Here is an 84,325-nt window from a genome sequence, read left to right on the forward strand (position 1 = left end):
TTGTTGTGCGAGTTGCACAGGGGCATGACTGAGCTGGCTGTCGCCCTCCCGAAGGCAGGGCTCAGCTGTTGACGTCGTGACGGCCTCGGCAGCGGCCGCAGCGGGGTCAGTCCGTGACGGAGACGACCACCGAGTGCCAGCCCTGAGACCCCTCAGGGAACGGCGTCTCTCTTGCTTCCGGCTGCACCGCCCCGTCGGTGTCCGCCGCGCGCACCTCGAGCTTGTGGCTCCCGGGTGTGGTGGCCTCCCACTCCCAGACCCACTGCCGCCAGAGGTCGGTGCTCGCGGCGGTGGACAGCTGCGCCTGCTGCCACGGCCCGCCGTCCACCCGGACCTCGACCCTTGCGACTCCACGGTGCTGGGCCCACGCGACTCCCGCAACCGCAACGCGTCCCACCCGGTTGCGGGAGAAGGGCCGTGGGGTGTCGATGCGCGACGCCGTCTTGATCGGCGCCTGCGCTGCCCAGCCCCGCTTCACCCAGTAGGCGTCGTACGCCGCGAACGACGTGACCTCGAGCTCGGTCACCCACTTGGTCGCCGAGACGTAGCCGTAGAGGCCGGGGATCACCATCCGGCACGGGAACCCGTGCTTGGGCGTGAGCGGTCTGCCGTTCATGGCGACCGCCAGCATCGCGTCGCGGCCGTCCATGGCCACGGCCGTCGGGGTGCCGATGGTCATCCCGTCGACCGACCGGCTCACGATCTGGTCGGCGCCGGCCCGGGGCCCGGCCTCGGCGAGCAGCGGCCCGAGCGGGACGCCGAGCCAGCGCGCGGTCCCGACAAGGTCGCCTCCCACCTCGTTCGACACACAGGTCAGCGTGATGTCGCGCTCGATCATGGGCCGTGCGAGCAGCTGCTCCCAGTCGAGCGTGAGCTCCCGCTCGACGTCACCGAAGACCCGCAGGGACCAGTCCTCGGTGGCGACCTGAGGCACCGTGAGGGCGGTGTCGACCCGATAGAAGTCGCGCTCGGAGGTGAAGAAGGCCGACACCCCCGGCGTCTGCAGCACCGCACCGCGGGCGAGCGCCGGCGCAGGGCTCGCCGGCGCCGGGAGCCGCACCGCGGAACGGGACGCGGCGGCGCCCAGCCGGCGGACCGCTGCCCGGCCCACGACGTCGGACCCGAGAGCGGCCACGCCGACCCCCGCGGCCGTAGCCAGGAAGCGGCGCCGGTCGACACCCGAGCCACCGTCACCCGTGCCGTTGTCACCGGTGCCGGGGCCGAACGTGCCGACGTCGCTGGGGACATGCCCTGCGTCGGCCGCGGGCACGTCCCGCGCGGAAGGGGCCCGGACGGCGCGGAGCAGCAGCCCGAGGGCCACCACCCCGGCGACGCCTCCGCTCAAAGAGGGAAGCGCGTCTTGCCAATCCGCGTTCGGACGCGTGACCGCGGCCGCGGCGGCCACGACTCCCAGGGCGGCCACGCCGGCGTACCCGAGGAGCCTGTGCCGGACGGCCAGCACACCGACCGCCAACGCCAGGAGCAGCACTGTGGCGATCACACCGGCGAGCAGGACGTCCTTGTCGTTCTCGCCGAAGCTCCGGATGGCGAGCTCCTTGAGCCACCGCGGGGTCCGGTCGACGAACGCCCCGCCGACGGCGATGACCGGCGACGAGGCACGGCCGAGCAGTCCGGCCACGACCTCGGACACGCCGAGCGCGAGGAGGGCCGCGAGCAGGCCCGCGGCGGCGCCGGCGGTCCCCCGCCACCGCTCGCCGCTGCGCCTGCCCTTGCTGGTCACACCTGGTCTTCGGCTCTGCGCCGGGACCGGACTGCCGGGGTGCGTGCGAGCCAGGTCACTGTTTGAGCACGCACCGTCGGCACCTCCGTCAGCTCAGCGCCTGCTCCAGGTCGGCGACCAGGTCGTCTGCGCTCTCGATGCCCACCGACAACCGGACCAGGTCGGCGGGGACCTCCAGCGGGGAGCCCGCCGCGGACGCGTGGGTCATGCGCCCCGGGTGCTCGATGAGCGACTCCACGCCGCCGAGCGACTCCCCGAGCGTGAACACCTTCGCCCGCTCGCAGACGCGCAGCGCTGCGTCCTCGCCGCCCTTGAGCCGGAACGACACCATCCCACCGAAGGCACGCATCTGCTTGCGCGCGATCTCGTGGCCCAGGTGGCCGGGCAGCCCCGGGTAGAGAACCTCAGCAACTGCAGAAGAGCCGTTCAGGAACTCCACGACGCGCTCGGCATTTGCGCAGTGTCGGTCCATGCGGACGGCGAGGGTCTTGGCGCCGCGCAGCACGAGCCAGCTGTCCAAGGGGCCGGGCACGGCACCAGCGGCGTTCTGGGAGAACGCGAGGCGCTCACCCAGCTCCGCGTCGGCGACGACCAGGGCGCCCCCGACAACATCGGAGTGGCCGCCGAGGTACTTCGTGGTCGAGTGCACGACCACGTCCGCCCCGAGCGCGAGCGGCTGCTGCAGGTAGGGCGAGGCGAACGTGTTGTCGACGAGGACGAGGGCGTCGTTGTCGTGCGCGATCGCGGAGACGGCGGAGATGTCGGCGATCGACAGCAGCGGGTTCGAGGGCGTCTCGACCCAGACCAGCCTGGTGGAGCCGGGGCGCACGGCGGCGCGGACCGCGTCGAGGTCGCGCAGGTCGACGGGGTCGTACTCGATCCCCCACCGCGACCAGACTTTGGCGAACAGCCGGTAGGTGCCGCCGTAGGCGTCGTTGGGGACGATCACGTGGTCGCCGGGCGAGAGGACCGTGCGCAGCAGGGTGTCCTCGGCCGCGAGCCCGCTGGCGAACGCCAGGGCCCGCCGCCCGCCCTCGAGGGCCGCCAGGCACTCCTCGAGGGCGGTCCGGGTCGGGTTGCCCGAGCGCGAGTACTCGTAGCCGCCGCGGAGCCCGCCGACGCCGTCCTGCTTGTACGTCGACGCCTGCACGATCGGCGGCACCACGGCCCCGGTGAGCGGGTCGGGCTCCTGCCCGGCATGGATCGCAAGGGTCTCGAAGCCGTACGCGTCGGTCATGCGTCTCACGCTAGACCCGTCCGGCGCGGGCGGGCGCAGCGCGCCTCGCCGGCGGCCCGGGCCGGCGGGCCCGCCCCGCGGAATCCGCGCGGCCCACCGGGCGTTGCAGAGGCATGCTGTTCGGACGCATGAAGGCTTCCATGGTCCCCGCCGGGTCGGCCCTGCCCGGGCGCCCGGGGCGGCCGTACTCGCTCGCCGGCACGCACACCGTGCTCGGCACCCCGATCGAGGGCCCGTACCCCGAGGGCCTGGAGACCGCGTACTTCGCGATGGGCTGCTTCTGGGGCGCAGAGCGCGCGTTCTGGAAGGTGCCGGGCGTGTGGACCACCGCCGTCGGCTATCAGGGCGGGTTCACCCCGAACCCGACCTACGAGGAGACGTGCACCGGCATGACCGGGCACACCGAGGCCGTGAAGGTCGTCTTCGACCCGGCGAAGGTGACGTACGCCGAGCTGCTCGGGGTGTTCTGGGAGTCGCACGACCCGACCCAGGGCTACCGGCAGGGCAACGACGTCGGCACGCAGTACCGCTCGGCGGTCTACTGGACCTCCGAGGAGCAGCGGGCGGCCGTGGAGGCGTCGCGGGCGGCGTACCAGCAGGAGCTGACCCGCGCCGGCCACGGCGAGATCACCTCGGAGCTGGCCCCGGCCGGTGAGTTCTACTACGCCGAGGACTACCACCAGCAGTACCTCTCGGACGCCAAGGTGCCGTGGGGCTACTGCGGGCTCGGCGGCACCGGTGTCTCGTGCCCGGTGGGGCTGAACGTCCCCGCGCAGGCCGAGCAGACCGCTCCGAGCGCCGGCTAGGACGAGCGGCACGAGGCGACACGGGGCGACACGGGGCGACACGGGGCACAGCGCAGAGGGGCCGGCGACACACGTCGCCGGCCCTTCGTGCGCCTCGCCCCGCCCTTCCCGCCCGTGAAGGTCAGGGGGCGGCGAGATAGCCCAGCAGGTCCTGCCGGGTGATGACGCCGACCGGGTCGCCGTCCGCGATGACCACGGCGGCACCGGATTGCTCCAGTGCGGTGACCGCGGCGCTGACCGGCTCGCCGGCGCCGAGGATCGGCAGCGGGTCGCTCATGTGCTGGTCCAGCCGGTCCGCAAGGTGCGCCCGCCCGGCGAACAGGGCGTCGAGCAGCGCGGCCTCCGACACCGAGCCGACGATCTCGGCAGCCTTGACCGGCGGCTCGGCGCGCACGACCGGCATCTGCGACACGGCGTACTCGCGCAGGATGTCCACGGCCTCGCGCACCGTCTCGGTCGGGTGCACGTGGACGAACGCCGGGACGTCGGAGCCCGACTTCGCCCGGAGCACCTCGCCCACGGTCGCCTCCTTGGACGTCTCGAGGAAGCCGTAGGACGCCATCCAGTCGTCGTTGAAGATCTTGGACAGGTAGCCGCGGCCGCCGTCGGGCAGCAGCACGACCACCACGTCGTCGGGGCCGAGCCGCTCGGCGACGCGCAGCGCGGCGACGACCGCCATGCCGCACGAGCCGCCGACGAGCAGGCCCTCCTCGCGGGCGAGCCGGCGGGTCATGACGAACGAGTCACGGTCGGACACCGCGACGATCTCGTCCGCGATCTCCCGGTCGTACGCCTCGGGCCAGAAGTCCTCGCCCACGCCCTCGACGAGGTACGGGCGGCCCGTGCCGCCGCTGTAGACCGAGCCCTCCGGGTCCGCCCCGACGACACGAACTCGCCCTTGTGAAGCCTCCTTCAGGTAGCGCCCGGTGCCCGAGATCGTTCCCCCGGTGCCGACACCGGTCACGAAATGCGTGATCCTGCCTTCGGTCTGCTTCCAGATCTCCGGCCCGGTCGTCTCATAGTGCGACCGCGGGTTGTTCGGGTTCGCGTACTGGTTCGGCTTCCACGCGCCCTCGATCTCGCGGGCGAGCCGGTCGCTGACGCTGTAGTACGAGCGCGGGTCCTCGGGGTCGACGGCCGTCGGGCAGACGACCACCTCCGCGCCGTACGCCTGCAGCACGTTGCGCTTGTCGACCGCCACCTTGTCGGGCATCACCGTGACGACCCGGTAGCCGCGCTGCTGCGCCACGATCGCCAGCCCGACGCCGGTGTTGCCGGAGGTCGGCTCGACGATCGTGCCCCCCGGCTTGAGCTCTCCCGAGGCCTCGGCGGCCTCGATCATGCGGGTGGCGATGCGGTCCTTGACCGACCCGCCGGGGTTGAGCGACTCGACCTTGGCCAGCACGAGCGGCTGCACGTGCGAGGCGACGGAGCGCAGGCGGACCAGGGGGGTGTCGCCGATCAGGTCGACGACGGACTCGGCGTAATCCACGCGACGCAGCCTAGGGGCGCGCCCTTGGATACCGTGGCGACACCCCCGCGGCCCGAGGCGCACCGCACCCCCGACCGCGTACGCACCGAGGAGGTCGCCCCGTGCCCGCCCGCCGTCCCTGCACCCCTCCGGCAGCCCGCCCGTGAGCCGGGCTTCCGCGGCGCGCCGGATCGCGGTGGCAGCGGCGTACGGCGGGACCGGCGTCGGTGCCATGTCGGCCACGACGTACGCGCTGCTGCGGGCACAGGCCAAGCTGGCCCGGCGCCGGATCGGGCAGCCGGTCGACAACTCCCCCGACGCGGACGGGGTCTACGGCGGGCACTTCGCGGCCGCGCCGCTCTCCCTCGTGGTTCTCGGCGACTCGAGCGCCGCCGGCCTCGGCGTGCACCGGGCCGAGGAGACCCCGGGAGCCGTCATCGCCGCGGGCGTGGCAACGGTGGCCCGCCGCCCCGTGCGGCTCACCCGGGTCGCCAAGGTCGGCGCGCGCTCCGACGGGCTCGAGCGGCAGGTGACCGCCGCGTTGCAGGCGACGCCGCACGTCGCGGTGGTGATGATCGGCGGCAACGACGTCACGCACCGGGTACGCCCGTCGGCGTCGGTGCGCCACCTGGTCGAGGCGGTCGGCCGGCTGCGGCAGGCCGGCTGCGAGGTCGTCGTGGGCACCTGCCCGGACCTCGGCACCATCCAGCCCATCGCGCAGCCGCTTCGGCTGCTCGCCCGGCAGTGGTCCCGGCAGCTCGCGGCGGCGCAGACCATCGGAGTCGTCGAGGCCGGCGGGCGCACGGTGTCGCTCGGGGACCTGCTCGGCCCGGAGTTCGCCGCCCGCCCGCTGGAGATGTTCGGCCCGGACCGCTTCCACCCGTCGGCGGCCGGCTACCGCGCCGCCGCCGAGGCGCTGCTCCCCTCGGTGCTGGCGGCACTCGGGCTCGCGCCTGCCGGCGAGGACACGCCGGACGCCCGGCGCGGGGAGGGCGTCCGTACGGTCGCCGAGGCGGCGGTGGCGGCGGCGGACACCGCGGGCACCGAGGTCACCGGTGCGGCGGTGGCCGGGCGCGAGCGCGGGCCGCGCGGGCGCTGGGCGCTGCTGCTGCGCCGCAGGCCCGAGCCGGTGGACACCAGCGAGGCGACGGGCACGGACGACGGCGGCGGGATGCCGGGCGGCACGACCGGCGACGGCGAGCCGGCGGCCGCTCCGCCCGCCCTCCCCGGTCCGGCGGAGGCCGCCCCCGTGGCGGGCGTCGCGTCCCGGTCGGGGTCGGCCGACTAGAGCGCCCGCCGGGCCCGGCGCAGCGCGTCGAGCGCGACGAGGGCGTCGGCGGACCGTCCCGGCGCCGAGCCCAGGGCCGCCACGAGGTCCGCGCCGCAGACCGCGACGAGGTCGGCGGCCGCCGAGGGAGCCAGCTCGGGGACCGGCCGCAGCGGCTCCCCCTCGAGCCGTGCGGCGGCGTCGGCCAGCGCCTGGGCGGCGGCGTGGGCCGCGGCGGCGCGGCTCGGCCAGGGCGGGGCGGGCTCGGGCAGCCGCGCCAGGGCCAGGGCGCGCAGCCGCTCGGTGACCCGGCGTACCTCGCGATCGAGCTCGTCACGCACCGCTGCGTCCCCGTCGCCACCATCGGTGCGCGCGCTCCCTGTCACAGGGCCAAGTGTCCGCCGGGCGCGGCGCCACTTGCGGACACCCCCGGGAGAGGAGGATTCTCGGCAGGAGACGTTGCCGACCCCTGGAGGCACTGCCGATGTCCCTTCGCCCGTCCGAGGAGACCCACACCCAGCTCGTCGCGCGGATACCGCAGGCCACGGGCCGCGACATGGCCCAGTGGTTCCAGGCCCTGGAGGACGGCCCCAGCCTGCTCCGCCAGGAGGAGCGGGTCGACTGGCTGCGGACGGAGCACGACCTGTCGCACGCGTACGCCCAGGCGATCGTGCACGAGCACGTGAAGCAGCGGGCCTCCCGCAGCTTCGACTGAGCCGGGCCGATTGGACGCCGAGCGCGCCCGGGAGTTCGTGCGGGCGAACTCCCGGGCGGTGCTCACCACGTTCCGCGCGGACGGGCGGCCGCAGCTGTCGCCGGTGACCGTTGGCGTCGATGCCGAAGGCCGGGTCATCGTCAGCTCCCGCGAGACCGCGGTGAAGGTCCGCAACCTCCGCCGGGACCCGCGGGTCGCCGCCTGCGTCTTCACCGAGGGCTTCTTCGGCGACTGGGTCCAGGTCGAGGGAGCCGCGGAGGTCGTGCCGCTGCCGGAAGCCATGGAGCTGCTGGTCGACTACTACCGACGGCTCGCGGGCGAGCACCCCGACTGGGACGACTACCGCTCGGCGATGGAGCGCGAGCGACGGGTCCTCGTGCGGTTCGCGATCGAGCGCGCCGGGCCCGACGTCTCGGGCTGACCCGCCGCGGTTATCACCGGCCCAGCCGGGCAAGCGGCGTCGTGTGACTCGAATCGGATACACGATCATGGGCGAGCAGGCGGGCCCGCGCCAGCTCGTCCGGGACGCCGTGCGGGCCGAGCAGGTCGGCTACGACTTCCTCGTCAGCAGCGACCACTACAACCCCTGGCTGAGCACCCAGGGCCACTCCCCCTACGCGTGGACCGTGCTGGGCGCCGTGGCGCAGGCGACCGAGCGCATCCCGTTCATGACGTACGTGACCTGCCCGCTGTTCCGCTACCACCCCGTCGTGGTGGCGCAGAAGGCCGCGACGCTCGCCGTACTGAGCGAGGGGCGCTTCACCCTCGGGCTCGGTGCCGGGGAGAACCTCAACGAGCACGTCGTGGGGGGCGGCTGGCCCCCGGTCGACACGCGCCACGAGATGTTCGAGGAGGCGCTGGAGATCATCCGCGAGCTCTTCGACGGCGGCTACGTGACGTTCCACGGCGAGCACTACGACGTCGAGTCGGCCAAGCTCTGGGACCTGCCCGACGAGCCGGTCAAGATCGGGGTGGCGGTCTCCGGCGAGCAGTCCTGCACCCTGGCGGGGGCGTACGCGGACCTGATGATCGCGACCGAGCCGAAGCCGGAGCTGGGCGAGTACTTCGACGCCGCGGGCGGCCAGGGCAAGCCCCGCGTCGGCCAGCTGCCCGTGAGCTTCGACCGGGACAAGGACGCGGCCGTCACCCGGGCCCATGACCAGTTCCGCTGGTTCGGGCTGACCTGGAAGGTCAACGCCGAGCTGCCGGGCCCGTCGGCCTTCAAGGCGGCCACGCAGTTCGTCAAGCCCGCGGACGTCGCCGAGTCCATCCCCTGCGGCGACGACGTGTCCGCCGTCGTCGAGGCGCTCAAGCCGTTCGTCGACGCGGGCTTCACCGATGTCGCGCTCGTCCAGATCGGCGGGGACGCCCAGGCGGAGTTCCTCGACTGGAGCGAGTCCGAGCTGCTGCCGGCCGTCCGGGAGGCCTACGGCTCCTGACCCCCCCGGACGCCGAAGGGCCGGCCCCCGCGGGGGGCCGGCCCTTCGTGCGGTGCGGGGGTCGAGCGTCAGTCGTTGCCGCGCAGGATGGCGAGCAGGCGGAGCAGCTCGATGTAGAGCCACACGACCGTCGCCATCAGGCCGAACGCCGCGAGCCAGGAGTAGCGCTCGGGCAGGCCGTTCTTGACACCCTGCTCGACGAAGTCGAAGTCGAGCACGAGGAAGAACGCGGCGAGGGCGACGCCGGCGACGCAGAGCAGCAGGCCGAGCCCGCCGATGCCGTAGAAGCCCCAGCCGTCACCCGCGCCGAACAGCGCGCCGACGAAGGACGCGAGCGCCACGCCCATGTAGGCGAGAGCGGCGATCGAGATGACCTTGACGAACTTCGGGGTCGCACGCAGCACGCCGGTCCGGTAGAGGACCAGCATGGCGGCGAAGCCGGCCAGCGTGCCGATGACGGCCTGGCTGACGATGCCGGGCCAGCGGTCCTCGAAGAGCGAGCTGATGCCACCGACGAAGAGGCCCTCGGCAGCGGCGTAGCTGAGGATGAGCGCCGGGTTGGTCGACTGCTTGAACGAGATGACGAGCCCGAGCACCAGGCCGACGATCATGCCGACGAACGCGAGCCCCGGAGCGACGAACCACGCCACCGCCGCGCCCACGAGCAGCACGCCGAAGCAGGCGAGCGTCTTCATGACCGCGTCGTCCACGGTCATGCGCCCGGTCTGGACCGGGCCCGCCGCCGGACGGCGGTACATCTCCTCCAGCGACCCCGGGGTCGGGGTGGGGACGTCGCGGAACGTCGCGCCGCCGCGCGAGAAGCCCTCGCTCCGGCTGAACACGGGGTTCCTGCTTTCCACTGTGACACCTCCGGTGGGCGCCCGCACCGTGCGGGGCCTCGTAGAGATGAACGTCGCGCCGAGCCCGCGTAGTTCCGCGTGGGCGGCCGATCTGGGGGCGACGTGCCGCGGGTGCCCCCGGTGGGGCTCGAACCCACACTGCGCGCTTTTTAAGAGCGCTGCCTCTGCCGATTGGGCTACGGGGGCCGAGCGCACAGGCTACGGGCGGGCGCCCCGCCGCGGGGGCGGATCGCGGCGCCCCGTGGGCCTACAGGTAGGTCTTGCGCTGGTGGATCGCGTGAGCCCCGGCGACGCGGTCGAGGAAGAGCAGGCCGGCGCAGTGGTCGATCTCGTGCTGGTACGCCCGGGCCTCGAACGCGTCGGTGCGCACCTCCAGCCGCTCCCCCGTGCCGGGCACGACGCCGGCGACCAGCACCCGCCCGGCCCGGCGCACGTCCCCGGTGAGGTCGGGCACGGACATGCAGCCCTCGCGCCCCTTCTCCCAGCGGGACGCCTCGACGACCTCGGCGTTGGCCAGCACGACGGCGCCGTGGACTGTCCGTGCCTTCGGGTGCCCGGTGACGTCGAGGGAGAACAGCCTCCAGCCCACCCCGACCTGCGGGGCGGCGAGCCCGACGCAGCCGGGCGACACCCGCTGGGTGGCGAGCAGGTCCGCCGCGAGCTGGACCACGGCCGGGTCCAGCGGGTCCACGTCGGCGCCGGCGCCGGACAGCACGTGCGCTGGGGCGCGCACGACCGGCAGGACGTTGCCCGGGGGAAGCTCCGGGAGCAGCGAGCCCACGGCGTCAGAGCAGGTCGGCGTCGACCGCACGCAGCGACACGTCGACGTCGAGCTCGTCCGCGGCGGCCCGCAGCGCACTGGCGAGCGCGTCGGTGTCGGTGCCCGCGGGCAGGTCGACCTCGGCCACGACGACGTAGAGGTCGCCGGAGAGCCGGGTCGTCAGGTCGGTCACGTTGCCGCCCACGCGGGCGACGACGCCGAGCATCGAGGAGACGATGCCGGGCCGGTCCCCGCCGTGAACGGAGAGGAGGTGGGGCGCCCCGGGTGCCCCCGTGGCCGTGCTCTCCGGAACCGGGCGCACCGCGACGTCCAGCGTGCCGTCCGCGGCGACCGGCGCCAGGGCCTGCTCGACCTCGCCGATCGGCCGGTCGGTGGCCACGACGAGCAGCATGGCGAAGTGCCCGCGCAGCAGCGTCATCGTCGAGTCCTCGAGGTTGCCCCCGAGGCGCGACAGGTGACCGGTGACCTCGGCGACGATGCCGGGGCGGTCGGCCCCCAGCACGGTCACGGCGAGCAGCGGCATCTCGCGGCCTCCGGTCGGTCGGCTACTGGCCCTGGCCGCGGCCGGGACCGGAGATCGCCACCTCGGGCTGCTCCTGAACCTTGGGCAGCGGCGCGAACTCCTGGAACTCGTGGCGCGGGCGCTGCAGCGACCCGAGCGACACGACCTCGCGGCGGAAGAACAGCGCCGAGGCCCAGTCGGCCTGGACCTCGATCTTGCGGCGGAACGTGGGCACGCGGCTCATGTGGTAGATGCGGTGCATCATCCACGCCGGCCAGCCCTTGAGCTTCACGCCGTAGACGTTGGCCACGCCCCTGCGCAGGCCGAGGCCCGCGACCGAGCCGGCGTACTTGTGCTTGTAGTCCTTGGGCCCGAAGCCGCGGATCGCCGCCACGACGTTGTCGGCGAGGACGGGTGCCTGGCGCACCGCGTGCTGGGCGCTCGGGCTGCAGAAGCCACCGGGGCCGGTGCCGGTCAGGTCCGGGACGCCTGCGCAGTCACCCGCGCCCCAGGCGGCCTCGACGCCCTCGACCTGCAGCTTCGTCGTGCACTTGAGCCGGCCGCGCTCGTCGAGCGGCAGGTCGCTGGAGCCGAGGACCGGGTTGGCCTTGACGCCCGCCGTCCAGACGACGGTGTTGGTGTCGAACTCGGTGCCGTCGCTGAGCACGACGTGGCCGTCGACGCAGGAGTTGAGGAACGTCTTGAGCTTCATCTCCATGCCGCGCTTGCGCAGCGACTCCAGCGTCCAGACGCCCATCTCGGGCCCGACCTCGGGAAGGATCCGGTCGGCGGCCTCGACGAGGACCCAGCGCAGGTCCTCGGGCTTGATCGTCTCGTAGTAGCGCGTCGCGAACTTCGCCATGTCCTGCAGCTCGGCGAAGGCCTCGATGCCGGCGTAGCCGCCGCCGACGAAGCAGAAGGTCAGCGCTCGCCGGCGCAGCTCGGGGTCACTGCTCGACTCGGCGAGGTCCAGCTGGTCGATGATGTGGTTGCGGAGGTAGATCGCCTCCTCGACCCGCTTGAACCCGATGCCGCGCTCGGCGAGGCCGGGGATCGGCAGGATGCGCGGGACCGAGCCCAGCGCCACGATGACGTGGTCGTACGCCACCTCGTACGGCTCGCCGTCCTGCGGGTTGACGTGCACCACCTTGCGGGCGTGCTCGATACCGGTGACCTCGCCGGTGACGACCTTGCAGCTGTCCAGCACGCGTCGCAACGGGACCACGATGTGGCGCGGCTCGATGTTGCCGGCCGCCGCCTCGGGGAGGAACGGCTGGTAGGTCATGTAGGACCGCGAGTCGATGACGATGACCTCGGCCTCGTCACGGCGCAGCTTCTTCTGCAGGCGAAGGGCGGTGTACATCCCGACGTAGCCGCCACCGACGATGACGATACGAGGGCGCGCGGCGGACGACTGAGCCATGCAAACAAAGCTACCCGAGGAAAACTCAACGTCCGAACCGGCCTGCGAGTGCCACCCCGTGATGAATCTGTTATAGGGGGCTGCCCAAGCCGGACAATGACCGCGCGCGCCGCAGCACGTCGTCGGCCATCCGGGGGGTGAGCCGGCCGGTGAAGGTGTTCTGCTGGCTCGGGTGGTAGCAGCCCAGCACGGACAGCCCGCCCAGCTGCACCTGCGCACCGTGCCCGAACGCGGGCCGCGGCATGGGCACCTGGATGCCTGGCCGGCGGCCGAGGGCGGTGAGGAGCGCCTGCCAGGCGAAGCCGCCGAGCGCGAGCGCGACCCGGGCGTGCGGCAGCAGCAGCTCGAGCTCGCGGTCGAGCCACGGGGCGCAGGTGTCACGCTCGCCCGGGGTCGGCTTGTTCGCCGGCGGCGCACAGCGCACCGCCGCGAGCATCCGCGCGTCCAGCAGCCGCTGCCCGTCGTACGCGCTCGTGCTGGTGGGCCGCGCGGCGAACCCCGCGCGGTGCAGGGCGGCGAAGAGGAAGTCCCCGCTCGCGTCGCCGGTGAAGATCCGGCCGGTCCGGTTGCCCCCGTGCGCGGCCGGGGCGAGCCCCACGATGAGCAGCCGGGGAGCGGGGTCGCCCCAGCCCGCGATCGGCCGGCCCCAGTAGGCCTCCTCGCGGAACGCGCGCCGTTTCGTCCGGGCGACGTCCTCGCGCCACTCGACGAGCCGTGGGCAGGCCCGGCAGACCGAGACGCGGGCGTCCAGCTCGGCCAGCCCGGCCGCGGAGTCTGCGAGCGCGCGTACGCCGGCCGGCCCTTCGGCGACCGGGGTTGCGGGGTCGGCGAGGTCGCCCGGCCAGCCGCTGCCCGGCGGGACGGGCGACGGCAGCGCGGGCGGCGCCGTCGTGGGCGGTCGGGTCAGGACGGCTCCTCAGGAGGCGGGGGCGGAGAACCCGCCCTCGGGCCCGTCGGCGCCGCCCGGCTCGCTCTCCCCCGACCGGCGCGCCTGCTCCTCCGGGCTCTGCGCGAGCTCGTCACCCTCCTCGGACGCCGCGGCCGCGGGAGTGACGACCGCACCGGCGGTGAGGGTCGGCGCCGGAAGGACCGGCGCAGCGGCGTCGCCGTCCCTGCGGGGCTCGTCCTGCTCGACGTTCGGCACGGTCACGGGAGCGCTCCTTCCCGCGTCGCGGGGCCCGCGACGCGGTCTGCTCCTGCCCGAAGGACGGCCGGCTCACCCGTGACGAGGAGCCGCGCTAGACGATGCCGGCCTCGCGGAGGAACTCCCCGGCGACGTCCTCGGCCTGCTCGCCCTCGACGTCGACCTTGGCGTTGAGCTCGGTGAGCTGCTCACCGGTGAGCTTCTCCGAGATCGCGCCGAACAGCTGCTCGTAGGCCTCCGCGTGCGCCGAGTAGGCCTCCTCGCGCATCGTCATGGCGACGTTGTACGGGGGGAAGAAGGCCTTGTCGTCCTCCAGCACGGTCAGGCCCTGGCCCGCCACCTGCCCGTCGGTCGCGAACACGACCGCGAAGTCGCACTGGTCTCCCTGCCCGACCTGCTGGTAGACCAGCGCGGGCTCGAGCTGGATGACCCGGTCGTTCGGCAGGTCGAACCCGTAGGTCTTCTCGACGCCGGGCAGGCCGTCGTCACGGGTGATGAACTCCGGGCTCGAGCACAGGGCTGCCGCCTCGGGGTCCTGCGCCGCGAGCCTGCCGTAGTCGCTCAGCGAGGCGACCCCGAACTCGGCCACCGCCTGCTCGTTCGCCGCGATGGCGAAGGTGTTGTTGGCGGGGGCCTGGGCGAACCACGTGATCTTGTTGGTCGCGTCCGCCTTCTTCACCGCGTCGAACTGCTCCTGCGCGCCGGCCACGGGAGCCGCGTTGCCGAGGATCGTGATCCACCCGGTGCCGGTGTACTCGTAGTAGGCGTCGATGTCGCCGCCCTCCAGGGCCGAGCGCACTGTCGAGGTTCCGGTGATGTTCGTCCTGTCCTCCACGTCGGCTCCTGCCGCGCGCAGGGCCTGCACGGCGATCTGCCCGAGCACGAGCTGCTCGGTGAACTCCTTGGAGCCCACTGCGATCTTCACCCCGTCGAGGTCGACGCCGGCCGCGACGGAGCCCTCCGTGCCGGCAGTCGCGCCGGTGTCGTCGTTCCCGCCTCCGCAGCCGGTCAACGCGAGCGCTGTCGCGCCGAGCGTGGCCAGGAGGAAGCGGCGGTTGAGGTGCGATGCGGACATGAGCTGCCTTTCGGGTAGCGAGGCCGAGGTCTGCGAGCGGGCACGAACTACTGGCCGCGAGGCCGCAGCAGGTCTTCGGCGACGTGGAGCAGATGGTCGATGAGCAGGGCGAGGACGCCGGCGAGCACGGCGCCGACCACCTGCGCGGAGGTGCGGCCGAGCGTGAGCCCCTGGTAGATCGTCTGGCCCAGCCCACCGGCGTTCACCAGCGCGGCGATGGTCGCCGTGCCGACGTTGATCACGGCAGCGGTGCGTACGCCCGCCACGATCACCGGCGTCGCCAGGGGCAGCTCGATGCGGCGCAGGACGGTCAGCCTCGACATGCCCATCCCTCGGGCCGACTCGATGACGGAGTCGTCGACCTGAGCGAGGCCCACGACGGTGTTGCGGAGCACCGGGAGGAACGCGTACAGCACGAGGGCGACGATCGAGGGCCAGAACCCGATCTCGTTGAAGGCCACGGCGATGAGCACGAGCACGCCGAAGGACGGGACGGTCTGTGCGACGTTCGCCAGCCCGACGATGAACGGTGAGAGCCGCCGCGCCGCGGGGCGGGTGGCGAGGACGCCCAGTGGCAGTGCCAGGGCGATGACGACGGCGGTCGACACCGCGACCAGCTCGAGGTGGCGCACGAGCTGCGCCCGGAGGACGGCCGGGTCGAGCAACCGTTCCTCGATCGAGTCGAGCTCGGCGGTGGAGACCCACGCCCAGACCGCGACCAGGACGAGCACGAGCACCACCGGCAGCCCGGCGAGCCGGAGCAGGGCGCGGGCCGGGCCCTTGCCTCCGGAGGAGTGACGGCCCCCCGGCGGCCCGTCCTCCGCGCGCGGGGCCAGCCCGGCGCCGAGGGGCTCGGTGGCCTGCGCGGTCACCGCGGGGCCTCCGCCGCGTCGGCCCGGCCGGCCGACCGCATCGTCTCGGCCGCGGCCATGATCACCCGCATGTCCACGGTGCCGAGGTACGCCCCCCGCCCGTCGACCACGACGACCCCACCGACCCGGCTGCTGACCATCGCGTCCAGGGCGCCCGCCAGCGTCGCCTCCGGCTCGACGAGGGCGGTGACCTCCATGCCCGTGCGCTCGAGGTCGAGGCCCTCGCGCTGCAGGTCCTTCTCGGCGGCCCAGCGCCGGGGCCGCCGCTCGTCGTCGAGAAGCAGCACGTAGTCCTGGCCGGACCCGCGCAGCGCGCGCAGGGCCGCCTCCCGCCCCTGCCCCACCAGGGCGACGGGCCCGTCGGCGAGGGCGAAGTCACGCACCCTCGCCAGGTTCAGCCGCTTGAGCGAGGCCCCGGCGCCGATGAACTCGGAGACGAAGTCGTCGGCGGGGGCGGACAGCACGTTCTCCGGGGTGTCGTACTGGGCGACGACCGACCGCTCACGCAGGATCGCGATCCGGTCGCCCATCTTGATCGCCTCGTCGATGTCGTGAGTGACGAAGACGATCGTCTTGCGGATCTCCTCCTGCAGCCGGAGGAACTCGTTCTGCAGGCGCTCCCGGCTGATCGGGTCGAGGGCGCCGAAGGGCTCGTCCATGAGCATCACCGGTGGGTCGGCCGCCAGCGCGCGTGCCACGCCCACCCGCTGGCGCTGGCCACCCGACAGCGCCTTGGGGTAGCGCGCGCGGTAGGCCGACGGGTCCAGCCCCACGAGGTCGAGCAGCTCGTCCACCCGGTCGGCGATGCGCCGGCGCGGCCACCGCAGCAGCCGCGGCACGGTCGCGATGTTCTCCGCGATCGTCATGTGCGGGAAGAGCCCGACCTGCTGGATGACGTAGCCGATGCGGCGGCGCAGCTGGTCGGGATCGGCACGGGTGACGTCCTCGCCCTCGAGCAGGATCGACCCCGAGGTGGGCTCGATGATCCTGTTGATCATCTTCATCGTCGTCGTCTTGCCACATCCCGACGGGCCGACGAGGATCACGATCTCGCCGGCGGGGATGTCGAGGTCGAGCGAGTCCACCGCGGGAGCGCTCTGCCCCGCGTACGTCTTGGTCAGCCGTTGCAGGCGGATCATGGCCTCACTCATCGGAGCCCCTTCGAGGTGGTGAGCCGCGTGAGCGCGAGGAACGCCACGTCGAGCAGCAGCCCGACCGCGACGGTGCCGAGAGTCCCCGCGAGCACGAGGTCGAGGGCATTGGGCCCGGTGATCACGCGGAGCGCAGCGAAGATCAGCTCGCCATAGCCGCCCCCGCCGACGATGCTCGCCAGCGCCGCGATGCTCACCAGCAGGATCGCCGACACGCGGACGCCGGCGGCGATCACCGGCCACGCCAGGGGGAGCTCGATCCGCACGAGCGCACGCCAGCGCCCCATGCCCGTCCCGCGCGCGCTCTCCACGATCGCGGGGTCGACGGCGTTGAGGCCCACCACCGTGTTCCGGGTGATGGCGAGCAGCGAGTAGAGCGTCAGCGCGACGATCACGGGCTCCTGGCCGATGCCGAACACCGGAACGAGGAGCGCGTACATCGCCAGCGACGGGATCACCAGGAGCAGCCCTTCGAGCCGCACCACGGAAGCGCTCACGGCCGGGTGGCGGTAGGTCAGGAGCCCCGTGCCGATCCCGATGGCCGTGCCGAGAGCAAGCGCGACGAGCACGAGGAGGAGGTGCTCCTGGCCGAGCTCGAGCATGCGGTCACGGTTGTCGGCGAGGTAGTCGAGGAAATCCAACTCACGCGGTCCTGAATTCGCTCATGCTCGTGAGCCTTTCACACCGCCACCCGCTGCTAACAGCACCGCAACACCGCCGTCGAGGGCCGGACGTCCCTCGGGAGGTCCCGCGCCGGCCGGCGACCGCCGCCGCTCGGCTCGACCCGAGCCTGCTGGCCCGCCTAGCCGGGCAGCCGGGCCTCCACCAGGCTCCAGGCGATCCCGTCGAGGATGTCGTGCTCGCTGACGACCAGGTCGGGCAGGCCGAGCCGGTCCACGACCGCCTCCAGCACGAGCGCGCCCGCGCCGATCACGTCGACCCGACCGGGGTGCATGAAGGGCAGCGCAGCACGCTCGGCGTGCGAAGCCGCGAGGAGCTTGGCCGACACGTCACGCACGTCGTCGGAGGGGATGCGCGAGCGGTGGATGACCGAGGAGTCGTACGCCTCGAGGTCCAGCGCCATGGCCGCGACGGTCGTCACCGAGCCGGCGACGCCGACGAGCGTGTGGGCCTCGTGCAGCGGGACGGTCTGCGCGGCCAGCGCGATCGCGGCCTCGACGTCGGCCCGGGCGGCGGCCACCTGCTCGGCGGTGGGCGGGTCCTCGTGCAGGTGGCGCTCGGTCATGCGCACGCAGCCGATGTCCACCGACCTAGCCGCCCGCACGCCGCTCGCGTCGCCCAGCACGAACTCGGTGGAGCCGCCGCCGATGTCGACGACGAGGTACGGCCCGGCGACCCCGTCCCCGGCCAGTTCGCGGGTCGCCCCGGCGAAGCTGAGCGCGGCCTCATCGGCCCCGGTCACCACCTCCGGCTCGACGCCGAGGATGTCGCGCACGCCGGCGGCGAACTCGTCCCGGTTCTCGGCGTCACGGGTGGCGGAGGTGGCCACGAAGCGCACCCGCTCCGCGCCGAAGGCGCGGACCGCCTCCGCGTAGCGGCGGGTGGCCTCGAAGGTGCGCTCCAACGCCTCGGGGGCGAGCCGCCCGGTGCGGTCGACGCCTTGGCCGAGGCGTACGACCTCCATCCGGCGGTCCAGGTCCAGCAACGTGCCCGCCACGGGGTCGACGTCGGCCACGAGCAGGCGGATCGAGTTGGTGCCGCAGTCGAAGGCTGCGACGCGCTGGGAGGTCATGGGCCGTCCTGCTCCGGGGCGGTGGGGGCGGGTGTCTCGGGAGGTGGCGCGTCGGCGGCGGAGAGGGCGCATGGGCCGCCCGTCCACCAGTCGGGCAGCGCGGCGAGCGCCTCGTCGCCGAGCGGGTTGGCCCCCGGGCCGGCGGCCAGCGAGTGCGCCACGAGCACGTGCAGGCACTTCACGCGCGACGGCATGCCGCCGGCCGTGACGTCGGCGATCTCCGGGACCTGCTCGACGGCGTCGCGCCTGCGCAGGTAGTCCTCGTGCGCCGCGCGGTAGGCCGCGGCCAGCCCCTCGTCGGACTGCAGGCGCTCGGTCATCTCGCGCATGAGCCCCTCGGACTCCAGGGTGCTGACCGCACCCGTGGCCCGCGGGCAGGTGAGGTAGTAGAAGGTCGGGAACGGCGTGCCGTCCGGCAGCCGCGGAGCCGTCTCGACGACGTCGGGCTGGCCGCACGGGCAGCGGTGCGCGACCGCGCGCAGCCCGCGGGGCGGGCGCCCGAGCTGGCGGGCGATGGCGTCCCGGTCGGAGGCGGCGATGTCCTCAGCAGGTGGGGTGGCCGCGGGTGCGGTGGCCGCGGCCGTCTCGCCGAGGTGCGGGGCCGTCACGTCAGCGGCCGCTGTCCGCGGCCTCGACCGACTCCCACAGCGTCCCGAACCACGGCCGTTCGCCGCGCTCGTCCGCCCGCGGGGCGGCCTCCTCGGTGTCCTGCCGGGCCGTGCTGCGGTCCGGCTCCTTGACCACGAAGTGCGACTCCCCCGGCGGGACGCGGTGCAGCCGCTCCTCCGCCTGGGTGCGCAGGTACGCCGGGTCCTGCCAGCGCGCCTTGTCCGCCTCGAGCTGGGCGACACGCTGCTCCTGCTGGGCGGTGCGCTCGCGCAGCGCGGCGATCTCCGAGCGCTGCCCGAGGTACTCGCGCAGCGGGTACGCGAGCGACAGCGCGAGGGCGCAGACCACGAGCGCGAGCACGGCCGCGCGCGTCGTCAGGCCGGAGCCCCGGCGGGACGCCCGTGCAGACGCGCGGGCGCGCCGTGGCGGGGCGTCGGGCCGGGAGCGCCCCGGCTGCCCCGCCGCGCGCCCGGGAGCGCGCGGCGGGGTACGCCGGGACGAGGATGCGGGCATGGCCGGGTGCTCCCCGGTCAGGCCTTCGCGGCCCGCGGGAACGCGGAGCGGCCGGCGTAGCGGGCGGCGTCGTCCAGCTCCTCCTCGATGCGGAGCAGCTGGTTGTACTTGGCGACGCGCTCGCTGCGGGCGGGCGCACCGGTCTTGATCTGGCCGCAGTCGGTCGCCACCGCGAGGTCGGCGATCGTGGTGTCCTCGGTCTCGCCGGAGCGGTGGCTCATCATGCAGCGGTAGCCGCTGCGGTGCGCGAGCGAGACCGCGTCGAGCGTCTCGGTGAGGCTGCCGATCTGGTTGACCTTGACGAGCAGCGCGTTGGCCTGACCGCCGGCGATGCCGCGGGCGAGCCGCTCGGGGTTGGTGACGAACAGGTCGTCGCCCACGAGCTGCACGCGCTTGCCGAGCTCGGCGGTGATGGCCGCCCAGCCGTCCCAGTCCTCCTCGTCGAGCGGGTCCTCGATCGAGACGAGCGGGTAGTCGTTGACCAGCTCGGTGTAGTAGGCCGTCATCTGCGCGGAGGTGCGGTCCGAGCCCTCGAAACGGTAGGTGCCGTTCTCGTGGAACTCGGTCGCGGCCACGTCGAGCGCGAGCGCGATGTCGTCGCCGAGCGTGAAGCCCGCCTTGTCGATCGCGCGGCCGATGAGGTCCAGCGCCGCCCGGCCGTTCGGCAGGTTCGGCGCGAAGCCACCCTCGTCACCGAGGCCGGTGGCCAGGCCCTCGGCCTTGAGCACCGACTTCAGCGACTGGTAGACCTCTGCGCCCCAGCGGAGCGCCTCGCGGAACGTCTCGGCCCCGACCGGGGCGATCATGAATTCCTGAATGTCGACGCCGGAATCAGCGTGCGCGCCACCGTTGATGATGTTCATCATGGGGACGGGCAGGGTGTGCGCGTTGGGGCCGCCGATGTAGCGGAAGAGCGGCAGCTTGGCCGACTCGGCCGCGGCGCGGGCGACCGCGAGGCTGACGCCCAGGATCGCGTTGGCGCCGAGGCGCGCCTTGTTCGGGGTGCCGTCGAGCTCGAGCAGGGCGGCGTCGATCAGCCGCTGCTCGCTGGCCTCGAAGCCGACCAGCTCGGGGCCGATCTCGTCGAGGACGGCCAGGACGGCCTTCTCGACGCCCTTGCCGCCGTAGCGCGACTCGCCGTCACGCAGCTCGACGGCCTCGAAGGCTCCGGTCGAGGCGCCACTCGGCACGGCCGCACGGGCGATGGTGCCGTCGTCCAGGGCCACCTCCACCTCGACGGTGGGGTTGCCGCGGGAGTCAAGAATCTCCCGGGCGCCGACGGCGTCAATGCTCGCCACGTCGTTCTCCTCACGCAGGCTGGGATACGACCGCAGCCTACCGGCGCGGCCCGATCTTCCCGCGCAGGCGCTCCCCCCGCGAGGGTCGCGGCCTCGCGGGCACCGGCACGCCACCCGGCGTGCACGCTGTCGTCGCCTCGCCGGGCAGGGGCCGGGGTGGTGGACGGACCGGACGGGAGTCGCACCGGCCCCCGGCCTGTGACGTGCCCCGGGCCCCGCGATCACGTGGTCGGGCCGGGGTACGGCTGCGACCGGCGGGCCGCCGCGCACATGGCCACGGAGCGCGGGTCAGAGCCCGAGCAGCGTTCGCACGTGCCGGGGCGCGGGCGACCCGTGCGCGAGGAGCGCGTCGTGCACCTGCAGGTCGTCCCAGCCGGGGCTGGCGGCGCGCAGGTGGGCGGCGAGGCGGCTCACCGCGGCGTACCCGACGAAGTACGTCGAGAGCTGCCCGCTGGTCAGCAGCGCGCGGCGCCACTTGCCGACGGCCTCGCCCTCCTCCTGGTGGCCGCGCCCGACCATGAGGGCGAGCGCCTCGGCCTCGGTCATGCCGCGGGTGTGGACGCGGATGTCCAGGATCGCGTTGATCGTCATGCGCAGCTGCATCTTCAGCTGCTGCATCCGCAGCGCCGCGTTGCCGTCGGGGCCGCCCACGCCGGGGTAGCCGCGGTCCGCCATGAGCTCCTCGGCGTAGACCGCCCAGCCCTCGACGAACGCCCCGTTCCACAGGCAGGCGCGCACCGGGGTGGAGCCGCGGTAGCGGCGCGAGTGGGCCAGCTGGAGCACGTGCCCCGGGGCGGCCTCGTGGACCGTGAGCTCCTGGAGCATGTGGGCGTTGTACTCGCGGTAGAACGAGCGCGCCCGCTCCGCGCTCCAGTCGGCGGGCGTCGGGGCCACGGCGAAGTACGTCGGCAGCGGCGCCGTCTCCAGCGGCCCGGGCGGGCTGCAGTACGCGACGGCCACCCCGCGGTGGATCTCCGGCATGACGATCACCTCCACCGGGTCGTCGTGCACGGTCATCAGCCGGCGCTCCGCGACGAACGCCGTCGTGGTGGCGAGCGCCTCGCGGCACAGCGCGACGACGGTGGAGTCCTCGACACCTCCCTCCGCGGCGAGCCGGTCGAGCACCTCGCGCGGCGTCCCGCCGAGCCGGGCCGCGACCTGCGCGATCTCCGCCTCCACCCGGGCGAGGTTGTCCTCCGCGAGCGCGAGGACGTCGTCCGCGGCGGTGTGCTCCCCCAGGTCCAGCGAGAGCGCGAGCTTGCGCGAGAACCGCTCCGCCCCGAGCCGCGGGTCGCCGTCCGCGGAGCCGTCGGTGGCCGCGAGCCGGGCGCGCAGCCAGGCCAGGTGCTCGTCGACCGCCTCGATCGCCGCCGCTCGGGCCGGCTCGACCTCGGCGCGCAGCGCGGGCGCCTCGCCCAGCGTGGCGGCGAGCTCGTCCACCAGCAGCGCCCGGGTGCCGATGAACTGCCCGGCGGCCGTCTCCAGGTGCACGCGCGGGGCCACGCCGAGCGCCGCACGCGCGGCCGCCAGGTTGGCCGGGACGGCCCGCAGCCGGGAGGCGGCTGCGCGGAGCCGGTCGCCCAGCGGCGCGAAGTCGCGGGCCAGCAGCGTGTAGACCGCCGTGCCGGGGTTGGCCTCCAGGGGGTCGTGCGCGAGCGGGCGCAGCTCGTCGAGGGCGAAGGCCCGGGACTCGAGCGCCACCCGCAGCACCTCGCGGTCGACCGCGTCGTCCGCCGACAGCCCGCCCGGGTCGAGCGCGGCCAGCGCGTCGAGCGCGCCGGCGAGGTCCGCGCGCTCCTCGGCGAGCGCCTCCGGGTCGAGCCGCTCCAGCCGGTCGTCGTACCGGTGGTCGCCGGACACCGTCGCGAGCGAGGGGTTGTGGCGCAGGAGGGTGTCCAGGCCGGCACGGGCGACGGGCTCGAAGGCCGCGGGCTCTGTCATGGGGCGATCCTCGCCGAGCGGCGCGCCTCCTGCCGCACGGCCTGCGCGCGACCGGCGGGGAGGCCGGTCGCACGCCGGGGCAGCAGGCGGCACGTGAGCCCGACCGCGGCACGCGGCCGACCCGATGCCCCGCGACCGCACACGGATCGTCGCCGCCCGGGCCCCGGCGGCGGCGAGGCTTGCTCAGGCGCCCGAGGGGTGGCCCGTCCCGGCCGCGCCCGCGGCCTCGACGGCCCGCACCCGGTCCGCGTAGCGCCGCGCGGCGGCCCGCAGCTCCCCCTCCGCGTCCACGCCCTCGGCACGCGCCCGGGCGACCACCGACAGCAGCAGCTCCCCCACGTCCGGCTCGGCGGAATCCACGGCGCCCACCGGGACGTCGAGCCCCGCGCGCTCCGCGCGCCCGATCAGCTTCGACGCCAGCGACAGCGCCGGCTGCGCGAGCGGGACGCCGTCGACGGCCGACGCGCGCCCCTTCTCCGCCCGCTTGACCGCGTCCCACGTCTTCTCGGTGTGCGAGGACGCGACCTCGCCGGTGCCCGCGGCAGGCCCGAAGACGTGCGGGTGGCGGCGTATCAGCTTGGCGACGATCCCGTCGGCGGCGTCGTCGATCGACCAGGGGCCGTCGGCCCGCTCCTCGCCCAGCCGGGCGTGGAAGACCGCCTGCAGCAGCAGGTCCCCGACCTCCTCGACGAGCGCGTCGCGGTCGTCGTCCTCGATCGCCTCGACGACCTCGTACGCCTCCTCCAGCAGGTACTGGATCAGGCTGCGGTGCGTCTGCTCCGCGTCCCAGGGGCAGCCGCCCGGGCTGCGCAGCCGGTCCAGGAGCGCGACGAGGTCGAGCACGTGCGCGCCCGGCAGGTCGGGCAGCTCGACGACGGTGGCTCCGGGCCCGGCGGCCGCGGCCTCGGCGGGGAGCGCGGCCGCGGGCACGAGGCGGACCTCGCCCTCGTCGGCCACGCGGACGCCCGCCTCGGCGAGCGCGGGCAGGTGCGCGGAGAGCGCCGGGTCGACCACCACGCCGGCGGCCGAGCGCAGCGCCTGCCAGGCGGGCCAGGAGAAGGCGCCGGGCGGGACGCGCGGGCTGACGACGACGAGCGTGGGGCGGGTGGGCTCCCCCGTCACCCGGTCCCCTCGCCGGTCAGGCCGGGCGCGGGCGTCGGTGTCGAGCCGGTGGCCAGCCCGCCGCTCTCGAGCGGGACGAGCGTGGCGTTGACGGCGTCGTAGCGGCCGTAGCGCGGGCTGATCTCCACCCCGATCGACTCCGCGAACTGCCGCCGGAACGCATTGACCGCCTGCTGGCGCTCGACCTGCACCTGCTCGGTGGCCGTTCCCGGCACCAGCCGCTCCCCGAGCTCGGTCTGGATGAGGTACCACCGCAGGTAACGGTCCTCGGTCCCCGGCGCGACACCCTGCTCGAGGAAGGCCGACGCCAGGCCCTCCTCCCCGCCGGTGCGCACGAGCTGCCCGCGGATCGCCTCGATCTCGCTCTGGTCGACCGTGATCGGCGGGTCCTGGCGGGCCGCGAGCTCGTCGAGCAGCGCGTACTCGGTGAGGTAGTTGAGGGTGTAGGACACCGCGCGCGGCCGCTCCTGGGCGAACGGGCTCTGCTCGGCGCTCACGAGCCGGTCCGCGACCGTCCGCACCTCCTCGTTGCTCACACGCTGGTCCCCCACCACGACGGCGGAGCCCGCCCCGGACGGGGAGCACGCGGTGAGCGCGGCGGCGGCCAGCAGCGCGCCGACGGCTCGGCGACGCGCGCTCACCGCCCGCTCCCGCCCGCGGCGGCCGGTGCCGGGGCGTCCAGCAGCACGGCGTCGATGAGGTCTCGGCACCAGTCGAGCAGGGCGACGTCGCGCAACGGGGACCCTCCGATCCGGGCGGTGGCCGGGCGTGGCACCAGGATCGTAGATGTGGCGGGCTTCACAAGAGTGCGAGGGTAGAGCCGCTGGAGCCGCAGTTGCTGGGACTCGCGCAACTCGACCGGGCCGAAGCGGATCTGCGACCCCTGCAGCGCGACGTCCCGCAGGCCGGCCGTGCGGGCGTGCGCGCGGAACCGGGCGACGGCGACGAGGTTCTCGACCGGCTCCGGCGGGGTGCCGTAGCGGTCGGCGAGCTCGGCCTTGACCGCCTCGATCGCCTCGTCGTCGGCGGCCTCGGCCAGCTTGCGGTACGCCTCCAGCCGCAGCCGCTCGCCCGGCACGTAGTCGTGCGGCAGGTGGGCGTCGACCGGCAGCTCGACCTTGACCTCGGCCGGGGCGGTGTCGGCCTCGCCCTTGAACTCCGCGACCGCCTCGCCGACCAGGCGGACGTAGAGGTCGAAGCCGACGTCGGCGATGTGCCCGGACTGCTCGCCGCCGAGCAGGTTGCCCGCGCCGCGGATCTCCAGGTCCTTCATCGCCACCCGCATGCCGGCGCCGAGGTCGCTGTTCTGCGCGATCGTCGCGAGCCGGTCGTGCGCCGTCTCCGTGAGCGGCTTCTCCGGCGGGTAGAGGAAGTACGCGTACGCCCGCTCCCGGCCACGGCCGACGCGGCCGCGCAGCTGGTGCAGCTGGGACAGGCCGAGGGTGTCGCCGCGCTCGACGATGAGGGTGTTGGCGTTGGAGATGTTGAGCCCGCTCTCCACGATCGTGGTGCAGACGAGGACGTCGACGCGGCGCTCCCAGAAGTCGAGCACGACCTGCTCGAGCTGGTGCTCGTTCATCTGCCCGTGGGCGTGCGCCACCCGGGCCTCGGGGACGAGCTCGCGCAGCCGGGCCGAGGCCCGCTCGATCGACTCCACCCGGTTGTGGATGTAGAAGACCTGCCCCTCGCGGAGCAGCTCGCGGCGGATCGCCGCGGAGATCTGCTTCTCGTCGTAGGCCCCGACGTAGGTGAGCACCGGGTGCCGCTCCTCCGGCGGGGTGAGGATCGTCGACATCTCGCGGATGCCGGTGATCGACATCTCCAGGGTGCGCGGGATCGGGGTGGCGGACATCGTCAGCACGTCCACGTTGGTGCGCAGGTGCTTGAGCCGCTCCTTGTGCTCGACGCCGAAGCGCTGCTCCTCGTCGACGATCACGAGGCCGAGGTCCTTGAAGTGGACGTCGCCCATGATGAGCCGGTGGGTGCCGATGACGACGTCCACGCTGCCGTCGCGCACCCCCTCCTGGACCGCCTTGGCCTCCTTGTCGGTCTGGAAGCGGCTCAGCGCCTTGACGTTGACCGGGAAGCCGGCGTAGCGCTCGCTGAACGTCGAGTAGTGCTGCTGCACCAGCAGGGTCGTCGGCACGAGGACCGCGACCTGCTTGCCCTCCATGACGGCCTTGAACGCGGCGCGCACCGCGATCTCGGTCTTGCCGTAGCCGACGTCGCCGCAGACCACGCGGTCCATCGGGACCGGGCGCTCCATGTCGCGCTTGACCTCGTCGATCGTCGACAGCTGGTCAGGCGTCTCGGCGTAGGGAAAGGCGTCCTCGAGCTCGCGCTGCCACGGGGTGTCCGGGCCGAACTGGTGCCCCTGGGTCGCCATGCGCGCGCTGTAGAGCTTGATCAGCTCGGCGGCGATCTGCTTGACCGCCTTCTTCGCCCGGCCCTTGCGCTTCTGCCAGTCCGCCCCGCCCATGCGGTCGAGCGCCGGCTGCTCGCCGCCGACGTAGCGCGTGACGAGGTCGAGCTGGTCGGTGGGGACGAACAGCCGGTCGCCGGGGGCGCCGCGCTTGCTCGGGGCGTACTCGATGACGAGGTACTCGCGGGTCGCCCCCTGCACGGTGCGCTGGACCATCTCGACGTAGCGGCCGACGCCGTGGTGCTCGTGGACGACCGGGTCGCCGGGCTTGAGCTGCAGCGGGTCGACCTGGTTGCGCCGCCGGCTCGGCATGCGCCGCATGTCCTTGGTCGACGCCTTCTGGCCGTTGACGTCGGTCTCGGTGAGGATCGCCAGCTTGAGCTGGGCGGAGACCAGGCCGTGCTCGATGCAGCCGGTCGTCACCTCGGCGACGCCGGGCGAGGGCTCCTGCCGCAGCCCGACGTCCAGCCGCGCCGGCACACCGGCCTCCTTGAGCCGCTCGACCGTGCGCTCGGCCGGCCCGTGCCCCTCGGTGACGTAGACGACCCGCCACCCCTCGCCGAGCCACCCCTTGGCGTCGGCGATCGCGCGCTGCACGTCGCCGCGGTAGCCCTCGACCTCCTTCGCCGACACCGGAAGCACGTTCTCGGCTTCGCTGATCTCGAGGTCGGTGTCGAAGGGGGTCACGGTCCACCAGGCCCGGCCGCTCGCCAGCGTGGTCGCCCGCACCTCGGACAGGTCGCGGTAGGACGAGGCGCCCAGGTCGATCGGCGCCTCGCCCCCGGCTGCCGCGGTCGCCCACGACGCGTCGAGGAACTCGCGGCTGGTGGCCACCAGGTCCGCTGCCCGCGCACGCACCCGCTCCGGGTCGCACACGACGACGTACGTCCCGGCGGGCATCGCCTCGGGCAGCAGCTCGAGGTCGTCCACGAGCGCCGGGATCAGCGCCTCCATGCCCTCGACCGCGATCCCCTCGGCGAGCTTGTCGACGACCTCGGCCAGGCTCGGGTGGGCGGCGCCGAGCGCGCGCGCCCGCTCCCGCACCTCGGGGGTCAGCAGCAGCTCCCGACAGGGCGGCGCCCAGAGCCCGTGCTCGGCGACCTCGAGGCTGCGCTGGTCGGCGACCTTGAACCAGCGCACCTCCTCGACCGTGTCGCCCCAGTACTCCACCCGGAGCGGGTGCTCCTCGGTCGGCGGGAACACGTCGAGGATCCCGCCGCGCACGGCGAACTCGCCGCGCTTCTCCACCATGTCGACCCGGGTGTACGCGGCGGCGGCCAGCCGCTCGACCGCGTCGTCCAGCGCCAGCTCGTCGCCGGGGCGCAGGCTGACGGGCTCGAGGTCGCCGAGACCGCGGACCAGCGGCTGCAGGACGCTGCGGACGGGCGCGACGACGACCTGTACCGGGCCCGCGGAGGGGTCGTCCGCCGAGGGGTGCGCCAGCCGCCGCAGCACCGCGAGCCGGAGGCCGACGGTGTCGCTGCGGGGGCTCAGCCGCTCGTGCGGGAGCGTCTCCCAGGAGGGGAAGTGCGCCACGTTGTCCGGGCCGAGCAGCGACCCGAGCGCGGTGACGAGGTCCTCGGCCTCGCGGCCGGTGGCCGTGACGGCCAGCACCGTCCGCGCGGCGCCGAGCGGCGCCGGGGCGGCCAGGGCCGCCACCGCGAACGGGCGGACCGGCGCCGGGGCGGCCAGCTCGAGCGTGGGGCTGGCGCCGTCCCGCGCTTCCCGCACGGCGCGGGCGAGGGCAGGGTCGGCGGCGACGGCGGTCAGCAGGCCGCTCAGGGTCACGGGCGCTCCTCAAGCGGCACGTATGCGGCAGCGCCCATGAAGCGGCGCATCTCCAGCCTACGGCCGGCCGAGCGGGGGGCCGCCACCCGACGGCGTGGAGTTGGCCGGGGGTGCCTCGGGCAGGCCGGCCCGGCAGTAGGGTGCCGCCCACGGACAGCGCCGTCCGACCGCCGCCGCTCAGGCGGACGACGCGAGGAGAACCCGTGACCGACGCTGACGACATCCCCGCCGGCCTGCGCGCCGACATCCGCAGGCTGGGGACGATCCTGGGCGAGACCATCGTCCGCCAGGAGGGCCAGGAGCTGTTCGACCTGGTCGAGCGGGTACGCCGGCTCACCCGCGACGACGGAGACGCCGCCGCCAAGCTGCTGGCCGAGGTGGACGTCCCCACCGCGGCCCGGCTCGCGCGCGCCTTCTCGATGTTCTTCCACCTGGCCAACATCGCCGAGCAGGTGCACCGGGCGCGCGACCTGCGCCGACTGCGCGCGGAGCAGGGCAGCTGGCTCAAGCAGGCGGTCGACCGGATCGTCGACGCCCGGGTCCCGCAGGACGAGGTGGCCGAGATGGTCCGCCACGTCTCGGTCCGCCCGGTCTTCACCGCCCACCCGACCGAGGCGGCCCGGCGCACGGTACTCACCAAGCTGCGCCGCATCGGCGAGCTGCTCGAGCGCGACGACTGGCAGTCCGACCCCCGGTCCGTCCGCCGCCTCGCCGAGCTGGTCGACCTGCTGTGGCAGAGCGACGAGCTGCGCTCGGAGCGGCCGGAGGTGCTCGACGAGGCGCGCAACGCCGTCTACTACCTCGACGAGCTGTTCCGCATCGCCGTGCCCGACGTGCTCGAGGAGCTCGTCGACGAGCTCGGGCGCGCGGGGGTGGCGCTGCCCCTGGAGAGCCGGCCGCTCACCTTCGGCTCCTGGATCGGCGGCGACCGCGACGGAAACCCCAACGTCACCCCGCGGGTGACCTACGACGTCCTGCTGCTCCAGCACGACCACGCGCTCAACGCCGTCGGCGAGCAGATCGACCAGCTGCGCGCCGAGCTCTCCTCGAGCCTGCGCAACGTGGGGGTCACCCAGGAGCTGCGCGACAGCCTGGCGGCCGACCTCGAGCGGCTGCCCGAGGTGCCACCGCGCTATCTGCGGCTCAACCAGCAGGAGCCGTACCGCCTCAAGCTCACCTGCATCCGGCACAAGCTCGAGCACACCCGGCGCCGCCACGCGACGGCCGGCCCCCACGCGCCGGGGCGCGACTACGCCTCGACGACCGAGCTGGTGCGCGACCTGGTCGTGGTGCGCGACTCGCTGCTCGCGCACAAGGGCGAGCTCGTCGCGCACGGCCGGCTCGAGCGGCTGGTCCGGACCCTGCAGGCGTTCGGGCTGCACCTGGCGACCCTGGACGTCCGCGAGCACTCCGACGCCCACCACGACACCCTCGCCCAGCTGTTCGACCGGCTGGGCGAGAGCTCGACGCCGTACGCCCAGCTCAAGCGGGAGGACCGGCTGGCCCTGCTGCGCCAGGAGCTGGCGAGCCGCCGCCCGCTGGCGCCCACCCCGCCGCCGCTGGACGCGGCGGGCCAGCGGGTGTTCGCGGTCTTCACGACCGTGCGCGAGGCCTTCGAGCGCTTCGGCTCCCAGGTCACCGAGTCGTACATCATCTCCATGACCCGGGGCGCCGACGACGTGCTGGCCGCGGTGCTGCTCGGCCGCGAGGCCGGCCTCGTGGACCTGGCCGGAGGCGTCGCGCAGATCGGGTTCGTCCCGCTGCTCGAGACCGTCGACGAGCTGCGCGCGGCCGACGAGATCCTCGAGGACCTGCTCTCGGACCCGAGCTACCGGAGCCTGGTCACCCTGCGCGGCGACGTGCAGGAGGTGATGCTCGGCTACTCGGACTCGAACAAGGACGCCGGCATCGCCAGCTCCCAGTGGGAGATCCACCGCGCGCAGCGCCGGCTGCGCGACGTCGCCCGGCGCCACGGGGTGCGGCTGCGGCTGTTCCACGGCCGCGGCGGCACTGTCGGGCGCGGCGGCGGCCCGACGTACGAGGCGATCCTGGCCCAGCCCTGGGGGACGCTCGACGGCGAGATCAAGGTGACCGAGCAGGGCGAGGTCATCAGCGACAAGTACCTCCTGCCGTCGCTGGCCCGGGAGAACCTCCAGCTCACGCTGGCGGCGACCCTGACCGCGACCGTGCTGCACCGGACCCCGCGCGAGACGACGGTGCCGCTGCTGCCGCAGTTCGACCCGGTCATGGACCTGGTGTCCGAGCGGGCGCAGCAGGCCTACCGCGCACTCACGCGGGACGCCCAGATCGCGGCGTACTTCTCCCAGTCGACGCCGGTCGAGACGCTCGGTGATCTCAACATCGGGTCCCGCCCCTCGCGCCGCCCGTCCTCCGACGCAGGCCTGTCGGCGCTGCGCGCGATCCCGTGGGTCTTCGGCTGGACCCAGTCGCGGCAGGTCGTGCCGGGGTGGTTCGGCGTCGGCAGCGGCCTCGCGGCGGCCTTCGAGGCCGGCCACGGCGCGCTCGTCGAGCAGATGTGGTCTGAGTGGCACTTCTTCCGCAACTTCCTCTCCAACGTCGAGATGACGCTGGCGAAGACCGACCTGCGGATCGCGCGCCACTACGTGGAGACCCTGGTCGACCCCGCGCTGCGCCCGATCTTCGAGCGCATCGTCGAGGAGCACGACCGGACCGTCGAGCAGGTGCTCCGCATCACCGGTGAGTCCCAGCTGCTGGGCAAGAGCCCCTCGCTCGCCCGCACGCTGCAGGTGCGCGACGCCTACGTCGACCCGATCTCCTACCTGCAGGTCGCGCTGCTGCGCCGCGTGCGGGCAGCCGGGGAGGACGTCGACCCCGAGCTGCGCCGCGCGCTGCTGCTCACCGTGAACGGCGTGGCCGCCGGGCTGCGCAACACCGGCTGATGGCTGCGGCCGCGTGGCCGCCGACGTGCAGAGGGGGCGGCGAGCATCAGCTCGCCGCCCCTTCTGCACGCCGCCGACGCTTGGCTCAGGCAGCTTCGAGAGCGCTCACGCGGAGGGCGAGAACATCCAGTCGCTGGCGGTGACGAGCCCGCCGAGCACGCCCCCGGTCTCCCCGAGCTCGCTGAGCACGATCGGCAGGTTGCTCGTGGCCAGCGGCATGGACTGGCGGTAGACCGTCTGCCGGATCTCGGCCAGCAGCGGGTGGCCGAGCCGGGAGATGCCGCCGGCGATGACCACGAGCGAGGGGTTCATGAAGTTGACGAGCTCGGCGAGGACGGTGCCGAGCCGCTGCCCGCCGGTCTTGATGAGCGACAGCGCGACCGCATCGCCCTCCTGGGCCGCCTCCCCGACGTCCAGGGCCGTCAGCGTCTGCGTGTGCGCGAGCCGGGCGGCCAGCGCAGGCGACTCCCCCGACGTGGCGGCCATCGTGGCGTCCCGGCTGAGGGCCGCCCCGCTGAACATCGTCTCCAGGCAGCCGGTGTTGCCGCAGGCGCACACGTGCCCCTCGCCGGCCCGGATGTGCCCGATGTCGCCGGCACAACCGGCGGCGCCGCGGTAGACGTCGCCATGGATGACCGCAGCGCTGCCGACGCCTGTCCCTATCTTCACGAAGAGGAAGTCGTCCATCCCCTTCGCGACGCCGCCCCAACGCTCCCCCTGCGCCATCATGTTCACGTCGTTGTCGACCGTGACGCTGCAGCGGAACCGGCGGGAGAACTCGTCACGCAATGGGTAGCGGTTCCACCCCGGCATGAGCGGGGGGCTGACCGGGATGCCCTCCCGGAAGCTCACCGGCCCCGGCACCCCGATCCCGATGCCGGAGATGGTGTCGCAGCCGACCGTGGCCTGGGCCTTCGCGATGAGGTCGTGGACGTGCGGGAGGACCCCGTCCGGCCCGCTGCGGATGTCGCAGGGCTCCTCGAGGAAGGTCAGCAGGTTGAGCCGGCTGTCGCCGATGGCGACGCTGACCGACGTCGCCCCGAGGTCCACGGCCAGGAAGCGCAGCCCGCTGTTGAGCGAGACCTGTGGGGAGGGCCGGCCGCCGCGCGAGACGCTGAGCCCGCTCTCCTCGATCAGGCCGGACGCGAGCAGCTCCTCGAGCTCGACGCCGAGCCGCGCCCGGCCGACTCCCACGAGGCCGACGAGAGCGGCCCGCGAGGCGGGCCCCTCGTCGCGCAGCAGGCGGAGGATCTTGCACTGCACATCCGTCGCCGGACGCATTGTGCCTACACGCGCCATATCCATGCCCTTCACCCGCGGAGTCTCGGGCAATGGCCTAATGAGCCCGCCATGCCGCCGGCGGCACCGACAGAAGTGTCACCAACTCTTTGGCGAGTCTAGACCAAAGCCCGCTGGTCGGGGAGTACCACAACGTCCGAAACATCCACCCATTGCCCGGTCCGCGCGGACGCGAGGACGGCCTCGGTCAGCCGGGCGCCGCGCAGGCCGTCGGCGAACGTCGGCATGCCCTCCGGCCGCTGTCCCCGGACGGCGGCGTAGACGTCGCCGATGAGCGCGTCGAAGCAGTCCTGGTAGCCCTGCGGGTGGCCGCTCGGCAGGTAGGAGTAGCGCGCGCCCTCGGGGCTCATCAGCTCGCTGCCGCGCGGCACCACGCTGGAGGAGTCACGCCCGCCGACCCAGAGGGTGTCGGGGTTCTCCTGGTCGAAGCTGTAGGACTCGTTGGCCCCGTCGATGTTGAACCAGAGGCGGTTCTTGCGGCCGAGCGAGACCTGGCTGACGACGAGCGTCCCCGTGGCCCCGAGGTCGGTCTGGAAGAGAATGGCGGCGATGTCCTCGGTGGTCACCGGGGCCATATTCCCCTCGTCGTCGGCAAAGCGCGCGAGCGGCGTGGCCGTCGTCGCCGAGAGGCGGGTGATGCGGTGACCGGTCACGAATTCGACGAGGTCGCACCAGTGAATGCCGATGTCACCGAAGGCCCGCGACGAGCCGCCGAGCGCGGGATTGACTCGCCAATTGTTGTCGGTCTCCCGCGCGAGCCAGTCCTGCAGGTAGGAGCCGTGGAACAGGTGCAGCTTGCCGGCGTCGCCGCGAGCGATGCGGCCGCGCGCGTCCCGGACCGTGGGGTAGTAGCGGTAGACGAACGGCACCGCGGTCACCACGCCGGCCTGCTCGGCCAGCTGGGCCAGGCGCGCCGCGTCGGCGACGTCGGTCGCCAGCGGCTTCTCGCACACCACGTGCTTGCCGGCGGCGAGCGCCTGCTCGACGAGCGGGGCGTGCAGGTGGTTGGGAGTGCAGATGTGGACCACGTCGATCTCGTCGCTCGCGATCAACTCGTCCGAGGACGCGAAGAACCGGTCCGCGCGCATCCGCTGCGCGGCGGCCTCGGCGATCTCAGGAGTCGCATCCGCGACCGCGATGGACGTCGCCCCGGCCCGGGCCGCAGCGCGCACGTGCACCGCCCCGATGAAACCCGTTCCCACCACGCCAACGCGCACAGTAGCCGTCATGCCGCGAAGTAAAGCAGTGCCTTGCACGAGTTTCAACCCCCGCTGCGAAAGTTCTGCACGGTACATATCGAAGTGCCAGGGCATGTGTCATCGCCGGGCGACCAAAGTCGGTCGTCCGGGCTCGTAGTCCGTGCGAAAGGGGCGGCGTCGTGGGACTGGAACGGTGTCGAGAACCGCTCGCCGGCTGCCCCGTCAGACCGCCCGAGGGGCCGGGCTCAGGCGGCGCCGGAGGGCCGGGCCGGGCCGGGCGGAGGCGATGCCGAGCTGCCCGCGGGGGCCCTGCCGGCGCGAGCGGCGTCGGCGCGGACGGCCTCCGGTGCTCGGCCGGTGCCCCGCGCCGGGCGGGGGCGCGAGAACTGCATGGGACGGAACCTCCTCATTGAGGTCGGGAGGAGCGGGGTGCCGGAGCCGGGACGGCGCCGGCACCCCGCTCAGTGGCCGCGCGGGAGCGGGTCAGGACTTGGAGCTGAAAGCGGCGTCGAAGGCGGCGGCCGGCGGCTCGATCTGGACGAGCTTCTTGATGAACTGCAGGGCGTCGGGGCCGCCGATGAGGCGGTCCATGCCCGCGTCCTCCCACTCGATGGAGATCGGGCCGTCGTAGCCGATCGCGTTGAGCATGCGGAAGCACGCCTCCCACGGCACGTCACCGTGCCCGGTGGAGACGAAGTCCCAGCCGCGGCGCGGGTCGGCCCAGGGCAGGTGCGAGCCGAGCCGGCCGTTGCGGCCGTTCAGCTGCTTGACCGACTCCTTGCAGTCCACGTGGTAGATGCGGTCCTTGAAGTCCCAGAGGAACCCGACGGGGTCCAGGTCCTGCCACACGAAGTGGCTCGGGTCGAAGTTGAGCCCGAACGCCTCGCGGTGGCCGATCGCCTCGAGAGTGCGGACGGTGGTCCAGTAGTCGTACGCGATCTCGCTCGGGTGCACCTCGTGGGCGAACCGCACGCCGACCTCGTCGAAGACGTCGAGGATCGGGTTCCAGCGGTCGGCGAAGTCCTTGTAGCCGGCCTCGATCATGTGCTCGGGCACCGGCGGGAACATCGCGACGTAGTGCCAGATGCTCGACCCGGTGAAGCCCACGACCGTCTTCACCCCGAGCTTGGCCGCCGCCCGGGCGGTCAGCTTCATTTCCTCGGCAGCCCGCTGGCGCACGCCCTCGGGGTCGCCGTCGCCCCACACCCGGGGGTTGACGATGCCCTTGTGCCGCTCGTCGATCGGGTTGTCGCAGACCGCCTGGCCGTTGAGGTGGTTGGAGATGGCGTAGACGCTGAGGTTGTACTTCTCGAGCAGCGCCTTCTTCTCCTGGACGTAGCCGTCGTCCTCCACGGCCTTCAGCACGTCGAAGTGGTCACCCCAGCAGGCGATCTCGAGGCCCTCGTAGCCCCACTCACTCGCCCGGCGGGCGACCTCCTCGAAGGGAAGGTCGGCCCACTGGCCGGTGAAGAGGGTGATCGGTCGTGCCATCTGCCGTTCTCCTCGCGTCGTTGGTTGTCGGACGGTCGACGTCCGGCTGCCCCGGGGACGGGTCAGCCGGCTGCTGCCGGGCGCGGCTGCCCCTTGCGGGCCAGACGCAGCAGCAGGTCCTTCACCTCGGTGGCCCCGACCCGGTCTGCTCCGACGCTCGCGTCGGAGCAGACGAGGACGGGACCGTCGGCGTCGCTGTCGGGCAGCCGTCCGTGGCTGCCCTTGACCGGCGACGGGTCCAGCGGGATGACCTGCATCGAATAGCGCAGGCCCACCTTCTTGCGCACGAGCGCCGCGCCGGCCTTCGCCTTGGCGAGCTTGTCCTCGGGGTTGAGGAAGAGCTCGGCGGGGTCGTAGCCGGGCTTCTTGTGGATCTCGACGGTGCGGGCGAAGTCCGGCGCCCGGTCGTCGTCGAGCCAGTAGTAGTAGGTGAACCAGGCGTCCGGCTCGGCCACGAGGACCAGCTCGCCCGAGCGCTCGTGGTCCAGGCCGTAGCGCGCCTTGCCCGCCTCGTCGAGCACCTCGGCGACGCCCGGCAGGCTCTCGAGCATCGAGCGCACCCGCGGCAGGTCGGACTCGTCGGCGACGTAGACGTGCGCCACCTGGTGGTCGGCGACCGCGAACGTCCGCGACGTCCACGGGTCGAGCAGCTCGTAGCCGTCCTGCACGTAGACGTTCAACAGGCCCTCGCGGCGCAGCAGCCGGTTCACGTCGACCGGCCGGCGGGCGGCCGTGATGCCGTACTCGCTGAGCGCGAGGACCGAGATGCCACGCCCGCGCGCGTCGTCGAGCAGCGGCTTGAGCGCCGTGTCCACCGCGCGTGCGGCGGCGATGGCCTCGGGGCCGTCGGGCCCGAAGCGCTGCAGGTCGTAGTCGAGGTGCGGGACGTAGGCCATCGTGAGGTCGGGGCGGTTGCGGGCGAGGATGCGCCGCGTCGCCTCGATGATCCACGTGGAGGAAGCGATCGATGCCGTCGGCCCCCAGTACTGGAAGAGCGGGAAGGTCCCCAGCTCCTCGGTCAGCTCGTCGTGCAGCTGCGGGGGGTAGGTGTAGCAGTCCGGGGACTTGCGGCCGTCGGCGTGGTAGACGGGCCGCGGGGTGACCGTCAGGTCGGTCGAGGCGCCCATCGCGTACCACCAGCACACGTTGGCCGAGGTCGACCCGGGGTGCTCGCGGCGCGCGGCCTCCCAGACCTTCTCCCCGCTCACCAGCTTGTTGTGCTGGCGCCAGAGGAACACCTCACCGAGGTCGCGGAAGTACCAGCCGTTGCCCACGATGCCGTGGTCGCGCGGCATCAGCCCGGTGAGGAACGTCGACTGCGCCGAGCAGGTCACGGCGGGCAGGACGGTGCCGAGCGGAGCGGTGAAGCCGGACGAGCCGACCGCCTGCAGGTTGGGCATGTGCGCGAGCAGCCGCGGCGTCAGCCCGACCACGTCGAGCAGGAGCACGGGCTTGCGGCCCTCAGTCATGCGTTCTCCTCATCCGATCTCCTGCAGGCCGAGGGCCAGCAGGTTGTCCCGGGCCCAGGTGAGCTCGGCGGCGATGCCCGCGACCAGGCCGGCGTCCCCCTGGGGGCGCAGCCGCTCGGGCAGGACGTGCCAGGTGTAGGTCTCGACCTCGACCGTATCCGTGCGGGCCGCCGCCCCCGCGAACAGCGTGCGCAGCGTGTCCTGCAGCTCCTCGCGGGTCGAGCGCAGCGGTGGCTCGGGGTCCGCGTGCAGCGGGACGTGGAAGTGGACCCGCCAGGCGGCCCCGGCGGGCAGCCCGGCCACGCCGTCGCCGGCGGCGAGCGCCGCGTCCAGGTCGTCCCGCCCGGCCAGCTCGCCACCCACCCGCTCGCGGGTCTGGTGCAGGTAGCGGGGCTCGACGAACGACGCGAGCGCGGCGCGCGTGCCCGGGTCGGACGGGTCGTCAGCGTGCAGCGCGGCCGAGGCCTGCAGCTTCACGACCGACAGGCCGAGCGCGTCGAGCCGCGCCACGAGCCCGTCGGCGTCCTCGAAGGCCACTGCGAGGTGGCAGGCGTCGAGGCAGAGCCCGATGCGCTCGGCGTCGAGCCCGGCGAGGAACGCGGTCACCTGCTCGCCGGTCTCGACCACGCAGCCCGGCTCCGGCTCGATGGCGACGCGGATCGTGCGGCCGGTCTCGGCGGCGACGGTGGCCAGCTCGCCGGCCAGCACGTCGAGCTGGCGCCGCGCCGCCGCCTGCGCCGGCGCCCCCCACGGCTCGCGCCAGGCCAGCGGAAGCGTGGAGATGCTGCCCCGCGCCACGTCGTCGGGCAGCAGCGCCGCGAGCAGCCAGGCCAGGTCCACGGTGTAGCGCAGCCGCTCCGGCTCGGACCAGTCCGGGGAGTAGACGCGCAGCTTGACGACCTCCTGGCCGAAGCCGGCGTACGGGAAGCCGTTCAGCGTCACGACCTCGAGGCCGCGCGCGTCGAGCTCGCTGCGCAGCCGGGCGAGGGCGGCGGCGTCGCTGCGCAGCGTCGTCGCCACCTCGCGGGCGAGCCAGAGCCCGAGCCCCAGCCGGGGCACCCCGAGCCGCTCGCGGACCGGCAGGGCGTACGCGTCCAGCTGGCGCAGGACGCCGTCGAGGTCCTCGGCGGGGTGGACATTGGTGCAGTAGGCCAGGTGGACCGTCTGCCCGTCGGGGTGCCGGAATCGCATCGGGCTAGCTGTCCGCCGCGTCTCGGGCCCCGCGCAGCACCGAGCTGCCCTGGAACATCGCGCCGGCGCCGGTCTCGAAGCTGTCGTCCTGAAGCGTCAGCCGGCCGCTCTGGGCGTAGAACTCCACCGGGTTGCGCCACAGCACCCGGTCGACGTCGTCCTCGCTGAATCCCGCCTCGAGCATCGCGCGCCCGGTCTTCAGCGTCTTGAGCGGGTCGCTGCGGCCCCAGTCGGCGGCGGAGTTGACCAGCATGCGCTCGAGCCCGTGCTCCTGCAGGATCCGCACCATCCGGTGCTCGTCCATCTTGGTGTCCGGGTAGACCGAGAAGGCGGCCCAGCATCCGGAGTCGCGGACCATGGCGACCGTCATCTCGTTGAGGTGGTCGACGATGACGTGCTCGGCCGGCACCCCCGACTCCTTCACGACGTCGAGCGTGCGCCGCGTGCCGGTCGCCTTGTCCCGGTGCGGGGTGTGGACGAGGACCGGCAGCTCGTGGTCCTTGGCCAGCTCGAGCTGGCGGGAGAAGGCCTCGTCCTCCTCCTTGGTCATCGAGTCGTAGCCGAGCTCGCCGACGGCCACGACCCGGTCCTTGGCGAGGAAGCGCGGCAGCAGGTCGAGGATCTCGACGCAGCGTGGGTCGTTCGCCTCCTTGGGGTTCAGCCCGATCGTGCAGAAGTGCTCGATGCCGAACTGCGCGGCCCGGAAAGGCTCCCATCCGAGCAGCGAGTCGAAGTAGTCGACGAAGGAGCCGACGTTGGTGCGCGGCTGTCCCAGCCAGAAGGCCGGCTCGACAAGCGCGCGGACGCCGGCGGCGTGCATCGCCTCGTAGTCGTCGGTCGTCCGCGAGGTCATGTGGATGTGCGGGTCGAAGATGCGCACGAGGTCAGCCTTCCTGGGCGGAGGCGGCGGTGTGGCCGGCCAGCGCCCGCTCCGCGGCGGCGCGGCGCTCGGGGACGGGGGACGAGAGCTCCTCGCGCAGCCCGGCCGTGTCGACGGCGTCGGGGTAGCGGTCGAGGACGAGCCAGATGTCGGCGGGCACGTCACGGCCGGCGGCGATCCGCTCATGGGCGAAGTCGGCGAGCATGCGGGCCAGCTCGGCGTCGGCACGCTCCTGCAGCCCGCTGAAGGAGGCGAGCGGGACGCCGACGAAGACGCACTTGAGCACGGCCTGCCGGAACATGTCCGCGTCGAGGTGGGCCGCGGCGTACGGTCCGACGGCGGCTCCGACGATGCGGGTGTCGTTGGTGCGCAGCGCGTCCGTCACGACCGGCAGCGCCCGGTCGCCCAGCACCGGGTCGAGCAGCGGCAGCGCCCGGAGGACGCCGCGGCGCTCGGCGGCGTCGCCATAGGTGTAGAGGTCCTGCACCTCGCGGGCCAGCTCGTCGGCCCCCGCTGCCGAGCGCGACAGGTCCAGCAGCAGCAGCGAGCGGGCCGCGTCGTCGACGGTCCACCCGGCGACCTCGGGCGCGGTGCTCGCGACGGGGCCGCCCCCGCAGGAGCGGCGCACGGCCGGGAAGAGCGCCGCCACGGCCCGCGGGTCGGCCGACACCTTCGCCCGCGCGTCGGCCAGCCAGCCGGCCTGCTTCTCGTCGAGGCCGTCCAGCGCGCCCGTCACGGCGGCCTCGAGCGCCGGCGCGTCGACGCGGACGCCGTCGGCGGGGGTCTGGGACTGGCTCATGTCGGGGACACCTTCCGCGAGAGGGCGCGGGCCAAGGGGAAGATCGCGGCCACGGGCAGGGCGGCTGCGAGCGCACCGCTCCGGGCGGCGAGCGCAGCCTGCAGGGGCATCATGCCGTGGATGCCGGCGCCCACAGCACGCCGGACCGTGGCCGCGGAGGGATCCTGGACGGCGGCGAGGTCCCGCTTGCCCACGGTCGCGGCGTAGGTGCCCGCGCCGGCCACCGCGGCGAGCCGGTAGGCGGCGCGCGCCCGCGGCCGGCCCGGCGCCACGGGCCCGGCCGCGGTGGCCAGTGCGACGAGCGCCGTCGACGCCAGGGCCGCGGCGGGGACCGCCGCCGAGCTCGAGCCGCTCACCTCGTCCCGGCTCAGCTGCGTGACGGCGAGCGTGTGGCCCCCGACGCTGAGCGCGGCGGGCAGGGCCGCACGCGCGCCGCCGGCGCCGAGCAGCACGTCGAGCGCCCGGGCGGTGCCCATCGCGAGCGGGCCGGCGGGGGTGGGCTTGAGGAGCAGGTCGTACGCCCAGACGGTCGCCGCGAGCGGGACCGCGACCCGCAGCGCGGGACGCCCGGCGCAGGCTGCCGCGGCCAGGCCGAGGCCCGTGAGCCCGGTCGCGACGGCGAGCGCCTGCCCCGGGGTCACCCGTCCGGAGGGGATGGGCCGCTCAGGGCGCTCGACGGCGTCGAGCTCGCGGTCGGAGTAGTCGTTGAGCGCCATGCCGGCCCAGTAGAGGCAGGCCGACGCCACGGGCAGCGCTGCGGTGCGCCGGCCGAGCGGCCAGCCGGCCGCGGCGGCCCCGGCGACCGAGTCGCCGGGCACCGTCAGCGCGGCCGGCAGCCGGACCAGCTCGGCGAGGTCGCGCAGGGAGGTCACGCCGACCGCCGGGCGAGCCCGCGGGCCCACTCGACCAGCTGGTCGTACTGGGTCGCGAGCCGGTGCTCCGTGGAGCCGACCGGGTCCTTGAAGAAGAAGGCGAGGGCGGGCAGCGGGCCGGACTCCCCCGCCTGCGCCGCCCGGGCCACCAGCCGGGCCAGGTCGAGCACGAGCGGCGCCGCGAGCGCCGAGTCGCACCCCTGCCAGGTGAACTGCATCGTCATGCGGACGCCGAGGAAGCCCTCGAAGGCGATGTGGTCCCAGGCCGTCTTCCACTCGCCCATGTCCGGCACGTTGTCGATGTGGACCGGGGCAACCACCTCGTACCCCAGGGTCTCCGCGACGCTGCGCCCCTTGCTCCGGGTCTTGCTCAGCACGGCGTGCGGGTCGGCGAGGGTCGCCCCGTCCCCGCCGCCGAGGATGTTCATCCCGACCCACGACTGCACGTGCAGCTCGCGGGTCTGGAACATCGGGGCGAGGGCGGACTTGACGAGCGTCTCCCCCGTCTTGCCGTCGCTGCCCGCGAACGGCAGCCCCTCCTGCGCGGCGAGCTCGGTCAGCGCGGGGAGGCGGGCACCCGTCGAGGGCGTGAAGTCGACGAAGGAGGCACCGGCCCGGAAGGCGGCGTAGGCGTAGAGCGAGCTGATGGGCAGCACGCCCGCGCCCTCGGCGAGGGCCGCCTCGAGCGCCGCGAGCGAGGCGTGCGCGGGGTGCGGCTCGGCGGGCGGCTCCGTGGAGGCGACGTTGAGGACGACGACGCGGTCCACGCCGGTCGCCTCGCCGAAGGCCCGGATGTCATCGGCCAGCCGGGCCGCATGGCCCGCCTGCGTCTCGCCCTCGCGCCGCCCACCGGGCCGGATGCGCGCGTCGATCTGCTCCAGCTCGTCGGCCAGGACCGCCGGCAGGTGGCGAGGGACGACACCTCCCTGCGCGAGGGCCTCGGCGCGCTTGGCCAGCGGCAGCGACACGACGTCGTGGCCGCCGAAGACGAACCCTTCCAGAGCGGGCAGGCCGGCCTCCTCGAAGACCCGGCCTCCCGTCACCAAGCCGTTGCGTGCGGCCAGCCCTGCCCGCACCGCGAGGGCGCCGACCATCGCAGTGGTCGCCACCGACCCCCGCGCGCCTACAAGCCACAGTCCGGTGCTCACCACGTCCTCCTCGGAACTGCCGTAGTCCTCGAAGCTCCCGGACAGATACCCCGTGTTCTGCCTGGAGCGCTGTTGAGCGTCATCGGGCGCTCCCTTCTGCTGTCCGGCTGCGGCGGGCCGTGCCGCGCAGCCGACGATCCGATCTTGCGTTGCGGGTCACATGACGCGCAGTCGTTCGGTTCTGTTTCCGCCGATCGATCGCAACCGGCGGCGCAGGTCCGGCGAGCGGCTCGGGCGAGCGGCGGCTCTGCTCGGCCCGAGCCACAGCGCCCCCTCGTCCCGCGGGCCGAAGCCGTGTCGGGGCGAGGGGGCGCGTCGAACGTTGGGGCCGCGCCGGGACGGGGCTCGAGGCCGACGTCCCGGCGCGGAGCTCAGCCTGCCGCCGCGTCCACCGCGGTCCAGCGGCTCTCGGACGCCGCGCTGGTCTCGACCGCCTCGAGCACACGCTGGACCTGGAGCCCGTCGGCGAAGGACGGGGTCGGGGCCTGGGACGTGGCGATGTCGGTCAGCAGGTCGCGGGCCTGGTGGATGAAGGTGTGCTCGTAGCCGATGATGTGGCCCGGCGGCCACCACGCATCCATGTACGGGTGGCTCGGCTCGGTCACGAGGATCCGGCGGAAGCCGGCGCTGTCGGCCTCCAGCGAGTGATCGTGGAACTGCAGTTCGTTCATCGACTCGAAGTCGAAGGCGATGCTGCCGGCGGAGCCGTTGATCTCGATGCGCATCGCGTTCTTGCGCCCCGACGCGAAGCGGGTCGCCTCGAACGAGCCGACGGCGCCGCCTCCGAACCGGGCCAGGAACAGCGCGGCGTCGTCGACCGTGACCTGCCCCCGCTCGCTGCTGCCCGAGGCGCTCAGCCCGCTGGACGCGCTGGGCAGCGGGCGCTCCTTGACGAAGGTCTCGGTCAGGCCGGAGACGCCGGTGATGCGGTCACCGGTGATGAACTGCGCCATGTCGATGATGTGCGCGCCGAGGTCACCGAGCGAGCCGGACCCGGCGTGCTCCTTCTGCAGACGCCACACCAGCGGGAACTCGGGGTCGACGATCCAGTCCTGGAGGTACTGGGCACGCACGTGGTGGATCGTCCCCAGCCGGCCCGACTGCACGAGGTCACGGGCGAAGGTGATCGCGGGGACCCGGCGGTAGCTGAAGCCGACCATGGCGCGGACGCCGCGCGCGGCGGCGCGCTCGGCCGCGGCGGTCATCGCCTCGGCCTCCTCCACGGTGTTGGCGAGGGGCTTCTCGCAGAGGACGTGCTTGCCGGCCTCGAGAGCCGCGATCGCGATCTCCGCGTGGCTGTCGCCGGGCGTCACGATGTCGACCAGCTGCACGTCGTCACGCGCGACGAGGGCGCGCCAGTCGGTCTCGACCGACTCCCACCCGAGCCGGTCGGCGGCCGCGCGGGCGTTGGCCTCGTTGCGACCGGCGAGCGCGACCATGCGCGGGACGAGCGGGAGGTCGAACACTCGACCGACGGTGCGCCACGCGTGCGAGTGCGTGGCCCCCATGAAGGCGTAGCCCACCATGCCGACACCGAGCGTCGGCTTGCCTGCGATCGTCACTGACCGGTCCGTTCATACATCGTTGTCAGGTTCGGAGGAGTGCACGGGGCGTGCCCGAGCTGCGTCCTCCCACCCCCGGGATCGGGAGTGGATGGACGTCCGGCGGACTGCGGGGCCGGGCCAGCGCCGGTGCTGGCCCGGCCTCCGCAGGGACTGCCGTTCAGGGTGCAGGGCGCATGGCCCCGGAGCCCCGAAAGGTCAGGAGGCGAAGCCGAACTTGTAGTCGGCCGCGTTCTCCTTGGTGATCGTCTCGGAGGTGAGGATGATCCGCGAGGGGACCTCGTGCTCGACCAGGTCGCTCATGCCCTTGCCCTGGCCGATGGCGCGCGCCAGGCGGATGGCGGACGCCGACATCGAGGGGCTGTAGGTCACCGTGGCCTTGAGGACCGTGTTGTCGGCCGCGATGTCCTTGACGGCGGTGCCGGAGCCCGCGCCACCGACCATGATGAACTCGTCGCGGCCGGCGTTCTTGACCGCCTGGAGCACACCGATGCCCTGGTCGTCGTCGTGGTTCCACACGGCGTCGAGCTTGGGCGCGGCCTGGAGCAGGTTCGAGGCGGCGCGCTCGCCGGACTCGACGGTGAACTCGGCCGGCACACGCGGGCCGAGCTTGAGGCCGGCCGCCGCCAGGGCGTCCTTGAAGCCCTGGCTGCGCTCCTGGGTCAGCGGGAGCGAGTCGATGCCGGGGATCTCGCCGATGACCGGGTTGCTGACGCCCTTGGCCTTCATCTGCTCGGCGATGAAGTTGCCCGCCGCGACGCCCATGCCGTAGTTGTTGCCGGCGATGAACAGGCGGTAGGCCAGCGCGTCCGAGAACTCGCGGTCCAGGTTGATGACCGGGATGCCGGCCTGGGTCGCCTTGCGGCCGATCTCGGTGAGCGCCTTGCCGTCGTGCGGGAGGATGACGAGGACGTCGACCTGGTCGTTGATGAGCGTCTCGACCTGCGAGATCTGCAGGTTGACGTCGTTGGTGCCCTCGGTGGCGTTGAACGTCACCTCGGGGAAGGCCTCCGCCTGCTCGCGGGCGTAGGTCGTGATGGCAGCCATCCAGCCGTGGTCGGCGGCGGGGGCCGAGAAGCCGATCGTGACCGGGGTGCCGGGCGCGTCGGACGCCTGCGACGACGGGGCGGCGACGAGGCCGCTCACGTCGTTCTCCTCGTCGTCCGAGCTGTTGGTGCAGGCGGTGAGGACCACGCCGGCCCCGATCGCGGCGCCCCCGAAGAGGAAGCCGCGACGCCCGAGGGCACGGCTGATCTGCTCGTCCTTGCTCATGATGTTCTCTCTCCTGTGAGAGCCGCGAAATGGGCTGTGCTGGAAGACGTCCAGGTGTCCCTGGGCGGAGTGGAACGTTCGGGTGGAGCTGGTGCGGTGCTAACTGCGGGACGTCTTCGCGACGCGCTGCTGCAGGAGCACCGCCGCCACGATGATCAGGCCCTTCGCCACGGCCTGCGTCGAGGTCGTGAGGTTGTTGAGGGTGAAGATGTTGTTGAGCGTCTGGAAGATCAGGACGCCGAACACCGTGCCCACGATGGTGCCGCGACCGCCGCTGAGCAGCGTGCCGCCGATCACGACGGCCGCGATGGCGTCGAGCTCGTAGAGGTTGCCGTGCGTGCTCGTCCCGGCCGAGGTGCGGGCCAGGATCATGATCGTCGCGATGCCGCAGAGGAAGCCGAGCAGCGCGTAGAGCATGACCGTCTGGCGCTTGACGTTGATGCCGGCCAGGCGCGCGGCCTCGGGGTTGCCGCCGATCGCGAACGTGCGCCGGCCGAAGGTCGTGCGGTTGAGCAGCAGCCAGCCGAGGACCGCGACGACGGCGAACATGATGACGAGCACCGGGATGCCGCCCGGCTCCGCGCCGAAGAAGTCGAGGAAGCCCGAGGGCGTGTCGATCGACTGGGTCTTGCGGTCGGAGAGGTTCTCGGCCAGTCCGCGGTAGGTCGCCAGGCCCGCGAGCGTCGCGATGAACGCGACCACCTTGCCGTAGGCGATGAGCACGCCGTTGATGACGCCGCAGGCCGTGGCGACGACGATCGAGGTGAAGATGATGCCGAAGGTGCCGATGTCCTGCGTGCCCGTGGTCGTCGCCCACACCGAGGCGAGCGCGACGATGGCGCCCACCGAGAGGTCGATGCCTCCGGCGATGATGACGAAGGTCATGCCGACGCTGATCACGCCGCCGACGGCGGCGAGGCGCAGGATGGTCCAGACGTTGTTCGTGGTCGCGAAGGTGTCGCCCTTGGTGATGAGCCCGATGGCGCAGATGACCACGAGCGCGAGCACCAGCCCGCTGTTGCGCCCGGCGCTGCTGTCCGCGAGACGGGCGAACGCAGACTTGGGAGCAGTCGACTCGGCAGCCGCACGCTCGACGCGGGCGTGCTCGTCCGCGACCGGCGCCCCGGCGGCGGCGCCGAGGTCTTCGTTGCGGGGGGTCAGTTGCTCCCTCACTTGAGGGCTCCTTCCAAAGTTCCGGCCATGACAAGGTCGAGCACCTTGTGTTCGTCGAGCTCGGTCGCGGGTGCCTCGCGCACGATGTGGCCCTCGCGGATGACCAGCACACGGTCTGCGAGGCCCAGGACCTCGGGGACCTCGCTGGAGACGAGGAGGACGCCGACGCCGGAGTCGGCGAGACGGCGGACCAGAGCGTAGAGCTCGGCCCGGGCGCCGATGTCGACGCCTCGGGTGGGCTCGTCGAGCAGGAGCAGGCGGCAGCCCTTGAGCAGCCAGCGGCCGACGACGGCCTTCTGCTGGTTGCCACCGGACAGGTTGCGCACCGGCCGCATCGGGCCCGCCGGGCGCAGCTCCAGCGCGGTCGACTGCTCGGCGGCGTCCTTGAGCTCGCGCCGGCGGTCGAGCCAGCCGAGCTTGGAGTAGCGCTTGAGCGTCGCCGCGGAGATGTTGTGCGCCACGGGGTGGTCGAGGAAGAGTGCCTGGCTCTTGCGCTCCTCGGGCGCAAGGCCCATGCCGAGCTTCACCGCCGCGGGGACGTTGCCCGGGCGCAGGGTCTTGCCGTCGAAGACGACCGTGCCGCTGTCCTGGGCGCGCGCGCCGTAGATGGTCTCGAGGATCTCCGAGCGCCCGGCGCCCACGAGCCCTGCGAGGCCGACGATCTCACCGGCCCGCACCGAGAACGAGACGTTGTTGAACTCGCCCTTGCGGGTCAGGCCCTCGACGCGGAGGAGCTCCTTGCGCTCGGTCAGCGGGGTGCCGGCCTGCCGGGGCGGGAAGGCGTACTCGACCGAGCGGCCGGTCATGAGGCGGACCACGTCGTCGGTCGGCGTCGTCTTGGCCGGCAGGTTGACCGCGACGGTGCGGCCGTCCTTGATGACCGTGATCCGGTCGCCGATCTCGCGGATCTCCTCGAGACGGTGGGAGATGTAGACCACGGCCACGCCCGAGGCGCTGAGGTCGCGGATGGTGCGGAAGAGGTTCTCCACCTCGTCCTGGTCGAGGACCGCGGACGGCTCGTCCATGATGATGAGCTTGGCGTCGTGGGACAGCGCCCGCGCCATGCTCACGATCTGCTGGCCCGCGGCCGAGAGCCGGCCGACCTCACGGTTGACGGGGATCTCGGGGTGGCCGAGCCGCTTGAGCATCTCCCGGGCCGTGGACCGCTCGGAGCCGCGCTTGGAGAAGCCGACCGTCGAGGGCTCGTGCCCGAGCCAGATGTTCTCCGCGACCGAGAGGCCGGGGATCAGGTCGAGCTCCTGGTACATCGTGGCGATGCCCGTGTTGATCGCAGCGACGGGGCTGGAGAGCGTGACCTCCTTGCCCTGCCACTCGATCGTCCCCTCCTCCGGCGTGTGGGCGCCGGCCAGGGTCTTGATGAGCGTCGACTTCCCCGCGCCGTTCTGGCCGAGCAGGCAGTGCACCTCGCCGGGCAGCACCTCCAGGTCGACCCCGTCGAGGGCGCGCACGCCCGGGAAGATCTTGACGATGCCCTTCATCCGCAGCAGCGGAGCCGTCATGCCCACACCTGCACCCTCTGAGGCCTGCAGCACCGCGGCTGTCGCATGCCGGTCTCCCTCTTCCACGATCTGGTCGGACTTACGTCGCAGGTCAACCTTGCTTTGTTCGCAGCGACTGTCAAGAGCTTCCGTCCCTGCAAAAGTCCTTCGTTACAACGATGTTGTAGACCGGGGTTTGGAGCGACCCCCGTCCGGCCCAGCACGCTCGCCGGGCGCACCGCAACGTGGCCTGCGTCACAACCCCGCGCTTCCGCCATGGTGCCTCATCCGAACGACCTGACGGTGGAGAACCGCGCGCGGTCGGCGCGCGCTCATCCGCCGTCCCCGCCCGCCGAAGGCACCTGTCGGCACCTCGGGACGGCTGGTCGGACTGGTGGGGCTGGTGGGGCCGGCGAGCGCTGTGCCGGCACCCGTGGTGCTGCGTCTATATGTAACTGACTACCTGACGCCCGCCGGTGCGGGCGGTCGAGTCGCCGACTTCGTGACCGACTCGGTATGCGGCGCGCTCCGGACGTGCCGCCCGGACCCTCCGGCAGTGCTCCTGCCTGCTGCGTCGATGCCTCCTCGCATCTTGCGGCCGCCGTGCGCGCCGCGGGCATGGCCGCGACGGCGCCCGCGACGCCGTTGCCGGGCGGCCCTGCGGCACCGGCCGGGCGCACAGCGGAACGTAACGACGTCGGGTGCCCGGGTCAAGGAAAGTTTCCTGCCTAAACGAAACCGTCCGTGCTGAGGAGCGCCCGTCCGGGTGGCCCGCGGACGCCCCCGGGGCCGACCGCAGCGCGGTACGCGAGGATGGGGGCGTGCAGCAGCGCGCCGGGGACGACGGCTCCCGCCTGCGCGTCCTCTACAGCTTCCCGCACACCTGGGGAGCGCCGGGGATCGGCAGCACGGCGTACGGCCAGGTCACCGCCCTCGCCCGGCAGGGCCACGCCGTCACGCTCGTCACGACCGCGACGCAGCGGGCCGTGCCGGACGGGGTGCGGGTCGTGCGGACGCTCTCCGCCGGCCGGCTGCGCCTCCCCCACCGGGCGCTTGGTGGCGTCGAGCGCGCGCTGGCCTACCACGACGCCGTCACGGCGGCGCTCCTGCGCTCCAGGCCCGCCTTCGACGTCGTGCACGCCTGGCCGCTGGGGTCCCTGCGCACTCTCACCGCCGCACGAACGTTCGGCGTTCCCGGCTTCCGTGAAGTGCCGAACTGCCATACCGAGCACGCGTACACCGTCGTCGCCCGGCTCAACGCGGAGCTCGGCCTGCCCACGCCGCCCGGGCACTCGCACACCTTCGCCGCCGGCCGGCTGCGCCGGGAGGAGCGGGAGTACGCGGCCGCCGCCCGGCTGCTCGTGCCGAGCGAGTTCGTCGCGCAGACCTTCCTCGAGCGTGGAGTGGCCCAGGGGCTGCTGGCCCGGCACCGCTACGGGTTCGACCCCGAGCGCATCCCGCTCCGCGGGCCGCGGGCCCCGCGCGTGGGCGGGCTGCGCGCGGTGTTCCTCGGCCGGTGCGAGCCGCGCAAGGGGCTCCACGTGGCGCTGCGGGCCTGGTTCGCCTCACAGGCCGCGGCGGAGGGGACCCTCACGGTGGCGGGCGCGTTCGTCCCGGGCTACGCCGAGGCGCTCGGGGCCCAGCTGAGCGCCCCCGGGGTGCGGGCCGTCGGGCCGGTTCAGGACGTCTCCGGCCTGCTCGCCGAGTCCGATGTCCTCCTGCTGCCGTCCTTCGAGGAGGGCAGCGCGCTCGTGACCTACGAGGCGCAGGCCGCGGGGGTCGTGCCGCTGGTCAGCGCGGCCGCGGGCGCCCACCTCGAGGACGGGGTCTCGGGCCTGGTGCACGCCCCCGGGGACGAGGCCGCGCTCGTGCGCCACCTGGACCTGCTGACGACCGACCGGGCACGGCTGCACGCCCTGTCCGGCGCCGCCTCGGCCCGCCGCGACGAGCTCACGTGGGACGCCGCGGGCCGGGTCGTGACCGGGCACTACCGCTCGGCCCTGGCCTGACCGCGGGCTGGGGCAGGGCCACGGCCAGCAGCGGAGCAGGGACGCGCCACTACTGGTGAAGCAACGATCAGCGAAGCGCTTTGCCGGACCCTCCGGTCAGCGGTGCAGCTCGCGCAGCTCGGCCTCGACGACCCGTTCGAAGAAGGCGTCGCGGTCGGCCGCACCTCCGGCCGGGTGAAGCACCGACCGGGGGCCGCTCAGCTGCCCCGCCGGCGGGCGCAGCCGGTCGAGGGCCCGCCCGCGCAGGAAGGCCCCAGCGTGGACGAGGGTGCCGTGCAAGGTCCGGTCGACGGCCCGGGCCGTCGTACGCGCCAGCGACCCGGCGCGGCGCACCCGCTGCACCGGGCTGAGCCGGTCGACCCCGCCGAGGGCCACGCGCAGGGGCAGGGACGGCTGCAGCAGCGGGATGACGCGGTGCACGCCGGGGATGGGGAGGAGCCGGTCGGCCCGCCGCAGCATCAGCGCGACCATGCTGTCGGCCGCGGCGTGCCGGGCGCGGTCCAGCACCAGGCCCAGGTCGGGCACGGCCCGCGCGGCGAGGGAGATGTCGGCCAGCCACAGCAGCCGGTCCCCGCCCGCGATGCCCGCGTGCACGCACAGGTGGACGAGCGTGTCGACGGGGTCGAGGACCGGCACGTGCTGCCCGGCCACGTCCACCCGCCGGGCGCGGTCGAGCAGCGGGCCGGTCGGCAGCCGGAAGCGCGCCCGGACCTCCGGCCGGTTCACCAGCTGCCAGTGCAGGTCCACCGTGGACCCGCCGGGGGCCTGCAGGTGCAGCTCGCCCAGCACGCGCTCGCGCAGCAGCCGCCAGTTGCGGTCGAGCACGACGAAACCCGCGCCCTCGAGGACGGCCAGCGCACGGCCCAGGGCCGCGGGGTCGACGAGCACGTCGATGTCGCCGTACGGGCGGAAGTCCTCGCGCGGGTAGACGGAGGCCGCCAGCACCGGGCCCTTCAGGGCGGCCCAGGCCAGGCCCGCCCCGTCGAGGGCTTCGGCCACGAGCCCGAGGTCGTGCACCGCCCGCACGTGCCCGGCCCGGGCAGCCAGGTGCTGGGCGCGCAGGCCCTCGACGAGGGCCGACGTCGCGCCCCCCGGCGCACCGGCGAGCAGGCCGGCCCGCACCATCGGCCCCACCCGGTGGTGCCGGGCGCGGGTCAGCACCTCGGCCCGGCCGGCAGGGCCCAGCTGCTCGACGGCCGAGCGCAGGGCCGGCTCCTGGCCCGCCGCGCCGAGCGCGCAGCGCAGCGCGCCGACGACGACGGCCACCGGCGCCGGCCGTGCCGGCCGTGCCGGCCGTGCCGAGAGTGCCGGCCTCACCGCCGGCCTCTCACCAGCGCGCCCGAGCGCCGAGGGCGCGGCGTACGCGCCGGGTCAGCGCCCGGCGCCTGGCGCGCCACGGCGAGTAGTCCCGCAGGTCGAGGGAGGCCGTCTGGGCCGTGCGCGCGGAGTCGCGCATCTGCGCCTCCCAGTCGGCCAGCCGCGTCACCCCGAGGGCCTGGGCGCTCAGCGGACGGCGGCGCAGGAAGTCGGCGTCGCTGCGGAAGAGCGTGTGCGGGGAGCGCGGGTCGTCCATGTGGTCCTCGCGCACGAAGGGGAAGCTCCAGCCGGAGACGGCCCCGCGGCGGGCCAGCGCCAGGCAGTACTGCGTGAACGACTGCCCCTCGGCGAGCAGGCCCTGCGCGGTGACGAGCGCGCGCGGCAGCAGGTAGCCGCTGCCCTGGACCCAGTGGTTGCGCAGCACGCGGTGGCCGCCCGGGAAGGCCTGGATCTTGCGCTCGGCGAGCTCGGGCACGAAGTCCTCGTCGGGGAACCGCCACGACCCCAGGGCGCCGAACCCGGTGAAGTCCGCGTAGGGCCGGCGCAGCCGCTCGAGCCAGTCGGGCGCGACGAGGCAGTCGTCGTCCACCTTGCTGACGAAGTCGGCGTCGCTGGCGTCCCACAGCCAGTTGGTGGGCGTGCGCAGCCGGACGTTGTCGCGGCTGTGGTGGAAGCGGTGCACGCGCGGGTCGGCGGCGAAGGGACGGACGGCCTCGAGCGTCGCCTCGTCGTCCCCGTTGTGCCACAGCCAGACCCGCGCGTGCTCGTCGCACGAGTCGAGCAGGCGCGGCAGCGAGAGCGAGACGTAGTCCGCGCTGTTGTACGTGATCATCAGGATGTCGACCGAACGCAGCGCCCGCCCGCTCATGCGGCGGTCACCCCCGCCCGCCCCGCCGCCTCCCGCATCAGGGGGCGCGTGCGCCCGGTGGCGCCGGGCCCCGGCTCCTGGGCCAGCCGCCAGAGCGCCCCCGACGCCCCGATGACGACGAACAGCGTCATCGCGAACGTCGTGAACCCCAGCGAGTCGAAGGTCGCGGAGGCGACCAGGCCCACGGCGACCGCGGCGGCGAGCGCCTGGCCCAGCGAGCAGGCCTGCTCGTCGGCCCCCTGCCGGCGTGCCCGCCGGGACAGGCTGAACGCGAGCGCGAAGAGCGCGAGCAGCGCGAGCAGGCCGAGAGCCCCTCCGCTGACGAGCGTGCCCAGCAGCTGGTTGTCGAGCAGCACGTACCGGTCGGGCAGGAACGTCCCCTGGCCGCGGCCGAGCCAGGGCCGCTCGGAGATGTAGCCGGAGACGGCGGCGTAGTCGCTCGTGCGGTTCTGGATGCTGGGGTCCGTGGAGGCGTTCGTGAAGAGGGAGCGGATCGTGCCGAGCAGCCCCGGCTGCGTGGCGCGCACCGCGACCAGGGCGATCAGCGCCCCGATCGCGAGGTTGGCCTGCGCGCGCAGCCGCCACGGCGCCATGACGACGACCAGCCCGACGAGCAGGGCGAGAACCGCGGACCGGGAGATGGAGAAGGGCACTCCCACCCCGATGACGAGCGCCAGCAGCCAGCGCCAGCGGCGCTCGGCCCGCCCCTGGGCGAACAGCGCGTAGTGCAGGGCGATGGGCAGCACCATCCCGAGCAGCACGCCGAACTCGATGTAGTGCCCGGCCGTGCCGGCGACCCGGGAGAGGTCACCGGAGCCGCGTGCCCCGATGCCGATGAGGTCGCCGTTGCGGGCGAGCCCGGGCACGGCGATGTGCCGGGTCAGGTCGAAGCCGGCCAGGTGCTGGAGGGCGCCGACGACGGACATGCCCGCGGCGGCGAGGACCAGCGTGCGCAGCAGCCGGTCCAGCGAGCGGCGGGTGGGGACCCCGTCCGCGACGACCAGCGCAGTGCCGACGAGGGCGATGGTGACGAGCAGGCCGCGGTCGGCGCTGCGCCCCTCGACGCCGTCGAGCCCGCGGTCGTAGGCCGCCGCATAGGACAGGACATAGGCGAGCAGGTACGCCGCGAGCCCCCAGCGGACCGGCTGCCGGCCCCGGCTCGCGAGCCCCGGCACCAGCCGCATCGCGCACCACCAGGCGAACAGGCCGAAGCCGAGCAGCAGCGCGGGCCGGCCGGCGGCGCCGAGCCCGGCGACGACGAGCCGGGGCGGGAAGGCGTACAGCAGCAGGACGAGGAGGCCGACGACGACGCCCGCGTCCGTCGCCGAGCGCAGCTGTGCCCGGCCACCGCCCGGCACGTCGCCCGGCACGCCGGGCGGCGGCACCGGGCGGGGGGCGAGCAGCGGCCCGGCGGGGGAGGGCCCGCTCAGTGCCTCGACCCCGCGTGCGGCCGGCGCGGCAGGACGACCGACCGGGCCTCCCCGTCGCCGTCCTCGCGGGCGCCGGGGGCCTCCGGCTCCGGCCCGAGGCCGGCGAGCGCGCGCCGGCGGGCGAGGCGCTGGGCCCGCGTGCGGTGGGCTCCCTCGACGGCCAGCGCGCAGCCGACGGCGAGGGCCAGGCCCACTCCGAGCACGATCGCCTGCACCTTGCGCAGGCCGTCCTTGCCCGCGCTCGGGGTCTCCCCCACCGCGAGGTCGGTGACCTCGAAGAACTGGATCTCGGGCGAGCCCGCCTCCTGCTGGAGGTCGACGAGCTCGCGGCGCAGCACCTGGCCGAACAGCTCGGTGGTGCGGCTGGCCCGCCCCGCGCTGTCGGCGACGACGTTGACCTGGAGGAACGGGGACCGCGTGACGGCCTTGACCGTGTAGCCGCCGGTGCCGCCGCCGGCCGCGAGCTCGAGCCGGACGCGCTCGCTGCCCATGACGGTGGCCATCGTCTGCGCCATGGTCTGGGCGCCGCCGGAGAGGAACGGGTTGATGGTCACTTCCTGCACCTCGTCGCCGGACTCGTCCGGGGCGAGCGCGCCGATCCCTCCGACGAGGGTGACGTTCGGCGGGGTGACCTGCACCTGCGCCGTGGTCGCGTACTCGGGCTGGATCCGGCTGCCGGCGAGGGCCGCCGCGACCACGGCGAGGAACGCGATCGGGAGAGCGACGTACCACCTGCGCAGCACGAGAACCGTCAACTGCCACAGGTCCACGCGTTCCTCCTCGAGCACTGCTTGTCGGTACGACGAACAGCGTGCCATCCGCGCCCGGCCCGGGGAGTCGTTCCTCTGGTACTTTCCCCCGGCCGGGCCCATCCCGGCGTCCGCGGCGAGGCCGCGGCGGCCCCGCCGCCCGCCCCGCTCCCCGACGGCGCCGCAGCCGACGTGCTCGCGCCCTGCCCGCCGAGGTGCTGCCCGTGACCGAAGGCCCGCTGCGCGCCTGCCTGTTCGGCACGCCCGGCACCGCCTACAACCTCGGCGTCGGCGCCCTCCGGCTCTCGCTGCTGCACGGCGTGCTCGAGCGGCGCCCGGAGGCCCGGCTGGTGGCCTTCGACGACGGCTGGGGCGTCCGGCCCGCGACGCTGCAGCTGCGCGACGGGCGCAGCGCGGCGTACCGGCTGTGCGGGGCGCGCAACAGCCGGCGGCTGGACCGGCCGGAGAGCTACGCCCGGATGCGGCTGGCCGTGCGCATGGGTGGGGTGGGCAGCGTCGGAGCCCGCCTCGTCCGCGGGGCCGACGCGGTGCTCGACGTGAGCGGCGGCGACAGCTTCGCCGGGACGTACGGCCCTTCCCGCTTCCGCACGGTGGCGCTGCCCAAGCAGCTGGCGCTGGAGGCCGGGCGGCCACTGGTGCTGCTGCCGCAGACGTACGGCCCCTTCCCCGACCCGGCCATGCGTGCCGAGGCGGCGGGCATCGTGCGCGCCGCGCGTGCGGCCTGGGCCCGTGACGAGGACAGCCTCGACGCGCTGCGCGACCTGCTGGGGGACGCCTTCGACCCCGCCCGGCACCGGCTGGGCGTGGACATGGCGTTCGCGCTGCCGGTACGCCGCCCCCCGGCCGCGATCGCCGACGCGGTCGACCGCTTCGTCGCCGCCGACGACGCGCCGGTGGCCGGGGTGAACGTCAGCGGCCTGCTCTCCAACGACCCCGGCGCCGCCGCGCGCTACGGCCTGACCGTCGACTACCCGGCCCTCACGCGGGCGCTCGTCGAGCGGCTCTGCGCCTCCGGCGCGCGCGTGCTGCTCGTGCCGCACGTGCTCGGCCCGGCGCACCTGGTCGGCCCCGACGCGCCGCTCGAGTCCGACACCGGTGCCTGCCTGCACCTGGCCGCGCAGCTTCCCGCTCGCCTGCGCGAGCGCGTCCACGTGGTCACCGGCGAGGTGGACGCGACGCAGGCCAAGTGGGTGATCTCGCGCTCGTCCTGGTTCACCGGCGCGCGCATGCACGCGACGATCGGGGCGCTGTCGTCGGGTGTGCCGACGGCGGCGCTGGCGTACAGCATGAAGTTCCGGGGGGTCTTCGCGTCCTGCGGGGCGCAGGCCGGCGTCGTGGACGCCCGCCGGGTGGACGACGGGGCCGCCCTGGACGCGCTGATCGAGTCCTGGGAAGCGCGGGACAGCGCCCGGGCCGGCCTGGCACGGTCGGTCCAGCAGGTCGTCGACCGGGCGGCACGGCAGATGGAGGAGGTGGTCGGCGTGGTCGAGAGCGGGCGCGACGGCTCCTCGGCGCGCACGGACGGCGGCGCGTGAGCCGACGGCTCCCCGCGCGGGCGCCCCGCGACATCACCGAGGTCGCCGAGGGGCGGCTCTGCTCCGGGTGCGGCACGTGTGCCTTCGTCTCCCCCGATGCGGTGCGCATGGTCGACGACCTCGCCGCGGGCCGCCGGCCGCTCCAGCTGCTGCCCGCCTCGTCCTCGTCGACCCGAGCGGCGCTGCGCGCCTGCCCGGGGGCGGCGCTCGCCCACGACCCGCAGGCCGTGCCGGCAAATGCCGACCCGGGCCTGCTGCCCGGCTGGGGCCCGGTCCTGGAGATCTGGGAGGGGTACGCCGGCGACCCCGAGCTGCGCTACGCCGGCTCCAGCGGCGGCGCCGCCAGCGCCCTCGCCCTTCATCTGGTCGAGTCCGGCGGTGCCGCGGGCGTGATCCACACCGCTGCCCGGGCCGACGCCCCGCTGCTCAACGAGACCGTGATCAGCACCTCCCGGGACGAGGTGCTCGCCCGCGCCGGGTCGCGCTACGCCCCGGCGAGCCCGTGCGACGGCCTGGCGGCCGCCGACCGCGCCGGCACATCCGGTGCGGCGCCCTACGTGTTCATCGGCAAGCCGTGCGACGTGGCCGGGGCGGCGAAGGCGGCGACGGAGCGGCCGGGGCTGCGCGAGGGGGTGGCGCTGACCATCGGCGTCTTCTGCGCGGGCACCCCGTCCACGGCGGGCACGCTGGAGCTCGTGCAGCGGATGGGGTTCGCACAGCCGCAGGACGTGGAGTCGATCCGCTACCGCGGCAACGGCTGGCCCGGCGAGGCCGTAGCCGTGGGCACCCGCGACGGCGAGAAGTACGAAGCGAGCTTCTCCTACGCGGACTCCTGGGGTGCCGTGCTCCAGCGCCACCGGCAGTGGCGGTGCCACGTGTGCCTGGACCACACCGGCGAGTTCGCGGACGTGTCCGTGGGTGACCCGTGGTACCGCGAGGTCGAGCCCGGGGAGCCGGGGCGCAGCCTCGTCGTCGTGCGCACCGAGCGCGGCCGGCGGGCGGTCGCAGCCGCACGGGCGTCGGGGGCGCTGGTGCTCGAGCGCGTGGCCAACGACGTGCTGCCGCGCAGCCAGCCCAATCTCGTGCGCACCCGGGGCGCGGTGTGGGGGCGCATCGCGACGATGCGCCTGCTCGGCTTGCCCGCGCCGCGCTACCGGCACATGCCCGCGTTCCGCTCGTGGCTGCGGGACCTGACGCCGCGGGACAAGGCCCGGTCGTTCGTCGGCACGGCCCGTCGCATCCGGGCCCGGGGCATGCGCCGGCCGGCGACGGTGTCGGAGAGCGCGCCGCCACGGCAGCGCACCGACGCCTCCTGATCTCGTCCCGCTCCGCACCACCGCCCTGGGAGACCCCGTGCGCAAGCTCGTGAAGCCGATGGCCCGCCGTGCCGTGGAGCTCAGCTCCCGCGGCACGGAGCGCGGCGCTCACATCACCCGGTTCGTCATGTACGACCGGCTGGCTGAGGTCGGGCGCGGGCTGCGCCCCGCTGCGGGGGCGAGGACCCTCTCGATCAGCCGCTCCACGCAGCTCTGCGGAGTGCTCGGCTTGGGCGAGACCAAGATTACTGAAGCTGACTACCCCGAAGTAAACATCCTTTCCTTGCCCTATGCCGACGGCAGCTTCGACTACGTCGTCAGCGACCAGGTGTTCGAGCACATCGAGGGCAACCCCTTCACCGCGATGGCCGAGACGCTGCGGGTGCTGCGCCCGGGCGGGGTGGCCGTCCACACGACCTGCTTCATCAACCCCGTCCACGCCTGGCCCGGGGACTTCTGGCGCTTCACGCCCGAGGCGCTCGCCTTGATGGTCGGGGACCGGGCCGAGGTGGTCGAGTGCGGGGGCTGGGGGAACCCGTACGTCTGGCTGGTCGCGGGCCTTGGGCTGCGCAAGACGCCGGTGCCGCGGTCGCCCCGGCACCCGCTGCACTGGGCAGCGACGAAGAACTCGCCCACGTGGCCGGTCGCCACCTGGGTCGTGGCCCGGCGCCCGCAGGCGGAGGTCGACGCGTGAGCGGGGCTGGCATCGGGGGCGCGGTCCGGCGCCGGCTCGTCGAGGGGCCGGGCTCGCTCGGGGAGCGGGCCCGCAGCCGGCGGGCGCAGATGGTCCGCGAGTGCTTCCCGGACCTGGCCGAGATGGACGTCGTCGACCTCGGCGGGCGCACGTCCACCTGGGCGTCCGCGCCGGTCCGGCCGCGCAGCGTGCTCGTGCTCAACCTCGAGCGGCAGCCCGAGCTGCCGCAGGAGGGCTGGCTTCGCGTCGAGCACGGCGACGCCTGCGACCTGCCCGCCCACCTGCGCGGCCGGTCCTTCGACGTGGTCTTCTCGAACTCGGTCCTGGAGCACGTCGGGGGCCACGACAGGCGTCTGCGATTCGCGGAGTCGGTGCACGCGCTCGCCCCGCGCCACTGGGTGCAGACTCCGTACCGCTATTTCCCCGTGGAGCCGCACTGGCTGTTCCCCGGAATGCAGTTCCTGCCTCTGGCGGCAAAGGCGAAGATCGCCCGGAACTGGCCCCTGGTGCACACCCGCCCGGGCGACGACCGCAGTGCCGTGCGCGACGCCCTCGGTGTCGAGCTCTCCAGCATCACCGAGCTGCGGCACTACTTTCCCGGCTCACAGGTCCGTACCGAGCGGATCGCTGGGCTGATCAAGTCCATCGTCGCGGTGCGCGCCTAGCCCCGCAGGATCTCGGGCGTATGACGCCCGGCACAACCTGCCGACCCGTTCGGCCCAACATTCAGGGCCGGGTCGCGATTGGATCACATCGAGCAATCCCCAGCAATAGTCCGGACGAGTGAGAAGTGCGTCGAGGAATTCAGGGACAAGGCCGCGGGCCCCGATGCACCTGGCATCGAATCCAGCCAGCGCCCGTTCGGAGACCCTGTCATGACCCGCTTCCCCCGCCCGTCCCTGCCCGGAACGAGCAGCCGTTCCGTGGCCGTCGCGGTGACGCTCCCGGTGGTGGCGGCCGCGCTCGTCACGACGCCGGCGGCGCCCGCCGCCGCCGCGTCGACGTACCTGCAGGTCAGCACGAGCGCTGACCGCAGTGGGGGGGTGCCGCTCGACGGCCGGACGCTGACGGGCAAGGTCTACGTGTTCGTGCCGGTGGTGGCCGGGGGCACCACCGCCTCCTTCTGGGTCGACGACCCGGCGGCGAAGGGCAAGCCCGCGCAGGTCGAGAGCAGCGCTCCGTGGGACCTCGAGGGCGGGGCGGCGACCGCCAAGCCCTGGGACCTGCGCTCGTTCCCCTCGGGGCAGCACACCATCACGGTTCGCTTCTCGGTGGACGGCAAGGAGGTCACCGAGACCGCGTCCGTCACGGTCGTGTCCCCGGTGCCCGCCGCTCCGGCCGCGCCGGCGCCGGCCGCCCCGGCCCCCGCCGTGCCGGCGGCCCCCGCCCCGGCTCCGGCAGGCGCCTCGGCTCCCACAGCGTCCGCGCCCGCGGCGTCCGCGCCCGCGGCGTCCGCGCCCGCCGCCTCCGTGCCCGCCGCCTCCGTGCCCCCCGCCGCGCCGACGACGGCCGTGGAGTCCCTCGCCGCGGCCGCGGTGGTGCCCGCCGGCTACCCCAGCGCGTCGAACACGGGCGTGCCGAAGGGCACCAAGCTCACCAAGAGCGGCGGGATCACCGTCACGAAGGCCGGCACCGTGATCGACGCCCTCGACGTCTCCGGCTCGATCAACGTCAAGGCGAACAACGTGACCATCCGCCGCAGCCGCATCGTCAACGGCGGGGCCAACTACCCGGTGCGCCTCTTCTCCGGCTTCTCCGGCCTGGTCGTCGAGGACACCGAGATCAACGGCAACGGCAACGCGTCCGTCGGCATCTGCTGCAACAAGTTCACCCTGCGCCGGGTCAACCTGCACAACTCCGTCGACGGCGTCCGGGCCGACGGCAACGTGGTCGTCGAGGACAGCTGGATCCACGACCTCGCCCGCACGCCCGGCTCGCACAACGACACCATCCAGACCCTCAAGGGCAGCAACATCGTGATCCGGCGCAACACCCTGCTGCCGTACGACGCGGCTGCGGGCGACCCGCACAACGCCGCCTTCATCATCAGCGCCGGCACGAGCGGCGGCGCGGTGGACGACGTGCTGCTCGAGAAGAACTACGTCAACGGCGGCAACTACACGCTCTACCTGGGCAAGGGCGGCGTCCACCCGGTCACCGACGTCACCGTCCGCGGGAACCGGTTCGGCCGCAACTTCCGCTTCGGGCCGGTCACGGCCCTCGGCGCGGACACCACGTTCGACGCCACGAACGTCTGGAACGACACCAACCTGCCGGTGCGCTGACCCCGCGCACGCAGCGATGCGGCCCGGCCTCGCCCGACCCGGGGAGGCCGGGCCTCGCCGGTCCCTCGAGCCGCGGGATGGCGACGGCATGAAGAATCCTCCGTTCGGGTGACACCTCCCGCGCCTCCGCACTAGGTTGCCGGCATCGGCGCCCGACCGGCGAGCCGGCGGTTGCGCACCTGCGGCGGTCGTGCACCCGCGTCCGGGGGGGACGGGCCGCCGATGCGCCCGGACCTCTCGAGCACGGCCGACCTCTGCGGAGACCAGACCATGCCCCGCCACGCCCTCGCGCCCTCGTCCCGCCCGCGCCTCCTGCTGCTCCTCGCCACCGCGCTCGCCCTGGTCGCCGGCGCGGCTGGAGCCGGGCTCGGCGGGCGCGGGGCCACCGCAGCCACGCCGTACCTCAAGGTGAGCCTCGACGCCGACCGATCGGGGGCCGTGCCGCTGCACGGCGCGAAGCTCCGGGGCAAGGTGTACGTCTTCGTCCCCGGATCGAGCTCCGTCACCGCCGCCTCGTTCTGGATCGACGACCCCGGCCGCAGGGGCGCCCCGGACCAGGTCGAGGACAGCGCCCCCTGGGACCTCGGGGGCGGCACGCCGAACCCCAAGCCGTGGGACCTGCGCTCACTGGCCGCCGGGGCGCACACCGTCACCGTCGTGCTGACCGTCAAGGGGAAGAAGGTCGTCGAGACCGCGACCCTCACCGTCGCGCCGGACGTCGTCAACGCGCCGAGCAGTGGCGGGGCCCCCAAGCCGACACCAGCACCGACACCAGCACCGACACCAGCGCCCTCCCCGAAGCCCACGCCGGCTCCGATCCCCGTCCCCTCACCGACTCCCACGCCCGCCCCGACGCCGGCCCCGACCCCCACTCCGACCCCGTCCCCCGCGTACTCGGGTGTCCCGTCGGGCTTCCCGAACGCGTCGACCACCGGGGTGCCTGCCGGGACGGTGCTCACCAGAGTCACGGGCGGCCTCACGGTGACGAAGGACGGCACCGTCATCGACGCGCTGGACATCACCGGGGCCGTCACGATCCGCGCGGACAACGTCACCATCCGCCGCAGCCGGATGACGAACGGCTCGTCGAACTACGCGGTACGGCTCTACTCCGGCTACGCCGGGCTGATCATCGAGGACTCCGAGATCGACGGCAACGGCACCGCCGGCGTCGGCATCTGCTGCAACAGCTACACGCTGCGCCGGGTGAACCTGCACGACGCGGTGGACGGCGTGCGCGCCGACGGGGACGTGCTGGTCGAGGAGTCGTACCTGCACGACCTGGCCCGCACGCCGGGCTCGCACAACGACACCGTGCAGACCCTCAAGGGCAGCAACATCGTGCTCCGGCACAACACGCTGCTGCCCTATGACGCCGACGACAAGGACCCGCACAACGCGGCCTTCATCATCAGTGCCGGAGCCAGCGGCGGGCCGGTGGACGGAGTGCTGCTCGAGCGCAACTACCTCAACGGCGGCAACTTCACCGTCTACCTCGGGGCCGGGGGGTCCCACCCGGTCACCGGCGTCGTGCTGCGCGGCAACCGCTTCGGCCGCGACTTCCGCTACGGCGCCTACTCCGCGGTGACGGCCGAGACCGACTGGGACCGGACGAACGTGTGGCACGACACGGGGCTGCCGGTGCGGTAGCCCCTCGGCACGGGCCGCCCCTCTCGTAGGTTGGACCTGCGAGATCCCAACGACGGGAGGGCAGCGTGCAGCAGGGGCGGGGACCGGGGCTGCTCCTGGGCGGAGTCGCGATCGTCGCGTTCCTGCTCGGGGCCGGCGTCGTCGCGGGCGTGTTCCTGCTGCGCGACGACCCCGACGTCGTGGCCGGCGGTGACGGCGGCGCGCCCAGCGCCTCCGCGAAGCCGCTGCCCCCCTCCGCGCCGCGGCCCGCCGGACGGCCGGGCCCGGACAACACCGGAGTGCCGGCCGACGTCACGCTGCGCCCGAGTGACATCGTCGACGTCACCGCGCCCGGGACGGTCCTCGACGGCCTCGACCTGGGGTGCCTGCGCATCAAGGCCGACGACGTCACGGTCAAGCGGTCACGGATCCGCTGCGACGCCGACGACCTGCCGGCCGTGCGCGCGGACGACGGCGTGGACCGGTTGCTGCTCGAGGACACCGAGATCGACGGGATGGGCGTCACGAGCATCGGCATCGGCTTCGCCCGCTTCACCCTGCGGCGGGTCAACGTGCACAACACCGTCGACGGCGTCCGGGCCGGCGACTCCTCGGTCATCGAGGACTCCTGGATCCACAGCCTGGCCCGCAAGCCCGGCACGCACAACGACGGCATCCAGAGCATCCGTGGCAACGGCATCGTCATCCGGCGCAACACCATCGACGTGTTCACCGATGGCGACTTCATGAATGCGGCGTACATCATCAGCGCGGGCTCCGAGCGCAGCGTGACCGACGTCCGGGTGGAGGACAACTACCTCAACGGCGGCAACTACACCGTCTACCTCGGTGACAGCGACGCGAAGAGCGTGTCCGGCGTGGTGTTCCGGCACAACGTGTTCGGCGGCGACTTCCGCTACGGGCCGCGGGTCGCGATCCCGGAAGGGACCGTGTGGGAGGGCAACAGGCTGGCGTCCGGCGCCGAGGTCCCGGGCAAGACGGGCAAGGGCTGAGCAGCTAGGCGCGGGGGCTGCGTGCAGACACGCGGGACTTCAGCCGCAGCCAGGTGCCGACGTAGCGCACGTAGAACTCCGCGAGCACGTAGCCGGCCTGGTCGGCGCGGCGGGGCAGCCGGGGGTCGACCGCGGCCCGGCGCACCGCCCCGATCGGCGGGACCAGGCCACGCAGCACCTCGTCGGGGGTGACGAGCGGCCTGCCGGCGAGCTCGCGGGCGTCGCGGCTGCCGGCGACGACGCGCGCGAGCTTGGCCCCGAGCTCGCCGAAGGTGCGCCGAGCAGGGTGGCGCACCGCGGCGGCCGGGGCGTAGCGCCAGGAGTGGCCCGCCGCCGCCGCTCGCTGGCCGAACTCGCGGTCGCCACCCGAGCGCAGCCGCTCCTCGAACTCCCCCACGGAGGCGAACACCGACCGCCGGGCGAAGAGGTTGGCCGTGGCCGCAAAGCGCAGCTGGTCGACGTAGCGCTCCTGGGGGAAGGCCTTCACCAGCTCGTAGGCCTCCACCGGCGACAGCCGGCCGGCCGCGGCCGCGAACAGGGCGATCGACCCTCCCACCAGGTCGACGGGGGGCGTGCCCTCCAGGGCGAGCAGCCCCTCCTCGAGCCAGCCGGGCACCGGGCGGCAGTCGGCGTCCGTGAACGCCAGGACGTCCGCGCGAGCCGCGCGCAGCCCCGCGTTGCGGGCGGCGTACGAGCCCGGGCGGGCCTCGCTCAGCCAGCGCAGCTGCAGCCGCTCCCCCGGCATCGTCGCCGGCCTCGGGGTGGACGAGCCGTTGTCGACCACGAGCACCTCGAAGCACGAGGCGTCCAGGGTCTGCTCCTCCAGCGCGCGCAGGCAGGCCGCGAGGTGCTCCCACTGGTCATAGACGGGGACGACCACGCTCACCCGCAGGCCGCCCGCCCACCCGGTCGTCACCTCCGTCCCCGCTGTGCCAGCACGAGCCGCACGCTCTCACGAGTCGGCCGCCAGGCCAAGGTGAGCGCGGCGTGGGTCAGCGCGGCGGGCAGGCACACGGCGAGGAGGACGACGAGGGGCGGCCCGTCGACCAGCGCCTGCAGGCCGGTGGCCGCCGCCCCGGTCGCGGCGGCGAGCACGGCCGGGCGCCACACCGCGCCGCCGACGTCGCCCAGCGAGAGCGGGGTGTCGCGGACCGCGTTGGCGAAGCCGGGGACGGCGAGCACCAGCTGGCCCACGGCGTACGAGACCGCGACGCCGAGCGGCCCCCACGGCAGCCCGGCGGCGATGGACGCGACCATGAGCGGGCGGCTCACCAGGGCCCATCGGGCCATGCGGCCGGTGGAGCCCCACGAGACGTAGATCCAGCCGTTGGTGTTGCCGACGACGTGCACCACCCCCGCGAGCCCGAGCGCGCGGAAGATCGGGACCGCGTCGTCCCAACCCGGCCCGAGCAGCAGGGCGACGACCTCGGGGGCGCAGACCACGAGCAGCACGACGAGCGGCATGCCGACGAGGGCCAGCCCTCCGACCGCGCTGCGGTAGAACGCGCGGTACTTCGCCGGCTCGGCGCGCAGGATCGACAGCACCGGGACCGCGACGGAGGCCAACGGCCCGTTGAGCTGCTGCAGGGGCAGCAGGAGCAGCGTGTAGGCCCGCGAGTAGAGGCCGAGCGAGGTCGCGCCGCTGACCTTGCCGATGAGGACGTTGTCGGCGTTGCGCGAGATGTAGTTCAGCAGGTTGAAGGTGCTCACCCCGCCGCCGAAGGAGAGCATCTCGCGGATGCCGGCGCCGCGGCGCGGGCTGCCCGGCCGCCAGCGGCAGAACGTCCAGAGCAGCGCCGCCCGCGTCCAGCCGGCGGTCAGCGGCAGCACGGCCAGCGCCCAGTAGCCCGCGCCGGCCTCTGCGGCGGCGATCGCGGCCACCACGCCGACGGCGAAGGACCCGGTCTCACAGACGGCCAGCGCCCCGAAGCGGAGGCGGCGCTGCAGGAGCGCGGCGTGCTGCACCGAGAGCCCGCCGGCTACGAAGCCCAGCGCGAGGACCGCGGTCAGCCCGGTGAGCTCGTCGCGGCCGTAGAAGGCGGCCACGAGCGGGGCGCACGCCGCCACCAGGGCGGCCAGCACGGTGCCCAGCGCGGCGTTGACCCAGAAGAGCCCGGTCACCTGCCGGTCCTCGAGCTTGTCCCGCTGGACGGTCGCGGCCGCCAGCCCGAGGTCCTTCACCTGCTCCGCGAGGCCCGTGACGGCGACGACCATGGCCACCAGGCCGAAGTCGCCGGGCAGCAGGAGCCGGGCGAGCACCGCCGTCGACAGCGTCTGCAGGACCAACCGGCCCCACTGCCCGCCGAGCGTGACCGCGAGGCCGCGAGTGGCCCGGCGCCCGAGCGCGGGCCGCAGGCTCCCGCGCTCGAGCGACTCCGCGCCCCTGCTGCTCCCCACCGGCCCGCTCAGCTGCCCGGCAGGGTGAGGACCTCGTGGGCGTCGGTGAACGCGAACCCGCCGGACGGGCCGCCGCCCACCACGTGCACCTTGCCGTCGAGCACGGCGGCCGATGCGCCGTGGCGCGGCGTCGGGATGCGGCGCAGCACCTTCCACGCGTCCGCGGCCGGGTCGTACTGCTCGACGACGTCGAACGCGCTGCCGTCCGGCGCGACCTCGCCGCCGATCAGGAGCGCCTTGCCGTCGACGACCACGCTGGCCATCGTGCGCCGGCCGGTCGGCATGGCCGCCTTCGCGGTCCAGGCCCGCGTCGCCGGGTCGTACGCCTCCACCGTGGTGTGCGTCGCGACCGAGGTCGCGCCGCTGGCCAGTCGGGTGCGGCCGCCGAAGACGTAGAGCGCGCCGCCGAGGACCGCGGTGCCGGGGTTGTCGCGGGCCGTCGGCAGGCTCGGCGCCACCGACCAGGTGCGGGACGCGGGGTCGTAGACCTCGACCGCCCCGGTCGACGCCCCGTCCTCGCTCATGCCGCCGACGACGTAGACCTTGCCCTCCACGACCTGTGCGCTCGCGCCACCGCGCGCGGTCGGCATCGCGGGCAGGGCCGACCAGGCGTCCGCCGCCGGGTCGTACGACCAGCCCGCCGCCTGCGCCCCGCCGAACGCGTCCGTGGAGCCACCGAGGACGAGCAGCTTGCCGTCGAGGGTGGTGACCGCGGGGTTCTCGACCGCCGCGCCGGGCATGTCGGCCTTCCGCGTCCAGGCCTTCGCCACGTCGTCGTAGACGTAGAGGCGGCTCGAGTGCGAGCGATCCGTCTTGCCGCCGACGAGGTACATCATCCCGTCGATGACGGCCGCGCCGGAGTCGAGCAGCTTCTCGGGCAGCGCGGGTGCGTCGGCCCAGCAGCCGATGTCCTGGGGCTCGAGGATCGTGATCGCGTTGCCGCCGAACTCGCCGACCACGATCGTCCCGTCCGGGCCCTGCGCGATCGGCAGCGGGTCCTTGAACCCGCCGACGAGCCGCTTGGCCGAGGTCACGCTGCGCCCGTCGGCGCTCAACTGGACCAGCGTGACGTCGTCGCCGACGCTGTAGTTGGTGATGAGCAGGGACGTGTCCAGCTGGCCGCAGAAGGCGCTGCCCCGGTACTCGACGATGCCGTTGGCCGAGCGGTTGGGGCCGAGGTCGAACAGCGGCGCGGCGTAGTTCGCCGCGGCCGGCACTCCCTGGTAGCTGCCGTCCTTGAAGACGCACTCACCGCGGGTCGGGTTGGGAGTGCCGTAGTAGCGCCCCTCCTCGATGAGGTTGAGGTCGTCGTTCTGCAGGCCGGGGTTGTTGCCGCCCTGGTTCCACGGCCGGGTGTCGCCCATCCCGGTGCACGGTGCGGACGCGCTGGCCGGGTAGCTCCCGACCACGCCGAGACCGTTGTTCGGCCCGTAGATGAGGCCCTTGGACGAGATCACGAAGTCGTAGGTGTTGCGCAGGCCGGTCGCGAACGTCTTGACGTCGCAGCCGAGGCCCGACCTGGACATGTCGCTCGGGTCGGCGCAACGGCCGTTGAACCCGGGGGCCTTGACGTTGGCGACCAGCAGCGCCGCCGACAGCGGCTGCTCGGCGCGGTCGCTGAACTCGGTCTTGGCGGTGTTCGGCGCACCGGCGCCGGTGTTGCCGCCCTGGGCGATGTAGAGCCGGCCGTCGGGCCCGAAGTGCAGTGAGTTGGTGCTGTGGTTGGCGAACGAGCGCGGCAGGCCGGTGATGACGTCGGTGCGCTCGGCCAGCCCGGGGCCCGACAGCCGGGTCACCGTGCCGGAGTCCACCTCGCCGGCGTCGACCACCGGCGAGGAGTGCGCCACCCAGACGATGACGTTGTCCGGGGTCGAGGCCGGGTCGACCGTGAGGCCCAGTGCCATGCGGGTCCCGAGCGTGCTCACGATCTGCCGGTCCACCACCTTGTGCTGGGCGTCCAGGGTGAGCACGTGGATCTTGCCGAACATGCTCTGGACGTACAGCTTGCCGTCCGGCCCCATCGCCATCGACGTGGGGAACGGGACGTCGTAGGAGGTGCGGGTGAACGGGTAGTCCGGCGAGCTGGCGATGTCGAACTCGCCGCCGAGGCTGAAGGAGGAGAACGGGTACGTCACGGCCTGCGCCGCGCTCCGGTGCGTCGCGAGGATGCCGCCGAAGCTGCGCGTGCCGACCCGCGGGTCGATGCCGGCGGCGTCGAAGCTGAAGAACTCGCCGGGCGCGGTGAAGGTGGACAGCGGGGTGAGGCCCGCGTCACCGACCTTGTAGTAGGCCGTCACGGTCCGCTTCGTCGGGTCCGACCTGATCGCCAGCTGCACCGGCTGGTCGGACGCCACGGCGGTGATCGGCGAGTTCTTGCGCGACACCTCGACGCCGGCGACCTCGAGCACGTGCTCGAAGCGCAGGCCGTTCGGGGTGGAGGCGATCACCATGCGGTCGACGTTGTCCTGGCCGTAGCCGAACCAGACCCCGGCCTGCTCGTACCTGCCGGTCACGGCGGGCATCCCGGCGATGGTCGCGCTGATCGTCGCGATCTCGCTGTCGCCGTCGAACCCGACGCCGACCATGTTGTCCTGGTCGTTGTCGCCGAGGTGCGGGCGGCCCGCCGTCGTCGTGACGTTCAGCGTGCCGGTCTCGAGGTCGACGTCGAGCAGGTCACGGCGGTAGGCGTTGCCGGAGTCCTTCTTCAGGATCGTCGTGAACCCGGTGCCGAGCCCGTCGGCGTCCAGCATCGCGCCGCTGTCGTAGCGCCAGGCGAGGTTGTAGGGCGTGTCGACCTTGATGAGGTCGCAGGCCACCGGGCTGCACCCGCCGGTGTCGCCGACGGTCAGCTCGACGGTGAGGACGCCGTCGAACGCGCCGGGAGCCGTCGCCCGCACCGTCGCGGTGAAGTGTCCGGGAGTGAGCCCGGCCGGGTCGGCCACGAGCTGTACCGCGGCGGGGGCGGTGGCCGTCGGGGCCACCCGCAGCCAGGGCGCGTCGCTCGCCAGCGTCACGGCGGTGCCGGGCTGCTGCGCCGACAGCTGGGCCTGGCCGCTGACCGTCGCGCCGTTCTGGTCCGTGGCGAAGGCGATCGACGGCGCCGACCAGGTCAGGGCGTTCGTGCCGTTGTCCGTGGTGAAGGTCGCCGCGACCAGCTTGGTGCCCGCCGCGGAATCGACCTTCGCGGTGATCGTGTGGGTGCCGTCCGGGATCGCCGTCGTGTCGAACGCGGCGGCAGAGTGCGTGACCGAGCCGGGCGCGTAGTCGAAGGGGGCGGTGGCGTCGACGCGCACCGGCTCGCGGGCCGCCGCCGGGTCGTCGAGGTACCAGGACACGCTCGTGACGCCGGTGTCGGGCGCGAGGAACGGGTAGACCGCGCTGCCGGTGAGGGCGGCCCCGGCCAGCGGGACGGGCGCGGTGCGCTTGGCGTTCCTGCTGAAGACGACGGAGTACGCCGTGTCCCCCGCCCCGGCCGGCACGTCCACCGTCACCGGGATCACCAGCTGGGGCAGCGAGGGCGCGGTGACCGTGACGCTGCCGCTGGAGGTGCCGACCGGCAGCCCGGCCGGGTCGACCGTGACCGAGAGCGTGGCGGGAGCGGTGCCGGCCGCGGGCGTGACCGTGAGCCACGGAGCGGACGCCGCAGCGGTGTACGCCGCCGACGCGCCGGACAGCGCCACGGCCCGCGTCACCGGGCCGGAGCCGGCGGCCGCGGTCACCGCGAGGGACGCCGGGTCGGCGATCAGGGCCGGCGCCGGGCCGGCCGCACGGACCGTCAGGGTCACGCCGAGGACGGCGGGCGTCGCGCCGGTCGACGTCGCGCGCAGCGTGGCGCTGTGCGTGCCCGGGGCCAGGCCGGCGGGGTCTGCGGTCACGGCGACGGTGCCGCTGCCGGTGATCGAGGCGGGGGCGCGCAGCCAGGCCGCGTCGCTCGCCAGGCCGACGGCCGCACCCGTCGGGGCCGTCAGCTGGACCTGCGACACCGTGGCGGTCGCACCGGCCTCGGTGGTCAGGGCCAGCGTGGGGGCGGCCCAGGCCAGCGCCCTCGTGCCGTTGGACGTGGTGAAGGTGGCGGTCACGGTGGAGACGTCGGAGCCGCTCGTGACCTTGGCCGTGATGGTGTGCGAGCCGTCGGCGAGAGCGGTGGTGTCGAGGGCCGCGGCGGCGTGGGTGACCGAGCCCGGCGCGTAGTCGAACGGGGAGGTCGTGTCGACGCGGACCGGGGCGCCCGCGGTGGCCGGGTCGTCGAGGTACCAGGACACCGACGTCACACCGGCGTCCGGGGACAGGAACGGGTAGACGCCGCCGGAGACCGTGGCGCCGTTCAGCGCGACGGGCGACGTGCGCTTCGCGTTCCTGCTGATGAGCACCTGGGACCCGGAGGCCGCGCTGCCGGAGACCGGGGTGACGGTGACGCTGACGGGGACGACGACGGGCTGCCGGCCCTCGGCGGTGACCGTGACGTTGGCCGTGGCGCTGCCGACGGGCAGCGCGGAAGGGTCGGCCGTGAGGGTCACCGCGGCGGGAGCCGTGGCGCCGGCGGTCGACAGGCGCAGCCAGGCGGCCGAGGACGTGAGCGCGAAGGGGACGGCGGGGCCGGACACTGACAGCGTGGCGGTCTGCGCGGCGCTGCCCTGCTGGGCTGCCAGCGCGAACGACGCCGGGCTCACGGTCAGCGCGGGCGCCGGGGAGGTCTTGGCGAAGGCCGCCGACAGCACCTGGATGGCGCCGCTGCTGGGCACGATCTCGGCCGTCACGGTATGGGTGCCGACCGGGAGGGTGCGGGTGTCGAAGGGCAGCGCGCTGTCGTCCCTGGCCGTGCCGGCGAAGTCGTGCGGAGCGCCCTTCTCGACGAGCCGCGGGGCCTTGGCGCGCTCCGGGTCGTCGAGGTAGAAGCGCACCTCGCGGACGCCGGTCGACGGCGCGGTGAAGATGTAGACGTTGCCGTCGGGCAGGCTCGCGCCGGCCAGCGGTGCCGCGCCGGTGCGCTGCGGCGAGAGGCTGTAGGAGAGCGTGACGTCGGACGCGGCCCCGGCCGTCGCCGGGGACAGCCCCGCCAGGACGGCGAGGGCCGCCACCAGCGCGGTGACCGGAGCGAGCAGCCGGGAGCGCGGGCCACGCCACGCGAGCCGGCGCAGGTGCGGGGTGCTGTGGGTCATCGGGCTACTTCTCTCCGAGTGCGCGTGGTGTCGCCGCGGGCCGCGAGTGCGCGACCGCCCCCCGCTCCGGCAGGTGGACGACTCGCCGGGTGAGGTCGATCGTCCGCCGCTGCACGCCGAGCAGCTCGTCGTACAGGCCGACATAGCGGATCGCCTGCTTGTCCCAGTAGAGCGTGCGCTCGATGCGCTCGCGCCCGAACGCCCCCATCTCCTTGCGCTTGGCCGGCGCGTCGAGCAGCGCGGCCATCTGCTCGGCCAGCTCCTCCTCGGTGCGGACGTAGACCGCCGCCCCGCGGGCCGAGCGCCGGGTCTCGACCAGGTCGGTCGCGACCACCGGCAGGCCGTGGGCCATGTACTCCAGCGTCTTGTTCATGGTGGAGCGGTCGTTGAAGTCGCACTTCGGGTCCGGCGTGATGCCGAGGTCCGCGGTCGACAGCCAGCGGCGAACCTCGTCCGGGCCCACCCGCCCGGTGAACGTCACCCACGGGCCGATCCCGAGCTTCCCGGCCAGCTCGCGCAGGGCGGGCAGGCTGTCGCCGTAGCCCAGCAGGCCGAACTGGCAGTCCGTGCGCCCCAGCTCGTGCACGTAGTGCGCGATCGCGCGCAGCAGCCGGTCCACCCCGTCCTGCGGCCCCATGATGCCGAGGTAGGTCACGAGGAACCGGCGGCCCGCCCGCAGCTCCGGAGCGGCCGGGCCCGGGCGCAGCCGGCTCGGGTCCGGGCAGCTCATGACGATGCGCACGTCGGCGGCGGAGCGCCGGCCACGGGTCATCGCGATCTGGCGGTAGGACGTGTTGGTCGCCACCACCTTGTCCGCGACCCGGTAGGACGCCCGCTCGAGGACCTTGACGGCCCGGTAGAGCAGCCCCTGCCGGCCGAACCGCGCCTCGAACACCTCCGGGCAGAGGTCGTGCTGGTCGTAGACGAAGCGCTTGCCGAAGGGCTTGTAGAGCAGGGCGAGCAGCCAGTACGTGTCCGGGGGGTTGCACGCCTGGATCACGTCGAAGCCGTGCCGGCGCAGCACGTGCAGCGACAGCAGCGCCGTACGGATCCAGCAGTAGGCGAACTCCCAGACGTACGACAGCGCTCCCGCGGTGGCGGGGGGCGGGGCGTAGGTGTGCACGTGGACGCCGTCGAGGTCGAAGTGCGCGGCCTCGCCCTCGCCGCGCGGGCAGATGACCGACACCTCGTAGCCCGCCGCCACCAGGGACGAGCACTCGGCGCGCACCCGGCGGTCGATGGAGTACGGCATGTTCTGCACCACGACGCACACCCGGCCGGCGACCTCGCCCGTCGCCCCGGAGGCGGCACCGCCCGCGCGCGACTGGACGGCGGGCTGGTCCGCACGGGCCGCGCCGTGCCGCGCGGAGGACAGCCCGAGCCGCGACCGACGCCGCTCCACGTGCTCGAAGGTGGTCACCGCTGCACTCCCGTCACCGTCGACGTCCAGCCCTGCATCCACTCGCCACGTGCGCGCCACAGCTCGGCCCAGAAGCCGAGCGGGATCTGCTCCCGCCCGCTGCGCCCGCCGTGCCCTGACCCCGTGCGCCTGCGTACGGCCGCGAGCCGCGACGCGCAGGCGCGCAGCGCGACCCCCGCGAGCAGCAGCCCGGCCCCGAGCGGCCGCACGGGCTGCGGGAGATGACGCCGCACCAAGGTCACCTTGCCAGTGAAGAGCAGAACGGCCCTCCGCAGGCCGACGCTGGAGGCTCCCACCTGATGGGAGTAACGCGCGGCAGGGGCGAAGACCACCGACGCACCCAGCGCCGAGGCGCGCAGGCAGAGGTCGACGTCCTCGCCGTACACGAAGAACGAGCGGTCGAAGCCGTCGACCGTGTCCCACAGGCCGCGCTCCACGAGCATCACCGCCCCGCTGACGGCGGGCACGGCCCGGTCCGCGGCCAGGGCGCCGGCCCGCCATGGCCCCGAGCTCTCGGGGTCGAGCAGCGCCGAGCCCGCGAACACCGTGGAGAGGCCCGTCGCGAAGCAGAACGTCGACCACAGCGTGGGCCGGCCGCACCACGACCTGGGGTCGGGGCTGCCGTCGGCCCGCACGGCGAGGCCGCCCACGATCCCCGGCCGGGGGTGGCGGGCCGCGGCAGCGAGCAGCTCGCGCACGGCGCCGGGCTCGAGGCGGGCGTCGGGGTTCACGAACAGCAGCCGGCGGGAGCGACGGGCCGCGGGCGTGCCCGAACCCACGTGGCATCCTCCGGCGAAACCGCGGTTGTCGAGCAGTTGCACGAAGGTGACTTCAGGAAAGTCCCGGCGCACGAGAGCCTGCGCCCCGTCGTCGGACGCGTTGTCCACCACGACCACCGCCGCCTCGAGCCCGGCGAGGGCGGTGCGCACGCTCGAGAGGCAGCCGGGCAGGTCGGCCGCGCTGTGGAACGCGACGATCACCACGCACACGTCGAAGCACACGTCGAGCGGCGCAGCGCTGCCGTCCCCGCCCGCCCGCTCCCCCGGGAGCCGGTCGCCCGTGCCGGGGGCCGCAGCGGCCCGGCTCACGCCTGTCCCCGTCGCGCGTCCCGCGCCCAGCCCCGCCCGGCGGCGGAGCGCGCCATGCCCTTGGCGGCTGCCGTCGCCACGACGAACACGACCAGGCCCGGCCACCGCGAGGGGCGGCCGACGAGCCGCGCGAGCCGGGCCAGCCGTCCGGACAGCGAGCGGTCGTGGGCCGGGGCCAGGCCCTGCCGCTCGAGCTGCGTGTTGCCGGCGTAGACGCGGGCGCGGACACGCACCACGTCGCGCAAGCGGGCCGGCGGCCGCACGGTGCACGCGGCGTCGGAGGCGATCCGCACCGCCGACGGTGGCACCGCGCTCGTGACCCAGCGGTCGTCGGCGACGACGTCGGGGAAGTCCCCGGCGCGCCGCCGCCCCGCCTCGGACAGCAGCAGCGCACCGCGCCCGGAGCGCGCGGCCACGACCCACGGCAGGTCCTGCCAGGTGCGGTAGTAGAGCCGCGCCGGCAGGGTGGCCGCGGACAGGTCGAGGTCGCGGGAGGGCACCGCCAGCTCGGCGCCCTCGGCCACGTGCGCGGCCAGCCGGCGCACCGTCGCGGTGGTGCAGACGACGTCGGCGTCGAGGTAGAGCCGCGGGAAGCCGTCGACCGCGCGGTCCGCAGCCCGCAGCGCCGCCGCCTTGGAGGCGACGTCCAGCTCCAGGACCTGCACGTCGTGCCCGAGCCGGGCCGCTGCGGAGCGCGCACGGGCCGCGGTCGCGTCCGTGCAGCCGTTGCAGGCGACGACCACGTCGAGCTCGCCGGGCGCGGCGTCGCCGAGCAACGCCTCGAGGCACCGCTCGATCGTCGACTCCTCCTGGTGGGCGGGGACGACCACCGTCGCCAGCGGCAGCACGCCGACGCCGCTCGCGGCCTCCGGGGTAGCCAAGGCGGCGGGCACGGGGGGCACGCGGGGCACAGGGGGAATGGGGGGAATGGCGGGCATGCCGGGCCCGAGGTCGCCCGGCACCGGCGCCCAGGCCCGCCGCGCTGCGGGTCGGCCCATGTGCATGACTCCCCCTCGCTCGACCACCCCCCGGCGGAAGGCGCCTGCGGGCCCACGCCCCGGCCTCCAGCCCCTGAACCTAGGACACCGGGCCGTCGAAATCCATGACGACGGCGTTAGTTTCCGCTTAACCATGCGTTCGGACGGCTCACGCCACCCGAACTGCCCGGACGGCCAGTGTCCCGCTGATCGGTACGCGTGCGCGCGCTTTCGCCCAGATGCTGCAGGGCGCAACCGCTCGCTCACCCGAACGGGCTGGGCCGTCTGCCTCAAATCGTTCGCCAGGGGCTGCGGACCGCGGGCCCGGCATCGGAGCCTGGTCCGGGACGCGCGCCCCGCCGGGGGGATGCAGGAGATCGCGCCCAGGCAGGGGGACGCCGTGCTTCGCGGACATGGGCGGGCGAGCGCACAGTGCCTGCGCAGCAGGCTTCGCGCCCGCCCCAGGGCGCTGCCCGTGCTCGCCTGCGTGCTGGCCACCGTGCTGGCCGCGGCCTCGCCGTGGTCGCCCGGCGTGCAGCCCACGCAGGCCGCGTTCGGCGCAGGGGCCGCCGGGACGGCCGCCGCATGGACGCCCCAGGGGTGGTCCATTCGCCCGATGCTGGCCGCGGGTGCGAACTCAACTGCTGGAAACAGCCTTCCTGCGTCGATGGTCGGCACGAGCTTTCGCCCGACCGGCACCTCCTACGCGGCGGTCTCCGTCGGCGGCGGATTCGGCTGCGGGCTCGCGGTGGGTGGCCAGCTCTCGTGCTGGGGCTCCAACGGGTTCGGCCAGCTGGGCACGCGAGCGTCCGCCGGCGGGTCGGCTTCCACCCCCGAGGTGGTGGGCAGCGGGTGGGGGTACGTGGCTGCCGGCTCCTACTCCGCCTGCGCCGTCCGCTCCATGGCACCCGACGCCGGGACGTTGTGGTGCTGGGGAGCGGCCGGGGTCGGCCACGGCCTGCTCGGGAACGGCGCCGAGCAGGGCGGGTCGAGGCCGGTGCGCGTGGGCGCGCGCGACGGGTGGGCCCGGGTCTCCGTCTCCGACCTGGCCGCCTGCGCGGTGCACACGGACGGGACGCGCTGGTGCTGGGGGTCCGACGCGTACGGCGTGTTCGGCGACGGCGCCGTGACCCCGGCCCCGGTCACGTCCCCACAGCGTGCCGACGCCTACGACGACTGGCTCGACGTCCGGATGTCGGCCGGCGGCGGCTGCGGCCTGCGCCGGGCCGGCCTGCACTGCTGGGGCACCACCGCCTTCGGCACCGTGGGCGCCGCCGCAGCGGGGCCGCTGCAGCTGACGCCACGCCTGGTCTCCCGCGAGTTCGTCGACTACGACTTCGCCGGCAACAACGGGTGCGGCATCAAGGGCGACGCCACCCTGTGGTGCTGGGGCATGGGCGCGCTCAACCGCAACGGCGGAGGCGACGGGGCCGACGCCGCGCTCCCCCGCAGGGTGCTGCCCGGCCGGGCGTGGCGCGCCGTGCGGGTCACCCCGGCGTACACGTTCGCCACCGACGCCGAGGGGACGGTCTGGGCCTGGGGCGGAGCCGCCGAGCCGGCGGGGCCGGCGTCGGGCTTCCTGCAGGCCGCGTACGCCGGGCTGGGCGCGACGCCGGTCGCGCGGCTGGCCGCCGCCGGCTCGGGGTCGCTGCAGGCGGCGGAGGAGACGGCGTTCGCGCTGCTCGGCGCGGTCGACTGGGTGGCCGGAACGCCCCGCACCGCCTGGGCCGGGTCCGCTGCTCCCGCCGGCGCGGCGGTCACCCTGCCCGGGGCCCGCGAGATCGGCACCCGGTTCCGCGTGACGTCCGCCCAGCAGGCCGTGGGCGTGCGCGTGCACCTGGCCACGGCCGACGTGGCGGCGCAGACGGCCCGGCTGTGGCGGTCCGACGGGACGCTGCTCGCGACGTACGCCTTCCACCGCTCGCCGGTACCGGGCGACGGGGTGGGGTCCTGGCTGTACGCCACCGGCGAGCCGGTGAGCCTGGCCCCCGGGGCCGACTATGTGGTGTCCACGACCGTGCCCCCGGGCGGCCGGGCCGTCGCGGAGGCGGGGGCGGGCGCCATGCCGCGGGCGTCGGGGCCGCTCCAGCTGCCCCCCGGCTGGGGCGTCACGGGCACGTCGGCCGGCGACCTGCCGGTGGACGCGCCCGCGGACGCAGCGGGGTACGTGGTGGACCCGGTGCTGCTCGCCCCCCAGTCGCCCTGACCGGACGGCGCGGGGCGCTCAGTCGTTGAACGCGCTCTGCGCGCGCTCCAGGCCTTCGCTCAGCAACTCCTCGACGGCGTCGGCCGCCCGCTCCAGGAAGACGTCGAGCTCCTTGCGCTCGGGCGAGGAGAAGGGCTTGAGCACGAAGTCGGCGGGGTCCTGGCGCCCCGGCGGCCGCCCGATACCGAGCCGCACGCGCAGGTACTCCCCCGTCCCGAGCGAGCGACGGATCGACTTGAGCCCGTTGTGCCCGTTGTCGCCGCCGCCCAGCTTGAGCCGGATCGCGCCGAAGGGCAGGTCGAGCTCGTCGTGGAGGACGACGAGCCGCTCGGGCGGGATCTTGAAGGCCTGCGCGAGGGCGGAGACCGGCCCGCCGGACTCGTTCATGTAGGAGCGCGGCTTGGCCAGCACCGCTCGCGGCCCGCCCGGCCCTCCGATGCGCCCCTCGAGGACGTCCGCCCGCCCCCGGCGGTGCGGCCCGAAACGGCCGCCCGCCCGGGAGCCGAGCACGTCGAGCGCCATCGCCCCGACGTTGTGCCGGGTCGCGGCGTAGTCCGGCCCGGGGTTGCCCAGGCCGGCCACGAGCCAGGGGCCTTCGCCACCGGCGGCGCCGGGAAGGGTCCCGGCCAGGCGTCAGCCCTCCGCGCCGGCGGGCGCGGCGTCGGTCTTGGCCTCGTGCACGATCCCGAGCTCGGCCTCGGCTCCGGCCAGGTCGGCGTCGAGCTGCTCGGCGGTCGGTGTGCCGGTGATGCGCAGGATCGACAGCTCGGGGTCGCCCTCGAGGGTGGCGCCGGCCGGCAGCGAGATCTCCTTGGCCAGGACCTGCGTGCCGGCGGGCATGCCGTCGATCGACAGCTCGACGAACTCGGGCAGGTGCGTTGCCTCGGCGACCACGGACACGGTCTGCAGGTCGACGACGAGCAGCCCGTCGCCGGCCGGCTTGCCGGTGACGTGGATCGGCAGCTCGACGCTGACGGCCTCGCCGCGCTCGACGACGACGAGGTCGACGTGCTCGATGAAGCCCTTGACCGGGTCACGCTGCACGTCCTTGGGCAGGACCAGGACGGGCTCGCCGTCGACGTCGAGCGCCAGCAGGACGTTGGGCGTCTTGAGCGCCAGCATCAGGTCGTGGCCGGGCAGCGAGACGTGGCGGGGCGCGGTGCCGTGGCCGTAGATGACACCGGGGACCTTGTGGTCGCGGCGGATGCGGCGGGCCGCGCCCTTGCCGAACTCGGTGCGGCTCTCGGCGGCGATGCGGACCTCGGACACAGCGGTGCTCCTCGTGACGTACGGACGCAGCCGTCCCGGGCGACGGGACGCCCACGGCGGGCTACCACGGCGGGCTCGCAGGCACGAGCGGCGACGCGGGGGGCGAGGGCACGCAACGGGTCCGCTCGTCGATCACGGAGCCGTACGGATCCCTCGCCGGGCCGGACCAGCATACTCGCCCGCACGTCGCCACTCGTTCGTGTGATTGTGCAGGGAGGAAGTAGCCCACAAGGGGACAGCCGTCCCCGGAGCCCGGGCGGCCGCGGACCGGCACTGCCTACACTCGGGCCAAGATCACATGGAGCAGGGCGCCGGCCTCTCGACAGCGACATCTGGCCACGCCCGACAGAGCCAGCGAGCGCCTGACAACGCTTGACGACGACTGACGACGACTGACGACGACTCACGACGACTCACGACGACTCACGACGACTGGCGAGGCCTGAGCAGCCAGGCAACAGCCAACGCCGGATTGCGCGGACACCAACGCGACACCGCCCGCACGACGGCCGGCCAAGCGCGACAACGCCCGCTGTCGCCGGGCGACGTCCCACCGCCCAATCACGCCCAATCACGCCCGGGGGGGCCCATGCAGGACCACACGACCCAGCCCTCCGGCCTCTCCCGCCGGGACGCGCTGCGCCGCATGGCGGTCGTGGGCGGCACGCTGGCCTGGAGCGCGCCGGTGCTGCAGACGCTGAGCCTGTCGGCCGAGGCGACCACCAAGCCCTCCCCCAAGCCCACCGGCTGCGACTACTACATCGTCAAGGCCGTCTTCTGGGTCGACAAGACCTCCTGCTTCGAGCAGACCTTCGTCGTCACGCCGATCGGCACGACCGCCAGCCGCGAGCTCGACGACATCAAGACGGCCTGCTCGGACGCGCGGGTCACCGAGTGGGTGTCCGACGTCTTCCGCTACGCCTTCAGCGGCGCGGTCGACATCGACAGCCAGGACGCCCGCAAGCTCACGACGAGCCAGTCCTCGGCCTACGCGGCGCTCAGGCCGTCGTCCTGGCGGACGACCACGCAGAACTCCTACACCCGGACGTTCCGCGACGGCTGGAGCAAGAAGGTCTGCCGCCCGAGCCGCCCCTCCTGCACCCCGTGCATCGGCGGCAAGGTCAAGCTCTGGATCACCCCCTGCGACAAGTCGGCGACCTGCTCGGGCACCATCACCCTCCCGTTCTGACGCGGCTGCCCGCTGCCGGGGCGCATCCGTCCCGGCAGCGGCGCCTCCCCGGCCTCTAGCCTGCTCCGGTGCGCACACCTCGCCGGCTGCTCCTGCTCGGCGCGGCCGCCGTCGTCCTGCTCGGGCTGCTCGCCGGCGCCGTGGCCCTCCGGCTGGCCCACACCGGCGGCACCGCCCGCAGCGAGCTCGAGGCAGCCCGCTCGGAGCTGCTCGCCGCGCGGGCGGCCGCCGTCGCCGGCGACGTCGACACGGCGAGCGCGGCCATGGGGAGGGCGAGCCTGCACGCCGGGCGCGCGCGGGAGCTCACCTCGGACGTCGTGTGGCGGCTGAGCGCGCACGTGCCGTTCGCGGGCCCGCCCGTCCGCACGGTGCGGGCGATCGCGTCCGCCCTCGACGAGCTGAGCGGCGAGGTGCTCCCCCCGCTGGTCGAGCTGGCCGGCGCCGTGGTGCCGGACCGGCTGCGCACGGGCGCGTCCTCCTTCGCCGTGGCCCCGCTGCTGGGCGCGGAGCAGCCGCTGGCCGCCGCAGTGGCCGCCGGGAAGCAGGTCCGCGCCGACGTCGCCGGCTCCCCCGACGTACGCCGCCCGGCCCGGGTCGGCGAGGCGCGCGCGACGCTGCTCGACGCGGTCGACGAGGTGCTCGGGACGCTGCGGGTCGCCCACACCACCGCGCAGGTGCTCCCGGCCGCGCTCGGCGTCGAGACGCCGCGCCGCTGGCTGCTCGCGCTGCAGACCCCCGCCGAGGCGCGCGGGACCGGCGGGCTGCTCGGCGGCGTCGCGGTCGCGACGGCCGAGCGCGGGCGCGTCCGGGTGACGACGGTCGAGTCCAACCGCGTCTTCGCCGCCGACCGCCGCGTCGAGGTGCCGCTGCCCGCCGGCTACTCCGCCCAGTGGAAGGCGTGGTCCCCGACGTCCGTCGCCGTCAACGGCGGCGTCAGCCCCGACTTCCCCACCGCGGCACGGATCTGGGCGGCACAGTGGGAGGCCCGGCGAGGGCAGCCGGTCGACGGCGTCGCCACGCTCGACCCGCTGGTGCTCGGCTACCTGCTGCAGGCCACGGGCGGCATCACGCTCTCGGACGGGACACAGCTCGACGGCTCGACCGCAGCCGGCTTCGTGCTGCAGGAGCAGTACGCGCGCTACCCCGACGACGACGAGCGGGACGCGCGCGTGCGAGAGCTGCTCGAGCGGACGCTGTCGCGCGTGCTCAGCGCGGACGTGCCTGCCCGAGCCGTGCTGGACGCCCTCGCTCGCGGGGCACGCGAAGGACGCGTCCTGGTCGCGATGCCCGACCTGCCCGAGGTGCAGGCGACCCTGCGCGGGCAGCCCGTCGGAGGCGCCCTGCCGGCCGCCGACACCGCCTTCCTCCGCCTGACGGTCAACGACGCGGGCGGCAGCAAGCTCGGGCCGTACCTCACCCGGTCGCTGACCTACGCGAGCGGACGGTGCAGCAACGGGCTCCAGGACGTCACCGTGACCCTCGACCTCGGCAACACCGCCCCGCTGCGCGGCCTGCCGGCGTACGTCACCACCCGTGCCGACCTCGGAGGCGGGCCCGGCTCACCCGTCGGCCAGCGCCGTGACTACGTGTCGTTCCACCTGCCGAGCGGTACCCGGCTCGCCGCCGCGCAGCTCGACGGTCGCCCCGTCGGCATGGAGGTCGGGGCCGAGAGCGGCCTGACCGTGTTCTCGGCCTACCTGACGGTCGACCCGCAGACGACCCGTCGGCTGACCCTCTCGCTGCGGTCCCCGGCCGGCGCCCGCGCGCCCGTCGTCACCACTCAGCCACTCGTGCTTCCACCGAAGGTCATCACTCGTTACACACCGTGTTGACGCCTTACGCCGAACAGGGCTTTCACCCGCCGGATCAGCCACGGAGTGCAGCCAAGGCCGGTGATCACCCCTACTCTGGGACACGAAGGGTGGGGGTAGAGAGATGGCAACACACGGAGTGTCAGCACGCGCAGTTCCGGCACGGGCCCTGGGGGTGGGGCTCGCCGTCGTCGCACTGACGGCGTCCGGCGCAGCGACAGTGGCATGGGCGGACTACGTGCCGACCACCGGCAACGGCACGCTCACGGCGTCCGACGTCTGCGTCGGCAGCGCCGCGACGTTCGCCGCGAACGGCTTCGCCGCAGGCGGCACCGTGACCGTCACCGTCGGCTCGGGCGGGGCGGCCGCGACGGTCGTCGCCGACGGCGCCGGCGCGGTCAGCCACACCCTGACGCCGAGCACGGCCGGCACGTACCCGATCAGCGCGACGGGGCCGACCCCGCCGCCCAGCACGGCCACCCGCACCGTGACGGCGACGCTGACGGTCAGCGAGTGCCCGGCGGGGACGGGCGCCAGCGCCTCGCCGAGCCCCACCCAGGTGCCCGTCGCCGACGGCGGCACGGGCGCCGAGGGTGCCGCGGGCACCGGCGCCTCCGACAGCGGCAGCGGCGCCCTGGGCAGCGGCGCCGACGCCCTGGCCAGGACCGGCGCCGCCGGCGTGGCCACGCTGGTCTCGGCGGGCGGCCTGCTAGTGGTCACGGGCCTCGCGCTCGTTCTCGTGCGTCGCCGTCGCCTCGCCGCCTGACATCGACGTATTCATGGCGGGCGCCGTGGCTCCGGCAGACGTGGATCGATCTCCTGTTGGCCTTCCCGGGGGGGACCTGATGACGCGAGTGGTTGTCGCTCACGATTACGTCACGCAGCGCGGCGGCGCCGAGCGGGTGGCGCTGGCCATGCTGCGCTGCTTCCCTGGAGCACCGCTGGTCACGAGCGTGTACGCCCAGGAGCGCACGTTCCCGGGCTTCCGCGCCCACCAGCTGCGCACCAGCCCGCTGCAGGGTGTCCCGGCCTTCCGCCGTGACCCCCGGCTGGCCCTGCCGCTGCTGGCGCCGGCATGGCAGCGCACGACGGTCGACGATGCCGACGCCGTGGTGGCCAGCAGCAGCGGTTGGGCGCATGCCGTGGGGACCGCGCCAGGCGTGCGCAAGGTGGTGTACTGCCACAACCCGGCCCGCTGGCTGTACCAGAGCAACGAGTACTTCGCCCGGGCCCCCTGGCGCAGCGCCGCGCTCGCGGCCGTCCGCCGGCCGCTGTCCAACTGGGACCTGCGCGCAGCCCGTAGCGCGGACCGCTACCTCGCCAACTCGACGGTGGTGGCCGAGCGCATCCGCCGGGTCTACGGCATCGAGGCCGAGGTGCTGCCGCCCCCGGTGGCCGTCGAGGTGGACGCCGAGCGCGACCCCGTCCCCGGCATCGCGCCCGGCTTCCTGCTCACGGTCGCCCCGGGCGTTCTCGTCTCCGAGTTGGACGGTCACGCCCTGCTGCTGCACCCGGACGCGTCGAGCGCGCTGACCCTCAACGAGTCCGCCAGCGCGATCTGGGCCGCCTGCAGCGACGGGGCCTCGACGGTGGACGAGCTGCTCACCGCGCTGCACGAGGAGCTCGGCGTCGAGCCCGACACGGTCCGCGCGGACGTCGAGGCCGCCGTGGCGCGCCTGCTCGACGAGGGATACCTGCTGCGGCAGGCATGAGGGACGAGCGCCCCCGGCGGCTCGCGCTCGACGTGCTCGGCAACCGCTGGGACCTCGAGCTCCCGCCCGGCCGGGTCGGGGACGCCATCGCCGACGTGGTCGGTGACCTCCTCGTCGGCGGCCCTGCCGGGGACGACCGGGCGCAGGCCCCGCCGGCGCAGCGCACCTGGTCCTTGCGGGCGGCTCCCGGCGCCTCCGGTGTCGAGGGCTGGGAGCTCGCGTCCGCGGGACGGCGCCTGCTGTGGTCACCGCGCCCGGACACACTGGCCGTCGACGCGCTCCGCCTGCTCAACAGCGCGGCGATCGAGGCGGAGGCGACCTTCTCGGTGCACGCCGCCGTCCTCGCGCTCGACGGCCGGGCGGCCGTGCTTCCCGCGGACTCCGGCACCGGCAAGACGACGTTCTGCGCCGCGGCGCTGCGGGCCGGGCTGACCTACCTCACCGACGAGGCCGCGCGCTTCCCGGACGCGTCGTCGGCACGGGTGCTCGGCTACCCCCGGCCGCTGAGCCTGCACCGCGCCTCCCAAGCCCTGCTCGGCCTCGAGCCGTCCGGCGTGAGCGACGCCACGGAGGGGCTCTACCGCGCCAGCGCACTCGGGCCCGTGGGGCGTGCGCCCGAGAGCCGGGTCGCAGTGATCGCCCTGCTGGACCGCCGCCCGGGGCCGACCCGTCTGGAGGCGATCCCGCGCAGCGCCGCCGCCGAGCTCCTGCTCCGCCAGTCCTTCAACCACTACCGCGACCCCCGCGGGGCCTTCCTGCGGGCGACACGCCTGGCCGCAGCGGCGACCACCTGGGCCCTGGGCTACGAGGAGGCCCCCCAAGCGGTCGGCCTGCTGCGCCAGGCGCTCGCCGAGCCGCCGCCCACCCGCTGAGCCGCCCCGCGGGACGCCGTTGGGCCAACGGTGGGAGAACTGGCAAAACGGGGAGCAGCCCCATGATCGCCCCTACACTGGGACGCGTCGTCGGGCGGGGGGCTCGACGGCGGGGGGTTCGGTGGGAGGAGACCACATGGCGCTCGACCGTGTCATGGAGTCGCCCGATGCTGGGGCGGGAACCTCTTCCCAAGGGGTGAAGCCGTACGCGCCACCCCACCTCGTGTCCGCGGCCGACGGCACGGCTCAGCACGGCACGGCTCCGCACAGCACGGCTCCGCACAGCACGGCTCCGCACAGCACGGCTCAGCACAGCACGGCGGCTCACAGCACGGGAGCCGACGGCACAGCGGCTGCGGCTGACGCGCTCCCCGCGCCTGCTTCGAGCGCGTCCATCCCCCGGCCGCGCGCGGCACGGCCCGGGCTCCGCGGCGCCGGGGGCGGCAGCTCGCTGGGCCCGGCGCCCTGGGTCCGGGACTACCGGCGTCGGCTGGCCCTGACCGACGCGCTCGCGGTCGGCGTCTCGGTGCTGGCGGCGCACACCCTCCGCTTCGGGCTCGGGCCCGCCGAGGGCACCGTCTCCCTGCGCACCGTCGGCAGCGTGGACTACGCGTTCATCTCGTTCGCGCTGATCGTCGCCTGGCTCTCGGCCCTCGCCGTCTACAACAGCCGCGACCCCCGCGTCATCGGCAACGGCGGCGACGAGTACCGCCAGGTCGTCAACGCCTCGCTACGGCTCTTCGGGCTGCTCGCGATCGCGGCCTACATCTTCCACGTCGAGCTGGCCCGGGCGTACGTCGCCGCGGCGCTGCCGGTCGGGACCCTGCTGCTGCTGCTCGGGCGCTGGGGGTGGCGGCAGTGGCTGATGCGCCAGCGCGCGGCGGGGCGCTGCTCGACCCGGCTGCTCATCGTGGGCTCGGCCGAGCACTCGGCGCACCTGGTCCGGGCGCTGCACCGGCACCCGCTCGCCGGCTACCGCGTCGTGGCCGCGTGCGTGCCCGGCGGTGTCGCCGGGACGCGCCTGGCCGGCACCGACGTGCCCGTGGTCGGCGACCTCGACGACCCGCTGGGACGGGCGCGTGCCGTCGACGCCGACACGGTCGCGGTCACGAGCTCGGACGCGATGGGCTCGGACGCGCTGCGCCGGCTCGGCTGGGCGCTGGAGGGCAGCGGGGTCGGGCTGGTCGTCGTCCCGTCCCTGACCGACGTGGCCGGCCCGCGCATCCACACCCGCCCGGTCGCCGGCCTCCCCCTGCTGCACGTGGAGGAGCCGCAGTACGACGGTGTCTCGCGCGCGGCCAAGCGCGTCTTCGACGCGACGGCGGCCTCGCTCGGCCTCGTCGTGCTCGCGCCCGTCCTGCTGGTCATCGCGGCGCTGGTCAAGCTCACCTCCCCCGGCCCCGTCCTCTTCCGCCAGCAGCGCGTCGGCGTGCACGGCGAGCCGTTCACCATGCTCAAGTTCCGCTCGATGGTGGTGGACGCCGAGGAGCGGCTGGCGACGCTGCTCCAGCACAACGAGTCCGACGGACTGCTGTTCAAGATGAAGGACGACCCGCGCATCACCCGGGTGGGCAAGGTCCTGCGCCGGTTCTCCCTCGACGAGCTGCCCCAGCTGGTCAACGTCGTGCGCGGCGACATGAGCCTCGTCGGCCCGCGCCCGCCGCTGCAGCGCGAGGTCGAGGCCTACCACGACGACGTGCACCGCCGGCTGCTCGTACGCCCGGGCATCACCGGGCTCTGGCAGACGAGCGGCCGGTCGGACCTGTCCTGGGAGGACTCGGTGCGCCTGGACCTGTACTACGTGGAGAACCGCTCGATGATCGGCGACCTGCAGATCCTCTGGCGCACCGCCCGGGCGGTCCTCGGCGCCAACGGCGCCTACTGAGGGCGCGGGCGCCTGGCCTGCGCCCCGTCCCCTGGCCCGGCCCGGCCTGCCCACCGTTCAGCCCGTCGTCCCAGCCCCGTCGCGCATCGAAGCGGCGGGGCTTTCCTGCGTTCCGAGCCGCGTCGAGCGGGCGACATGCGTCACAGTCACAGATGCGACAATGCTGGACACAGTGACCGAACTCATCGCTTCGGGGCGCCCGCATGCACCCGAACGGGTTGCCTCCGCGCGCGTGATGCCGCATTGTCACCCCTGAACCTCCTCCCCATCACCCGCGCAGGGGATTGCTAAACCCCTCGGGGTCTTGCTGCCACGCTGACACCCAACTCGGGAGACTCATGCGCCCCGTCCTCCTGGCGGCCGTCATGGCCGCCACCAGCTCCATGCTCGCCGCATCCATAGCAGCTCCCGCCAGCGCAGAATCCGGCGCAGCGGTCTCGGCCGCCGCCGCACCGGCCGACCTCGTTCCCGCGGTGCACATCTGCGGCGAGGTGGACCCGGCCCGGGTGGTCTCGGCCGGGAAGGCCCTCCCGGACCCGACGGTCACGAAGCTCGTCTCGGGGATCCGCCCGGACGCGATCGTGTGGCAGGCCAACCGCCTGTACGTCCTGGACAGCGGGACCCGGGTGCTGATCTACGACGCCTCCCGCACGCTCGTGCGCACGGTGCCGCTCGGGTTCGAGGGCTACGGCCTCGCGGTGGACCCGACCGGCGCGTTCTACGTGCTCAACTACCCCTTCGAGGTGCGCAAGTTCAGCGCCGACGGCGC

At 74.2% G+C, this 84,325-nt stretch carries 69 protein-coding genes and 1 tRNA gene; 22 read left to right on the forward strand and 48 right to left on the reverse strand.

Annotated elements, in window-relative coordinates; translation table 11 throughout:
* Positions 1-106: 106 nt before the first annotated feature.
* On the reverse strand, positions 107-1,741 hold the full coding sequence (locus tag G9H72_RS11230; protein ID WP_166170985.1) for a molybdopterin-dependent oxidoreductase: 1,635 nt from the start codon (positions 1,739-1,741) through the stop codon (positions 107-109).
* 88 nt (positions 1,742-1,829) lie between these two features.
* On the reverse strand, positions 1,830-2,978 hold the full coding sequence (locus G9H72_RS11235) for a cystathionine gamma-synthase (RefSeq protein WP_166170987.1): 1,149 nt from the start codon (positions 2,976-2,978) through the stop codon (positions 1,830-1,832).
* Positions 2,979-3,091: 113 nt separating this feature from the next.
* On the opposite strand from G9H72_RS11235, the gene msrA reads away from it, so the two are divergent.
* Positions 3,092-3,784 carry a peptide-methionine (S)-S-oxide reductase MsrA gene (msrA, locus tag G9H72_RS11240; protein ID WP_166170989.1) on the forward strand — a complete coding sequence of 231 codons (693 nt, stop codon included), beginning with the start codon at positions 3,092-3,094 and terminating at the stop codon, positions 3,782-3,784.
* A gap of 121 nt (positions 3,785-3,905) precedes the next feature.
* Here msrA and G9H72_RS11245 read toward each other — a convergent pair whose 3' ends face one another.
* Positions 3,906-5,276 carry a cystathionine beta-synthase gene (locus tag G9H72_RS11245; protein WP_166170991.1) on the reverse strand — a complete coding sequence of 457 codons (1,371 nt, stop codon included), beginning with the start codon at positions 5,274-5,276 and terminating at the stop codon, positions 3,906-3,908.
* A gap of 142 nt (positions 5,277-5,418) precedes the next feature.
* Here G9H72_RS11245 and G9H72_RS11250 point away from each other — a divergent pair, with 142 nt between their 5' ends.
* A complete protein-coding gene (locus G9H72_RS11250) occupies positions 5,419-6,543 on the forward strand; it encodes an SGNH/GDSL hydrolase family protein (protein WP_331272201.1) in 1,125 nt (374 codons plus the stop codon).
* Here the strand turns inward: G9H72_RS11250 and G9H72_RS11255 are convergent.
* Positions 6,540-6,908: a hypothetical protein gene (locus tag G9H72_RS11255; RefSeq protein WP_166170993.1), complete on the reverse strand. Its 369-nt coding sequence runs from the start codon at positions 6,906-6,908 to the stop codon at positions 6,540-6,542. The genes G9H72_RS11250 and G9H72_RS11255 overlap by 4 nt on opposite strands.
* A gap of 98 nt (positions 6,909-7,006) precedes the next feature.
* Here G9H72_RS11255 and G9H72_RS11260 point away from each other — a divergent pair, with 98 nt between their 5' ends.
* The 3 genes from G9H72_RS11260 to G9H72_RS11270 are packed head-to-tail and all read left to right on the forward strand — an operon-like array spanning position 7,007 to position 8,676.
* A complete protein-coding gene (locus tag G9H72_RS11260) occupies positions 7,007-7,237 on the forward strand; it encodes a DUF4287 domain-containing protein (RefSeq protein ID WP_166170995.1) in 231 nt (76 codons plus the stop codon).
* A gap of 10 nt (positions 7,238-7,247) precedes the next feature.
* Positions 7,248-7,658 carry a PPOX class F420-dependent oxidoreductase gene (locus tag G9H72_RS11265; protein WP_166170997.1) on the forward strand — a complete coding sequence of 137 codons (411 nt, stop codon included), beginning with the start codon at positions 7,248-7,250 and terminating at the stop codon, positions 7,656-7,658.
* A gap of 43 nt (positions 7,659-7,701) precedes the next feature.
* Entirely contained in the window at positions 7,702-8,676 is a 975-nt protein-coding gene (locus tag G9H72_RS11270) for an LLM class F420-dependent oxidoreductase (RefSeq protein WP_166170999.1), read from the forward strand.
* A gap of 68 nt (positions 8,677-8,744) precedes the next feature.
* On the opposite strand, the gene G9H72_RS11275 is transcribed toward G9H72_RS11270, so the two are convergent.
* The 19 genes from G9H72_RS11275 to mfd all read right to left on the reverse strand — a co-directional run bounded on the left by G9H72_RS11275 (position 8,745) and on the right by mfd (position 27,930).
* The gene (locus tag G9H72_RS11275; RefSeq protein ID WP_166171001.1) at positions 8,745-9,536 is read right to left on the reverse strand and encodes a Bax inhibitor-1/YccA family protein; all 792 of its coding nucleotides are present in this window, start codon (positions 9,534-9,536) and stop codon (positions 8,745-8,747) included.
* Positions 9,537-9,648: 112 nt separating this feature from the next.
* Positions 9,649-9,722, reverse strand: a tRNA-Leu gene (locus G9H72_RS11280).
* A 61-nt stretch (positions 9,723-9,783) separates the two neighbouring features.
* Positions 9,784-10,317, reverse strand: coding sequence for a peptide deformylase (locus tag G9H72_RS11285; RefSeq protein ID WP_331272203.1), 534 nt, complete (start codon positions 10,315-10,317; stop codon positions 9,784-9,786).
* A gap of 4 nt (positions 10,318-10,321) precedes the next feature.
* A complete protein-coding gene (locus G9H72_RS11290) occupies positions 10,322-10,840 on the reverse strand; it encodes a glycine cleavage system protein R (RefSeq protein WP_166171005.1) in 519 nt (172 codons plus the stop codon).
* 22 nt (positions 10,841-10,862) lie between these two features.
* Positions 10,863-12,242 (reverse strand): NAD(P)/FAD-dependent oxidoreductase, encoded by a 1,380-nt coding sequence (locus tag G9H72_RS11295; RefSeq protein WP_166171007.1) that lies wholly within the window; start codon positions 12,240-12,242, stop codon positions 10,863-10,865.
* A 70-nt stretch (positions 12,243-12,312) separates the two neighbouring features.
* Positions 12,313-13,149: a uracil-DNA glycosylase gene (locus tag G9H72_RS21570; protein WP_166171214.1), complete on the reverse strand. Its 837-nt coding sequence runs from the start codon at positions 13,147-13,149 to the stop codon at positions 12,313-12,315.
* A gap of 9 nt (positions 13,150-13,158) precedes the next feature.
* Positions 13,159-13,392 carry a hypothetical protein gene (locus G9H72_RS11305; protein ID WP_166171009.1) on the reverse strand — a complete coding sequence of 78 codons (234 nt, stop codon included), beginning with the start codon at positions 13,390-13,392 and terminating at the stop codon, positions 13,159-13,161.
* A gap of 88 nt (positions 13,393-13,480) precedes the next feature.
* Positions 13,481-14,461, reverse strand: a complete 981-nt coding sequence (locus G9H72_RS11310; protein WP_166171011.1) for a glycine betaine ABC transporter substrate-binding protein — start codon at positions 14,459-14,461, stop codon at positions 13,481-13,483.
* A 47-nt stretch (positions 14,462-14,508) separates the two neighbouring features.
* Positions 14,509-15,333: an ABC transporter permease gene (locus tag G9H72_RS11315; protein ID WP_331272206.1), complete on the reverse strand. Its 825-nt coding sequence runs from the start codon at positions 15,331-15,333 to the stop codon at positions 14,509-14,511.
* Entirely contained in the window at positions 15,330-16,484 is a 1,155-nt protein-coding gene (locus G9H72_RS11320; RefSeq protein WP_166171013.1) for an ABC transporter ATP-binding protein, read from the reverse strand. Before G9H72_RS11320 ends, G9H72_RS11315 begins: the two co-directional genes overlap by 4 nt.
* Positions 16,481-17,125 (reverse strand): ABC transporter permease, encoded by a 645-nt coding sequence (locus tag G9H72_RS11325; protein WP_166171015.1) that lies wholly within the window; start codon positions 17,123-17,125, stop codon positions 16,481-16,483. Before G9H72_RS11325 ends, G9H72_RS11320 begins: the two co-directional genes overlap by 4 nt.
* Before the next feature lie 161 nt (positions 17,126-17,286).
* Entirely contained in the window at positions 17,287-18,237 is a 951-nt protein-coding gene (locus G9H72_RS11330) for a Ppx/GppA phosphatase family protein (RefSeq protein WP_166171017.1), read from the reverse strand.
* Positions 18,234-18,845, reverse strand: coding sequence for a DUF501 domain-containing protein (locus tag G9H72_RS11335; RefSeq protein WP_166171019.1), 612 nt, complete (start codon positions 18,843-18,845; stop codon positions 18,234-18,236). The genes G9H72_RS11330 and G9H72_RS11335 overlap by 4 nt, the downstream gene beginning before the upstream one ends.
* Position 18,846: 1 nt before the next feature.
* The gene (locus G9H72_RS11340; protein ID WP_166171021.1) at positions 18,847-19,359 is read right to left on the reverse strand and encodes an FtsB family cell division protein; all 513 of its coding nucleotides are present in this window, start codon (positions 19,357-19,359) and stop codon (positions 18,847-18,849) included.
* A gap of 17 nt (positions 19,360-19,376) precedes the next feature.
* Positions 19,377-20,657: a phosphopyruvate hydratase gene (eno, locus tag G9H72_RS11345; RefSeq protein ID WP_166171023.1), complete on the reverse strand. Its 1,281-nt coding sequence runs from the start codon at positions 20,655-20,657 to the stop codon at positions 19,377-19,379.
* Between the two features lie 288 nt (positions 20,658-20,945).
* Complete coding sequence (locus G9H72_RS11350) at positions 20,946-22,598, reverse strand: DUF885 domain-containing protein (RefSeq protein ID WP_166171025.1); 1,653 nt, start codon at positions 22,596-22,598, stop codon at positions 20,946-20,948.
* 183 nt (positions 22,599-22,781) lie between these two features.
* A complete protein-coding gene (locus tag G9H72_RS11355) occupies positions 22,782-23,720 on the reverse strand; it encodes a MazG family protein (RefSeq protein WP_166171027.1) in 939 nt (312 codons plus the stop codon).
* Positions 23,717-24,361 (reverse strand): hypothetical protein, encoded by a 645-nt coding sequence (locus G9H72_RS11360; protein ID WP_166171029.1) that lies wholly within the window; start codon positions 24,359-24,361, stop codon positions 23,717-23,719. Before G9H72_RS11360 ends, G9H72_RS11355 begins: the two co-directional genes overlap by 4 nt.
* Positions 24,358-27,930 (reverse strand): transcription-repair coupling factor, encoded by a 3,573-nt coding sequence (mfd, locus tag G9H72_RS11365; protein WP_166171031.1) that lies wholly within the window; start codon positions 27,928-27,930, stop codon positions 24,358-24,360. Before mfd ends, G9H72_RS11360 begins: the two co-directional genes overlap by 4 nt.
* Before the next feature lie 203 nt (positions 27,931-28,133).
* On the opposite strand from mfd, the gene ppc reads away from it, so the two are divergent.
* Positions 28,134-30,851 carry a phosphoenolpyruvate carboxylase gene (ppc, locus tag G9H72_RS11370; protein ID WP_166171033.1) on the forward strand — a complete coding sequence of 906 codons (2,718 nt, stop codon included), beginning with the start codon at positions 28,134-28,136 and terminating at the stop codon, positions 30,849-30,851.
* Positions 30,852-30,956: 105 nt separating this feature from the next.
* On the opposite strand, the gene G9H72_RS11375 is transcribed toward ppc, so the two are convergent.
* The 13 genes from G9H72_RS11375 to G9H72_RS11435 all read right to left on the reverse strand — a co-directional run bounded on the left by G9H72_RS11375 (position 30,957) and on the right by G9H72_RS11435 (position 46,726).
* Positions 30,957-32,132 (reverse strand): ROK family protein, encoded by a 1,176-nt coding sequence (locus tag G9H72_RS11375; protein WP_166171035.1) that lies wholly within the window; start codon positions 32,130-32,132, stop codon positions 30,957-30,959.
* Between the two features lie 116 nt (positions 32,133-32,248).
* Positions 32,249-33,355 (reverse strand): Gfo/Idh/MocA family protein, encoded by a 1,107-nt coding sequence (locus G9H72_RS11380; protein WP_331272207.1) that lies wholly within the window; start codon positions 33,353-33,355, stop codon positions 32,249-32,251.
* Positions 33,356-33,832: 477 nt separating this feature from the next.
* The gene (locus G9H72_RS11385) at positions 33,833-34,840 is read right to left on the reverse strand and encodes a sugar phosphate isomerase/epimerase family protein (protein WP_166171039.1); all 1,008 of its coding nucleotides are present in this window, start codon (positions 34,838-34,840) and stop codon (positions 33,833-33,835) included.
* A gap of 62 nt (positions 34,841-34,902) precedes the next feature.
* Complete coding sequence (locus G9H72_RS11390) at positions 34,903-36,309, reverse strand: alkaline phosphatase family protein (RefSeq protein WP_166171041.1); 1,407 nt, start codon at positions 36,307-36,309, stop codon at positions 34,903-34,905.
* Positions 36,310-36,318: 9 nt separating this feature from the next.
* Positions 36,319-37,500, reverse strand: a complete 1,182-nt coding sequence (gene eboE / locus G9H72_RS11395; RefSeq protein ID WP_166171043.1) for a metabolite traffic protein EboE — start codon at positions 37,498-37,500, stop codon at positions 36,319-36,321.
* A gap of 4 nt (positions 37,501-37,504) precedes the next feature.
* A complete protein-coding gene (locus G9H72_RS11400) occupies positions 37,505-38,380 on the reverse strand; it encodes a TatD family hydrolase (protein WP_166171045.1) in 876 nt (291 codons plus the stop codon).
* A 4-nt stretch (positions 38,381-38,384) separates the two neighbouring features.
* Positions 38,385-39,179 (reverse strand): EboA domain-containing protein, encoded by a 795-nt coding sequence (locus G9H72_RS11405; RefSeq protein ID WP_196791071.1) that lies wholly within the window; start codon positions 39,177-39,179, stop codon positions 38,385-38,387.
* Positions 39,176-40,042 carry an SCO3242 family prenyltransferase gene (locus G9H72_RS11410; RefSeq protein WP_166171222.1) on the reverse strand — a complete coding sequence of 289 codons (867 nt, stop codon included), beginning with the start codon at positions 40,040-40,042 and terminating at the stop codon, positions 39,176-39,178. Before G9H72_RS11410 ends, G9H72_RS11405 begins: the two co-directional genes overlap by 4 nt.
* Positions 40,043-40,047: 5 nt before the next feature.
* Complete coding sequence (locus G9H72_RS11415) at positions 40,048-41,199, reverse strand: inositol-3-phosphate synthase (protein ID WP_331272209.1); 1,152 nt, start codon at positions 41,197-41,199, stop codon at positions 40,048-40,050.
* A gap of 371 nt (positions 41,200-41,570) precedes the next feature.
* Positions 41,571-42,725: a Gfo/Idh/MocA family protein gene (locus G9H72_RS11420; protein ID WP_166171224.1), complete on the reverse strand. Its 1,155-nt coding sequence runs from the start codon at positions 42,723-42,725 to the stop codon at positions 41,571-41,573.
* A gap of 234 nt (positions 42,726-42,959) precedes the next feature.
* Positions 42,960-44,033, reverse strand: a complete 1,074-nt coding sequence (locus tag G9H72_RS11425; protein ID WP_166171047.1) for a substrate-binding domain-containing protein — start codon at positions 44,031-44,033, stop codon at positions 42,960-42,962.
* Positions 44,034-44,132: 99 nt separating this feature from the next.
* The gene (locus G9H72_RS11430) at positions 44,133-45,206 is read right to left on the reverse strand and encodes an ABC transporter permease (RefSeq protein WP_331272211.1); all 1,074 of its coding nucleotides are present in this window, start codon (positions 45,204-45,206) and stop codon (positions 44,133-44,135) included.
* Positions 45,203-46,726: a sugar ABC transporter ATP-binding protein gene (locus G9H72_RS11435; RefSeq protein WP_166171049.1), complete on the reverse strand. Its 1,524-nt coding sequence runs from the start codon at positions 46,724-46,726 to the stop codon at positions 45,203-45,205. Before G9H72_RS11435 ends, G9H72_RS11430 begins: the two co-directional genes overlap by 4 nt.
* Before the next feature lie 800 nt (positions 46,727-47,526).
* Between G9H72_RS11435 and G9H72_RS11440 the strand changes: the two genes are divergently transcribed.
* Positions 47,527-48,714 (forward strand): glycosyltransferase family 4 protein, encoded by a 1,188-nt coding sequence (locus G9H72_RS11440; RefSeq protein WP_166171051.1) that lies wholly within the window; start codon positions 47,527-47,529, stop codon positions 48,712-48,714.
* Between the two features lie 96 nt (positions 48,715-48,810).
* Here G9H72_RS11440 and G9H72_RS11445 read toward each other — a convergent pair whose 3' ends face one another.
* The 4 genes from G9H72_RS11445 to G9H72_RS11460 all read right to left on the reverse strand — a co-directional run bounded on the left by G9H72_RS11445 (position 48,811) and on the right by G9H72_RS11460 (position 53,099).
* Complete coding sequence (locus G9H72_RS11445; RefSeq protein ID WP_166171053.1) at positions 48,811-49,980, reverse strand: nucleotidyltransferase domain-containing protein; 1,170 nt, start codon at positions 49,978-49,980, stop codon at positions 48,811-48,813.
* A gap of 61 nt (positions 49,981-50,041) precedes the next feature.
* A complete protein-coding gene (locus tag G9H72_RS11450) occupies positions 50,042-50,899 on the reverse strand; it encodes a glycosyltransferase family A protein (RefSeq protein ID WP_231126802.1) in 858 nt (285 codons plus the stop codon).
* Positions 50,896-52,284 (reverse strand): O-antigen ligase family protein, encoded by a 1,389-nt coding sequence (locus G9H72_RS11455; RefSeq protein ID WP_166171055.1) that lies wholly within the window; start codon positions 52,282-52,284, stop codon positions 50,896-50,898. Before G9H72_RS11455 ends, G9H72_RS11450 begins: the two co-directional genes overlap by 4 nt.
* 41 nt (positions 52,285-52,325) lie before the next feature.
* A complete protein-coding gene (locus G9H72_RS11460; protein ID WP_166171057.1) occupies positions 52,326-53,099 on the reverse strand; it encodes a YveK family protein in 774 nt (257 codons plus the stop codon).
* Positions 53,100-53,302: 203 nt separating this feature from the next.
* Here G9H72_RS11460 and G9H72_RS11465 point away from each other — a divergent pair, with 203 nt between their 5' ends.
* The 7 genes from G9H72_RS11465 (at position 53,303) to G9H72_RS11495 (ending at position 61,571) form a co-directional block, all read left to right on the forward strand.
* Positions 53,303-54,634 (forward strand): polysaccharide pyruvyl transferase family protein, encoded by a 1,332-nt coding sequence (locus G9H72_RS11465; RefSeq protein WP_166171059.1) that lies wholly within the window; start codon positions 53,303-53,305, stop codon positions 54,632-54,634.
* Positions 54,631-55,950, forward strand: a complete 1,320-nt coding sequence (locus G9H72_RS11470; protein WP_331272212.1) for a Coenzyme F420 hydrogenase/dehydrogenase, beta subunit C-terminal domain — start codon at positions 54,631-54,633, stop codon at positions 55,948-55,950. The genes G9H72_RS11465 and G9H72_RS11470 overlap by 4 nt, the downstream gene beginning before the upstream one ends.
* A gap of 37 nt (positions 55,951-55,987) precedes the next feature.
* Positions 55,988-56,644, forward strand: coding sequence for a methyltransferase domain-containing protein (locus tag G9H72_RS11475; protein ID WP_331272213.1), 657 nt, complete (start codon positions 55,988-55,990; stop codon positions 56,642-56,644).
* A gap of 89 nt (positions 56,645-56,733) precedes the next feature.
* On the forward strand, positions 56,734-57,309 hold the full coding sequence (locus tag G9H72_RS11480; protein ID WP_166171234.1) for a class I SAM-dependent methyltransferase: 576 nt from the start codon (positions 56,734-56,736) through the stop codon (positions 57,307-57,309).
* Positions 57,310-57,519: 210 nt separating this feature from the next.
* Entirely contained in the window at positions 57,520-58,929 is a 1,410-nt protein-coding gene (locus tag G9H72_RS11485; protein ID WP_166170618.1) for a right-handed parallel beta-helix repeat-containing protein, read from the forward strand.
* A 270-nt stretch (positions 58,930-59,199) separates the two neighbouring features.
* Complete coding sequence (locus tag G9H72_RS20970; protein ID WP_196791072.1) at positions 59,200-60,579, forward strand: right-handed parallel beta-helix repeat-containing protein; 1,380 nt, start codon at positions 59,200-59,202, stop codon at positions 60,577-60,579.
* A gap of 65 nt (positions 60,580-60,644) precedes the next feature.
* The gene (locus G9H72_RS11495; RefSeq protein ID WP_166171061.1) at positions 60,645-61,571 is read left to right on the forward strand and encodes a right-handed parallel beta-helix repeat-containing protein; all 927 of its coding nucleotides are present in this window, start codon (positions 60,645-60,647) and stop codon (positions 61,569-61,571) included.
* Positions 61,572-61,575: 4 nt separating this feature from the next.
* Here the strand turns inward: G9H72_RS11495 and G9H72_RS11500 are convergent, their stop codons facing one another.
* The 6 genes from G9H72_RS11500 to G9H72_RS11525 are packed head-to-tail and all read right to left on the reverse strand — an operon-like array spanning position 61,576 to position 72,528.
* Positions 61,576-62,487 (reverse strand): glycosyltransferase family 2 protein, encoded by a 912-nt coding sequence (locus tag G9H72_RS11500; protein WP_166171063.1) that lies wholly within the window; start codon positions 62,485-62,487, stop codon positions 61,576-61,578.
* Positions 62,484-63,968 carry a lipopolysaccharide biosynthesis protein gene (locus G9H72_RS11505; protein ID WP_166171065.1) on the reverse strand — a complete coding sequence of 495 codons (1,485 nt, stop codon included), beginning with the start codon at positions 63,966-63,968 and terminating at the stop codon, positions 62,484-62,486. The genes G9H72_RS11500 and G9H72_RS11505 overlap by 4 nt, the downstream gene beginning before the upstream one ends.
* 8 nt (positions 63,969-63,976) lie before the next feature.
* On the reverse strand, positions 63,977-69,127 hold the full coding sequence (locus G9H72_RS11510) for a Kelch repeat-containing protein (protein WP_166171067.1): 5,151 nt from the start codon (positions 69,125-69,127) through the stop codon (positions 63,977-63,979).
* A 4-nt stretch (positions 69,128-69,131) separates the two neighbouring features.
* Positions 69,132-70,547, reverse strand: a complete 1,416-nt coding sequence (locus G9H72_RS11515) for a glycosyltransferase family 4 protein (RefSeq protein WP_331272215.1) — start codon at positions 70,545-70,547, stop codon at positions 69,132-69,134.
* Positions 70,544-71,635: a glycosyltransferase family 2 protein gene (locus G9H72_RS11520; protein ID WP_166171069.1), complete on the reverse strand. Its 1,092-nt coding sequence runs from the start codon at positions 71,633-71,635 to the stop codon at positions 70,544-70,546. Before G9H72_RS11520 ends, G9H72_RS11515 begins: the two co-directional genes overlap by 4 nt.
* Complete coding sequence (locus tag G9H72_RS11525; protein WP_166171071.1) at positions 71,632-72,528, reverse strand: glycosyltransferase family 2 protein; 897 nt, start codon at positions 72,526-72,528, stop codon at positions 71,632-71,634. Before G9H72_RS11525 ends, G9H72_RS11520 begins: the two co-directional genes overlap by 4 nt.
* A gap of 484 nt (positions 72,529-73,012) precedes the next feature.
* Here G9H72_RS11525 and G9H72_RS22975 point away from each other — a divergent pair, with 484 nt between their 5' ends.
* Positions 73,013-74,818 (forward strand): DUF4082 domain-containing protein, encoded by a 1,806-nt coding sequence (locus G9H72_RS22975; protein ID WP_166171073.1) that lies wholly within the window; start codon positions 73,013-73,015, stop codon positions 74,816-74,818.
* Between the two features lie 18 nt (positions 74,819-74,836).
* Here G9H72_RS22975 and pth read toward each other — a convergent pair whose 3' ends face one another.
* Positions 74,837-75,400, reverse strand: a complete 564-nt coding sequence (gene pth, locus G9H72_RS11535) for an aminoacyl-tRNA hydrolase (RefSeq protein ID WP_331272216.1) — start codon at positions 75,398-75,400, stop codon at positions 74,837-74,839.
* Between the two features lie 51 nt (positions 75,401-75,451).
* On the reverse strand, positions 75,452-76,087 hold the full coding sequence (locus G9H72_RS11540; protein WP_166171075.1) for a 50S ribosomal protein L25/general stress protein Ctc: 636 nt from the start codon (positions 76,085-76,087) through the stop codon (positions 75,452-75,454).
* A gap of 589 nt (positions 76,088-76,676) precedes the next feature.
* Here G9H72_RS11540 and G9H72_RS11545 point away from each other — a divergent pair.
* The 7 genes from G9H72_RS11545 to G9H72_RS11580 all read left to right on the forward strand — a co-directional run.
* Positions 76,677-77,276, forward strand: a complete 600-nt coding sequence (locus G9H72_RS11545) for a hypothetical protein (protein ID WP_166171077.1) — start codon at positions 76,677-76,679, stop codon at positions 77,274-77,276.
* A 68-nt stretch (positions 77,277-77,344) separates the two neighbouring features.
* On the forward strand, positions 77,345-79,108 hold the full coding sequence (locus G9H72_RS11550) for a DUF4012 domain-containing protein (RefSeq protein WP_166171079.1): 1,764 nt from the start codon (positions 77,345-77,347) through the stop codon (positions 79,106-79,108).
* Between the two features lie 199 nt (positions 79,109-79,307).
* Positions 79,308-79,853 (forward strand): hypothetical protein, encoded by a 546-nt coding sequence (locus tag G9H72_RS11555; RefSeq protein WP_166171083.1) that lies wholly within the window; start codon positions 79,308-79,310, stop codon positions 79,851-79,853.
* A 79-nt stretch (positions 79,854-79,932) separates the two neighbouring features.
* Positions 79,933-80,799 carry a PqqD family peptide modification chaperone gene (locus G9H72_RS11560; protein WP_166171085.1) on the forward strand — a complete coding sequence of 289 codons (867 nt, stop codon included), beginning with the start codon at positions 79,933-79,935 and terminating at the stop codon, positions 80,797-80,799.
* Entirely contained in the window at positions 80,796-81,671 is an 876-nt protein-coding gene (locus tag G9H72_RS11565; protein ID WP_166171087.1) for a hypothetical protein, read from the forward strand. Before G9H72_RS11560 ends, G9H72_RS11565 begins: the two co-directional genes overlap by 4 nt.
* Positions 81,672-81,807: 136 nt before the next feature.
* The gene (locus G9H72_RS11575) at positions 81,808-83,556 is read left to right on the forward strand and encodes a sugar transferase (RefSeq protein ID WP_231126803.1); all 1,749 of its coding nucleotides are present in this window, start codon (positions 81,808-81,810) and stop codon (positions 83,554-83,556) included.
* 338 nt (positions 83,557-83,894) lie between these two features.
* The coding region (locus G9H72_RS11580; RefSeq protein WP_166171089.1) for an NHL repeat-containing protein at positions 83,895-84,325 on the forward strand (431 nt) is incomplete at its 3' end.

The sequence above is a fragment of the Motilibacter aurantiacus genome, from assembly GCF_011250645.1.
Classification (GTDB): Bacteria; Actinomycetota; Actinomycetes; order Motilibacterales; family Motilibacteraceae; genus Motilibacter_A; species Motilibacter_A aurantiacus.

What these genes read in the sequence shown, in the direction of transcription:
- G9H72_RS11235 (WP_166170987.1), bottom strand. Translation starts at nt 2,978, where the DNA reads ATGACCGACGCGTACGGCTTCGAGACCCTTGCGATCCATGCCGGGCAG.
- msrA (WP_166170989.1), top strand. Translation starts at nt 3,092, where the DNA reads ATGCTGTTCGGACGCATGAAGGCTTCCATGGTCCCCGCCGGGTCGGCC.
- G9H72_RS11260 (WP_166170995.1), top strand. Translation starts at nt 7,007, where the DNA reads ATGTCCCTTCGCCCGTCCGAGGAGACCCACACCCAGCTCGTCGCGCGG.
- G9H72_RS11290 (WP_166171005.1), bottom strand. Translation starts at nt 10,840, where the DNA reads ATGCCGCTGCTCGCCGTGACCGTGCTGGGGGCCGACCGCCCCGGCATC.
- G9H72_RS11295 (WP_166171007.1), bottom strand. Translation starts at nt 12,242, where the DNA reads ATGGCTCAGTCGTCCGCCGCGCGCCCTCGTATCGTCATCGTCGGTGGC.
- G9H72_RS11310 (WP_166171011.1), bottom strand. Translation starts at nt 14,461, where the DNA reads ATGTCCGCATCGCACCTCAACCGCCGCTTCCTCCTGGCCACGCTCGGC.
- G9H72_RS11320 (WP_166171013.1), bottom strand. Translation starts at nt 16,484, where the DNA reads ATGAGTGAGGCCATGATCCGCCTGCAACGGCTGACCAAGACGTACGCG.
- G9H72_RS11330 (WP_166171017.1), bottom strand. Translation starts at nt 18,237, where the DNA reads ATGACCTCCCAGCGCGTCGCAGCCTTCGACTGCGGCACCAACTCGATC.
- G9H72_RS11340 (WP_166171021.1), bottom strand. Translation starts at nt 19,359, where the DNA reads ATGCCCGCATCCTCGTCCCGGCGTACCCCGCCGCGCGCTCCCGGGCGC.
- G9H72_RS11350 (WP_166171025.1), bottom strand. Translation starts at nt 22,598, where the DNA reads ATGACAGAGCCCGCGGCCTTCGAGCCCGTCGCCCGTGCCGGCCTGGAC.
- G9H72_RS11375 (WP_166171035.1), bottom strand. Translation starts at nt 32,132, where the DNA reads ATGCGTCCGGCGACGGATGTGCAGTGCAAGATCCTCCGCCTGCTGCGC.
- G9H72_RS11385 (WP_166171039.1), bottom strand. Translation starts at nt 34,840, where the DNA reads ATGGCACGACCGATCACCCTCTTCACCGGCCAGTGGGCCGACCTTCCC.
- G9H72_RS11390 (WP_166171041.1), bottom strand. Translation starts at nt 36,309, where the DNA reads ATGACTGAGGGCCGCAAGCCCGTGCTCCTGCTCGACGTGGTCGGGCTG.
- eboE (WP_166171043.1), bottom strand. Translation starts at nt 37,500, where the DNA reads ATGCGATTCCGGCACCCCGACGGGCAGACGGTCCACCTGGCCTACTGC.
- G9H72_RS11405 (WP_196791071.1), bottom strand. Translation starts at nt 39,179, where the DNA reads ATGAGCCAGTCCCAGACCCCCGCCGACGGCGTCCGCGTCGACGCGCCG.
- G9H72_RS11420 (WP_166171224.1), bottom strand. Translation starts at nt 42,725, where the DNA reads ATGGTGGGCTACGCCTTCATGGGGGCCACGCACTCGCACGCGTGGCGC.
- G9H72_RS11425 (WP_166171047.1), bottom strand. Translation starts at nt 44,033, where the DNA reads ATGAGCAAGGACGAGCAGATCAGCCGTGCCCTCGGGCGTCGCGGCTTC.
- G9H72_RS11435 (WP_166171049.1), bottom strand. Translation starts at nt 46,726, where the DNA reads ATGACGGCTCCGCTGCTGCGGATGAAGGGCATCGTCAAGATCTTCCCG.
- G9H72_RS11450 (WP_231126802.1), bottom strand. Translation starts at nt 50,899, where the DNA reads ATGAGCGGGCGGGCGCTGCGTTCGGTCGACATCCTGATGATCACGTAC.
- G9H72_RS11480 (WP_166171234.1), top strand. Translation starts at nt 56,734, where the DNA reads ATGGTCCGCGAGTGCTTCCCGGACCTGGCCGAGATGGACGTCGTCGAC.
- G9H72_RS11485 (WP_166170618.1), top strand. Translation starts at nt 57,520, where the DNA reads ATGACCCGCTTCCCCCGCCCGTCCCTGCCCGGAACGAGCAGCCGTTCC.
- G9H72_RS20970 (WP_196791072.1), top strand. Translation starts at nt 59,200, where the DNA reads ATGCCCCGCCACGCCCTCGCGCCCTCGTCCCGCCCGCGCCTCCTGCTG.
- G9H72_RS11510 (WP_166171067.1), bottom strand. Translation starts at nt 69,127, where the DNA reads ATGACCCACAGCACCCCGCACCTGCGCCGGCTCGCGTGGCGTGGCCCG.
- G9H72_RS11545 (WP_166171077.1), top strand. Translation starts at nt 76,677, where the DNA reads ATGCAGGACCACACGACCCAGCCCTCCGGCCTCTCCCGCCGGGACGCG.
- G9H72_RS11560 (WP_166171085.1), top strand. Translation starts at nt 79,933, where the DNA reads ATGACGCGAGTGGTTGTCGCTCACGATTACGTCACGCAGCGCGGCGGC.
- G9H72_RS11565 (WP_166171087.1), top strand. Translation starts at nt 80,796, where the DNA reads ATGAGGGACGAGCGCCCCCGGCGGCTCGCGCTCGACGTGCTCGGCAAC.
- G9H72_RS11575 (WP_231126803.1), top strand. Translation starts at nt 81,808, where the DNA reads ATGGCGCTCGACCGTGTCATGGAGTCGCCCGATGCTGGGGCGGGAACC.